This is a genomic window from Aeromonas sp. R7-1 (assembly GCF_040908115.1).
In the GTDB taxonomy this organism is placed as follows: domain Bacteria; phylum Pseudomonadota; class Gammaproteobacteria; order Enterobacterales; family Aeromonadaceae; genus Aeromonas; species Aeromonas caviae.
Genome location: NZ_JBFODD010000023.1, coordinates 1 through 112099 on the forward strand (window position 1 = coordinate 1; position 112099 = coordinate 112099).

The window sequence follows — 112099 nt, forward strand, 5'->3', positions numbered from 1 at the left end:
GAGGCAGGGAGGGGGTTGAGAGAAAGTCGGAGAGTTTTCTCGATAGATGGCAGGAGCTGGAGTGGGACGATATCGGCATGCAGATCCGCGCCAAGACCGCCCCCGATGTGGCACGCGCCCTGAGTGCCCCGCGCCGCACGCTGGCGGACTTTATGGCGCTGATTTCCCCGGCCGCCGAGGCGTATTTGCCGCAGATGGCGGCCGAGGCCGAGCGGCTGACCCGCCAGCGCTTTGGCAACATCATCGGCTTCTATGTGCCCCTCTATCTGTCGAACCTGTGCGCCAACGACTGCACCTACTGCGGCTTCTCCATGAGCAACCGCCTCAAGCGCAAGACCTTGAATAGCGAGGAGATAGAGCGCGAGTGTCTGGCCATCAAGGCGCGCGGTTTTGACAGCGTGCTGCTGGTGACCGGCGAGCACGAGCACAAGGTGGGGCTCGCCTATTTTCGGCAGGTGTTGCCCATCATCCGCCGTCACTTCAGCACGGTGGGGATGGAGGTGCAGCCCCTCCCGCAAGCCGAATACGCCGAGCTGAAAACCCTCGGCCTCGATTCGGTCATGGTCTATCAGGAGACCTACCACGCCCCCACCTACGCCCGCCATCACCTGCGCGGCAACAAGCGGGACATCGCATGGCGCCTCGCCACGCCGGACCGCCTGGGTCGCGCCGGTATCGACAAGATCGGGTTGGGGGCGCTGATCGGTCTCTCTGCGGATTGGCGTGCCGACAGCTACTTTGTCGCCGAGCACCTCGCCTGGCTTGAGCGCCACCACTGGCAGAGCCGCTACTCCCTCTCCTTCCCGCGCCTGCGCCCCTGCACCGGTGGGCTGGAGCCTGCCGTGGTCATGTCGGATCGCCAGCTGGCCCAGCTTATCTGCGCCTGGCGCCTCTTCTCGCCGACCCTGGACTTGTCCCTCTCGACCCGCGAGTCGGCCGCCTTTCGTAACGGCGCGGTGCGCCTTGGCATCACCCAGATGTCGGCCGAGTCGCGCACCCAGCCGGGTGGCTATGCCGAGGGGGATAAAGAGGAGCTGGAGCAGTTCGCCATCCACGATGACCGCCCGGTGGGGGAAGTGGCCGCCGCCGTGCGGCAGGCGGGTTTGCAGCCGGTGTTCAAGGATTGGGAGCCGTTTTTGGGTCGTTAACGACGTTTACACCTGCGGTAACAGACAGCGGCAAGCAGATCGGAGGGGCAGATCCCCGCCACTGCTTGCCGCTTTGCTTTGTTTGTTCCAACAGGATTGTCTCTCTGGTGTAACGATGGCTCTTGATATCGTTTCGCCAGTGCAAAAATCGTGGCTGCTGCTCAGCTTATCGAATTGGTCATTGCGACCATTAGCAATGGCCGATTTGGGGGAAAGGGGTTGCCGGTGGCGGCTATGTAGCCTGCGTAGGGTGCAATAAGCGGAGCGCATTACACCGCGATTGTGACAAGAGGTGCAACTCACTTCATTCATTACACTCTATGATGCAGATTTGTATTTGTTGCAGGAGGTTTAATCAAGCAAGAAAAGCAAAAAAATAAATGGCAGCACAAATATTGCCATTTATCTAATTCGTAGCTTTTTATTTTTTCCAATGTGAATGTCAGCTATTATTGTTATGTCTTTTCTCACGTAACAATACCTCAAATATCTGGATCATCTCTGAGATTTCTGCTGAGTTTGTTATATCTCTTACTTCATCTATTAGTTGAGATGGTTCATTGAACTCATCAATGGGCACGTTGAATAACGATGATGCCTTTGATAATATTTTTTTTGATGGGCATTTTTTCCCATTTTCTATAGATGATAGATACGATGTTGTTATGTCTAATGCATCAGCAGTATATGCGAGACTATACTGCATCTTAATTCTCAGCCCTTTTAATTTGAATCCCGCAAAGGCCATGTTAATTTTAGTCATCACTTACTCTCTTTTAAGGTTTAAATGTTTAATTTGTAATTCACATCCCCCTCTAGTGTTGTGGTGAACAAGAGTTGACCACATATGAGCGCTACTAATAAAGATACCTGACCGTTCTTTAAAGTATAGTTTTAGTTTGTTGAATATAGACACAAAGTTTTCTCTGGCTTCGCTCGTTATTGCCACCGTCAGCCAAGGCTTAGGCTTTAATTCAGAGTCTCTACCTGCATAGATAAATCCAAGTTCACTGGATAATAGTTCCTCCAATACTATATCTATAGATAGGATTTTTTTATGGAAAAATTCCATTTTTTCTATCCTATTGAGATTGGAAATAACCATGTTAGCAAGTCTCTAATCAAAATTGAAAACCTGTTGATTACTTATCCTAAGCAAGGAAAATAGTCAGATTCTCTTGCTTTACAAAAAAGTGATTGCTTCACTTTTTTGCAGTACGGTCAATGGTTATGCCAAGAGAAATGAACTTTTCATGTTGCATACCTATAACCAAATGGAGTCAAAAGACTTGTTTTAGACAGATTTTTATAGTGTAGCTGTCATACCTATCACTTTGATGTACTATCTCAGTGCTTCCGGCATTGAGGGCTCGTTGTTGTTTACCAAAATGCTTGGTGGCCCCAGTAATTGCAGTGACTGTACCACTGTGTTTTATTGTTACACCTCCATTAATGACAAATTTAATTATTTGTCGGCTATGGAGAGCTAAATTTGTAAGCTTGCAAGGCCTACAGTGAAGCGAGTGCTGTGTTAGGAGTCGGACAGTAAATCGAAAATGAACTTAAAAAGACCAATGGTCTTGATAATAGTGTTAGTGTTGAGTGCACTATTATCCAGATCGAGTAACAGTTGTTCTTTCACGTCACTCAACTGCTTAGTCATATCGTCTTGTTGATTCCTTGTTGTTGCTTCAATCAAGCTCTCAATCATTACCACAGCACGTTTGATTGCTTCACGATCATTATTAAATTTCATAGTGATACCTTATAGGTCAAGCGTGAAGCAATCACATTGACTGTATGGAGCTAGTAATCACGTCTAATCAACATGATGGAAGATAGCATTGAGCAAAAGTGAGATCAATTGATTTTTTAAAGTTTTTAACTTTTCCTGGGTGATGTTAATGACCCACATGATCCGCGTCTCATTGGCAGTTCGATACAGCAGTGATAACGAAGTACTTGCTGTTATGGCACTACTTTGGCAAGCCCAGTAAGGTAATCAATCAGCGAGAAAGGCTGAGCAAATTCCTTCATCCCGGCCAATCTATCCAGCTCTGCTTGGCCGACTTGCTGTAACTGGGTTTGCTGGGATGGCGTCAGGGTGGTAGCTCTCGCCTTGATCAGGGTGTCGAGAAAACTGCGGTCTCCCTCAACCGCCTGATGGAACGCCTTGAGCGCCAGCGCATCGACTTCTGCTGCGGTGCAGCGCTCCATGCTTTTCTCATGCAGATAGATCAGCACGGTCGCCTGCTGTGCTTTCTCCAGTGACCAGAAGGGGTCGCTTTTCGCGGGTAGTGTGGCGCTGTGTTGTGACTTGATCGCTGCGCACCGCTCAAATGCCGGATCCAGATCGTGTAGTGACAGGGCTAGGACGCTGGAGCTGGTTGCAAGCAGCGCAAAGAGCAAGGCAAGGCGCCTGTAGAAGGAGAAACTCCGGCTACCCGGCGCCTTGTCTATTGCAGGGCTGTTGCGGCCGCTCATCGGCTTATGACTGCTTTTTCAAAAAGTAACTGATATGCCCCGGCGGCATATTGGGCAGCTGGCCAAAGACCTCGTAACCCTGCTTCTGGTAGAAGGGGAGGGCCTGAAAACTGGTGGTTTCCAGATGGTAGTTGGTGATGCCCTTGCTTTGGGCGTACTGCTCCATGGCGCCCAGCAGGCGGCCGCCCCAGCCGTCGCGGCGGATGCGTTCGTCGATCCAGAGCCAGTCGACGTGCAGCCAGCCCCACTTGATGTCGGCGATGATGCCGCCGTGAACCTTGCCCTCTTCATCCTTGATAAAGCTGGCGATCCGCTCGCGCAGATGGGTGCCGGCGTGATCCTTGTTGTAGCCCGAGAGGCCAATGCGCAGCGCTTCGATCTCATCGTCCTGAGGCGGTTGGGGTGGGGTGAGTTGCATGGTGCTTCCTGTTTGATGATGGCTGGGGGTTCCTGCACGGCTATCTGTCCGCGGCTGTTCAGTGTCACCTGCGGGCTGACCTGTTCCACCGGGCAGACAAGAAGGCGGATATCCCAACATGACAGTCCTGGGTATGAAGGTGAATGATTGGTCAGGACTTTTCGGCGGCAATCCGCTTAAGCCCCATACCAAGACTGGCTGGCGCCGTGAGCGAGAACCCGAATTGTTGATAGAGTCGGTACGCCTCCCCATCTGCCAGCAAGCTGACATAGCCTGACTCCGGTACCTCGCGGTCGATATAGTCGGCGATCTCCGCCATGATCTTTTTGCCTACCCCTTGACCCTGATATTCAGGCAGCACAGCAATATCAACCACTTGATAAAATGTCCCGCCATCTCCGATGATGCGACCCATGCCGATGGCGGTCTGGCCGCAAAACACCTGGACGGCAAACAGCGTATTGGGCAGACCACGCTCTGCGGCTTCAAGCGTCTTTGGGCTGAGCCCGGCTGCGGTTCGAAGATAGCGATAGGTTTCGACGGGCGGTGTTGAGTGGACGACAGTGAAAGCGGGTGTGGTCATGTTGATAACTCCAGTGGGACCTGATTGTTTTAAATTCCATGTAACGCACTGATCTGGTGATGGATCCGTGCTCTCCAGGGCTGTAGGGTGAGGTTCTCCCGATGCCTTCAGGTGGGCAGCCATCACCCCGCCCTCTCCAACTCGTCCATTTCCCCGCTGCCGATCAAGTTCAAATTCCGGCTGATCCGCTCCACCGGCCAGTCCCACCAGGCGAGGGCGTTGAGACGGGCGATGGTGTCGTCGTCGAAGCGATAGCGGATCACCCTGGCGGGGTTGCCGCCGACCACGGCGTAGTCGGGCACGTCCGTGGTGACCACTGAGCGGGCGGCGATGATGGCGCCGTTGCCGACCTTGACCCCAGGCATAAGCAGGGCCTCATAGCCAATCCAGACATCGTTGCCGATGACGGTATCCCCCTTGTAGGGGAGGCTGCCCGGGGCCGGGGCGGCGCTCTCCCAGCCGTTGCCGAAGATAAAGAAGGGGTAGGTGGAGAAGCCGGAGGTCTGGTGGTTGGCGCCGTTCATGATGAACTTCACCCCGCGGGCGATGGCGCAGAACTTGCCGATGATGAGCTTGTCGCCGATGAAGGGGAAGTGGTAGAGGACGTTGCGCTCGAAGCCCGCCGCATCCTCCGGATCGTCGTAATAGGTGTAATCACCCACCTCGATATTGGGCCCCTTGATGGTGTTCTTGATAAAGCACACCTGGGGGAAGCCGTTCATGGGGTGGGGGTTGGCGGGATCGGGTCCGTGCATGGGGGCTCCTCTGGGGTCCGGGCTCTGGCTACCCTAACGGAATCGGGTGGAGCCTTGCCACCCTTTTGTGCCCTCTGCTTCGCCAGTCTCTGTCGCCCCCTGCCCATGTGCGCATCGACCCGGGGCGGGTTTGTCTCTAGCATGGAGGGGCGGCGGAGTCTGGCTCCGTCAAAATGGATGATGGACGAAGTGCGCCTTGCACACTTCTGGCGGAGAGAAAAGATGAAGCTGCGTTCCTTGTTGATGGTGGGTGCCCTGCTGCTGGGCGGATGTGCGGTCAATCCCTATGGGGGGACGCCTGCGCCGGTCGGCGAGCCGGACAAGCCGGTGACCAAACCAGAGAAACCCGTGGCCGAGCCTGACAAAGCCGAGCCGGTGCCTGCTCCCAAACCCGTGGCACCGACGGGGCTGGCGGTCGCCCTGGCCGATGACTTCCTGAAGGCCGCCGATGTGCAGGCGCTGGCGGGCAGCAGCCCGGTACTGCTGCTGATGGCGCCCCAGAACGGTACAGGTGAGCCCTTCAGCACCCAGCCCCTGGCGGTGGCCATGATCCAGCGCATTCAGGCCAATAGCGGCTTTCGTTTCGCAGACCCGGGCCAGGTGGCGGCCATCACGGGTCAGCTCGAATACCAGCAGGGGGGCATGAACCCCGCCTCCCTGGTGCGCCTGGGTCGCCAGACCGGGGCGGGTTACATGCTCTACGGGGATCTCCTCTCTGAAGGGGGCCGCTACCGGCTCGCCATGAGCCTGATGGATCTCAAGAGCGGCGAACTGCTCTGGAACGCCAGTCGATCCGCTGCCCGTTGATGCCGGCTCGCCGGATCCCTCTTGACCGGGATCCGGCCTTGCCCCCCTTGTCCGGGGGCGGGAATACCCCTGTGGTTCCCCTGGCGTCATATGCGTTGGCATGTCGCACTGCCTGAGGGCCAAAAACCTTCCTGACTGTCTGACAATTCTGGTTCTGACAGCATCCCCGATTGCTACTATTCACTTTGCCGGAGGCTTGTCCGGTGAACACGTCACCGACCGCATCCTTCCCGCCCGGCAGGCAGCTTTCTGCCCCTGTGCGATACTCCATGAGTCTTGTATAACAGGAGTACAGGGACCCACTCCCATGGATAGCAAGGAGCTCGGATGGCGCTCTCAGTGGCACAACTCTACGAAGTGATGGCCCAGTTGCCGGATCCCGTTTTCATCCTCAGCGAAGATGGCTACTACATCGAGTACATCGGCGGGATGGAGCAGCAGTCCTACCAGAACGGCAACCCGCTGATCGGCAGACAACTGCTGGACGTGCTGCCCGAGGACAAGGCGCAGTGGGTGATGGCGCAGGTGGCTCAGGCCCTCGCCAGCGGCCAGGTGCAGGTGGTGGAGTATGACCTCTCTCCCGCCGAGGTGGACGGCATCGACGCCGACGCCGGGCCCCAGGGAATGCAGCGTTTCGAGGGCAAGATAGCGCCCTTGCCCTCTTTATATGAGGGGAAGCGGGCGGTGGCCTGGATGACCCGCAGCATCACCCGCCAGCACGAGCTGCAACAGCGGCTCAAGCGGCTCGGGGAGACGGATCAGCTCACCGGCCTCTACAACCGCCACTTCTTCTTCGACCAGTATCACCATAAGGTGCAGGGGCAGCATCTCACCGGCCTCATCATGCTGGATCTCGATCACTTCAAGCAGATCAACGATCGCTTCGGCCACCAGACCGGTGACAAGGTCTTGTGCCGGGTCTGCGAGTGCGTCTCCGCCCAGTTGCGAGGGGAGGATCTCTTCGTGCGCAGCGGTGGCGAGGAGTTTCTGATCCTGCTGCCGCAGATAGACGAGGGGATATTGCTGAAGGTGGCGGAGCGGATCCGCGCCGCAGTGGCGGCCATGGCGCCGGATCCCGCCCCCGTGACCGTGAGCCTGGGCACCACCCTGATCCGGCCGGGAGAGGATCTTGGCACCGTGCTGGCCCGGGCGGACGAGTGGCTCTATCGGGCCAAGCGGGGCGGGCGCAACCGGGTGGCCCACGATGGGGCACCCTGAGGTGCGCAGTGAACAGGAAAGAGGGCGACCCGGGTCGCCCTCTTTCATTTGGCCGGGCCAGATCAGCCGAACAGGGTCGAGATATTCTGCCCCGCCATCAGCAGGCCGATGGCCAGGGCGCTGAACCAGACCAGGGTGGCGGCGACCAGGGCATAGCCGAGGGCGACGAAGAGACCGTCCCGCTGCAACATGCCGATGGCCAGCAACAGGATGGCCCAGGCGGGCATGGCGTTGGTGAAGGGAATGGCGCCCAGCGGCAGCATCAGCAGCAGGGCGGCCAGCATGATGAGCAGGCCGTTGCAGCGGTTGATGGTCACGCTGCCGGTCAGGATGAGCAGGCGCGGGCGGATGAAGCGGTCGATGCGGGCCAGCAGATCCGCCCCCTTGTGCAGGGTCGGCTTGAGGTGCTCGGCGGCGAAGCGGCGCTCCATCAGGAAGGCGGGCAGCCAGGGCACCCGGTTGAGGGTGATGCCGATGCCGATGAAGAGGATCAGCAGGCCAAAGGGGGTGCTGACGCCGGGAATGGAGACCGGCAGCAGGAAGGGAACCGTGAGCAGCACGCAAAACAGCAGCATGCCCTGCTCGCCCACCAGGGCCAGCATCTGGCGCAAGCTGATGTGGCTCTCCTCGATGGCGTGGGCGGTGGCCCTCAGGGTATCGGAGAGCGTGCTTTGGGGGTCGTTGAGTTGCGCGGCAACCATTCCTGAGATCCTCGTCTGTTGATGCCACCGCTGTGGCGCCGTCAGCTTACGGGGACGAGGTTAATCCTGGATGAATAACCCCGGGGAGCACAGATTTTTCCATCGGGAGCGGGGCAATGGGGCTGGTACAGCCCCCGTCCAGTGTGGGAGACGGGCGCTCTGATATGCTTTGCGCAGGTCTTTTCACCAAAGGATGAGCACATGAGAGGAGCGATGGGGATGGTGCCGGGGCTGCTGCTGCCCCTGGCGGGCTGGGCAGCCGAGCCCCCGGCGACGGGCTGGCAGCTGACTCCCTTTGCGGGATACAGCTCGGCAATCGACTTTCGGGCCATGGACGAGCCGGCCCCCACGCCGCACGGGAGCGACATCGACACCCTGCAAGGGGATCGCTCCGGCAGCTGGGGGCTCTTCATCAGCAGGGAGGTGGATGACCCCGGCATGGTGGAGCTGCTCTACAGCCACCAGTCGACCCGGGTGTCCCCCGAACTGCCCGACAGGCTGACGGTGGACACCCTGCAGTTTGCCGGGGCCCTGACTCTCTCGGACAACCTGATGGCCCCCTATATCGGTGCCGGGATAGGGGTCACCCGCTTCGATGCCTACGACAGCGAGACGGCCCCTTCCATGTCCCTGGCCCTCGGGGTGCAGCCGCGCCTGACCGAACATCTGGCTGTGCGGGCCGAGGTACGCGGTTATGGTGCCCTGGTCAACGACGACAGCCAGTTTCTCTGCAACCCCGAGATCTGCGCCTTTCGGGTGAGGGGGGAGCTGATCACCCAGTGGCAGGCCAATATCGGCTTGACCCTGAGGTTCTGAGCCTCATGATTGGGCTCCTTTGACCAGACAAGGCGATACGACTCCGTGCCATCCCTGCCCCGTGAACTGCCCGTACTGCTGACGCCAAGGGGGCGACTGCGCCCCTTCGATGGGCGGGATGCTGCCGATCTCTTCGCCATCTACGGGGATCCCCTGGTGATGCGCTTCGTCGGGGAGCCGCCGTTTCCCTCCCTTGCCACCGTGTCGCAGATGCTGGCTAGCGTCGAGCGGTTGCTGGCTGGCGGCGAGTCGCTGGAGTGGGGGCTGGTGTTACGCGGCAGCGGCCGCCTGGTGGGCACCTGCGGCTTGCACAGCTTTGCGGCCGGCGCCAGCCTGCGCCAGGCGGAGGTGGGCTGCATGCTGGCCCGCAGCCACTGGGGACAAGGTCTGATGGGGGAGGCGCTGAGCGCCCTGATCGCCTATGCCCGCCAGCTTGGCATCGTCACCCTGCTTGCGGATATCGAACCGGACAATCTGCCCAGCCAGCGGCTATTTGAGCGGCTGGGCTTCATCTGGCAGCAGGATACCTGCTACCGGTTGCTGCTGGGCGAGGAGATCACACCAGACCGCGCGTGACGCGGCTGAGGGGCTCGTTGACGTCGAACACCTTGTACTGCACCGCGCTGGCGCCCATGGCGAGCACCCGCTGCTCGTGCATGGTGGCGTAGGCGAGGGCGCTCCCCTCATCCTCGAACAGATAGATGCCGCCCGCCTCGCCGGTGCGCGGGTTCTCGGTCCAGATCTTGGAGATGAAGCCCGGCTCCCGGGTGATGGAGTCGGCCAGCGGCATGGCCGCAGCAGTGAGGGCCGGTCCCATCATCTCGGCGGGGAAGTTGAAATGGATCTGCAGCAGGCTGGGCATGATAAACCTCTCGTGGGCGTTGATTGACGGAATCCGCATCATAGGAAGCCGGTATCTTGGCTGCAAGAAGGCACATTTTCGTGGCATAGTTACCGCAAAGTAACCACTCACGAGCCATACCGTGCCCTCACTGCCCTGTCCCGCCTATCAGGTATTAAGCCTGCTGACCGGCAAATGGAAGCCGGCCATTCTGTTTCATCTGCGCGAACAGACCCTGCGTTTTGGCGACCTGCGCCGCTGCCTGCCCGAGGTGAGCCAGAAGGTGCTCACCGCCCAGCTCAAGGAGCTGGAGAGCGACGGTGTCATCATTCGCACCCTCTACCCCGACGTACCGCCCAGGGTGGAGTACAGCCTGAGCCCCCTTGGCGTCGCCCTGATCCCCCTGCTTCAGCAGATGCACGATTTTGCGCTGAACCACGGCGACCTGCTGGTACTGAGTGACGCGGCGACCCGCGAAGAACCCCATCCCGCCGAGCCATGTTAATTCCGCGCCGACCAGACCATTACCCACTCGGCGCAGCCGGTGTGGGGATCCACGGTGTCGGCCGTCACCTGAAACCCTTGCGAGCGATAGAAGTCGCACGCGGTCCGGTTCTGCTGATAAACCTGTAGCCGCAGGGTCGGCAACTGCCCCTTGGCGTGCTCGAGCAGGGCCTTGCCCAGCCCTTTCCCTTGCTGCGCGGGGGCCACGAAGAGGGCGGCCAGGGCGCCCTCGTGCAGGGAGTAGAAGCCAAGCAGCTGATCACCCAGGCAGAGTACCTGGCTGTCGGCGGCGGGCAGGTAGATCTCTCGCATCGGCGCCAGGTTGGTGTGCCAGTAGCTCGGATCGATGAAGTCGTGGGCCTGCAGGGAGGCTTCGAGCCAGATGGCGAGGATGGCCTCGGTGTCGGCCGGGGTGAAGGGGCGGATCTGCATAGGTGTCTCGTCTGGATTCGTCAAAAGAGGGGCATGGTAGCAGCACAGGCCCCGTCGTCACCCGCCAGCGGGCAAAAGTGGACCCTTTGTAACAAAAAAGCGACCCGCAGGTCGCCTGTTGCCGTGAGCCGGCGTAGGGGAGGGAGCTGCCTCCCTCCGATCCCTTGCCCCCTTCAGCGAGCCCGCAGCAACCAGCGGCTGAGGGCGGTGGCCGCCAGCAGTCGGTAGCCGAGCAGAGTGAACGCCAGCAGCGCGGGTACCTTGAGGAGTTCCCACCACACCTGTTTGCCCTGGGGGCCGAAGATCATCAGCCACACCACCAGCATCATGTGCAGACAGTAGAGGCCGAGCACCTTGGGGGCCTGGCGCTCCAGCCAGCTGCCTTTGCCCCATGCGGGGTTGGCCAGCAGCAGGCCGAACAGCCCCAGCGCCCAGGGGAGCGAACCCAGCAGGAAATCATGACGAGCGAGGGGGACGGCGGCAACGCGCAGCAGACCTGCGGCCTCCAGGGCATAAAGCCCCATCCCCGCCATCATCATCAGGGCGCAGCGCCTGGCGTCCGGCTGCCAGGCACGCAGGCGCAGCTCGGCGCCAAGCGCCACGAACAGCAAGGAGAAGAAGGGGCCGTTGCGGGTCAGCAGGGCCCACTCGCCCCCCGGCAGCAGCGGGCCATAGGAGCCACCGATCAGGGCCAGGCTGTAGAGCAGGGCCCCCAGCAGCAGGGCCAGCCTTGGCAGGCGGGCCTGCTGGCAGAGCCCCAGGATCAGCACCGCCAGCATCAGGGCGGGCAGGAACCAGAGGTGGATCATGCCGCCCACCCACCAGACGTTGAGCGGATCCCCCAGCTGCATCTGCCACTGGCCTGCCATGGCGTGCAGGTAGCCCTCGCTCACCGCCGCGAGCGGGTTGAACGGTATCAGCACGTAGAGCAGGCTCCACGCCAGCCAGAGCCCCAGCAGGGGTCGGCAGTAGCGCAGTGCGACCGTCAGCGGGTGGCCCGCGGCGAGGGCGGGTTGCAAGAAGTAACCGGCGCACAGGAAGAACAGCGGCACCGCGAAGCGGCAGAGCTGGTTGATGACGGCCCCGACCAGAGGGTAGGGCGTGCCGTCCCACAGGGCGGGGTCGAAGGGGTTGCTGAAGGGGGAGAGATGGATGGTCATCACGGCCAGGATGGCCACCACTCGCCCGCATTCGATGCTGGAGATGCGCATGATTCCTCGCGGCGTTCGGGAGCTGGGCGCACCCTATCAGCCGCAGGCGTTCCCTATCCAGCCGCCTGGTCGCCAACTGTGACCCCCATCGGCGGCCGGTTACCCTTTGTTACCCGAGGTGCGGGCAAGGTTACCGCCGCCGGGAGCGGGATCCCGTTTTGGTGTCGGTAAAAGGGCTAGAGCAGGGCCACCAGCACGGTGACCAGGGCGCCCAGCAGCAGCAGGGTGATGCCGCGACCGGCGGGGCCGTGCAGCTTGTTCCACATCAGCAGGCTGGTGAGGGCCAGCAGCAGCATGGCCAGGGCCGCCAGATCCCCCACCAGTTGCCAGGGCAGGCCGGTGCCCATGCCACGGTGCAGCCGGTTGAGGCTGGCAGCGAAGTTGGCCTGCTGCAGCTCGGTGCGCACCAGCAGGGTGCCTTCCACATAGCTGGCGGCCACGCTTTCGCTCAGGGTGACGCCGCGCAGCTCCCAGCGGGCCGGCAGGGTGAGAGAGCCGGATGGTGTGGGCAGGGTCTGGGGCGGGGTGATCTGGGGTCGCCCCTCCTCGAACATGTCTGCATAACGCTGTTGCAGCAGGGCTTTCAGTTCATCCGGGCTGGCCAGCGGCGTGCTCAGTACTATCTCTTCGCTCGATTTGGCGGTGTGGGGACCGGGCAGGGGCAGCACGGCCCTGTGTTGCAGCCAGAGGCCGGTGAGGCCGTAGAGCAGCATCAGGGTGAGGGTGGCAAAGCCTGCCCAGGCATGGATGCGGCGCACCCACTTGTTGTTGTGCAGGGGGAGTTTTCTGCGTGTCATCGTTCGGTGCTTCATAACAATCTGGCCAGCGAACGCTGGCCAGAGGGGTCGGTAAACAGGGAGGATCAGAAGCGGTAGGCGGCGGTCAGGTGCAGCTGACGGGGCGTGCCCGGCATGATCTGGGCCGCGCTGGTGGCGCTGACGAAGTAGTCGTGATCGGTCAGGTTCTCCACGCTCAGCTGGGCTTCCCACTGGGGCCAGCGATAGCCGGCACGGGCGTCGAAGCGGGCGTAACCGGGCAAGGTGGTGGTGTTGGCGTTGTCGGCGAAGCGATCCCCCACCGCCGTCACCCCAGTCTCGCCGAACCAGCCCTGCTTGCCGCTCTGGTAGCCGGCGAACAGCTGGCCGTTCTGGCGGGAGACGTTCATCGGCCGCTTGCCTTGCAGGTCCGCGTCTGCCTTGACCTGCTCGGCATCCTGGATGGCGACGCCGCCGCGCAGATAGATCTCGTCGGTCAGCTGGGCACGGGCGCTCAGCTCGATGCCGTCGGTGCGCTGCAGACCGGTGAGGATCACCCGGGTGGGATCCAGCGGATCCTTGCTGCGTTTGTTGTACATCTCCAGCCGGTAGAGAGAGAAGGTGGTGGCGAGGCGGCCGTTCAGCCAGTCGCTCTTCACGCCCCCTTCATAGAGCCGGGTGTGCTGGGGATCCAGGTTGTTGTTCTTGTCCCCCGGGGTGATGCCGATAAGCTCACCGCCCACCGGGGTGAAGGTCTTGCTGTAGGAGGTGTAGAAGGCATGCTCCTCGATGGGGTTCCACACCAGGCCCAGGCGCGGACTCAGGCTGGTGACCGAGAGGGTCTCTTCCTTGTCGAGGTCGTTGCGGCGGCTGGTGACGGTGAAGTCGTCGCGGCGCAGGCCTGCCAGCAGGTGCCAGTCGCCCAGGCTGAGCTGATCCTGCACATAGAGGCCGACACCGCGCACCCTGTGATGGGCGTCGCTGGAGAGTTTCATGGCGCCGTCGTAGGTGGGCAGGGAGCCCGGATCATAGAGGTTGCCTGCCGGGATCGGGTTGGCGTTCTGGTAGAGCTTGGGGGTGCGATCCTGCCAGCCCTGCTCCAGACCCACCAGCAGACGATGGGCGATGGGGCCGGTTTGCAGCTGGCCTTCCGCCTCGGTGTTGCTGGTGAGGCTGCTGGCCTTGAGATCCTGCTGCCAGCGGGCGCGGGTCACCTTGTCACCCTTGACGCTGGTGACATAGGTATTGTCGAACTGGCTGTCGAGGGTGGTGTAGCCGAGCTGCTGGCGCAGTTGCCACTGATCGTTGATGTCCCAGGTGAAGCGGGAGCGGGTGGACTGGGCCACATCGTCGATGAAGTCGCGGCGGGTGTCGCTGTAGACGCTCTCGATGGGGACATCCGCCGGGCGACCATCGACGCCGGGAATGCCGCGATCCGGGGTGCGATCGTGCTCGTTGCGCTCGTATTGCACCAGCCAGTTCAGGGTGTCGGTGATCTCCCAGTTGACGGAGGGGGCCAGCAGGGTGCGCTTGCTGGTCACGTCGTCGCGAAAGCTGTCTTTGTCTTCCTGGGCCAGGTTCAGGCGCACCTGTACCCGCTCTCCTGCCTCGCCGTTGAGGTCGGCGGCGAAGCGTCGGCTGTCGAAGCTGCCTACCTGGGCGCTGACGCTGGAGGCCTGCCCCTTCTGGGGAACCTTGCTGACCCGGTTGACGATGCCGCCCGTGCTGCCACGGCCGTAGAGCACGGCGGCGGGGCCCTTGAGCACTTCGACCCGTTCGATGTTGCCAAGGTCGCGGGTGTATTGCATGTCATCGCGCAGGCCGTCGAGGTAGAAGTCGTTGCTGGCGCTGAAACCGCGGATGGTGACGCCGTCAAAACGGGTGTCGCCGCTGGCGTTGACGCCAGGGATGCCGGTCAGGGCTTCACTCAGGGTGGGCTGGCCGAAGGCGGTCAGCTCGCTTGCCTTGACGCTCTCGATGCTCTGGGGCACCAGCTTGGCCGGGGTGGCGGTACGGGTCGCGGTGGCGACCTCTTCATGTTGGCTGCGTTTGCCGACCACGGTCAGGGTTTCGTCTTCGGCACGGGGGCTGGTGCAAACCGCCAGCAAGGCGACGCCCAGCAAGGCGCGCGGGGAGTTGGAATGGTTCATCTGGGTGTGACTCTTTGTCGACCAATCGGCCTGAACTTGTTGATTTAATTGTAATTATTGATTTCTCTCATCGCGAGAGGTTGCTAATGATATTGATTTTCATTTGCCTTGCAAGGAGAAGATGCAAGAAAAAGAGATCATTGGCGGCAGGCACTGAGGGGGCTGGAACCTCGGGGAAAAGGCCGGGGGAACCTTGGTTCGGTTCGGAGGGGACGCTACCATGGTGGCCTCGCGCCTTGGCGCACCATCCGGAACACACAGGGAGAGAAACATGGTCGAGATCATCAGGGCGGATCTGCACAACCCTCGCCACGGCGAGGCGCTGATCGCGATGCTGGACGAATACGCCAGGGACGAGATGGGGGGCGGCAGTGCGCTGGCGGACGAGGTGAAGGCGAATCTGGCCGACGCCCTGGCCGCGCGACCCGGTGCCCATGTGCTGCTGGCCTGGGTCGATGGGGAGCCCGCTGGCGTTGCCACCTGCTTCGAGGGCTTCTCGACCTTCGCCTGTCAGCCGCTGCTCAATATCCACGACATGGCGGTGCACCCTGCCCATCGCGGCCAGGGCATCGGCAAGCGGCTGTTGGCGGAGGCGGAGCGGCTCGCCCGGGAACTCGGTTGCTGCAAGCTGACCCTGGAGGTGCTGGAGGGGAACAAGGTGGCGCAGGCTGCCTATCGCGCCAGCGGCTTTGCGGGTTATGAGCTCGATCCCGAGGTGGGCCGTGCCCTGTTCTGGCAGAAGAAGCTGGGGTGAGAGGGTCGGCAAACATGATCTGCCGGGCTTGCCTCTGAGACTCCTGTCCCCTAGAGTGGCACCAGATTTTTCAATGTGTTGATGGAACCGGCCCGGCCGGGTGAGTGACATGACCCTTTATGCTTCGGATCAGCGAGTGACCCGAATGAACTCCGTACAGATGCGCACGATGAAGCATTGTCCGGAGCCGGTGGAGGCCCAGACCTCCCATCCATTCATCGTGCAGTGACGACCGGATCTCGCTACCTCGCGGGAGCCGTGACCTTGATGCACGACTGAACCAAGGCCATAGACGTTGCCTCGTCTATGGCCTTTTTTGTTGCCCCGCAGCCAGGCTGCGGGTGCGAGACAGAGCAGAGGCCCGCCCGGGTCTCTGCTTTTTTTATGGTCTGTCATGACCGACGGGTATGCTTGGCAAGGGCCGGGTCGTCGGCCAGAGAGGCTGACCATCTTCAAGAGGAAACAGTGCAATGTCACAAAATATCTATGACGAACCAGGGTTTTTTGAGGGCTATGCCCAACTGCCACGCTCCCTTCACGGGCTGGCGGGGGCGCCGGAGTGGCCGGCGCTGCACGCCATGCTGCCGGAGCTTGCCGGCAAGCGGGTGCTGGATCTGGGCTGCGGCTATGGCTGGTTCTGCCGGGCAGCCAGAGATCTCGGGGCCGCCGATGTGGTCGGTATCGATCTCTCCGCGAAGATGCTGGCCCGTGCCGCCGAGCTGACCCGGGATGAGGCCATCCGCTATCGGCAGGGGGATCTGGACGGTCTTGCGCTGTCCGATGAGCCTTTCGATCTCATCTACAGTTCCCTGGCGCTGCACTACCTGCCCGAGGTGGCGCCGCTGTTTGCGGAGATCCACCGTGCGCTGGTGGCTGGCGGCAGCCTGGTGTTCTCGGTGGAGCACCCCATCTTCACCTGCCCGCAGCCGCAGGGCTGGCTGGTGGATGCAGAGGGACGCCGCTCCTGGCCCATCAACGGCTATCAGGCGGAGGGCAAGCGGGTCAGCAACTGGCTGGCGGAGGGGGTGATCAAGTATCACCGCACCCTGGGCACCTACCTCAATGCCCTTGTCGCCGCCAGGTTCCAGATCCGCCGCGTGGAGGAGTGGGGGCCGACGGCGGCGCAGATTGCGGCCAACCCGGCCCTGGCGGAGGAGGCGGAGCGCCCCATGCTGTTGCTGGTGTCGGCGTACAAATCCCTGGCCTGACGCAATAAAAAACGGCGCGCAGAGTGCTCTGCGCGCCGTGTCGTCAGGTGGTTGCCGACTTAGAAGTCGTAGCGGGCCGCCAGCTGGAAGTCATCCTTGGTGTTGAGCTTGCCGCTGTCATGGCTGTCGAGGTTGTTGATGCGGTACTCGCCGATGACGCGCAGGTTCTTGTTGAACTTGTACTGGGCACCCAGGGTGTAGTAGTCGATGGAGTCGTAGTCAGACTTGCCAGCCTGCTCCACCTTCTGCTTGTTCCACAGGGCCATCAGGCCGAAGCCGCTCTCGAAGTTGTAACCCAGCGCCCCTTCCCAGCCGGTGTGATCCTTGCCGGTGGCCAGGAAGTCGCTGCCGTCGGCATAGCTCAGGGCGGCGTAGAGGGCCTTGTTGTCGTACTTGGCGGAGAGCAGCCACAGCTTGGCATCCTCTTCACCGCTCTTGTCGCGGATGCCCACGTTGTAGGCTGTCCCCAGGGAGAGGTTGAACGGGAAGGTGTAGGCCACGGCGGCACCGTAGGCGGCATCGCTGTCCTTGCTGGAGGTCTCTTCGGTGTCACCGCCATCGAACTTGTAGCTGGTATCTACCTGGAAACCGTTGAACAGGCCGGAGTACTTCAGCACGGAGCCGGCGCGGTTGGTGGCGAAGGTGTCGGTCTTGGCGCCCAGTGCCTCGTTGCCGTAACCATCGGAGAGGGAGACATCAGTCCAGTCCGCCAGGAAGCCAGGAGCCCCCTTCTGGCGACCGAAGGTGACGGTTCCCCAGTTGGCGCCGACACCGGCGAACGCCAGACGGGTACGCAGGTTGTCGGAGTTCTCGCTGACGGTCTTCTCGCTGTCGTTGATGTACATCTGCAGTTCGTACTGGGCCAGCGCCTTGAGACCCGGGTTGATCTCGCTCTCTACCTTGGCGCCCAGACGGACAAACTGGTTGGCCCCCTGCTTGTCGCTGTATTCGTTCTTGATGTCACCGTTGGCGTCCAGCTCTTTCTTCTCGCCGAAGAACTGGCCGGCGTAGATGCGGCCGTAGAGGTCGAGCAGGGTGCTCTCGTTTTTGTACACTTCGACGGCTTGAGCCTGGAAGGCGGCGGTAAGAGCCAATGCTACTACTGTCAGCTTTTTCATCATGATCCCTTGTGTTGCAAGCTTTTGTTTTAAAAGACGGGGCCATGCTAGAAGTGACAGATGACAGTCGGGTGACCGTGCAATGAACAAACCGTGTCGGTTCCATGTCAGCGGGATGAAAACCGGGATTTATGTGGCTGGTCGCCACTTTTACGCGCAAAGGTTTGCCCTTGTGGTAGAATGCCGCCCGTTTTCGAGCTCCTAAGGTTGGATATGCGATGAGACGTGAACTGGCAATCGAATTTTCCCGAGTGACGGAAGCGGCTGCACTGGCTGGCTACAAGTGGCTCGGACGTGGTGACAAGAATATCGCCGATGGCGCGGCCGTGGCGGCCATGCGTCACATCCTCAATCAGATCCAGATCGATGGCGAGATTGTGATCGGCGAAGGGGAGATCGACGAAGCCCCCATGCTCTACATCGGCGAGAAGGTGGGCACGGGTCAGGGCGACGCCGTGGACATCGCGGTCGACCCCATCGAGGGGACCCGCATGACTGCCATGGGTCAGGCCAATGCTCTGGCCGTGCTGGCGGTGGGTGACAAGGGATCCTTCCTCAAGGCCCCCGACATGTACATGGAAAAGCTGATCGTGGGCCCCAAGGCGAGAGGCGCCATCGATCTCGATCAGGCCCTGGAGCTGAACCTCAAGGCCGTGGCCAAGGCGCTCGGCAAGCCCCTCTCCCGTCTGACCGTCATCACCCTGGCCAAGCCGCGTCATGACAAGGCGATCAAGGAGATGCAGGGCCTGGGAGTGCGGGTGTTCGCCATTCCCGATGGCGACGTGGCCGCCTCCATCCTCACCTGTCTGCCGGACAGCGAAGTGGACATGCTCTACGGCATCGGTGGCGCGCCGGAAGGGGTGATCTCCGCCGCGGTGATCCGCGCCCTGGACGGCGACATGCAGGCTCGCCTGATCCCCCGCCACCAGGTCAAGGGTGACAGCCCCGAGGTTCGCGCCCTGGGTGAACAGGAGATCGCGCGCTGCGAGGAGCTGGGCATCGACGTGAGCAAGGTGCTCAAGCTCGAAGATCTGGCCAAGAATGACAACGTCATCTTCTCGGCCACCGGCATCACCAAGGGTGATCTGCTGGAAGGGATCACCAGCGACGGCGTCATGGCGACCACCGAGACCCTGCTGATCCGCGGTAAATCGCGCACCATCCGTCGTATCAAGTCGATCCACTTCCTGGATCGCAAAGACAGCGTGGTACGCGACATCATCCTGTGATGTGCTGACTCCCGCCGCAAAAAGCCCGGCACTGCCGGGCTTTTTGCGCTCTGCAGGGCGCCAGGGTGCCCGGGCAGGGATAAGGCTTAGGAGAAACCGGACTCCTTGCTACACTGCGGTGCCCCACAGAGGAAAAATCACATGGAATGTCGTCAGGGATGCGGTGCCTGCTGCATCGCCCCCAGCATCAGCAGTGCCATTCCCGGCATGCCGGACGGCAAGCCCGCCGGTGTGCCCTGTGTGCAGCTCGATGCGCACCTGGGGTGCAAGATCTTCGGCCAGCCGGAGCGCCCGGCGGTGTGCGGCGGCTTTCGCCCCATGGCGGACGTGTGCGGCTCCCATCGCCAGGAGGCCATCTGGCTTATCGGCGAGCTGGAGCGGCTGACCGCCTGAGCCCTTGACCCTCTCCCTCGGGGAAAGGGTGTCTGCTTGTCCTCCTCATCCCCGCCCCCTTCTCCCGCAAGGGGAGAAGAGAGCCACCATTCGGAACAATGGCAATAAACAATCCCAATAAAAAGAGGCCGCAATTGCGGCCTCTTTTTATTTCGCGACGAACGGGCGTCAGATGTCGGCCAGCTGCAATGCCTGGCGGTAGTACTCGTTGGCCTTGTTGGTCAGGCGGCGCTTGTCCATCACCTGGCCGAGGGCGTGGTAGAGGGCGGCATCCGGCGCCTTCGCCACTTCCTGCTCCAGCAGCCGCTGGGCGTCGTCCAGCTGACCGGCCAGCAGGCAGACCCGGGCCAGCGCCGCTTCGGCGCCCGGTTGATCCTGGATCTTTCTGAGCAGGGTCAGCATGGGCTGGTAGTCGTCCAGTTTGAGCTTGGGCAGACGGGCGAACAGCTCGGGGGAGGGATCCTTGCGCAGGGCCTCCAGCCAGAGATCGGCGGCTTCGGCATCGGCCCCCAATCGGCGCAGGCGATCCCCGTAACTGGCCAGCAGCACGGGATCCTGGCGCTGTTTGCGGGGCAGACCCTGCCAGACCGTGCGCAGGGTGTCGAGGGAGCCGCTGGCGGCCTCCAGACGACCGCACCACGCCTGGTGCAGCAGGGTCTCTTCCTGCTGAGCGGTCAGCTTGCCCACCTTGCGCAGGGCAGGGGCGAGATCGATGAGGGCCGCCCAGTCTTCACGGGCCAGGTACACCTGACGCAGCTGATCCAGCACCATGGGGTGGCGCGGGTTGAGGGCATAGATGGACTCGAGGCGACCGAGGGCGCTGTCGTACTGGCCCTGCTCAATCTGCAACTGGGTCTGGATCAGGGTCAGTGCCAGCTCTGCCTTGGGGTTCTCTTCCTGAGCTTTCTGCAGGTAGTGGTCCCGGCGCACGTCATCGCCCCGGGCCTGGGCCACCCGGGCGGCGCTCAGGTAGTTGAGCAGCGGGGTGTCGCTGTTGTCTGCGCCCTTGATGAGAAGCTTCTCGGCCTGGTTGTAGTGCCCCTCTGCCATGGCCAGGGTGGCATTGACGGTTTGCAGGTTGGCCTTGCGGCGGCGGCGCGAGCCGAACCAGCCCTGGGTCTTGCGGCGCAGGCCGAACAGGCGGGCCAGCACCCATTCCACGATGAGCAGGGCGCCGTAGAACAGCACCGCCAGGATCACCGCGCTGGTGACCGAGGATTCCACCGTGTAGTTGCCCAGCGAGATGAGCACATAGCCCTTGTTGCCGGAGGCTTCGGGACCGAAGATGAGGCCCGCCACCATCACGGCGACTATGACGATCAGACGAATCATGGTCTCCTCCTCAGTTGCCGGCCAGGATGCGTTGCAGGCGTTCGGTCAGCACCTGTTCCAGCATGGTCTGGGTCTTGAACTGATCCGGGTAGTCAAACTGGATCTGCTCGCCTTTGAGCTTGTCGAGCTCGGACTGCATGTACTGGGTGGCGCTGTTGTCGGCATCGAAATACTGGGTCAGCCAGCGCTGGGCCTTCTCCAGGCTGTCGACATAGAGTGACTGCTGTTCACGATAGACGGCGAGCTGGGCCTGCAGCAGCTTGGTCTTGAGGTTCTCCCGCAGGAAGATCTCCTGCTGCGGGGAGAGCAGGGCTTCCACGGCGCCATCGCGGCGACGAATGGTGATGAAGTTTTCGGTGAACTTGACCCAGTTCTTCTTCAGGTTGCTCTGCCACTCGTCCGGGTTGGTGCTGACGGTCTGGTCGGGCTCGCTCTTGGCTTCCGGCATGCTGACGGTGGAGAGGGGCAGCAGCTCGATCTGGTCCGAGAGGGCGGCCAGCTTCAGGGTCAACCCCTCGCGATCGACCCGTGGCATCCCCTTGAGCTTGGCGATGTCTTCCGCCAGCGCCTTGCGAATGGGCATCAGGCTGGGGTCGTTGAGCGCCTTGATGCGCTCGTCGGCGTTGCCGAGCAATGTGATGGCGGAGACGATGTCGTGTTCGAGCCACAGCTTGCGGCCCGCCATGCGCACCAGGTATTCGGATTCGGCCAGCATCCAGTCATTGGGGCGCTTGTCGTCCAGATCCAGCACCTTGGTCTGCAAGGCGTCCAGCGCCTCCTGCAACTGCTGCTGGCTCTTGCCGAGGGCACCGATCTGTTCGGCATCCTTGCTGCTGCCCTGATCAATCCTGGTCATGGCGTCGGCCAGTTGCTGCTTGAGGGCTACCAGTTCGGCCTGCTGGGCAACGGCGTTCTGGTGTCCGTGCACATAGAGACCACCGGCCAGCCCCAGGGCCAGCAGGATGGCGATGCCGCCAAGCACGGTGCCAGAGCTGCCCTTCTTGCTCCCTGTTGTTCCGGGAGCGGGCTTGTTGTTGTCGGCCACGGTGGCCGCGGCACTCGGCTGGACTTCTTGCTGTTCAGTCATTCCATCTTCCTCAGTTCCAGGGCGGCCACCAGAGCCTGGTTGGATGCACCTTGGGCAATCACGATACGGGTAAAACCAGCCCCTTCTGCCATCTCGGCCACCCGGGGACTGGGCACCACCAGCAGGCGGTCATAAAGCCAGGGGTGCTGCGGGCCGGGCACCAGGGCCAGCAACCGCTGCAACAATTCGCCACTGGTGATGAGCAGGCTGTCGAGCCCGGCTGCCTGCCAGTGGCGGGTCAATGCGTCCCCGTCAAGATCGGGGTAGTGGCGCTCATAGGTGGCACAATAGTGCACCAGTGCGCCCCGTGAGGCCAGCGTCCGGGCGATGAGATCCCGCCCGTCGTTGCCGCGCAGGATCAGCACCCGGCGGCCACTCACCCCTTGCAGCGCCGGCAGGGCCAGCAGCCCTTCACTGCGGGGATCGGCCGGGCACAGGGCCTGGATGCCCGCCTCGGCGAAGGCATCCGCACTCGCCTGGCCGACTGCAAAGTAATCAATATGTGGCCAGGTCTGACCAGTTTGCAACAGAAAATGATGTGCAAAATGAACGGCATGCATGCTGACGGCGATAACGAGGTCCGCCTCCCGCAGCATGTCACTCAGGTGAGGGAGGTCGCATCCCGGCCGGGTTTCCAGCAACGGACAGCAGAGCGGTGCATGACCCAACTGGTGCAGCATCTGCACCAGCTGGTTGGCCTGGGCGGCCGGGCGCACCACCAGGGGGACCATCAGGGGGCGCTCCGGGCAGATGACCGCGAACCTGGCTGTGCTGCACTCATGCCCGGTAGACCTCGGCCAGGATAACGTCGGCACCGGCGGCCAGCAGGCGCTGGGCCAGGGTGTGGCCCAGTGCCTCGCCCTCTGCCAGGGGGCCGCGGATCTCGTCGCGAATGACGCGGGCACCGTCCGGGCTGCCCACCAGGCCACGCAGCCATACCTCTTCTCCCTGTACCAGGGCATAGGCCCCGATGGGCACCTGACAGCCCCCTTGCAGGGCGCGGTTCATGGCGCGCTCGGTCAGCACCCGGATGCGGGTTTCGGCGTGCTCGAGCGGCGCCAGCAGGGCATGCAGCTCGTGATCGTCAAGGCGGCATTCGATGCCGACCGCCCCCTGGCCGTTGGCGGGCAGGCTCTGCTCGGGCTCGATGAAGGCGGCGATGCGATGGGCCATCTCCAGTCGTTTCAGGCCGGCGGCGGCCAGGATGATGGCGTCATATTCACCGGCATCCAGCTTGGCGAGGCGGGTGTTGACGTTGCCCCGAAGGTCGCGGATCACGAGATCAGGGCGGGCAGCGCGCAGCTGGCACTGACGGCGCAGGCTGGAGGTGCCGACCACGGCCCCTTGAGGCAGCTCGCCTATCTGGTTGAAATGATTGGAAACAAAGGCATCACGCGGGTCTTCGCGCTCACAGATGGTGTGCAGGCCGAGTCCGTCGGGGAACTCCACAGGTACGTCTTTCATGGAGTGGACAGCGATGTCGGCACGCCCTTCCAGCATGGCAGTCTCCAGTTCCTTGACGAACAACCCCTTGCCGCCGACCTTGGCGAGGGGGGTGTCGAGGATCTTGTCACCCTGGGTGCTCATGGGCACCAGTTCGACCTGCAGATCCGGATGGAGTGCCTCCAGCCGATCTTTCACAAAATTGGCCTGCCACAGGGCCAGTGGGCTCTTTCGAGTGGCAATTCTCAGGGTTCGGGCTGCCATATCAATCAGTTGTTTCATCTTTTGAGAGGAAAACGATCTTACCACCCTTTGCAGGGGCTTTCATGGCGCAGCCCGCAAAAGCGGGGCCAAGCTCAAAAACGGGGGCTGAAAATTATTTTCATTCAGCCAATAATTGATTTTAAGTTATTGAAAACAAGCAATTTTATTGCTTTCCGCTGATACCGTTACGAACGGGGTCAGAAATAATCCGGTGATTGTGTGCGGGCTTGTTTACCACTGCTGTTTGCATTGTTAACATGATCACACTTTTTTGACGTCTCCCCGTTTTGGTGCGTCATTTCTCTTCCCCATAGGTAGGGCATTGCTGGTTAAACTCGACACGCTGGTGGCGCGCTACGACGAACTCAATCGTCTCAAGACGCAACGAGCGCTGGATCTCATGAGTCGCTACGGGCAGCAGGTTTTCCACTTGCTGCCTGTCATGCTGCACTTCAATCACCCCCTGTTGCCCGGTTATGTGGCAGGGGATGTGCCTCATGGTATCTGGAGTTTTGTCGCCAACGAGGCCCAGCAGGCCTTCATCCAGGATCTCTGCCAGAACGCCAACTGCCAGGGCGGTCTCAGTACCCACGACAAGTCCATTCAGGGCCTCTACTCCATGGGGAGCACCTCCTCCATCGGTCAGTGCTGCCACTCGGATCTCGACATCTGGGTCTGTCATGTGGCCGGTCTGTCGAGCGAGCGCCTCGCCCTGCTGGAACAGAAGTGCCAGCACCTCTCCATGTGGGCGGAGCAGCGGGGGGTCGATCTCAACTTCTTCCTGATCCCCGAAGACAAGTTCCGTCAGCGCAACGATGCCCAGATGCAGGGGGAGAGCTGCGGCAGCGCCCAGCACCTGCTGCTGCTCGACGAGTTCTACCGCAGCGCCATGCACATCGCCGGCAAGCGGCTGCTCTGGTATCTGGTGCCCAGCGAGTATGACGACCACTACGACGACTACGTCAACGGCCTGTTTGCCCACGGCAAGTTGAGCCAGGATGACTGGCTCGATCTCGGCGGCTTTGATCGCATTCCTGCCGAGGAGTATTTCGGCTCCGCCCTGTGGCAGCTCTACAAGGGGATCGACTCCCCCTACAAGGCGGTGCTCAAGTCGGTGCTGATGGAGGCCTACTCCCACGAGTATCCCAACACCCGGCTGCTGTCGGTGACCAGTCGCGACTGGTTCCAGCACAACGAGGGGATGCACTACCGTCTCGACAACTACTGCCTGATGCTGGACAAGGTGACCAACTACCTCAAGTCCATCGGCGACATGCAGCGCCTCGATCTGGTGCGTCGCTGCTTCTATCTGAAGGTGTGCGACGGGCTGAGCCATCCCAAGGAAGATCACTCCCCGGACTGGCGCCGGGAGCAGATGGCCCAGCTGGTAGCCTACTGGGGCTGGAGTCCGGAGCGCCTTTACCACCTTGATCACCGCCAGGAGTGGAAGGTCGAGGACGTCAAGGTGGCCTACGCCGAGTTGCTGGAGGCTCTGATGCAGAGCTACCGCAACCTCATCCAGTTCGCCCGGCGCAACAACATCAGCGAGTCCATCAACCCGGAAGACATCGGCATCCTGTCGCGCAAGCTCTATGCCGCATTCGAGAGCCTGCCGGGCAAGGTGCAGCGCATCAACCTCAAGATTGCGCCGGATCTCGGCGAGCCGGATCTCAGCCTGGTACAGGTACCCCACGGCCGCCTGAATCGCGCCGGCTGGTATCTCTACAAGCATTCCCTCGAACCCGCCGACATCATTGGCCGGGCGCCGCTCGAATATAACGGCTACATCAGCAAGCTGGTGGCCTGGGCCTATTTCAACGGCCTGCTGACGCCCCAGTCCCGGGTACACCTGTTCAACCAGGGCTCGGATCTGCACATCGACAACCTGCATCAGTTCTGTCGCGATCTCTCCGGCACCTTCCCGGTCAAGTATCCCCGCGCGACCAACCTGGCCCTGAGCCGGCCGTGCGAGATCCGCCAGCTCTCCATCTTCCTGAACCTGGAGACGGACCCGTCCAGCCACTGGGTGGGGCAGGTGATCGAGTTCGATGCCAACGCCGCCGATGTCTTCTCGTTCGGTCGCAACCAGGAGTGTCTGGTGGGATCCGTGGATCTCGTCTATCGCAACTCCTGGAGTGAGATCCGCACCCTGCACTTCGAGGGGGAGGAAGCCGTGGTGGACGCCCTCACCACCATCCTCGGCAAGATGCACCAGGATGCCGCGGCCCCCGAGATGATCGAGGTGTTCTGCTACAGCCAGCACTTCCGCTCCCTGGTGCGCACCCGCTTCCAGCAGCTTGTGGCTGAATGCATCGAGCTGCGCCTGGCCCGGGACAAGCAGCAGCTGGTCAAGACGCTGGCGCTCGGCAAGGAGAAGTACGGCATCTTCTTCGAGCGGCGCGGGGTGTCGGTCAAGAAGCTGGAAAACGCCATCGACTTCTACCGCCACATCTCCCACAACAAGCTGGATCACCTGCCGCTGCGCCTCGACAAGACTCACAGCCAGCACCTGCCCGGTATCGTCGACGCCTACGCCAGCGAAGGGCTGGTGCAGTTCTTCTTCGATACCCGGGATGCAGGCACCAACATCTATATCCTGGACGAGGCGAATCGGGTGGAGATCTACCAGCACTTCGCCGGCAACAAGGACGAACTGGTACAGGGGGTGAACCGGTTCTACACCTCGGGTCACGAGCGATTCAGCAATGCGGGTCAGTTCAGCAACTTCAACCTGCCCCAGTACTACGAAATCGTGCAGGTGGGTGACAAACTCGATGTGATCCCCTACCGCAGCCAGAGCCCGCAGCGGGACACGCCAGGCGCGGCGCGGGAAGTAGGATGATGTGCTGATAACAGCACCGGCAAGATGGCAAACGGCCTGCATGATGCAGGCCGTTGTCCTATCCGTGGTACGGGAATCTGGCGTGGAGGGGGCGCAGCCAGTGACGGATGTCGGCGAGCATCGCCGTCAGGGATGAAAGCAAACGGCCTGCTGATGCAGGCCGTTGTCTTACCCGTGATCCGACAATCAGGCGCCGAGGCGGGCCAGCAACCAGCTGCGAATGTCGCCCAGCTGGGGGCGGCAGATCTCGTGGCGCATGGGGTATTCGTGCCACTCGGGGCTGAGTCCCACCGCTTCCAGCCGGTTCTTGGCGTCCCAGCCCATGGAGAGGTTCACCACGTCGTCATAGATGCCGTGCATGTAGCAGATGGGCAGGGCGCGGGCCGCCTCGCTCATTTCGCCGGGCAGGGCATCGGGTACCGCCAGATAGGTGGACATGCAGAGCAGGCCTGCCAGTGGCACCGGATGGCGCAGGGCGGTGAAGGAGGCGATGACGCCCCCCTGGGAAAAGCCGGCCAGCACGATGCGCTCGGGGGCGAAACCCTCGGCCACCAACTGTTCGATCAGCGAAGCGATACGGGCCGCTGACTCCCTGACATGGGACTCCACGGCGCGATCCGCCGGATCCTCGAAGCTCTTGATGTCGTACCAGCCGCGCATCCGGTAGCCCATGTTGATGGTGATGGGGCGCTCGGGCGCATCCGGCAGCAGATGGCGGACGGGCAGGTCGGCGGGCAGGGCCAGCGCCTCCACCAGGGGGGCGAGGCCGGCGCCGGAGTCCCCCAGCCCGTGCAGCCAGATCACCGCATGGCGGGCACCTTCGGGATGCAGATCCGTTATGAGAAGACCACGGGCTCGCCGGCCTGGGTGGTGCAGGCCCGGGTCAGCAGGGCCTTGAGCTCGTCGCCGAAGCGGTTGTCGATCCAGCTGTCACCGCGCAGCTCGAAGTGGAAGCCGTTCTCCCGGGTGGCGACCCAGATCTGGTGCAGGGGCTCCTGCTTGTTGATGATGACCTTGGTCTTGTTCTCGAAGCTCAGGGTCAGCACCCCGCCGGCGCGTTCGCAGTCGATATCCGGATACCCCTCGTCGATGGTGTCTTCCACATACTGGAAAAAGGCGTCGGTCAGGGCGTGATACTCGTGATCCTTCATCGGTTTATCCTGTTGCTTTTAACAATGTGAGTGCGATTATAGAGGGCCAAAAATTTTTTCGCAGCGAACCATTATGATTACCCAGTTCACCAAGTGCCTGTTTGCCGCGTCGCTGTCGCTCGGGTTGGCCGCCTGTGGCCTGACGGGGCCGCTCTACATGCCGCCGGCCGAACAGCCCGCACCTGCAGAGCAGACACCGCCCAAGACAGAGAGTACACCGCAAGCCGCCTCGCCTGCGACCGCTACACCGGCCTCAGAGGCCGCGCCGCAATAATCTAGGAAGGAACCGCCCCCTTGGATCACTTTAACTACGACGCAGACGGTCAGCTTCAGGCCGAACAGCTTCCCCTGCAACAGCTTGCCGACCAGTACGGCACTCCGCTCTATGTCTACTCCCGCGCCACCCTGGAACGCCACTGGCATGCCTTCGACCAGGCGGCTGGCGACATTCCCCACCTGATCTGCTACGCGGTCAAGGCCAACTCCAACCTGGCCCTGCTTAATCTGCTGGCACGCCTCGGTTCGGGCTTTGACATCGTCTCCGGCGGCGAGCTGTCCCGGGTGCTGGCGGCGGGCGGTGATCCGGCCAAGGTGGTCTTCTCCGGCGTCGCCAAGAGCGAAGCCGAGATGCGCCTTGCGCTGGAAAAAGAGATCCTCTGCTTCAACCTGGAGTCCGAAGCCGAGCTGGAGCGCCTCAACCGGGTCGCAGGCAGCATGGGCAAGAAGGCGCGGGTCTCGGTGCGGGTCAACCCGGACATCGACGCAGGCACGCACCCCTATATCTCCACCGGCCTCAAGCAGAACAAGTTCGGCATCCCCATCGAACAGGCGCCCGCCATCTATCGCAAGGCGGCGGCCATGGCCCACATCGAGATCAAGGGCGTGGATTGCCACATCGGCTCGCAACTCACTGAATTGAATCCCTTTATGGAGGCGGCGGACAAGCTGCTCAAGCTCATCGACGAGCTGGCGGCGGAAGGCATCCACATCCATCACCTGGACGTGGGCGGCGGCCTGGGGGTCAACTACGGCGCCGAGCAGCCGCCGCACCCCACCGAGTATGCCGAGGCGCTCAAGCAGAAGCTGGCGGGCCGGGATCTGACCCTCTTGTTCGAACCGGGCCGCGCCATCGTCGCCAACGCCGGTGTGCTGCTGACCCGGGTCGAGTTCCTCAAACCCGGCGAGACCCGCAACTTCGCCCTGATCGACGCCGGCATGAACGATCTGCTGCGCCCCTCCCTCTACGGCGCCTGGATGAACATCATCGAGGTGGACAGCCGGGCGACCCACGAGAAGGCACTCTATGACGTGGTGGGCCCGGTGTGCGAGACCGGCGACTTCCTCGGCAAGGAGCGTACCCTGGCGATTGCCGAGGGCTCCCTGCTGGCGGTGCGCTCCGCCGGCGCCTACGGCTTTACCATGTCCTCCAACTACAACACCCGACCCCGTGCGGCCGAGGTGCTGGTGGACGGTGACCAGGCGCACCTCATCCGTGAGCGGGAGCAGTTGGCGGATCTCTGGCGTGGCGAGCACCTGCTGCCGTGATGGATGGATTTTCAGCGTTCCTCCATGTGAGAGCGTGATTAACGGTGAGACAGGAACGCGCGATGTTGATTGAGTTTTCCAAAATGCACGGCCTCGGTAACGACTTCATGGTGGTGGATGGCGTCACCCAGAAGGTGTTCTTCAGCAACGACATCATCAAGAAGCTGGCGGATCGTCACTTCGGTATCGGCTTCGACCAGCTGTTGCTGGTGGAGCCGCCCTATGACCCCGAGCTCGACTTCCATTACCGCATCTTCAATGCCGACGGCAGCGAGGTGGAACAGTGCGGCAACGGGGCCCGTTGCTTCGCCCGTTTCGTGCGTCTCAAGGGGCTGGTCAACCGGGATCGCATCGCGGTCAGCACCGCCCGGGGCCGCATCACTCTGCAGCTGGAAGGGGAGAACCAGGTCACGGTCAACATGGGGGTGCCCCAGTTCGAGCCGGGCAAGATCCCGTTCCGTGCCCAGAAGGCGGAGAAGACGTATCTGCTGCGGGCCCAGGATCACACCGTGATGTGCGGTGCCGTCTCCATGGGCAACCCTCACTGCGTCATCGAGGTGCCCTCGGTGGCCGATGCGCCGGTGGAGACCCTGGGACCCATCATGGAGCGCCACGAGCGCTTCCCCGAGCGGGTCAACGTCGGCTTCATGGAGATGGTCAACGCCAGCGAGATCAAGCTGCGGGTCTTCGAGCGCGGGGTGGGGGAGACCCTGGCCTGCGGGACCGGGGCCTGTGCGGCCGTGGTGATAGGCATCAGCCAGGGCAAGCTCAAGGAGCGGGTCACCGTCACCCTGCCGGGTGGCAAGCTGACCATCGCCTGGAAGGGACCGGGTCAGCCCGTCTACATGACGGGGCCGGCCGAGCACGTCTTTGACGGCCAGATAGAGTTGTAGACAAGGAGCGGGTGATCCCGCTCCATCAACGGATCATATCGGGGCCCTTGGCCCCTTTTTCGGATGGATCAACCAAGTTATGAGCGAACTCAAACGGCAGGAATCACTGGTGGATGAAGCCACAGTGCTGGAGTACCTGGCCCGTTATCCCGAGTTTTTCCTGCGTCACGGGGCCATGCTGGACAAGATCCGCATTCCCCATGCGCAAAAGGGCACCATCTCCCTGGTGGAGCGCCAGCTGGACAGACAGCGGGAGCGCATCGAGCAGCTGGAGCAGGAGATCACCGAACTGATGGGGGTCGCCAGCGAGAACGAGCGGATCTTCCGGGTCTATGCGGATCTCTACGGGGAGATCTACGGCTGCCAGACCCTGTTCGAGCTGAGCGCCGTGATGGGCAAGGCCTTCGTCCAGCGGCTGCGACTCACCGGCCTGCGGCTCTGGCTCAACCCCAGGCATTTCCAGCTGAGCGGCCCCGAGCAGCGTTTCCTGGCGCAGGGCAAACAGCTCGAACAACTGCTGGGCCAGCGCCTGCCCGGCACGGACTACTATTTCGGCCGCCTCAACCAGAGCGAGAAGCAGGCGCTGTTTGGCAATGATGTGCTGGTCAATTCGGTGGCCCTGATGCGGCTCGGGGAGCTCGGCGTGCTGGCCTTCGCGAGCTCGGATCCCAGCCACTTCACCCCCCACAACGACACCCTGCTGCTGGGTCAGCTGGGGCGTCTGTTGCAGCTGCGTCTGCCCGAGCTGGCCCGTGGCTAAGGCAACGACCCGATCCCCTGCCAGGACGCCCCCTGCCGCCGACCCCCTGCCGGTCGCACTGGCGGGGGAGCTGAACGCCTTTATCGAATACCTGCGGGTCGAGCGCCAGCTCAGCCCCCACACCCGCAGCAACTATCAGGCCCACCTGGAAGCCATGACCGCCGAGCTGGTGAAGCTCGGGGTCGACGACTGGGCCCGGCTCGAGGCGAGCCAGGTGCGCAGTCTGGTGACCCGGATGCACAAGGGAGGGCTGGCGCCCCGCTCCCTTGCCACCAAGGTGTCGGCCCTGCGCAGCTTCTGCGACTGGCAGGTGCGCCAGGGGCGGCTCACCGCCAACCCGGCGCGTGGCATCGTCACCCCCAAGCAGGGGCGGCCCCTGCCCAAGAACCTGGACGTGGACGAGATGTACCAGCTGCTCAACATCACCGACGAGCAGGATCCGCTGGCGGTGCGGGATCGCGCCATCATGGAGCTGATGTACTCCTCCGGCCTGCGCCTTGCCGAGCTGGTGGGGCTCAACCTCGCGGACGTGAAGCTCGACGAGCGCCAGCTCAGGGTGATCGGCAAGGGCTCGCGGGAGCGGGTGCTGCCCATCGGGCGGATGGCGGTGGAGTGGTTGCACAAATGGCTCAAGGTACGCCCCCTGCTGGCCGGTGACGAGGGGGAGGCATTGTTCGTCTCCAAGCGCAGGCAGAGGCTCTCGGCCCGCTCGGTACAGGAGCGGCTCGAGGGCTGGGGCAACAAGCAGGCTCTCAATGCCCACGTGCATCCCCACAAGCTGCGCCACAGCTTCGCCACCCACATGCTGGAATCCTCCGGCGATCTGCGAGCGGTGCAGGAGCTGCTGGGGCATGCGGATCTCTCCACCACCCAGATCTATACCCACCTCGACTTCCAGCATCTGGCCAAGGTATATGACAGTGCCCACCCGCGGGCGAAGCGGGATCCGGAAACGCCGGAGGATGAGTGATGTGGTGTGCGATCTGCGGGGATGACAATCTCCACGTCGCCCGGGTCAGGCGGGAGCCCGCAACGCCAGAGGATGAGGAGTAAAGAGGAACAGCCATGCAGTTTTACCGTCGCTGGCAGCCGGTGGCTGCCATCTCGTTCGATCTGGACGACACCCTCTATGACAACGGCCCCGCCATCGCGCGGGCGGAACAGTGGATGCTGGACCACCTGCGCAGCGAATACCTGGCTACCGCCATGCTGGACAAGGCGCGCTGGCTCGCGCTCAAGCGCCAGTTGCTGCTGGACCACCCGGCGCTGAGCCACGACGTCAGCCTGGCGCGCCAGCGTGGCATTCGCGAGGCCCTGGTGCAGGGGGGCATGGAGCCCGGGCTGGCGGAGCAGCAGGCACGGGCGGTGTTCACCGGCTTCATGACCGAGCGCTCGAAGATAGAGGTGAGCGAGGCGACTCACGCCCTGCTGGCTCGTCTGGCGGCGCGCTACCCGCTGGCGGTGATCACCAACGGCAACCTGGATCTGGAGCAGGCGGGTCTGGCTGGCTACTTCACCCTGGTCTGCAAGGCGGGAGCGGGAGCCAGAATGAAACCGGCGCCCGACATGTTCGTGCAGGTGCAAGAGGCCCTGGGGCTGACCCCCGGCCGCATCCTCCATGTGGGGGATCACCCGGTGACCGACGTGCTGGGGGCCAGGCTGCACGGCTTTCGGGCCGCCTGGCTCAACGAGAGCGGTCAGTCCTGGCAGTCGTTGTCGCTGCTGCCGGATGTGGAGCTGGGGCAGCTGCAGGATCTGGCCACCCTGCTGCTCTGAGCTGGGGATGAGGGACAGATTCCGTGATCTATATCTGGCAATAACAACAAGGGAGCAAGGGTGTGAAGGGAATGAAGGGTGTCATCTGGCTGGCGATCCCCGTGATGCTGGCGGGATGCGATCTGGTGCAAGACCGTTACCGGATGGAGTTCAGGGACGGATCCTGGCGGGAGATCGCCATCTCCCCGTTTTCCGACGAGGCGCGCTGGCGCGAGGGGTGTGCCACCGGCGAGATCCAGGTGGACATGACCCTACCCCTGAAACGGGGCAAGGTGGTGAATGGTCGGGAGCAACTGCTCATCGGCGGCGAGCTGTTCGAGCTGGAGGATGCCCGTCTCTATCGCGGCAACGGCATGGTGCTCGGGCAGGCCCCGGACCATATCCAGCGGGGTCTCAAGGGGCTGGATGTCTGCCGAACCCTGCGCCCTGATCGCGGGGCCCTGCCCAAGCTCAAGGGCAAGGGATTTGGCGACTAGCCCGTCTGCTGTCTGAGCGGGCAGGAGGCGTCGCCGAAGGCAGTGGACAGCTTGATGGCGTGGGGGTTTTACAGGCCTGTCACGTCGGATGCCTCCGGGCAGCCCCCGATGTACGAGGCCCTGCCCAGGCTCAAGGGATCTGGCGACTAGCCGACCTGTTGCCTGAACCGGCGGCAGGCGTCGCCAAAGGCGGTGAAGAGCTTGATGGAGTGGGGGTTCTCGCTGGCCTTCCACTCCGGGTGCCACTGCACCGCCAGCAGAAAGGGGGAGAGGGCGGGTGCGTGGATCGCCTCGATCAGCCCGTCTTCGGCATGGGCCAGGGGGGCCAGCCCCTTGGCCAGCGTCTTGATCCCCTGCCCGTGGAGGGAGTTGACCGGAATCGACGGCTGCCCCATCAGCTCGGCCAGCCAGGTACCGGGCACCAGCTCGACCTGATGGCTCTCGCCATACTGCTCGTCCACCGGGTCATCCGCATCCTCCCGATGATCGTCATAACCCGGCTCGCAATAGACCTTCTGGTGAATGTCGCCCCCCAGGGCCACGTTGATCTCCTGCATGCCGCGGCAGATCCCGAGGATCGGCAGGCCACGGTCGAGGGCGGCGCGCACCAGGGGAATATCGAACAGATCCCTGTCCCTGTCCTGGGGCTTCTCCGGGGTGAGGTTCTCCTGGCCATAGAGGGCAGGATCGATGTTGGATCCGGCACCGCTCAGATAGACCCCGTCGGCGAGGTCCAGATACTGCTCCAGATCCTCGGTGCCACAGCAGGTGGGCACCAGCAGCGGCACGCAGCCGCTGATCTCCACCAGAGGCTTGATGTATTTGTGGGTCATGACCTGGTAGGCGTGGCCACTGCGGGTCTGGGCCCCCATGGTCATCAGCACGACGGGTTTGTTATGGGAACTGGGGTTGGGCATAGGTCACCTTGGCTATCCTTGGCGGTCTCATCCTGCGCCTTGGGAAGGCCCTTGCCGCCTCGGCTCGCAAGGGCATGCCTCAAGGCATGGTCGTGGGATCAGGGTCGCGCCAGCGTGCCAGAATCGTCGGTCAGCCTTGGCAACGACAGCCTGGATCCTGCCTCCAGTCTGCCAAGGCCGTTCAATATGTCAAACAAAATGATGCAATTATGTTAACCGTTGATGTCGGGATACGGCTGTGAGTCCCATTTAAAGGGGCTTGAGGGGGAATGCCTGGTGCGGCGAGAGATTTGATGGTGGATATATTAAACATCTGGCCGGACGACCGGATAGCAGAAGGGGCCCACAGGGCCCCTTGTCGACTCAGGCGTTCAGGATGAAACGTTCGATCACCTGGGCGACCCCGTCTTCATCGTTGCGCCCCGTGGTGTGCTGTGCCAGCGCTTTGATCTCGTCGGTGGCGTTGCCCATGGCGACCCCGAGTCCGGCGTAGGCGATCATGTGGTGATCGTTGCCCGCATCTCCCACCGCGATCACCTGGGAGGCATCCAGCCCCAGGTGCTCGGCCAGGGCGGCGACGCCGGTGCCCTTGTTGCTGCGCTTGTTCATGAACTCGAGGAAGTAGGGGGCGCTGCGCACCACGGTATAGCGCTCGTGGAGTTCGGCGGGCAGCTGGGCGATGGCACGGGAGAGCAGGGGCTCTGGGTCAATCATCATCACCTTCATGATCTGCTCGTCGTCGGGCAGGGTGGCGAAGTCCACCAGGTTGATGGGTTGACCGATGAGGCGGGATTCGTGCTCGGTGTAGGGGCTGATCCTGGGGCTGATGAGCCCCTGGCGGACGGAGAAGCCGTGGATGTTCACCCCCAGCTCACAGGCCAGGTGGGCGATGGCACGGGCGTCGCTGCCGGTCAGCAACTGGCTGCGGATGATGCGTTGCTCGGACACCTGCTGCACCAGGGCGCCGTTGTAGCAGATGACGTAGTCATCCTGGCCGGTGAGGCCCAGCTCGGTCAGGGCGGCGGTCATGCCTTCCAGCGGGCGGCCGGAGGCCAGCACCACGGTCACGCCCCTGGCGCGGGCTGCCGCGATGGCGGCCTGGGTGCGGGGGGAGATTCGGCCCTCTGGGGTCAGCAGGGTGCCATCCATATCCAATGCGATCAGCTTGTACATCTTCTCACTACCTGAGTCTGGCCGGCCCGCCCGATGGGGCCATGGGGAGGCCGAGTGTAGCGAAAATCGCCGCCGGGATCACGCCGCCTGCCGACGCGGGGGCACGTTGCCCCTCAGCGCTGGCCCTGGTAGGGGGTCAGTTGCAGCTGATCTTCCCGGATGGCGAAGTGGATGGGGCCGTGCTCGATGTCGACCCTGTTGTGGTGGTGGGCCATCTCCACCTCGACGCCGGGGAAGAGGCGCTGGGTGGCGATGATGTCCATGTTGGCCATGAGCGCCTGCAGCTCCCGCTGCGCCTCGGCGAGCTGCTCGTCCAGGCTCTTGCTCTCGTCGAACTGGCGGGTGCGCAGCGCCTTGATCTTCTGCAGGGTCTCGGGATTGCGCTTGTCACGAGGCAGTTGCAGCAGCCGCAGGATGAGATCCTGCAGCTTGTCTATCTGCTCGGCGCAGGTCTGTTTGCGCTGGCGCAGCGCCAGCTCCTGCTCCTTCTGGCTGAAATAGCCACCGAGGATCTGCAACCGGGTCCGGTTGGCCGCCGAGGCTCCGAGCACCGGTGCCATGATGAGCCGGTTGGCGATGTTGATGCCGCCGATGAGGTGCCCCTTGCGCATGGCGCTGTCCCCCACCTTGAGATCCTGGCCGCTGCGGCAATAGCAGTGACTGAGCTGGCTCAGGATATGGATGTCGCCATCGGCCTCCAGCCTGGCGTACTGGGCATAGCTGGCGTGGATCTCTCCCCCGGCGTTGAGGTGGCAGAGGTATTCGTCGTCCGCCAGCTTGCGCCCTATGATGCCGTTGCGCACCGTGATGGTGCCGCCGGATTCGATGTAGCCGCCCTCGACGAAGCCGCCGATCACTACGTCCCCGCTGGTCTTGACGCGCATGCCGGGCATGACGTCCCCGGTGACCAGCAGCGATCCCTCGAACTCGACGTGGCCGTGGCGGATGTCGACCTGCTTGACGTTGAGCACCTCGTCGACCCGCATCCCGGCACGCTCCTGACAGGGGAGCCCCGGGCGTGTCGCCAGCAGCAGGTCCGGATCCTCGGGGGAGAGGCAGGTGCCGTCACCCGGCGTCATGGCGCTCTCCTTGCCGTGGCGGGCGGTCAGGGTCTGGCCCGTCACGGTGAAGCCGTCGATGCCCTGGGTGGCGGGGTGCCTGCGCATCAGCAACGCCCCCGCCTTGACGGTGAGCAGGGTGCCGAGGTCGCGCATGTCCACCTTGCCGTGATCCCGCTCCTGGGGTTTGAGGATCCGCTCGGCTGCGGTCTCCACCAGCCGCTCCAGGCGGGTATCCAGGCCGTGCCTGGCGGCCTTGCCGAGGGCGATGACGGGATTGAGCTGGGCACCGGGTGCCGCCTCACCCGCTGCCTGGATGGCGGCGGCAAGCAGTCGCTCGCTCACCCCCTGCTTGACCGTGCTGGCCGCCAGGGCCTCCTGCAACCGGGCCAGGGTCAGGGGCTGGCCGCCCCAGTCCGCGGTGATCTGCGCCCTGGCGCTCATCTGGTCCTTGTCCACCTGGATGAGCAGCCTGGCATCCTGGCGCCGGGCAATGGGGACTGGCGGATGCGCGGGGGCATCCGGCTCTGCGATGAGGGCGTTGAGCAGGGTGACGGCTTCGCGGATCCCCTCGCCGAGGGGTTCGTAGCGCCGGCAGTTGGAGAGTCGCAGCAGGGCCAGGACGTCGCTTTCCTGGATGGGCTCGGTGAGGCCCGGGGTGATGCGCAGGCAGACATAGCTCATGTCGGCCGACAGCTGAAACCACGCTTTGCTTAACACCGGGCCCTCCTTCGTTGTCCCTGTCCGGTTTGCCCCATGCCGGGGCCTCTCCTTGCCGGCATCCAATGCCACCGGGGCGGATCCAACGCGCAGTATTCGGGTATTTTTCCTTCCGGGTCAACGATCTGAATGCAAATGGGTGAGCCGGGTTGGGGAAATATCGGCTGACGGGAGAGGGGCGGAGCCGGCCATGTCATGGATTCCATTGCAGTTTTTTAGCGCAATATGCTGACGTCTTATGCTTTCGCTATCCAGAGTGTCCATCATGTTGAAGGTGGCGATGCAAATCACCTTGCCAGGCAGGAAGAGAAGGATTTTAATCTGCCGCCGCCCCAGGGCGAGGACCCTGGTCGTCACCGATCAGCCCCTTTTTCTGTCCAACCGAACGAGCCCCATGACCGCCCAAGGCCACCTGCTGTTTTCCGTCACCTGCGTCCTGCTTGCCCACAAGGTTGAACTGACTCCGGCCCTGGCCGATGCCAGCCTGTGGCACATCGTCCCCATGGCCCTGGCGAGCGCCCTGCTGCCGGATCTCGATCACCCCCGTTCCCTGCTCGGGCGGCAACTGCCCTGGATCTCGGGGCCGCTCTCCCGGCTGTTCGGCCATCGCGGTTTCACCCACAGCCTGCTGGCGGTGGGGATGGGGGTCTGGGGGCTGGCCCAGGTGGAAGCCCCCTGGTTGCTGTCGGGGGCGGTGAAGGATGCCCTCATCGTGGGCTATCTCAGCCATCTGCTGGGGGACTGGCTCACCCCCATGGGCATTCCCCTGCTCTGGCCCTGGCGTCGGCGCTTTCGCCTGCCCGGCCTGCCCCTCAAGAGCGGCGGGGGTTACGAGAGGGCCTTCTGCCTGCTGACCCTGGCGCTCGCCGGGTACTGGGTCCATGGCGGCGCAGGTTTGGCTCACTTCTAGCCCCGGGCGCCCTCCTGGCATGTGGCCGTTCGGGTCAGGGTGAGGTAATCGGCGAGCACCGGCAGCCCCAGCAGGTGGCGGCGCAGCATGTCGAGGGCGGCGAAGGCGAGGATCCGGCGACCGCTCGCGGGATCCGGGTGGCTGACCCTGAGCGTCTGGCCGTGCAGTTGCCCGTCGGCGCAGAGCAGCAGCGGCACGCCGCCCGGCCCGGCACGGCCTATGGTGAGGCTCAGGGGGGCGGCGGGCACCGCCAGTTGAGTCAGATCGTCGCTCAGGGTGTGGCTGAAGCCGGCGGTCAGGGCCGGGTGCCCGTGACACATGGCCAGCAGGGCGCCCCGGCTCTCCCCTTCTTGCAGGTGCAGCGACCGCTCCCCCAGCAGGGCCAGGATCTGGCTGGCAGGCGCCTCGTTGCCACGCCCTACCAGCCAGGGGGCGATGGCCGCAAGCAGCCTCGCCTCGGCGGCGTCCATGTCGGTGGTGCTGGCACCGTGGCCGATGAGCTTGAGCTCGATGAGGGGCATGGAGGAGCGGTAGCCCAGCTCGATGCCGGCAGGCCAGGGGGCCGCATCCAGCATGTCGCTGAGGGCGGACTCCGAGACGCCGAAGGTGTAGAAACGGCGCAGCTCGGTGTCGGTCTCTTCCCCGGCCAGCACCTTGAGGCGGGGCATGATCTGTTCGCGCACCATCTGCTTGAATTCGAACGGCACGCCCGGGGTGAAGAAGAGCCGGCTCTGGCCGTGGCTGGCCGGGTGGCAGACCACAAAGCCGCAGGCGGTGCCCACCGGGTTGTCGAGGATCTCGCAGTCCCGGGGCAGCCAGGCCTGCTTGGTGTTGCTCCGTGCCATGGTGCGGCCCCGGCCGGCATAGCGTTCGGCCATGGTGGCGAGCCAGTCCGGGAACAGGGTCAGGGGCTGGTCAAACGCCTCGGCCGCGGCCTGGGCGGTGAGGTCGTCCGCCGTGGGGCCGAGCCCGCCGCACACCAGTACCACCTCGGCGCGGTTGGCGCTCTCCTGCAGCACGGCCGTCAGATCCGCGAGGTTGTCCCCCACGGTGGCGCGGCGGCGCACCTGCCAGCCCTGCTCCAGCAAGAGGGCGCTGAGCCAGGCGGCATTGGTGTCCACCACCAGGCCGGTCACTATCTCGTCGCCTGTGCTGATGATCTCGATGCGCATGGGGACTCCTTGGGTGGGGCCAGCCCTCTCAGGGCTTGCCGTGTTCGAAGTAGTAGCTGATCCGGGTGCGGGGATTGAGGTATTCGAACACCGCCGGGGGCAGGCGTTTGGGCTGGATCACCTTGGCGATGGTCAGCCCGGCCGCGTCGAGGTCGATGATGGCCGCCTCCTGGCGCGGAATGCGGGGGTCGTATACCAGCACGGCGGGGTAGAGCAGGCGGGAGGCGTTGACCGACATCACCAGCCCCACCTGGCCGTTGGAGAGCTGCACCACGCTGCCCGGGGGGTAGACCCCCATCAACCGGATCAGCATGCCGAGGTGATCGGCGTTGAACTGGGACTTGCGCTGCTTGTAGAGGCTGCCGAGAGCCGCGTAGGGCACCTTGGCCTCCAGGTGGCAGAGGTTGTCGTACTCGTTGATGAGGGAGACGATCTGGGTGAGGGGATCGAGCTGATCCCCCTTGAGCCCCTGGGGGCCGGTGCCGTCCAGGTACTCGTGGTGGTTCTGCACTATCTGCTTGGCCGCTTCCGGAAAATCGCTGACCAGCCCCAGCAGTTCCAGGCCGTAGCGGGGATGCTGGGCCATCAGGTTCTGCTCCGGCTTGGTCAGCGGCTCCGTCTTGCGCAGGATCTGGCTCGGGATCCTCAGCTTGCCGATGTCGTGGAACAGGGCCCCCATGCCGACCTGACGAATCGCCTCGGCCGGCAACTTGCACTCCCGGGCGAGCAGCATGCTGAGCACGCTGACGTTGAGGGAGTGAAACTGCAGGCTGTTGCCATCATCGCTGTCAGAGACCAGGTGCAGCACCATCTCGTCCACCGAGAGGAGCTGCTCCGTCATGGCGTTGATCAGCTCCTGGGCCTCGCTGATGGCGTTGAGGGGGCGGGACTGGATCTTGCCCATGAGGTTGCGCACCTGGGCCAGGGATTGGCGGAACTGTTTCTCGCACTGCTGCAGGTCGCGGCGATAGCGCTGCAACTGCTCGATGCGCCGCAGTTTCTCCTGCTGCATCTCCTCCTGGCGGGCGACGAGACCCTCTCCCTCAACCTCATCTGCCTGGGGCTGGGTCTGGCCGAGGGGCTTGGGCGGCGTGTCGCTCTTGTCGGGAATGATGGTCACCAGCTTGAGGCCAAGGCGACGAATGAGCTCGATCTCCTCCTCGCTCTTGAGCTTGAAGCTGGAGAACAGAAACGGGTGCTCACGCCATCCCAAAGGCAGGGAGACATAATTGCCGACTTGCAGCCGTTCTACGGAGATCTTGATTCCTGTCATGGGGTTGGGCACGAGGGACACACTGAGCCGTATGCTAGTCAAAGGGCGGGGTGAATACAAAAGGTATCTGATGACAGCGGGAGCGCTTTATTATAGGCTTCTAGATGTCCAGACATATTTACCGATGCAGTACAGGGAGTCAGCATGCCGATCAAGATCCCGGACCAGTTGCCCGCCGCCGAAGTGCTGGGGCAGGAGAACATCTTCGTGATGACGGAATCCCGGGCCGTCACCCAGAACATCCGCCCGCTGCGGGTGCTCATCCTCAATCTGATGCCCAAGAAGATAGAAACCGAGATCCAGCTGATGCGGATGCTCTCCAACTCGCCCTTGCAGGTGGACGTGGATCTGTTGCGCATCGACGATCGGGAGTCGAAAAACACGCCCCAGGCGCACCTGGAGAACTTCTATCACGACTTCGAGCAGGTGAGAGGCAACAACTACGACGGTATGATCATCACGGGGGCGCCGCTCGGGCTGGTGGAGTTCGAGGAGGTGGTCTATTGGCCCCGCATCGTCGAGATCATCGAGTGGTCCCATCAGCATGTCACCTCCACCCTCTTCCTCTGCTGGGCGGTGCAGGCGGCGCTGAAAGCCTTGTACGGCATGGAAAAGCAGACCCACGGCGAGAAGCTCTCCGGGGTCTATCGCCACCACCGCCTCGACGAGCACGAGGCGCTGCTGCGTGGCTTCGATGACGAATTCGTGGCGCCCCACTCCCGTTATGCGGCCTTCGACGGGGATCTCATCCGCGCCCACACCGATCTGCAGATCTTCGCCGAGTCGGAAGAGGCGGGTGTCTATCTGGCCGCCACCAAGGATTGTCGCCAGGTGTTCGTCACCGGCCATCCGGAATATGACGCTCTGACCCTGGATGGGGAATATAGGCGGGATCTGGCGGCCGGGCTCACCCCCGTCATTCCGGTCAACTATTACCCGAACAACGACCCGAGCCAGACCCCGCGCGCCACCTGGCGTAGCCACGGTCACCTGCTGTTTTCCAACTGGCTCAACTATTACGTCTACCAGTTGACCAGCTACAAGGTGGAAGACATCGGCAAGGTGTTTACCTACCAGCAGCCCAAGGGATAGAGCCCTCAGTCCGCCCCGGCCAGCCGCCGTCCGCGGGTATCGAGCCAGTGACGGTGGCAGGCCAGGGTGAAGGCCCGTGGCCGTCTGGCCCGGATGAGGGTCATGGCCTCCTGCTGGGGCAGCCCCTGGGTCATCAGCAGCAGGGCGGCCGCCAGCCCGGTACGCCCGCTTCCGCCGTGGCAGTGAATGGCCAGGTGCCGTCCCTCGCGCAGCAGGGCGAGCAGTCGGGGTTGCACCCCGGGCCAGGCCTGTTCGAAGGCGGCATCCGGTGCCTCGTCATCCGCAATGGGGAGATGGAACCAGCTCATGCCTCTGGCCTGCACCAGCTGCCCGAGAGAGAGGGGCCCGCACAGGGCCAGCTCCTCCACCGTCATCAGGGTCAGCACCCCGCCGGCACCGGCCAGCTGCAACTGGGCAAGGGCGTGGGCCATGGGGACTTGCTGGCTGCCGGGGCAGGGGGTGAGCAGGAGCTGGCCGTCGAGCCGTGGAACGTCCAGGCTCCAGAAGGGATGGGCACTGAGCATGGGGTTCCTCGTGGTGGTCGGGATCAACGGGATGGGCATCCCGCGGGTGCGGCACAGCATAGAGGGGCCGGAGGCGATGTCAATCTGCGTTGTGTTCGGCCCGGTTTACGGGCAGAGTCTAAAAAAATCGAGCGATGCAAGGAGTAAAGATGAGAAACCTGGATCAACTGGACTTGGACATCCTGGCCCATCTGTTTCGCGATGCGGGCATGACCAACAAGGATTTGGCAGCCCTGGTCGGGGTGGCACCGTCCACCTGTCTGGAGCGGGTGCGCAAGCTGCAGCAGGATGGCGTGCTCAAGGGGGCGCACTGCGAGGTGGATTACCAGGCCCTGGGCGGTCACATCCAGGCCATGGTCTCCCTGCAACTGGCCCGTCACAGCCGCCAGATCATCGATGCGTTTCGCGACGCCATCCTGGCCCTGCCCGAGGTGATCAGCCTGTTCCACATGGGCGGCAAGGATGATTTCCTGGTGCACCTGTGCGTCTCCGATACCGAACACCTGCGCAATTTCGTCTTCGATCACTTCACCTCCCGGGAAGAGGTGGTGCACCTCGAGACCTCCCTGGTGTTCGAGCACAGGTTCAGCCGCTCGCTTCCCTGCTTCCCCCACCCCTGACGGGGCGAGCCGCAAGAAAAAACCGCCCTCGGGCGGTTTTTTTGTGGGCGGTTCCTCAGTTGAGAGCCAGCCGGCTGTCCTGCGCCGTCCGGTAGAGCCCCTGCTGATAGGCCAGGCTGCCCCACAGGACCAGCCCCAGGGCGGCATCTTTCATGGTGTCCGGCTGCTGCGCCGGGGTGAGCGTTTCGGTCGCATCCTCGTAGATGAAGCCTTCCGGCGCCCGCTCGGGCTGCAGGATCACCACGTCCTTGCCGCGCATCAGGGCGAAGTTCTTGTCGTACTGCATGATGGCGCGTCCCGGCCAGTCGGCGGGCATGCGGGTGAGATCCTTGCCCAGCATGGGGTAGTCGGCACTGATGCCCATGAGGGAGAGCAGGGTCGGGGCCATGTCGATCTGGCTGACGATGCGGGGATCCTTTCTCGGTGCTATGCCGTCCCCCAGAATGACCCCCGGGATGTGGAAGCGGGGGATGGGCACCAGACTGGCTCCCCCGACCCGGCTGTCGTGATCGGCGATGACCAGGAACAGGGTGTCCTTCCAGTAGTCCGATGCCCTGGCCTTCTTGAAGAACTCGCCGACGGCGTAGTCCGCGTACTTGGCGGCGTTGTTGCGGGTCTGCTTGGGCTGCTCGTACAGGGCGATGCGGTTGTCGGGGAACTCGAAGGGATCGTGGTTGCTGGAGCTGAACACCAGGCTGAAGAAGGGTTTGCCCTCCTTGTGCAGCGCCGCGAAGGTCTCGTTGGCCTTGGCCATCAGATCTTCATCCGAGGCGCCCCAGGATCCCTCGAACACCGGGTTCTTGAAGTCCTTCTGCTCGACGATGGTGGTGAAGCCGTTGCCGAGGAAGAAGCTGCGCATGTTGTCGAAGTGGCTCTCGCCGCCATAGATGAAGCTGGTGTCATAGCCTCGCTGCTTGAGCAGGTCGGCGATGGTGAAGAAGTTGGTCTGGCTCTTGCCGAGCTTGACCACGGCCTGGGCCGGGGTCGGCGTGAAGCCGGTGAGCACCGCCTCGATGCCGCGTACCGAACGGGTACCGGTGGCGTAGAGCTGCTCGAACGCCCAACCCTCTTTCGACAAGGCATCGATGTTCGGGGTGAGCGGCAGGCCGCCGAGGGAGCCGACGAACTGGGCCCCCAGGCTCTCTTGCAGCAGGATCACCAGGTTTTTGGGCTTGCCCTGGTAGCTGGCCGTGTTGAAAGTCTGGCTCGGCAGATCGGCAGAGGTGAAATCGCCGAGAGGGCGACCGCTCTCCTCGCGGACTATGTCGAGTACCTGATGGTCAGCCATCTTGCCGTAAAACTGGCTGGCATCCTCCTCGGCCCCCATCTGCTTGATGGCAAAGAAGAGGGAGTAGGCGGAGTTGACGGTGAGGGCGTTGACCAGGGGATCGTCGGCAAAGGCCACCATGGCCGGGTTCAGGGCGCGATGGCCGAGACTGGAGCGGGCGCCGAGGAAGCCGACGGCGAGGATCAGCAGGGCGAAGGCGGGGCGCCAGTACCAGCGGGGGAAGCTTAGGTCACGCACCAGGCGGCCGCTCAGCCACCAGCCACCGCCGAGTACGGCGCCGCTGAAGATCACGGCCAGCAGCAGCTCGCCCTTGCGGCCAGCCCACAGCATGGAGAGCACCTCCTTCGGATAGATGAGGTACTCCACATAGAGGCGGTTGGGGCGCACCCCGTATTCGGTGACGAAGGCGGGAGTGGAGATCTCGAGAAAGAGCATCAGCCAGAGCCCCAGGGTGAGCCAGATCCGGATAAGCTGCATCCAGAGCCGCCCCGGCGCGTGGGGCCCGGCCAGCAACTGGGTCAAGACGGCGGGTACGCCCCAGACCCAGCAGAGGGTGGCGACGTCGACGCGAATGCCTTGCAGCAGCATCTCCTGCCAGCCAGAGACAGCATCCACCCGTTCCAGTTGCCAGAGCCCCAGGCCAAGGCGGCTGACGGTCAGGGAGATGAGCGCGATCAATGAAAATACGGCAATGGGCCAAACCGGTCCCAGCCATTGTCTGATGGTGGTCATATTGTTCCTGCAAACCTGTTTGCGCCCAGTCCCCGGACGCATTGTTGTTATGGTGCAGGAGTATGACAGTGGCGCCTGGCAAAGGTTGCATGGGCATGGGGTATACATGGAAAAGTTGGCACGTTTTATGATTTTTTTGTGACGGGATGCAGGGTTCGAAGAGAGCATAAAACGCTGGGAAAACTGTGATCCTGCTGGCACATCGAGACAAGGGTCGTGCCTATAATGGCGCCGAATTTCTCAATCGGAGCCGAAGGGATGCCGGTCTTCATCGATGTGGAATATATGCAGGGCTGGTCTTTGTTCGTGGTGCTCTCCGACGGCACCACAGGCGTGCTGGATCTCACCCCCTGGCGCGGCCAGCCGCTGTTTGCGGCCATGGAGACCGAGCGTCGCTTCGCCCGTGTCTTCATCGATGATCGCCATCAACTGGCGTGGCCCACGGGCTTCACCCTGGCGGCCCACGAGGTCTACCACCTGATCCTGCCCATCGACGAGCGCGCCGCCTTCCCCGATCGCAACATGCATCGATTCTGACATGTTAACTCGTTGAGTCAGGTAACGTTTTCAGTCACAGACCCGCGTCGGTCAGGTCGATATCATGACCCCAGTGCGGCGCTTTGGGCGCCCATCCACCACAGCGGGAACATAACAATGAAACAAGGAACGTTGCGTCGTGGCGGCCTCATCGGGGCCGCCCTGTTACTGACGGCTTGCGGCAGCGGGGGAGGCGGTGGCAGCAGTGACCCCCAGCCCCCGGTGGTCAATCCGCCCCCCGCGTCGGCCAGCCGCGCCTGCTACGGCAATGATCAGCCAGCCTGCAACCTGCGCACCTACCAGGTGATGGTGGAGTCCTTCGTCGACGGCGACGGCAGCGCCAACTACGGCGTCGGCTACGGCCCCTCCCGGCACAACGGCGATCTGCAGGGGATCATCGACAGTCTCGACCACATCAAGAGCCTCAACGTCAACGCTATCTGGCTCACGCCGGTGTTTGACTCCTGCGCCGGCCAGGCCGGGGACGACCGGCTGGATGCCACCGGCTACTTCGCCTGCGACTTCTTCAACGTGGATCCCAACTTCGGCAGCAACGCCCAGCTCAAGCAACTGGTGGACGGGGCGCACCAGCGCGGGCTCTATGTCTTCCTCGACGGGGTGTTCGGCCACGTCAACAAGGTGGGGGTGAGCAAGCCTTCACCAGAGGGGCGGCTGCCTGCCCTCAAGAGCGGCGGCGCAGGCTACCCGGGCCAACTGGTGGATTACGGCCAGCCCGAGAGTCTGGCCTACTTCAAGGAGGTGGCCCGTTACTGGGTCGAGCAGTACGGCATCGACGGCTGGCGCCTCGATCAGGCTTATCAGTTGGGGCTGGATGACTGGCGCGCCATTCGCAGCGAGGTGGCGCGGGCCAGCGCGGCGCGCAAGGCCGCCGGCCAGCAGTGGGGCACCCTCGGCTACATGGTGGGGGAAGTGTGGAAGGGCGCCGACGAGATCCGCACCCAGGCCTATGGCCCGAGCGACAACCCGGCGCTCTCCTCGGCGTTCGACTTCCCGCTGCGCTACGGTCTGGTGCAGGCGCTGGCGGTGGAGGAGTCCGGCAAGGGCGGACAGGGGGCCAGCGTGCTCGACGCCAGCTGGAACAAGGTGGAGAACTACCCGGACCACGCCATGCCCAACCTGATGCTGGGCAACCACGATCTGGTGCGCTTCGGCGATCTGCTGGAGCGGGGCAACTTCAATGGGGCGGACTACTGGCAGCGCCACAAGGCGGCCTTCAGCTTCCTGGCGGCCCGCTCCGGCCCCATCACCCTCTACTACGGCGAGGAGTTTGGCGACGAGGTGCCGGGTTTTGCCAAGCAAGTGGGTGGCGACTGTGCGGCCCAGGGGCTCTGCGATGATCACGTGGCCCGCAGCGATGGCAAGGTCCCCGGTGTCACCGGCTTCGTGCCGAGCAGCGAGCAGGCCGAGCTCAAGCAGTGGCTGAGCGCTCTGCTGGCCCTGCGCGCCGCCCACCCCGCCCTCTATCAGGGGGAGCGGGTCAAGCTGGTGGCCGAGGGGAGCGTCTATGGCGACATCAAGCAGACGGCGGGCGAGCAAGTAGTCTACCTGCTCAACGTCTCCACCACGCCCCAGAGCTACGCGGTGCCGGTCGGCAAGCTGCGCAGCGGCAGCGCCCTGGTGGATCTGCAGAGCGGCGAGAACCTGGCCATCGGTGGCAGCAGCGTGACGGTGGACTTGCCACCCCTCACTGGCCGCTTCCTGCTGGTGCGCTGAGGGAGGCAGGCAACAAAAAGGGCTCCATGATGGAGCCCTTTTTCATGGTGGCGGCTTACTTCTCGATGCCGCTGCCCAGATCGTCCCGGCGGGAAGAGACCGAGGGCTCGGCCCCGTGGCGCCAGTGTTCCAGCCGATTGTGCACCCCGCGGCGCAGGCTCTTGAAGCTGGCTTCCAGATAGTCCACCCCCACCAGGATGGAGAGGGTGACGACGGTGAGCAGCAGCGCCTGATGCAGCATGTCCATGCCGATGAGGGCGCCGAGGGCGGCCAGCATCCAGATGGCGGCGGCGGAGGTCACCCCCAGCACCTGACCATCCCGGGTCATCATGACCCCGGCCCCGAGAAAGCCGACCCCGGTGATAAGCTGACCCAGCACCCGCGCCTGATCGGCGCCCTGAGGACTGACGGCGGCGCCGATGGCGAGAAAACAGTAGGTGCCGAGCACGATGAGGGAAGAGGTGCGGATCCCCACCGGCTTGCCGCGAAGCTGCCGCTCCAGCCCCACCAGGGTGCCACACACCAGACAGACCAGGATGTTCTCCCAGCCAAGGGGCGCGATGTCCCACCACTGCATTGTCATCATATCCACCTCTGTTCGCGATGCTTGTTATCCTGTCGCGCTCTGCCCCCGGTTCTCCAGCCGCTGGCGGAAGGCCCGGGCGAGGCGCTCGTAGAGGTCCTTTGCCTCCCTGTCTTCAATATCGCCACGTATCCAGGGGTTGTCGATGATTTCCAGCAACACGCAGCCCTGACCCTGCTGGCGCAGATCCACCCCGAACAGGCCGTTGCCGAGCTGGTGCACGGCGCGGCGGGCGGTTTGCAGCACCCGCTCCGGCACGTCGCTGAGGGGCAGCGCCTCGATGCGGCTCATGTCGAGGGGGTGTTTGCGGCGACGGATGCGGTTGCCGGGTTCGGGTCGGTAGCGGCGGCAGGCGAACAGCGGCGAGCCGTCGAGAAAGCCGATGCGCCAGTCGAACTCGGCAGGGATCCGGCTCTGGACCAGCAGCAGGGCGGAGCGGGCCAGCCCCTCGTCCAGCAGGCGGGCGAGCTGGATGTCATCGCTGGCCATGGCGAGGTCGCGCCCCTGGGCGCCGTCGGGGATCTTCACCATCAGCGGCAGACCGAGGCGCTGCACCAGTTCGTCCACATGCTGGCGGCCGCGGCGGGTCACGACGGTGGTGGGGGGCATGGGCACGCCGCTGCGCACCATCAGCTCGTAGAGATAGAGCTTGTTGCTGCAGGCGAGGATGGCCCGGGAGCTGTCGATCACCGGCATCTTGAGCTGCTCGGCACGGCGGGCAAATTCGAAGGTGTAGTGGCCGACCGCGGTCTCGGCGCGCAGCCAGAGGGTGTCGAACTCCGGCAACCGCTCGATGGCCGAGGGAGGCAGGATCTCGGCCTGGATCCCCTGGGCAGCGGCCGCCTTGATGAAACGCTCCAGCGCCAGGGCATCGCTGCTGGCGCGGCCGTCGTTGGGGTCGACCAGGATGGCGAGCTGGTAGCGTGGCGCCGTCTGCTCCTCGTCCCCCGTGCCCACCAGCGCCTGGGCGTGCTGCACCATCAGCGCCTTCTCGCTCGGGCTCAGTGCCAGCGGTGACAGGCTCTCCTGCTGGCGCACCGACCAGCCGTGGCGACCGCGCTTGAGGGTCAGCTCCTGCAGCGGCAACTGGCTCAGGCCGTAGTAATAGCGGGCGAGTCCTGCCAGTTCGCTCTGTTCGCACTGGCCGAAGATGGCGCGCACCCGGATCCGATCCTCGCTCTGCTGGGCCAGCCAGCCCTGCAATTTGCGCCACAGCTTGGCGGGAGGCTGCTGGGGTTGCAGCCTGCTGATGGCCTGCAATCCCGGCAGGCAGTGGTGGCCGCGGGCCTGGGCCAGCAGGGAGCAGTAATAACCGGCCCCCAGGTGTTCCAGGCTGCGGCAGAGGTTGATGATGCGCGGACGCCCCCCTGTGGTGGGCAGACCGTGTTGCAGGTAGGTGCGGGCGGTCAGCAGATAGTCGGCATGGCAGGGCCAGTCGCCCGGCTCCTCGACGATGACATAGGTACTCATATTTTCAGGCTCCACAGAAAGGACTGCCAGAAACGGCAGGATCCCCAGTGGGCTTCGATGCACCGACAAGCACGACAATGGCGCGAGGGGAAACAAGAGGTTACAGTGCCTAATATTCTGCCTTGGTAACTTGTGATACAAGTCGCATTTCTGGTGCTGAGGATAAATAACCGAACAAGGACTCCCCGTGTTGACCGTGCGCGCCGCCCGAGCCGATGATTTGGGCGCCATCGTGAAGCTGGAACGCTACTGTTTTCCCCCCGAGGTCGCCTTCGGCCGCAGCCGCTGGCACTATCTGCTCAATCAGGCCAAGGGGCGCACCCTGCTGCTGCAAGACGAGAAGGCGCAGGTGATGGGCTATTTGAGCGTGCTGGAGCACAAAGGCTGGGATCGTCTCATCATCCAGACCCTCGCCATCCGCTGGACCGTCCGCCGTCAGGGGTGGGCACGCCGCCTGCTGGAGCAGGTGATCCGGGAAGGGCGCGAGGCCGGCTGGGGGGCGATTCGCCTCGAGGTCGCCGACGCCAACCCAGAAGCCAGGACCCTCTATCAGGGGCTGGGGTTTCGCCCCGGGGTACGGCTGCCCGATTATTACGGGCCCGGACAGCATGCCCACCGCCTGGTGCTGGCGCTGGGGGATGAGCGGCAGGAGCCATCATGAGTTGCGAGGATTGCCTGGCCACGGCCATCAGGGCCAAGCTCGGGCGCTGCCCGGTCTGCGCCGCCCAGACCTTTCTCATCGGGGCCGTCGGCTGGCTGGTCTGGTGGTGGTGCGGCGCCGATACCTCGGTCAACGCCCTGACCGGCCTGCTGTTTGCGCTGGGGGGCTCGGGTCTCTTCCTGCTGCATCTGGCGGTGTTCGCATGGCGAAAGCTGGGCAAACGCGACATATAACGTGCTGATTTTTCAAGAAGACAAATAACAATGGAGGTTCACATGATTGCAATGGTAACGGGCGCCTCGTCCGGCTTTGGTGAGGCCATCAGCCGCCTGCTGGTGAGCGCTGGCCACCGGGTGATCGGCACTGGGCGTCGCGCCGAACGGCTGGCCGCCCTGGCCGAGGAGCTGGGCGAGCAGTTCCTGCCTCTGGTGTTCGACGTCCAGGACAAGGCTGCCACCCGCGCCGCCATCGAGGGGCTGCCGACCGAATGGCAACAGGTGGACCTGCTGGTGAACAACGCCGGCCTGGCTCTGGGGCTGGAGCCTGCCCACAAGGCGGATCTGGAAGACTGGGAGCAGATGATCGCAACCAACATCAGCGGCCTGACCCTGATCACCCGGTTGCTGCTGCCGGGCATGGTGGCGCGCAACCGCGGCCACGTCATCAACATCGGCTCCATCGCAGGGACCTATCCCTATCCGGGCGGCAACGTCTACGGCGCGACCAAGGCGTTCGTGAAGCAGTTCAGCCTCAACCTGCGTGCGGATCTGGCGGGCACGGCGGTGCGTGTCACCAACGTGGAGCCCGGCCTGTGCGGTGGCACCGAGTTCTCCAACGTGCGCTTCCACGGCGACGACGCCAAGGCGGCCACCGTCTATCAGGGGGTGCAGGCCATCCTGCCGGAAGACATCGCCAATACCGTACTCTGGATCAGCGAGCAGCCTGCCCACGTCAACATCAACAGCATCGAGATCATGCCGGTGGCCCAGACCTTCGGTCCGCTCCACATCAGCCGTCGCTGATGTCATGACGAGCCAACTTCTGTCCACAAGAGGCGCCTTCGGGCGCCTTTTTTGATGGATCTGGTCGCACTCGTCATGGAGTGCAGAAGGAGGCGTGCTGCGACCCCGTGCTCAGCCGTCGAGAGAGGGGGTACCCAAGTTGGCCTGCATTTTGCTGTCTCCGGCTCATGGCGGGGAAACCATCCCCGGAGCCGGCGAGGCCGGCAGTGAGCGTGGAGCCTTCATGGATATCAAACCCTATGGTCATCAACTCGCCCAGAGCGCGTCCCAGAACCGTGCCCTGGCGACCCTCAGCGACAGCGACGACAAGCAGAGCGGCTGGTCTCAGCAGGTCAGCCTCTCCAGTCAGGTGCTGACCGGCAAGGCGCAGCAGGCGCTGACCTACGAGCATCTGGCCAGGAACGGCAAGAACACAGTCCTGACCGGTGGTGTCAAGGATGCGCGGGTGCAGCAGATGGTGGACAAGGCCCTGGGCTTTGATCGCAAAAAATTTGACGATCTCGAGCGTCAGCTCAAGGGGATAGCGGATGACAAGACGCTCTCTGCCGAGGAGCGCGAAACGCAGAGCAAGGACCTGGCCGCGCAGCGCGATGCCATGCTCAAGGAGGCCATGGATCGCCTCACCGGCAAATCCGCCTCCCAGGCATGATGTGATTCAAACGGCAATCCTTGTGCGTTAAAGGCAAGGGGTTGCCCCCTTGCCACGGGGCTGGCAGGCCGTGGGAGGCACGGCCTGCCGTGGTCAGGGTTCAGGGACTCTGGGGGGCGATGCCGATGGCGATGGCGGTGGTCTGCACGGCCTTGATCTGGTCCCCCTTGGCGATGAGGGCGAACTGGGCCGGATCCTGCACCTTGAGGGTCAGGGTGTGGTCGACCCCCTTGACCCGGATGGTCTGGTGCGCCTTGTCCACGTCGATGACATCGGCATAGATGGTTACCTGCATGCCGGCGCCGGCTGCGGGTTTCTCCCCGGCGGCCGCCTTGCCCCCTTCCACTTCCACCACCCGTTTTCTCACCCCGGCGGTGCCCTTGAGCAGGGTCAGGTCCAGCAGTTGCAGATATCTCAAGGCCACGACATCTCCCACCTTGAGCTGGGGAAGGTTGGTCACCTCCTCCCCGGCGATCAGATCCAGGGTCTGCCCTTCGGCATTTTTCAGGCTGACCTTGCGGGTGGCCAGGTCGATGGCGGTGACGGTTGCCCTGGCCGTCAGTTCTTCGGCGAGACTGGCTTGTCCGGGGGCCACGGCCACATGGGTGGTGACCTCGGCGGCATAGAGCAGGGGAGGGGCACAGAGGGTGAGGGCACCCGCAATCCAGGCGTGCTTCAGTTTCATGATAGAGACCCTGTGAGTGGGAAAGGGACCCCGGGAGGGGCTTGAGGGGGCGACGAACTCGTCTTCCCGCTATCACCATAGCAAAGCCGGGCAGGAGCGCCCGGCATCGGCAGGCTGGCATCGTATTTTTGACGACAGGCTCCCGTTTTTGACCTGATGGCACGGCAGGCGCACAATTCCCCGGCATGCAATCAACCGAGGGCTCTGCCGTGTACAACTTCCAATATGCCAATCCCACCCGCATCTGCTTTGGTGAAGGCCAGATAGCCACTCTGCCGGAGCTGATCCCGGCCGGCAGCCGTCTGCTGGTGCTCTACGGGGGTGGCAGCATCAAGCAGAACGGGGTCTATGACCAGTTGACCCAGGCGCTGGCGGGCCGGGAGTGGCTGGAGTTTCCCGGCATCGGCGCCAACCCCCAGTACGATCAGCTGATGGAGGCGGTGGCTCTGGTCAAGCGCGAGCGCATCGACTTCCTGCTGGCGGTGGGTGGCGGCTCCGTGGTGGATGGCACCAAGTTCGTGGCCGCCGCGGCCTGCTTCGAGGGGGACGATCCCTGGGAGATCCTGCGGGACAAGGCCCCCATCAAGGGGGCGCTGCCGCTCGGCTGTGTGCTGACCCTGCCGGCCACCGGTTCGGAGAGCAACCCCGCCGCCGTGGTGAGCCGGGGGGAGGCCAAGCTCTCCTTCTACAATCCGCTGGTGCAACCGGTGTTTGCGGTGCTGGATCCCGCCACCACCTACAGCCTTCCGCCGCGCCAGGTGGGCAACGGGGTGGTGGATGCCTTCGTCCACATCCTCGAGCAGTACCTCACCTTCCCGGTGGGGGGCGAGGTGCAGGACCGGCTGGCGGAAGGGCTGTTGCAGGTGCTGGTGGACAACGGTCCGCGGGCGCTGGCGGAGCCCACCAACTACCAGGTGCGTGCCAACCTGATGTGGGCGGCCAGCCTGGCCCTCAACGGCCTCATCGGTCGCGGCGTGCCCCAGGACTGGTCCACCCACGCCATCGGTCACCAGCTCACCGCCCTGCATGGGCTGGATCATGCCCAGAGTCTGGCGGTGGTGCTGCCCTCCCTGCTGCGGGAGCAAGCGGCCCAGAAGCAGGAGAAGCTGGCCCAGTTCGCCGAGCGGGTGTGGCACTCCAGCCGCGAGGACAAGGCACTGCGTATCGAGGAGGCGATCATCCGCACCGAGCAGTTCTTCCAGCAGATGGGGGTGGGTACCCGTCTCGCCGACTATGGCCTGGATGCGCGCTGCATCCCCGGCATCTGCTCCAACCTCAAGCGTTTCGGGCTGACCGCCCTCGGGGAGCAGCAGGATATCGATCCCGACAAGGTAGCCAGGATCCTCTCCCACGCGCTGTAAGTCATCCTGGCAACCATAGTGGCGCGGATCCTTTCCCTCGTCCTCTGATCACCGGCTGACCAACGGAAAAGAGAACGCCCCGATCATCGGGGCGTTTTGCAGGGTGTCACCGGGGCACCGCCGTTTATTTGGCGCTGCGGTCCAGCTCGCGCTCCAGGGCTGCCGCCTTCTGGCGAGCCGGATAGGTGTTGAGTCGCTGCCAGTAGGCCTCAAGGTGCGGGAACTGGGCCAGCTGGCCGCTCTGGGCCAGCAGATCCACCAGGAAGGAGTTCAGGATGTCGGCGCCGGTGAGGCGATCGGCCACCAGGTAACGGCGGTTTGCCAGCACCTCATCGAGATAGCCCAGCACCTTGGCGCACTCGGCTTTGGCGTAGTCCGGCAGGAAGCGCATCGGGCTGCCATCCTTGCGCACGAACATGTCGAGCAGCAGCGGCAGAATGCCGGAGCTCTCGGCGAAGTGGAGCCACTGCAGGTATTCGGGATACTCCGGGCTGTCGGTGGCCGGTGCCAGCCGTTCCGGAGCGTGGCGGGCGATCAGGTACTCGGTGATGGCGCCCGATTCCGCCAGCACCCGGCCGTCAAACTCGATGACCGGCGACTTGCCGAGGGGGTGGACGGCCTTGAGCTCGGGCGGCGCCAGAAAGGTGGTAGCATCGCGCTGGTAGGCCTTGATCTGGTAGGGCAGGCCCAGCTCTTCAAGCAGCCAGATGATGCGCTGGGAGCGGGATTTGTTCAGGTGGTGCAGGACTATCATGGAAACCTCGACGCAGTGACGGAAGGCGGTGATACGCAGCGCCCCGGCAGCAGGTTCACTGATGGATGAAAAAGAGCGGGCGTGGTGCCCGCTCCTTCGTCGATTGACTCAGGCCTCCAGCGCCTGATCCAGATCCGCCAGTATGTCCTCGATGGCTTCGATCCCCACCGACAGCCGGATCATCTCAGGTTTCACTCCAGCCTTGGCCTGCTCCTCTTCGCTCAACTGGCGATGGGTGGTGGAGGCGGGGTGGCAGGCCAGGGACTTGGCGTCGCCGATGTTGACCAGCCGCTTGAAGATCTTGAGGGTATCGTAGAAGCGCACGCCCGCCTCGTAGCCCCCCTTCAGGCCGAAGGAGAGGATGGCCGAGGGGCGACCGGCCATGTACTTCTCCGCCAGCGGGTAGTGGGGGTGACCCGGCAGACCGGCGTAGCTGACCCAGGCCACCTTGGGGTGATGCCTGAGGTGATGGGCGACCCGCAGGGCGTTGTCCACGTGGCGCTCCATGCGCAGGCTCAGGGTCTCCAGCCCCTGCAGCAGCAGGAAGGCGTTCATGGGAGCCAGGGCCGCGCCCGTGTTGCGCAGCGGCACGGTGCGCACCCGGCCGATGAAGGCCGCCGGGCCGAAGGCCTCGGTGTAGACCACCCCGTGATAAGAAGGCTCGGGTTGGGTCAGTTGGGGGAAGCGCTCGGCGTGATCCGCCCAGGGGAACTTGCCCGAGTCGACGATGACGCCCCCCAGGGAGTTGCCGTGGCCGCCGACATATTTGGTCAGGCTGTGCACCACGATGTCGGCGCCGTGTTCGATGGGTTTGCACAGCACCGGGGTGGCGACCGTGTTGTCGACGATGAGCGGCACGCCGCGGGCGTGGGCGGCCTTGGCCAGGGCGGCGATGTCGACGATGTTGCCCGCCGGGTTGCCGATGCTCTCGCAATAGACCGCCTTGGTCTTGTCGTCGATGAGGGCGGCGATGGCCTCGGCGCTGTCATCCTTGGCGAAGCGCACCTCGACCCCGAAGCTCGGCAGCATGTGGGCGAACAGGGTGTAGGTGCCACCATAGAGCTGGGGGGTGGAGACGATGTTGTCACCGGCGGCGGTCAGCGCCTGGATGGCGTAGGTGATGGCGGCGGAACCCGCCGAGACCACCAGGGCGGCGATCCCCCCTTCAAGGGCGGCCATCCGTTGTTCCAGCACATCGTTGGTGGGGTTCATTATGCGGGTGTAGATGTTGCCCGGTACCGCCAGATTGAACAAGTCCGCCCCGTGCTGGGCGCTCTCGAACTCGTAGGCCACCGTCTGGTAGATGGGCACGGCCACCGCCTTGGTGGCGGGATCGCTGGAAAAGCCGTGGTGCAGGGCCAGGGTCGCATCTTTCATCACACACTCCTTGTTGGATGTCACCATTATGGATGGATAGACGTCCAATTTAGCAGTCCTGGCGCCGATGTAAACCACCCATTCCGGCAAAGCAATGCCGGGGGATGGCGGTGACCGGATGGCGCCTGTGACGGCGACCTCAGAGACGGCGGCGATACTCCCTGTCGTCTATCTGGTGCATATCCCACTGCATCAGGCGGTTGAGCTGCACCATGGGATCTTCGACCAGCGTCAGGGGGCGGGGCAGGATCCTCAGGAAGTAGCGACGGAGGGTTTGCTGGATCCGGTTCGGTTTGAGGGGGGTGGCATGGCTCATGATGGTGCTCCTGTGCTGTGGTTCTCACGTTCGCCAGCAGTATTGAGCTAAAATGCGGAAGTAAAAACTGATGACTTTCAGAGACAGGATTTCCTCTTTTATGCCTACCAGCCGCCTTTATCAGCAATTTCAACGGCTCACCCAGCAGCTTGGCTGCGACGAGCGGGAAATCAGCCTCGCCGAGGTGGCGGACTTGCTCTGCTGCACCCCCCGCAATGCCCGCCTGCTGTTGCGCCGCATGGAAGGGCAGGGCTGGCTGTGCTGGACGGCGGAGGCAGGGCGGGGGCGGCGCTCCCGCCTCACCCTGCTCGACAACCAGGAGAGCCTGACCCGGCGCCGATTGCGGGATCTGCTGAGTCAGGGCCAGCTGGCGCAGGCGGTGCGGCTGGCCGAAGATCGCCTCGATCTGCTCACTCCGCTGCTGATCGAGCAGCTCGGCCAGGCCACCCGGGAGGGGCGCCAGATCCTGCGGGTGCCCTACTACCGGCCGCTGCCGCGCCTGCTGCCCACCGGCCCGCTGCGCCGCTCCGAAATCCACCTGAGCCGCCAGATCTTCAACGGCCTGACCCGGCGAAATGAGGAAAATGGGGAAATCGAGGGGGATCTCGCCCACTACTGGGAGTGTCTGGCCCCCTGTCACTGGCGCTTCTATCTGCGCCCCGTGGTGCGCTTTCACCATGGCCGCGAACTGGTGGTGGAAGATGTGATGGAGAGCCTGCAGGCCTTGCGGGATCGCCCGCTGTTCGCCCATCTGGCACGGTTGGAGAGCCACTGGCCGCGCACCCTGGACATCCATCTCGACAGCCCGGATCCTCTGCTGCCGCACCTGCTGGCCGAGCCGGTGGCGGCCATCCTGCCGCGGGAGCTCAAGGGGGAGGCGAATTTCGCCCTGCAGCCGGTGGGCACCGGCCCCTATCGGGTGAGCGCCAACGACCCGCTGCACCTGTGCCTCGAAGCATTTGACGACTATTTCGGGCTGCGGGCCCTGCTCGACGAGATCGACATCTGGATGCTGCCGGAGCTGGCGGAACGGCTGGAGAGCCACGTCAGGCTGGGCAGCGACACCCCGGAGCTTGGTTCCATGCGCGGGGAGTCCGAACTCGAGTCGGGCTGCTACTTCCTGCTGCAGGACGACAGATCGGTCCCCCTGCAGGACCCGGCCCTGCGCCAGTGGCTGACCCGGCTGCTCAACCCCATCGCCCTGATGGCCCGGGTGGCACCCGAACTGCAGCGGGGCTGGACCAGCGCTCTGGGCCTCCTGCCCCACTGGCGCGAGAGTCTGCCTCTTCCCGAGCCCGGCCCGGTCAGCCTGCCAGCGCGGCTGGTACTGGCCTGCTTCAACCAGCATCTGGAGTTCAACGAGTGCGCCAGCGCCATGAGCAGCCTGCTGGCAGAGCAGGGGATCCAGCTCGAGGTGCGTACCCTGGACTACGGCCGATGGGTGAGCGGGGAGGATGAAGATGTGGATCTCTGGTTCGGCACCCTCAACCTGGAGCATGAGCACGCCTTCGCCCCTTACGCCTGGCTTCAGGGCACCCCCTTGCTGCGCCGGGTGTGGGGCGGCCAGCAGGCCCTGTGGCAGGGATTGACGCAGTGGCGCGCCCATGGTGAAGAGCCCGGCCCCCGCGCCCTGCTGGCCGAGGTGCAGCGCCAGAGCTGGTTCGTGCCGCTGTTTCACCACTGGCTGGAGCTGGAGAGCCGGGTCGGCGTGCACGGTGTGCGCATGACGGCCCTTGGCTGGTTCGATTTTCGCAGCGCCTGGTTAAAGCCCGAGCAGGTGGCGCAGGAGCCGGAAACCGGCGGTGGCTCTCACCCCCAGGCAGGGACGCTTGAGTCGGACGGGTTGGCGCGCTAGCCTGTGCGCGGTCCTACGACAAGGAGTCGACATCCATGCTGGAAATGCAGATCCAACCCCGTTTTCAAGAGACGGACGCCCTCGGCCACATCAACAACACGGTGCCGGCGGTCTGGTTTGAATCGGCCCGTGATCCCCTGTTTCGCCTCTTCTCGCCCGAGCTGGATGTGCATGACTGGCATCTGATCATCGCGGGCTACACGGTGCAATTCAAACGGGAGCTGTTCTATGGCCAGATGGTGTCGATCAAGACCGGCGTGCGGCGTATCGGTACCAGCTCCTTCACGCTCTGGCAGGAAGCCTGGCAGGGCGGCGAGCTGGCGGTGACCGCCGAGACGACCCTGATCCATTTTGACTACCGGGCCCGGCAGTCCATCCCTTTGAGCGAGGCTCACCGGGAGGGACTGAGGGTGTGGCTGGTAGAGAGTTAATCCGGCCTTCGGGCCCACCACAGGACACTTATGCGCACAACCGCGATCGCCCTGAGCCTCGGCTTGGGACTGGGACTCTGCTCCCTGCCTTCATTTGCCGCCTCCCTGGCCGAGCAGTTCACCCTGATGGAGAAGGGGGCCGACAGCGCCCTCGATACCCGCTTGTTCAGCCACGATGGCGTCGACATCAAGGCCTGGGTCGACGGCACGCCCGTCATCATCGCCGTGCCCATCCTGAACGAGCAGGGCAAACAGGAAGGGGAGAGCCGTTACTACTTCAAGGGCGGCAAGCTGTTCGGGGTGAAGGAGCCCGCCGCCCAGTTCGCCTTCGATGACAGTGGCAAGCTGACCCAGTGGCTGGACGACAAGGGGCAGCCTGCGGAGTTTGTCAGCAAGATGAGCATGCAGCAGCGGGAAGCCTGGCTGACCAGACGGGCTGCCGAGCTGGGCGGGTTGTTTGCACCGAGCACCGCCGAGGAGAAGGCTGACAAGGGGGGTGTCAAGCTCAAGGGGGCGGAGCTGGCCCAGTGGCTCTGCAATGGCAAGCTGATGGCGCTCGCCGGAGGTGACAAGGTGACTTTCGAGCCGGCCAAACTCAAGAGGAGTGCAGAGGGCATCAAGGGAGAGGTCTCCCTGCGCCAGGAGAAGGGGTGGCAGGATCTCTGCCTCACCTGCGAGGTGCAGGGCAACCGGGTGACTCGCCTCACCTGGCAGCCACTGCCGGGTGCCAACAAGCCGCAGTAAGGGCGGCAGAAGAATGGGGGCCCACTTGCGGGCCCCTTTTTCATGCCGGTTACTGCTCGCCCAGGGTGAGCCGGGTGAGGGCCTCCACCCGTCGCCACTGACCGGGCTCGAACCAGCGTGCCAGGATCTCCGGCTGCTGGCTGGCCCGGACTTCGGCAGGCAGGGGCCTGATCTCGGCCAGATAGCCGGCCAGCTGCTGCTCGAACCCCTGCTGGCTCTCTGCCAGCTGGTGCAACCGGTCTGCCGCCTCCGGTCCCAACTGTTCGCGCAGTGCGGCGTCACGCCCTGCTGCGGGGAGTTGCTCCAGAGCCTGCAGATCGCCCAGCAGGCGGCTGTTGGCCTCCGCCTCCCGAAACCACTGGGGCTGCTCCGCCAGCCAGAGCTCCAGCTCGCTCGCCAGCAGCGGCTTGTCGGCATCGCTGGCCTCCGCCAGCGCCTTGCGGCGCAGGGTCCACTGCTCCATCAGCCTGTCCTCGGCAAACAGCTGCTCCTGCTCGGCCGGGGTGAAGCGCTGCCTGCGTAACTGCTCGCGCTCGTCGAACAGCTTCTGCAAGCTGGCCAGGCCCGGATCCGCCGGCACCGTCAGGCTGCCCTCAGCCCCGAGAAAGGCTTCATGGCGGGCCTGCAGCGAGCCCTTGTCCGACGGCGGTGCGGCCTGCCTGACCAGAGGGGAAGCGGGCCCGGCATGTTGCGGCGAAGGGGCGGTTGCGTCAGCGGAGGGCCAATATTGCCAGCCCCCCAGCAGCAGGGCCGCCGCCATCGGAGCAGCCATCAGCCATGCCCTGTTCATAGTCCCAGCCTCTGCAGGCGGTTGGCGTGCTGGCGATAGAGGTTGACCGGGTCGGTCTCGAACAGGTGGCGAATGCCGAACGACTGGTTCACCTCGTCCAGATGGTTCATGCGGTAGTGGGTGCCGATCACCTTGCCGAGGTGGCTGCTGCACACCCCGACCAGGCCGTCACTGGGCTCCTTGAAGAAGCTGCCGGTCAGCGCCAGCGCCGGATCCACCGGATCCAGGATGTTGGTCATGGTGCCGCGTCCGCTCCAGGAAAAGTAGTAGACCCCGTTGGCGGCCTGCATGGGCCCTTCGCCGCAATGCTGGCTCGGCAGCCCTTCCGGATAGCGCTGGTTGAAGCGCTGGGCGCCGGTGCTGGTGAGGGCGTCGAGGGCTGCGAGGGGATCCTGCGGCAGCTGGCTGCCCCCGGAGAGCAGCGAGATGACCCCGGACAGGGCCGAGGCGGCGGCCACCGCCAGACCTTCGGCCGCCGAGCCCGGCGTCACCTTGGCCCGCACCAGGTCGGCGATCTCCGAGCCATGGTTGACCCCGCCCACGCTGGTGGCGGAGGCGACCAGCTCGGGGGCGACCGAAGCGACGTAGCGAATGGTGGGGCCACCGTGAGAGTGGCCGATGAGGTTCACCTTATCCGCCCCCGTGATGGCGAGCACCTGCTGCACCTGCTTGAGCAGCTGTTCACCGCGCAGCTCCGAGCTCTGGGTGGCGGAGACCTGGGCCACGTAAACCTTGGCGCCATCCCGGGTCAGGGCCTGGGGGATGCCGTAGAAGTAATCGACCCCGAGCAGCTTGTCGAAACCGAACAGACCGTGCACCAGCACTATGGGGTAGCGGGTCTGGGTATAACCGGCCCCCTGACCCAGCATGGGCAGGGCGCACAACAGCATCAATAGCCATCTTTTCATCTTCACCGTCCTTGTGAAAAAACCGGCTGCATTCTGGTCGTCACCGGGGCAGCCACCGGCCTCATGCCAGTACCGGCAGCATGGTGGCTGAACTCAGATGTATCTGTGGATGGGATCACTAAACCGGGGATTGCAGAAAAACCCTACCCATATGGGCAAAAAAGGCGGCACCAACTATTCCTTGTGTCTGCCCATCAAATAAGTTAAATAATAATTATTATCATTTAAGTGATCGAGTCATGACGGGAACCTGGGTGAAGGGATGGGTCGGTACCACCGGAGCGGACAGCAGCATGGCGCACTGGAAGGCGCAGACCCTGAGTGGCAACCGCCATTTCGATGCGGGGGAGTACGCCAGGGCGCTCGACTGCTATCAGCAGGCGCTGTGGCTTGCCCGCCAGCAGTTTGCCGACTGGCACGATGCCGACGAAGCGGTGGCGGCCCTGGTGGTGGCCCATCACAACCTGGCGGATCTGCTGGTGGCCATGACCCTGCCGGATCGGGCCGCCGACCTGCTGTGTCACATCCATGATTGCCTGCTGGCCACCAGCCAGTCCCCCACCAGTTCCGCTGCCCTGCGGGAGGCGGCTGTTAGCCACGCCCGCAGCACCCGTACCGAGCTGCTCGCCTTTCTGGGCAAACACGGTCATCACGACGGCATCCAGCGCAGCCTGGGTCAATGTCTGTGTCAGACCGGCTCTGCCCATCAACTGCATTGAGCCCAACAGGAGAGACAATGAACATGAGCCATACCCTGCCAGCCCTTCCTTACGCCTATGACGCGCTGGAACCCCATATCGATGCAAAGACCATGGAGATCCATCACAGCCGTCACCATCAGACCTATGTCACCAACCTCAATGCCGCCCTGGCCGATCTGCCGGAGCTGGCTGCCCTGCCGCTGGAGGTATTGCTTGCCCGTATCGACAGCCTGCCGGCCCAGGTTCAGGGGGCGGTGCGCAATCACGGCGGTGGTCACGCCAACCACAGCCTGTTCTGGCAGGTGATGAGCCCAGCAGGGGGTGGTGAGCCGGGCGGCGAGCTGGCCGCGGCGATCCTGCGGGATCTGGGCGGGCTGGAGGCCTTCAAGCAGGCCTTTACCCAGGCGGCATTGAGCCGTTTTGGCAGCGGCTGGGCCTGGCTGGTGGTCGATGGGCGCGGCAAGTTGCAGGTGGTGAGCAGCGCGAACCAGGACAGCCCCCTGATGGAGGGGCTCACCCCGATACTCGGGCTGGATGTGTGGGAGCATGCCTACTACCTCAAGTACCAGAACAAGCGTCCCGACTACATAGCCGCGTTTTACAACGTGATCGACTGGGGCGAGGTGGCACGGCGTTACGTGGCGGCGCTGGCCTGACGCCCCATTTCACCTGATGAAAGAGACCCGCCTGTTGGCGGGTCTCTGCTATTGAGGGGTCGGCGCGCTGCTGGCAGCCGGATTATCCACGGGTGTTGCTTCGCTCGGCACGGCTGCGCTGGTGGCTGGTGCACCGCTGGTTGCAGCCGCTGCACTGGTGGCTGTTGCAGCGCTCACGGCCGTTGCCTGCTTGGCCTTCGGCTGATGAGGGGGCGGTGCAATGGGCAGGCAGGGCTGGCTTGCCCCTATGGTGCTCAACGCCTGGCAGGGGACCGGGCCGCCGATGACGATGGGCTCGCCGAGGAACTTGGGACCCTTGTCCAGCACGTAGAGGTCGAGCAGCCCCATCAGGCGGGCGAACACCTCGCGCACCCGGGTCTTGATGCCCTGATAGGCGCTGGGATCCACGGCGTTGAAGCCGACCGCCTCGATGCCGAAATGGCGGGCGATGAAGATGGCGCGCTCGTTGTGAAAGGCCTGGGAGACCACGGTGAAGTGGGCCTGACCGAACACCTCCTTGGCACGCACGATGGAGTCCAGAGTCCGAAAGCCGGCGTAATCGCTGTAGATGGCGTTGGCCGGGATGCCGGCCTGGATCAGGGCCCGCCGCATCTGGCGCGGTTCGTTGTACTGCACGGTGGCGTTGTCGCCGGAGACCAGGATGTAGTCCACCTTGCCGTTGTTGTAGAGCTCGGCGGCGGCCTTGATCCGGTATTTGAAGTAGTGGTTCGGGCTGCCGCCAATCAGGTATTTGGAGGTGCCGAGCACCAGGGCGACCCGGTTGTAGGGCACCGCGTTGACGTCGTCGTAGGTGTAGTGACGGGCGTCCGAGACGGTCCACTCGCTGTAGCCAAGCAGGGCGGCGATGGAGGCCAGCAACAGGCAGAGGCAGGCGAGCAGGATCTTGGCAAACTTCTTCATGCGCGGTGCGGTTCGGGTCTGAAGTAAGAGAAGACAGGGGGTCATTCTATTACAAGTTGTTGTGGCGCGTCAGGTTTGATGGCGGCGCAGGGGCTCACTCGGGCAGAGGTTGTCGCAGCGCGCGCCAGGATCCCGGGCTTATCAAACGGCGCCATAAACAAGGGGCGGCCATGGCCGCCCCTTGTCATAGCCGTCTCGTCCTCAGTGGGATGAGTCGTTGGCCTTGCACTCGTCGGAGTCCTTGTTGGCTTCCCACCAGGGCAGCAGCTCGCGGCCGAGCCACTGCTGGTAGGCCTCGCTGTCATTGGCAATCAGCTGGTCCAGCTCGGCTTCGAAGGCACTCATGGCCTGCTCTCGATCCGGGCCTCGCAGGGCCCGGGCCATGGCCAGCCAGCTGGCGCCGCGACCGGTCTCGTTCAGGAAGCGGTGCACGGTGTAGGACCAGGAGTAGACCATCTCGCCGCCCTTGTCGTAATCCAGGTGCAGGATGTCGGCCAGGGCCGGACGATCGCTGGCCGGGCGGCCGGCGACGTTGTCCAGACCACGGGCGAAGCACTGACCGTGGGCGATGAACTCCGCCAGCCCTTCCGACCACCAGGTGGTGCGGTTGAGCGGGTAGTGGCCGAAGCTGCCGTACTGGTTGAAGCGGCCGTCCAGGTAGTGCACGTACTCGTGGCGCAGGTTCCACACCTGGAATGCAGGGCGCTTCCACTCCGCCTCGTAGGCGAAGAAGCGGGCCTGGTTGCCGGGGCGCGCCGGATCCCCTTCGAGGTAGATGCCGCCGTTGTCGGTGGAGACGCCGCCGAACAGGGCACTGCCGTAGCGTTTCCAGTTGGCGGAGGAGTCGAAGATCACCAGTTCCAGCGCCTCGTTGTGATCATCCGCCACCGGCTGCCAGCCGGTCTCCATCTGCTGGTGGAACTGCTGCTCTTCGGCACCCAGTTCACGGCAGATCCCCTCGGCCTGGCTCATGGTCAGATCCTGGGCCCGCAGGCGCAGGGTCGGCGAGCAGGTGTGCTCGAACGGCAGCACGTCCTCCACCCGGACAGGGGTGCAGAGCCCGGCGAAGTCACCGCTGATGCAGGCTTCGCTGGTGCGGTCCGTGTAGGTCAGGTAGTAGGTGGAGAGGGTCAGTGACATGTCTTCCAGCAGGTCCTGACTCTGCTGGCCACCGGGGATCAGGTCGTGGTGGCGAACCAGTACGATGACGGAGTCATCCAGCAGCTTGCGGTAGTCGTCGAGCTCGTCCGGGCGGATATGGCGAGCGACCCGGTAGAGGCGGGTGTAGGCATCCAGCACGTTGTTGAGCAGGAACAGATCGGCGCCATCCCTTCCTTGCCACAACGCGAGCTCGCTCATGCCGAGGGCGTGCAGCTGCTTGCGCAGCTCGCCATCCTGCTGGCGGAAGTCGTTGGCGAAGGGGTCGCTGTAGTCGCTGGCGAAGTCGAGGAAGTTGAGCAGATCGAACAGGCCGGTTGCCCAGGCGTGCTGACCGTTGATCTCGCTGGCATGGCGGGTGCTGTAGGCCAGCATCTGGTTGAACTCGCCGAGCAGGGTGCCAAAGCGGCTCTGCACTGCCGGGCTCTTGAACTGACCGTGCAGGGCGATGCTCCAGGCACCCATGACGGCGCCTACTTCGTCGCTGGCCTGCTCCGGGAAGAGCAGCGGATGGGCGCCCAGCGCGGTCAATGCCTCGGCCAGCGCCTCGGCGGCGGCCGGGCCGTCTTCCTTGTGCTTGCCGTAGTTGTGGTAGTTGTGGGCGCGCACGTATTCCAGCAGCAGCTTCATGGCAGGATGAGCCGGCTGATTGGCCGCCAGCAGGCTCTGGATGCCGCGCGACACCGCCAGCAGCTTGGTGTCATCGTGACCATAGTTCTCCTGCCAGACCGGCGCGGGCTGGCCACTGGCATCCTGCACTATCCTGGCCGCTTCGGCGTCCAGCAGTTCGGTGCCCGGCAGATCCGGCTCGGAGCAGGCGCGGCCGTCGGCACGGCGACAGTCGAGCTGCTCTTCCTTGCTGGCCAGCACGATGGGGCGGTTGAGCACCCGGCTCTCCTGCCACTCGGTTGTTTCCGGCAGGGTCTGCCATTCGCTGCCCCCCACCGGGTATTGATAGCCGGTGTCCTTCAAGACCACCTGCACTTCGCTGCCCGCAGGCAGGGTCTGACGGCACACCCGGTAGCTGATGGTCTTGTCCCCTTCCTGGCGGGTCTGGGGTTCATCGCACTCCTGCTGGGCCTTGATCTCGTCCAGCAACCAGGTGTACTGGCGCCAGACGTGCAGCTCGCTCACCTGCTTGGCGGCCTGGCTGCCCGCGATGGGCAGCAGGCGAAAGAAGATCTGCTCGAGGCGGCCATCCCGTTCGTTGGGGGTCTCTTCCAGCACCTTCAATTGCTGCCAGTTTTGCGGCTGGTACTGCCATGCCTGCTCGGCGCAGCGACCTTCGGCGTTGAGCTCGCAGCGATCCAGCTCCTGCTCGCTGTGACCCAGGATGACCCGCTCAGCCAGCGGCAGACGATCCTGACGCGGCGCGGTCGGGGTGCCCGCCAGCGGCTCCCAGCGGCCCTGTTTCATGCCGTAGCCATAGTCATAGCTGCTGGCCGGGACGGCCTTGCCGGCCGGTACCACCTCTTCACAGCTGAGGTAACGGATCTGCCAGCCCTGCTCGATCTTGAGTTGTGGCTCGCCGCACTGCTGCTCTGCCAGCGCGGCCAGGTTGGCATCGCGCCAGTCGAAGCGGCGATACACCCTCAACTGCTGATAAGGGGCGTCGCTGCTGTGGGCGCTCAGTTCAAAGGTCACTTCGGTGAGACGATCCCCCAGCTGACGGCTGGATTCACCGTTGAGTTGATACTGTTGCCAGTCGGAGGGGGAGTAGTTGGCCAGCGCCGAGGTGGCGAGCAGGCTTGGGGCTGCCAGGAGCAGCAGCCGGGGAGAGAGGTGCTTCATCATGATCCCTTTGGTGGATGGAGAGGCGTGGGGACCAGAGAGGGTATTGGGCTCCAAAGGAATATCAATTGGCCAGATGGCGCAGCGGAATGATGCATTCGGGAGCAAACAACACAAAAAACAGCCCCAAAAGGGGCTGTGTTGATAGCAAGGACTCCGCCCCATATGGGGGAGGCGTCACTCCTCTTGTCGCAAGCTGCGGGCGAGCAGGGTGCGGGAGGGTTTCAGATTACCGCCGAGATCCGGCCAGGGATGCCACTGGTCCGGCACCATGAAGCCGGGTAACGACAGCCTGATCCAGGCGGCCAGCTCGGCAGATGGTGCCGGTTCGCCGTGCCAGTCGATGAAGGCGGCGGGCCTATGCCCCCACTCGTCGCTCGGCACCGGCACCACCAGGGCCTGGGCCACGGCGGGGTGATCCACCAGCCGCTGCTCTATGGTCTCGGGCTGGATGTTCTCCCCTCCCGAGATGAAGAGGTTGTCGAGCCGCCCCTCCACCACCAGATCGCCCCCCGGAGTGAGGCGGCCCTTGTCCCGGGTGTGGAACCAGCCCTCTTCATCGAGGGGGCGCACCAGCTCGCCCTCCCTGAAATAGCCGGCAAACAGGGTCTCACCGCGCACGCAGATCTCCCCCTGGCGGATGCAGACCTCCCGCCCCGGCAGCGGGCGACCCACCACGCCGGCGGCGCAGGGTTGCCCGGTGCAGACCTGGCTGCCCATCTCGGAGAGGCCATAGCTCACCTTGGGCTCCAGCCCCAGGGCGGTCAGCCGGTTGACCAGGGGCGCCGGGATGGCGGCGCCCCCGAGCAGCAGCTCTCGCACCCGGGTGCGGGATGGGTCGAACCCCTGTGCCAGCAGGCGCCAGAGCTGGGTCGGCACCAGCGAGAGGTGGGTGATGGGCTGATCCTCGAGCCGCGCCTTGAGGGGCCGGGTGCGATCGTCCAGCACCAGGGCGGCTCCCGCCAGGAAGACCCGGAACAGGATGGCGTAACCGCCGACGTGAAACAGTGGCAGGGAGAGCAGCCAGCCGCAGGCTTCGTCCAGGGGGATCAGGGTGGCGGAACCCCGGGCCGAGGCCAGGTGGTTGGCGAGGCGGTGGACCACCGCCTTGGGGGTACCGCTGGATCCCGAGGTGAGGATCATGTTGTTCGGCTGGTCGGGTACCAGCGGGGACTCCCCATCTGCGGCCAGCTCCCCCGTGAAGTCGAGGCTGAGGGCTTGCCAGTCGCCCGCCGGGATCTCGCCTGCCGACCAGAATGCCCGGGCCTCGAGCTGGCTCGCCAGTTCGCTGTGTCTGGTTGCCGGAAAGGCGGGATTGAGGGGGCAGAAGACGATGCCGCTGCGCACGCAGGCCCAGGCCAGCAACACATCCTCCAGGGCGCCGCGCACCACGGCGGCGAGATGATCTCCCCGTTCCAGCCCGGCCCGGGCGAGCTGATTGCACAGGTTGTTGAGGCGCAGGTCGAGGCGCTGGTAGCTAAGAGGCTCCCCGCTGTGGATGGCAATGCGATGAGGGACCAGTGTCGCCCAGCGTCGTACCGGGCAGGTTTCCTGCCGTGGGATCTGACGGGTCACCATGGGTCAGTCACGGTGAAACAGGGGGTCCATCCTGCCCGGATCGGGTTGCCCCTGCTTGTCCAGCAGATCCCTGGCCAGCCAGCGGCGGGTATCGAGGCCAGGGGCCTGATCCGGCGCCCACTCCCCTGCGAGGCGGGCGAGCTGGCCGAGGCCGAGACCGGACTCGAAACAGGAGGAGACGATCACCTTGAGCTTCAGTTCGCGAGCGCGGGCCACCAGGGCCTCGCTGTTGGCCAGGGCGCCGAGCAGGGTCGGCTTGAGCACCAGGGCGCGCAGTTGCGGGATGGGCTCCCAGGGCTTGCCCTGGGCCAGCAGTTCGTCCAGCGCCACCGGCATGCCGGTGCGGCTGGCGACGAAGGCGATGTCCTCGAAGTCGGCGCACAGATCTTCGAGGTATTCGATGCGATTCGGATCCAGGTGGCCGCAGAAGGCCCAGGCCTCCTCGCGGGTCCAGCCCTGGTTGGCGTCCAGGACCAGCTTGAGGTTGGGGCGCCGATCGAGCAGTAGCCGGATCAGCGCCAGCTCGTCGCGCATGGGGTAGCGGGCCACCTTCAGCTTGGCCTTGAGGGGGGTCTCGTGCAGCCACTGCTTCCAGTTCTTGAGCAGCTCCTGGGGGGAGCCCTGGATCAGCGGATAGGGCTCGGGCAGGGGGGCACCCTGCTCGGGCCAGCTACGACGGGCGCAGTCGAGCCCGAACTGCACCGAGGGCAGCTGTGGCGTCGGGGTCTGTCCCCGCGCCAGCTGCGCCAAACAGTCGAGGGCCTCGGCCTGGGCGTCGGCCAGGGTCTCTTTGGAAAATCCTGGCAGGGGGGCTATCTCCCCCCAGCCATCGTCGATGCGTACCAGCAGGCCCTCGCGCGCTACCTGCAACTGACCGTGAAAGGCCAGGGGCTGGGTAAAGGGCAGTTGGTAGCGGTAGAGGGCGAGTGTCATCAGGGATTCCGCTTGTATTTGGAGAAGTCGGGACGGCGTTTCTCGTTGAATGCGTTGCGCCCTTCCTGACCCTCTTCGGTCATGTAGAACAGCATGGTGGCATTGCCTGCCAGCTCCTGCAAACCGGCCTGGCCGTCGCAGTCGGCGTTGAGGGCCGCCTTCAGGCAGCGCAGAGCCATGGGGCTGTGTTGCAGCATCTCGCGGCACCAGCGCACGGTTTCACGCTCCAGCTCGGCCAGGGGCACGACGGTGTTGACCAGCCCCATGTCGAGGGCCTGTTTGGCGTCGTAGAGGCGGCAGAGGAACCAGATCTCCCGAGCCTTCTTCTGGCCGACGATGCGGGCCATGTAGGAGGCGCCCCAGCCGCCGTCGAAGGAGCCCACCTTGGGGCCGGTCTGGCCGAACTGGGCGTTGTCGGCGGCGATGGTCAGGTCGCACATCATGTGCAGCACGTGGCCGCCACCGACGGCGTAGCCAGCCACCATGGCCACCACGGGTTTGGGGCAGGTACGGATGTCACGCTGGAAGTCGAGCACGTTGAGGTGATGGGTGCCTTCATCGTCCTTATAGCCACCGTAGTCGCCGCGGATCTTCTGGTCGCCGCCGGCGCAGAAGGCCTTCTCGCCGAAGCCGGTGAGGATGATGGAGCCGACCTTGTCGTCGTAGCGGGCATCGGCCAGGGCTTGCAGCATCTCTTTCACGGTACGGGGGCGGAAGGCGTTGCGCACCTGGGGACGGTTGATGGTGATCTTGGCAATGCCCTCTGGGGACTTGTGATAGAGGATGTCCTCGTAACCGGCGGAGCAGTCGTGCCACTCGACAGGGGCATAGAGCTCGGCTTCCGTCATTGCTTCAATCATGGATCTTCTCTTCTGGTTGGTGAGCCCACTCCCGCAGGAGCCGGGCAAAGGTATCGGGCTGGCTTGTGTGCAGATTGTGTCCGCCATCCAGAGCCAAGTGTTTGATATTGCAGCCTTGCTTTACCAACTGGCAAGCGAGGGCATGGAATTTGTGATCCCGGTTGCCTGAGACCCACTGCACCGGCAGCCGGGTATCCCGAAGCCAGGGGGCGAGAGCCGGCTGCCGCCCCAGGGACGTGGCCCTCAGCATGGCGGCCACGGCCTTGCCGTCGTTGCCAAGGCGGCGTGCGGCCTGGCGGGTGCGGGCATCGTCGTCCAGGTCGGCGAAGACGCCCTGGCGGTACCAGTCGGCAAGCACCCGGGTCAGAGGCTCGCACTCGAAACGCCGGGCCCAGGCTTCATCGTGAGCGATGCGGGCCGGACGTTCACCGGCAGGCAGCCCGGGGTGGCAGTTCTCCAGCAGCAGGGCCTGCAACCCCGCCGGGGAGTGGCTGGCGTGATGAAGCGCGAGCCGCCCCCCCAGCGAATACCCCACCAGCCGGTAGTGGGCGATATCCCGCGCGGCCAGCTCGTCGCAGAGCCAGCGATGGGCCTCGTCAAAGCCGCTCACCCGCAGTGCCCGGTTGCGGCCGTGGCCCGGCAGATCCAGGGCATGGCACGGGACGCCGGGCAGGGCCTGGATGACAGGTCGCCAGTCGTCGGCGTCCCCCAGCAGTCCGTGCAGCAGCACCAGCGGCACGGCGGGATCAGAGACCACGGATAGCGGCTCCCAGTGCCTTGAGATCCTCGGCGACTTCACTGCTCGGTACCTTGATTTCAATCAGGGTTACCCCGTTTTTCAGGGCTGCGGCATAGTCCCGCTCAAATGCGTCGAGGGTGGTGGGGGCCCGGTAGTGCAGGCCGAACATGGCGGCGGCGTGCTCGAAGTGCAGGCCGTGGGGCAGGCAGTAGTAGGTCTCCAGCAGGGCGTCCTGGGTGGGCACAGGCAGCATGCGGAAGATGCTGCCGCCGTCGTTGTTGAGCAGGATCACCACCAGGGGGCGGCTCCCCTTGCCGAGCAGCGCCAGGCTGTTGAGATCGTGCAGGGCGCTGAGATCCCCGAGCAGCAGGGTGGTGGGCTCGCGACTGTCAGGCGGGACCGACTGTGCGAAGCCGTATGCGGTGGCGATAAGGCCATCGATGCCGGAGGCGCCGCGGTTGGTCATCACCCGGCTGGGGCCCTTGCCCACCTCGCCCAGCATGTCCATCAGCCGGGCCGGCATGCTGTTGCCGACGAACAACTGACCCTGGATGAGCTGATTCACGCGGTGGCACACCCCGAGCTCCGAGAAGCGATCACAGGCGGTGCGGATCTGCTGGCTGATGGCCTGCTGGCGCGCGGCCAACTGGTGCCAGGGCTGCTGCGAATGGGGGATTGGATGGGCGGCCGCAAAGGCGGCGGGGTCGCACACCAGGCGACGGCGCAGCCGGTAGTCGGGGTCGAGGCGTGCCGGCTGCGGGTCCACCAGCCAGTAATCCTGCCAGGGGTGTTGTTTGATGAACTGGCCGAGGCGCTTGGAGATGAGGCGGGCGCCGAATTGCAGCACTACCTCGGCGCGGGCCAGCTCGGCCACGAAGTCGCTGTGTTGCAGGGCGAGATCCGTGTGGACGAGGTTGCGATCATCGAAGCGGATCTGGCTTTGCAGATCCGCCAGCAGGGGCCAGCCGAGGCGGTCTGCCAGCTCGGCCACCGCCTTGCCTTGCACCGGATCCTGGATGCGTCCGGCGACGATGACACCGCGCTTGCCGATGAGACTGTCCCAGTCTGGCTGACGGGGGCAGTGCGGTTCGCCCGGCAGCCAGGGGCTCCAGGGCTTGGCCGAGTGCAGCCAGTCGCCGAGGGGCGCCAGGTAGTCGGCAAAGTCCAGGTAGGCATCGCCGGGATAGAGGGGCTCGGGGTACATGCAGTTGAAGTGCACCGGCCCCGGGGTGTGCGCCTGTCGTGCCAGGGCCTGATCCACCGAGCTCAGCACGAAGGCCGCCGGAATGGTGGGAGTGGGGCTCGGCAGATTTTGCTGATAGACGGGGTAGCGACCGAAGATCCCCGGCTGATCGATGGCCTGGTTGGCCCCGTTGTCGATGAGCTCGGGTGGCCTGTCGGCAGAGAGAATGATGAGCGGGACCCCGGTGAGCTGGGCTTCCGCCACCGCGGGCCAGAGGTTGGCCACCGCGGTGCCCGAGGTCATGATCACCGCCACCGGGCGGCCGCTCCCCTTGGCCAGCCCCAACGCCATGAAGCCCAGACCCCGCTCGTCGAAGTGCAGATGGCGGCGAAAGCCCGGGTGGGCTGCGGCGGCCATGGTGAGCGGCGCCGAGCGGGAGCCGGAGGCCAGGGCGATGTCGCGCACGCCGAGGCGAAAGAGCTCTTCCAGCAAGAGGGAGGACCAGACATGGTTGAAGGTGGCGTGATGGCTGGCAAAGGCGTGATGCGCGGACACGTGGCTGGCGGACATGAAGCTCTCGCAGTGAGGAGTCGGTGAGAAACGCTATCCCAGCAGGGAGAGCACGTTGGCGATCTTGTTGTCGAGTTCGGCCCATTCGGCGGCGGGCTCCGATCCCGCCACTATGCCGGCACCGGCGAACAGGCTGATGCGCGGGCCCCTGATCCGGGCGCTGCGAATGGCGACGGAGAACTCCGAGGTCTCCCGGCTCAGCATGCCGCAGGCACCGGCATACCAGCCGCGATCATGGGGCTCGCATTCACGGATGAAAGCGAGCGCAGCCTCGCGGGGGGCGCCCCCCACGGCGGGAGTGGGGTGCAGGGCAGCCAGCAGTTGCCAGTCGCAGACGCCGGGTTTGAGCTCGGCCTCGATGTCGCACTTGAGGTGTTGCAGCAGCCGCAATTTCAGAATGCGCGGCTCGGTCAGGGTGGCATCGGTCGTGAGGGGAGCCAGGCGGCTGAGAATGTCGGCGTGAACCAGCCGGTTCTCCAGCCGGTTCTTGCTGTCGGCCAGCAGCTCGGCGGCCAGGGCCGCGTCGGTCGCCTCATCCCCGGAACGGCGAATGGTGCCTGCCAGCGCCTCGGTAAAGAGGTGGCCCTTCTCCCGGCGGTAGAGGCGCTCGGGGGAGCAGGAGATGAAGCTCTGCTCGGGGGAGAACTGAAAGCCGAAGTGGAAGCACTCCTGGGCGTGGCGGGCCCACTGTGTCAGCAGGGACCAGGGGCAGAGGGGCGCATCGTGTGCCTCGCTCTGGAGCAGGCTCTCCCGCGACAGCACCACCTTGGGGGTGCGGGCCTGGAAGTCGGGGGCCGTGACCTGCTCCACCAGGGTCTGCCACTGGGCAGGTCCCGGCAGGTCCTGGCGCTGCCATGGCCGCTTTTGCAGGGCGGGCAGGGGGGCCTCGGGTTGCAGGGCATCGAGCGCCGCCTCGGCGGCGCAGAGTTCGGCTTCGAATGCGTGACCCTCTTCCCGGGCGGGCAGCCAGAGATTGAGGCAGAGGCTGGTGCACTCCCCCCGGCGTACCAGTTCGATACGGGGCAGCACGAAGCGGCAGGGGCCAAAACCCTGCCAGCCGGGCAGATCCGGGTCGAACGCCAGGCCACCGTAGTAGCGAGGGCTGTCTTCACTGGCCGTGCCGGCAAGGTCGCAGACCCGCTGGATATCCTCCGGCCGCGTCAGCTCGTGGATGGCGCCAAGCGCCACGTACTCCGGGCTCTGTTGCCCTCTGGCGTGCCAATAGATGCGGGGGTAGAGCGTCTGGGCCGCCAACCAGCCGGGAAAGACGTCGACGTGAGCGGCCACGCGCAGTCGCACGAAACCGCTGACAGTGCTGTGACGCAGGGCGTCCAGTTGTTGCTTGAGGTGGGTCTGAGCCAACATGGATGTCTAGTCTGAGCCGGATAATCGCGATCGCTCCGGGGGAGGATGGCGCAGGTTGATGCCAAAGGGCGACGATTTCCTATATATTATCTGCCCATTCGTCCATGTAAATTGCCCGGGGGAGCCGACGCCCCCGCGCAGCCAAGTATACCTAAATCCGGTTCGATAACCCTTAACACGATCAATATCTGATTGTTTGGCCATCACAATATGACAAATACCTTCTCTGTTTGGTTGCTGGCGGCGCGTTTGCGAACACTGCCCCTGGCGTGCTCCTCCATCTTGCTGGGCTCGGGGCTGGCAGCCAGCCGGGGAGCGTTCGACGGCACCATCATGGGGCTCTCCCTGCTGACCGCCATCCTGCTGCAAATTCTCTCCAATCTTGCCAACGACTATGGGGATGCGGTCTCCGGTGCCGACAACGGGGAGCGGATCGGTCCCCAGCGCGCCGTGGTTTCCGGCCTCATCACCCGGCACCAGATGTGTGTGGCCATGGGGCTGACCGCCCTGGCGGCCGTGGTGAGCGGCCTCTCCCTGCTGATCTGCGCCTTCGGGGAGGCGTGGCAGCAGATCCTGACGTTCATCCTGCTGGGGGGAGCGGCCATCGTCGCGGCCATCACCTACACGGTGGGCAAGAGCCCCTACGGCTATCGCGGCTTCGGGGACATCTCGGTATTCCTGTTCTTCGGCCTGCTGGGGGTGCTCGGTTCCTACTACCTCTTCACCCATAGCCTGGAGTGGGACCTGTTGCTGCCCGCCACCGCCTGCGGCCTGCTGGCGACTGCCGTGCTCAACATCAACAACGTGCGGGACATCGAGACCGATGCCGCCAGCGGCAAGATCACCCTGGCGGTGCGCCTTGGCCGCAACCGGGCCATCGCCTATCACTGGGTCTTGCTGGGGGCGGCGCTGCTGGCGACCATCGCCTTCCTGCTGACTCAGCCTGCGAGCCTCTGGCCCTGGATCTTCCTGCCCGCCATGAAGCCCCTCACCGATGCCGCCCGCACCCTGCGAGAGAGTTTCGATGGCGAGGTGCTGACCGGCGCCCTCAAGAAGACCGCCATCAGCGCATTTCTGTTCAGCCTGTTGCTCTCCGCCGGGCTGGCGCTCACCTGAGGCCGACGCGTTCGGCAATGAAAAGGGCTCCCGAACGGGAGCCCTTTTTGCTGATGTGTCGATGCGTTGTTGTTCATCAGACCGATGTGATGATCGCCAGGGGAGGAGCATGCCGCCAGGCGAAGGATGATGCCAGGTGATGCAGACGACGAGGGCCCCCGACAGGGAGCCCTCGAGTGCATGAGGCGTGCTTGCCCCTGGGTCAGCTTGCCTGGGCCACGGCCGTGCGGCGAGAGAAGAAGAGACTGTCCAGCAGCCAGATGGCAACCATGGAGGCCCCCACCAGCGGGAAGCAGATCCCGAGCACGACCAGCACCGCGATGGCACCGCCCATGGGAGGCAGCTTGGCGGGCAGGGGCGGGGCGGCGAGGCGACCACTGGGACGGCGGCTCCACCAGATCCAGAGCCCGCTCACCGAGCTTGCCAGAATCATCAGGCAGATGAGCAGCATGACGAGCTGGTGCGGCCAGCCGTAGAGCTTGCCCATGTGCAGCATGACGCCGGTTTCCACCGTCTTGGCGACCGGGCCGTAATCCTGCCAACGCACGTCGATCAGCACCTTGCCGCTGTATTGGTCGATGTGCAGGGTGGCGTCGTTGCGGGGATCATCGGCAAAGATGGCGATGGTATAGACGCCGGTTTCACCGACCGGGGGGGTGATGCTGTAACCCGGGCTGACCCCACGCTCGCTGGCGATGTCGACCACCTGTTGCAGTGGAATGCGATGGCTGGCCATGACCATGCCCTCGTGTCCGCCGCCATGGGTCATGGCGCTGTGATCATGGCTCTCTGCCGTGGGTTGGGAGCTCGGCATGGGCAGGGTCTCGGCCCCCCAGGAGACGGTCTGTTCGTGAGCCTGGTTGAGGCTGCGGGTGAGGGGGGCCGACTTGGGCACCTCGTTCCACATGGCCGCAGGGAAGCGGTTCCAGACATCGGCGAACTGGCCGCCCCAGAAACCGGTCCAGGTCATGCCCGTCAGCAGCAGCAGCAGCAGGAAACCTGCGCCCCAGAAGCCGACCACGGCGTGCAGATCACGCCACCAGAGACGGCCGCGCTGGTGCATTCTCGGCCAGAGGATGCCCCCCACACCCGGTCCCTTGCGGGGCCACCAGAGATAGAGTCCGCTGACGAGGAGCACGATTCCCCAGCCTGCGGCCAGCTCGATCAGGCGATCTCCCGTGGTGCCAAGCATCAGCTCCGCATGGAGAGCGCGCGCCACCGCCTGCAGGTTCCACTTGTTGTCCATGGTACCGAGCAGGGCGCCGTTCGCGGGATCCATGAAGAGGGTCAGCTCCTGCCCTTCACGCATCACGACTATCTGGGCGCTCGCGTCCGCTGCCACCGGGGGCAGGTATTTGCGCAGGCTGGCGTCCGGCATGGCGATGGTTGCCTTGGCCAGCAGCTGGTCGGCACTCAGGGTCTGGGTGGCGGGCGTCACCTTCATCAGCTGGGGGTAGAGCAGGTTGTCCAGCTGCGGTTTGAACAGATAGACGATGCCGGTGAGGGAGAGCAGGATCAGGAAGGGGGCGACGAAGAGACCGGCATAGAAATGCCAGCGCCAGATCCGTTGGTAATAACTTGCGTCTTGTTGCTTCATCGTTGATCCCTGGGTGAACGCCAAAAGGTTTCAGTAGGTGGAATGTTTTGAGTGGCGCGGATGATAGCAGCAACGTTTTGTTAACTGCAACAGAACATGTCGAAGAAATGTACATTCCGCCACCGAGGTAAAAACGGGGGGGTGAATGGCGCTTTCCGTTCACAATGTGGGGAGCTTCATGGACTTTTCGGGGATAAATTCTTACTTTGTGGCAACACAGGGCATATCAGCCGCAGCGAAGGACTCAAGGCAGGAGGTGAACGTGCAAGCACACGGCCATTTTGAGATGCAGCGACAAGGGCAACTGCTGATCTGTCGGCCGAGCGGCCCTTTCAACCTGGCAGGCGCCATGGCCTATGAGGGCAAGTTCAGCCAGCAGATAAGCCGTTTGCAGGGAGCCCCCTGGGGCATCGTCGAGGTCGCGACCGAGTTCGAGGCCGCCGGCCCCGAGGTGCTGGCCCGTTTTCGTCGCCAGTTCAACTGGTGCGCCACTCATGGCTGCGCCTTTCTGGCGGTGGTCATGATCGGGGATTTCAAACGTTATCTGGCGGATCACGTTTTCAGCGAGCTTCCCTTTCAGGAGGTGCGCTATTTCGAGGAGGAAGCGCAGGCCATCCACTGGCTGACACAGCGCCTCGAGGGGCTGCAAGGCAAGGAGATCCACGTCAGCACGGGTTGAAAACCCCGGTTACTCCAGCCTGATGAACCACTTGTCCCGCTCGTCGAGGCAGTCGGGCTCCCCCATCTCGAATTCACGGCAGATAAGCGGCCGCACCTCGTAGATGCGACACATCATGGTGTTGCGGTCGAGGGCGGCGCACCAGCCATCTTCCAGTCTGTGCATCACGGGCACTTCTCCTTCCCGTTCCTCGATATAGCGGTCCGGCACGCCGGTGTCGGTGAAGAGCATCACCTCAAGGCGGCAGCAGCAGGCTTCGCAGTTCTGGCAGCTCACATCGCTCTGGATTGCTTGGGTCATGTCACCTGTCTTGCCGCATGGCGGCGAATGATATGAAACAGGCGCCTGTCAGGCGCCTGTGGTCTGGCTGGGGCGTGTGAAATACCTTAGCCCAGTTTGCGGGCACGGTAGCTGCGCCCCTTGATCTTGCCTTCCTGCAACCGCTTGAGGGCGGCGCTCGCCACCTGGCGCTTCACCGCCACGTAGGAGTACTGCTCGGAAATCTGGATCTTGCCCACATCGGCCCCGGCAATGCCGCCTTCGCCGGTCAGGGCGCCGAGGATGTCACCGGCACGCACCTTGCTCTTGCGGCCTGCATCGATGGAGAGGGTCACCATCTGCGGCGCGATCGGCTTGATGTCGCGGCCGATCCCGGCCAGGTCGCCCTGGGGAATGGGGGCCTGCTGGTACTCCTCGATGAAGTTGACGCGCTGGGCCTCGTTCGGCTGGTAGAGGCTCAGGGCCAGGCCCTGCTGGCCAGCGCGGCCGGTACGGCCGATGCGGTGCACGTGCACCTCGGGGTCGTAGGTCAGCTCGTAGTTGATGACGGCGCCCAGCTCCTTGATGTCGAGGCCGCGGGCCGCCACGTCGGTGGCGACCAGTATGGTGGCGCTGCCGTTGGCGAAGCGCACCAGCACCTGATCCCGCTCACGCTGTTCCAGGTCACCGTTCAGCGCCAGCGCCGAGAAGCCCTTGGCGGCCAGGTGATCGGCCACGTCGTTGCAGGCGCGCTTGGTGTTGCAGAACACCACGCAGGAGCCCGGTTGGTAGTGGCTGAGCAGCCAGGTGAGGGCATCGAGGCGCTGGCCGGCCGGCACTTCATACAGCTTCTGTTCGATGGCGCTCTCTTCATGCAGGGACTCCACGCTCACCTCCACCGGATTGCGCTGCACGCCGCGGCTCATCTGGGCGATCCCTTCCGGATAGGTGGCGGAGAAGAGCAGGGTTTGCCGGTCCCGCGGGGCGTGGCTGATGACCCGGTTGATGTCTTCACCAAAGCCCATGTCCAGCATGCGATCCGCTTCGTCCAGCACCAGCGTCTTGAGGTCGTCGAGCTCAAGGGTGCCCTGCTCCAGGTGCTTGAGGATCCGGCCCGGGGTGCCGACGGCGATGTGGGCGCCAAAGCCCAGGGTGGCGGATTGCGGTGCGGTCGGGGTGCCGCCGCACAGGGTCACCAGCTTGACGTTGGGCAGGGTACGGGCAAGACGGCGGATCTCGGTGGCCACCTGATCCGCCAGCTCGCGGGTCGGACAGAGCACCAGCGCCTGCACGGCCAGCCGGTTGACGTCCAGCTTGGCCAGCAGACCCAGGCCGAAGGCCGCGGTCTTGCCGCTGCCGGTTTTCGCCTTGGCGATCAAATCTTTGCCGTCGAGCACCAGGGGCAGGCTCTGGGCCTGGATCGGGGTCATCTGCAGATAGCCCAGGCTGGCGAGGTTGTCCTGCAGGGCGGAGGAGAGGTTCAGGCTGCTAAATTCGCTGTTGTTCACAAAAGGACTCTATGTCGGAAAACCAGAAATGGGGGTGCGCGGTGCGCAAGGGGGCGCATCATACCAGAATGTGCCGCCGGATGCGGTGAATATTTGAACGGTTGGCGTCATGGGTTGCCGATGGAGGCTTCTGTCTGCGTTGGCGGGCTTGCGGTATGTAAAAAGAGCACAATGGAACAGGGTGGTCATGGCCAGATCATGATGAATGGCGAGAAAACGTTTTTAATTAAACATGTCCTGGTGATGATGAGTCATCGGAGGATGCCATATGGGATATAGCCGTTATGAAATATATATACGAATGAGGGATAAAATTAATGAAAGAGCATAACTTATTGTTTTTTGATTTATTTTTAAGCTTTCCCAATGACGATTAATAATCATGTGTCTTGGCAATTAATTTAAAAACGTTTGTATTATTTCGCATGCATATTTTTACCGCGGATTGTGATGATTCTCTGATTTTTAAATATGCAGTTCTTTATGATGGCGCCGGTCAAAAATAACAATTCAATGGGTGCTACTGGTATGGAATACGTTCATTTCGTGCTCGGACTCGTGATGGTCCTGGCATTGGCGTTGCTGGCAAACCGCCGCAACTGGAAACAGATCAAGCTGCGTTACATCGGCCAGCTGCTGGTGGTCGAGCTGGCGCTCGCCTGGTTCATGCTCAACTCCGAAGTGGGTCTGGCGGTGGTGGGTGGCTTTGCCGCCGGCTTCACCAAGCTGATGGAGTTTGCCAAGCAGGGGACCGACTTCGTGTTCGGCGGTCTGGTCAACGAAGGGGCTTTCTCCTTCTTCCTGATGGTGCTGATGCCCATCGTCTTCATCTCCGTGTTGATCGGCATTTTGCAGTACATCCGTCTGCTGCCCATCGTCATTCGTGGCATCGGCACCGTGCTGGCCAAGATCAACGGCATGGGCAAGCTGGAGTCCTTCAACGCCATCAGCTCCATGATCGTCGGTCAGTCCGAGAACTTCATCGCCCTCAAGAACATACTGCCGCACCTGAACGAGAAGCAGATGTACACCCTGGCGGCGACGGCCATGTCCACCGTCTCCATGTCCATCGTCGGTGCCTATATGCAGCTGATCGAGCCGCGCTACGTGGTGGCCGCGCTGGTGCTCAACATGTTCAGCACCTTCGTGGTGCTCTCCCTCATCAACCCCTACGAGCCCGACAATACCGTGACCGATGCCAAGGCGCTGGCCGAGGGTGACGAGCACCACACGCCGAAGAAGGAGAACTTCTTCGAGATGCTGGGGGAATACATCATGGCCGGTTTCACCGTGGCGGTGATCGTCGGTGCCATGCTGGTGGGCTTCATCGCCCTGATCGCCCTCATCAACTACCTGTTCGAGGCGGCGTTCGGCGTCAACTTCCAGCACGTCATGGGCTACATCTTCTATCCCGTTGCCTGGATCCTGGGCATCCCGGGCAGTGAAGCGCTGCAGGCCGGCTCCATCATGGCGACCAAGCTGGTGACCAACGAGTTCGTGGCCATGATGGATCTGGGCAAGATTGCCGCCGAGCTCTCCCCGCGCACCGTCGGCATCCTCTCCATCTTCATGGTGTCGTTCGCCAACTTCAGCTCCATCGGCATCATTGCCGGTGCGGTGAAGGCGCTGAACGAAGAGAAGGGCAACATGGTTTCCCGCTTCGGTTTGAAGCTGGTCTATGGCTCCACCCTGGTGAGCCTGCTCTCCGCCGTTATCGCCGGTGTGATGATCTAGGTCCTCCCCTCGCGCTGCTCATGACGACCCCCTGCCTTGGCAGGGGGTCTTTTTTTGGGCAGATGAGCGGGTGAACTGAGGAGGGGACTGGTCGGCAGCCCGGCCATCAAGCGCGGGGGTCTTCCACCTTGATGTTGGCGGGGACCCGCTTCTTGCCCAGCACCATGGCGCGGACCAGATCGCTGCGGGTGAGGCGATCGGTCAGGAGTACCACGGCCGCATGGACGCCAACGGCGACCATCAGGGTGTTGGCGATGATGCCGTGCAGCTCCTCCAGCCACTCCTCGCCCCAGAAGGCATCCCAGGTGGTGAGCCAGCCGGTGACGACGGTCCCGACCAGGGACAGCAGCAGCAACCAGATCATCAGGGAGCCGACCGGATTGTGGCCGAGGTAGTAGGGGTGGCGCCCCTGGGCGAGCTGGCGGAGATAGTAGCGGACCCGGGCAGGGGTTGGCCACCACTGGCCGAAGCGGGCGTAATAGGGGCCGACCAGTCCCCACAGCAGGCGGATGATGAGCAGGATGCCCACCGCGTAGCCAGCATATCTGTGGGGTTTGCTACCCTCTTCCAGCACGAAGAAGTTGAGCAGGCAGAGGGTGACGGTCGCCCAGTGAAACACCCGGATGAGGGGATCCCAGACTTTCACTTCAGAGGCAGGTGTCATGGCAAGGCTCCATGGTGGGGGCCGGTGGAAGACCGGCCCGGGGCGGCGTTACTCGTCGATCTCTTCTTTCACCTTTTTCAGGTCGGTCGGGTCGAAGTAGATCTCGACCTTGCGCTTCTCCTTGTCCCAGCCGTAGATCTCGTAGCAGCCGGTCTTGGTGGCCTTGAACTTCTTGATGTCGTATCCCATCGCCTTGATCTGCTGCTGGGCGTCGGCTTCGCTCATCCACTTGCTCTTGTCGGCCTGGGTGCATTGGGGGTCGGCCAGGGCTGCGCCGCTCAACAGGGGGATCAGTAACAACAGGGGGGTCAGTTTCATTGCTTGCTCCTTGCGGGTGGTTGGGTCAACAGTCGCAAGGCTAATCAAGGCGCATTAAGGAAGAATTAAGGGAAAAGGGAAATGAATGGCTCTCCCCGGCGGTGGACCGGGGAGAGGGTGATCAGCTCAGCTTGCCCCTGACCAGCCACTTGTCCAGCGCATTGGCGAAGCGCTGCTTGTCGGCGGCGTTGAAGGGCGCAGGGCCACCGGTCTGGACGCCGGCAGAGCGCAGCTCCTCCATGAAGTTGCGCATCCCGAGCCGTGCCTGGATGGTCTCCCGGGTGTAGATCTCGCCCCGGGGATTGAGCGCCTCGCCCCCGGCGTCGATGACCCAGGAGGCGAGGGGAATGTCGCCGGTGATCACCAGGTCGCCGGGCTTGACCTGCTGGGCGATGACATGATCTGCCACATCGAAGCCCTTCTCCACCTGCTGGGTCTTGATGAAGGGGGAGGGGGGGACTCTGAGCCCCTGGTTGGCCACTAGCGTGGTCACCACCTGGGCGCGGTGGGCGGCGCGGTAGAGGATCTCCTTGACCGGGATGGGGCAGGCATCGGCATCAACCCAGATGGGCATGGCATGGCTTCCTGTGTCTGGAACGGGTGGCGCATCTTAGCATGGCTGGTGCGGGGCGGCTGCCCGGGGCTGAGTCGTCCTCGCCTTTGGTGTAAGCTGGGGCCTGCACATGAAACGAGAAGGAGACGAGATGGATCGGGTGCCCGGTGACGTGATTTATGGCCTGACCCTGGACGGCAAGGGGGGCATGACCCCGCTGGCCGAAGGTAGCGAGATCCCCGGTGCTCAGCCCGGCTGGCTGCATCTGGACTATGGCAACCCGGAGTCGGCGCGCTGGCTGCTGCAGACGCCGCTGCTGGGGGAGGCGGCCCGGGAGGCCCTGCTCGGCCAGAGCAATCGTCCCAAGCTGGTGCGGATGGGGGAGACGGTGCTGCTGATCCTGCGCGGCATCAACCACAACAAGGATCACAGGCCTGAAGAGATGGTTGCCCTGCGGATCTTCATCACGCCGGATCTCATCATCAGTAGCCGACGTCGTCCGCTGCTCTCCGAGAAAGATGTGTTCGAGCAGCTGTCGTTGGGGGGCGGTGCCGACACACCCGCCGACTGGCTGGTGGAGATATGCGACGCCCTGACCGACCGGGCCGGGGAGTTCGTCGAGGAGCTGCACGACCAGATCCTGGATCTGGAGGAGATGGTGCTGATGCGCGACCTGCCCGCCAACGGTCGGCTTGCGCGCATCCGCAAGCAGCTCATCATGATCCGTCGCTACCTCTCCCCTCAGCGGGATCTGGTGGCGCGCCTGGCCAACGAGAAGATCAGCTGGCTGGACGAAGATGACAGGCGACGCCTGCTCGACATCGCCGACCGCTTGCGGCGCTGGCTCGACGATCTGGATGCCGGGGTGGCGCGCACCGCCGTGCTGGCGGACGAGATCAACAACCTGATGGCGGAGGCGACCAACCGCCGCGCCTACCAGATGTCGGTGATGGCGCTGCTGTTCCTGCCCGCCAGCTTCCTGACCGGCCTGTTCGGCATCAACCTGGGGGGGATCCCCGGGGCCGAGAGTCCGACCGCCTTCTGGGTGTTCTGTGGCTTCCTGCTGGTGCTGGCGACCGGACTGGCGGTCTGGCTCAAGCACAGGCGCTGGTGGTAAGGAGTGAACATGACGACATGGGAATCTTTTGGCGTGACCCTGCTGCTGTTGCTGGGGCACACCCTGGTGCGTGGCCTCATTCACAAGAGCCTGATGGCCCTTGGCCAGAGCCGGCAGGTGAGCGAGAACCGGGTGATCTACGTGGAGCACGTATTCCACTTCCTGCTGGGCTGCGCCACCCTGCTGATCCTGGCCGGGGTCTGGGGGCTCGACTTCTCCCGGCTGGTGGTGCTCGCCTCCTCCTTCTTCGCGGTGCTGGGGGTCGCCATGGTGGCCCAGTGGTCGATCCTCTCCAACATCACCGCCAGCATTACCATCTTCTTCGCCTTCCCCTACAAGATTGGCGATCGCATCCGCATCCTCGACAAGGATGACTCTGTCACCGGCATCATCACCGAGATCGGCCTCTTCTACGTGCGGGTGCGGGATGACAACGGCGATCTGGTCACCTATCCGGCGAACCTTATTCTGCAAAAGCCGGTGAGGCGGCTGGAGGGAAAGGAGGCTGAGTCCACGCAGCCGGAATGAGAAAAGGCTCCCTCGGGAGCCTTTTTCGATGGCTGTTCAGCGTTCGAAGAAGCGGTAGAGGTGCTCGACCTGGACGGGGCAGTCGGCCACCAGGTGGATGTGGTCCCGTGCCTCCTCGGTGGACGAGAAGCTCATGGGGCACCCCAGGGTGTCCGTCATCACGTAGAGGTGGCCGTCCTGCCCCCTGAACTCCACGATCCAGCCGGGGGAGACGATGTCGTGCATGATCTCCGCCTCCTTGAACCTGTGCTGCTGGTGAAGCGCGCGCAATTCACTGACTGTCATGACACCCTCCTATGACTCATGGCGCCACCCTCAAGTCTAGTTCTCCTTCCCGGTGGCGCCGTCATTGGATCAGGGCGCCGTCGCCCCCTCCCGGGGTGGTTGCAGGGCGATCAGCAGCTCCCCGGACAGCGGCGTGACAGGGCCGGTGACCACCCTGGGTCTGGCCTTGGCATCCAGCACGAACAGAGGAATGGCGCCGGGATTGGCCTCCTGATACTGGTCCCAGTCGAAGGTGTCGCTCAGGCGGGTCGCCTTGATCTGCCCGCCCCGGCTCAGCAGGCCGCTCAGCCTGGCGAAGTTGATGTCGGCGCCGAACAGGTTCTGGCGGGCACGGAAGGTGGCGCTCTCCCGGTTGGCCTTGCCGTGCTGTTCGCTGGAACGCAGGGAGTGGACCTTCTCCTCCCCGTAGAGGTGGGCGAAGTGCAGCACCCCGAGGGCGTTGTTGTGGCGGCTGGGAGAGAGCGCCAGCACGGTGCTGATGCTGGTGAGGGGCAGGTGCCGCTCGGCGTGCTCCGACTGGGGGTTGCCGAAGTAGCAGGGCAGGCCGCTCATGCGGGCCAGCTTGCAGTGCTCCCAGGCAGGATCGGAGAGCTGCACCGGGATCCCCTGATCCGCCAGCGCCTTGCCGATGGCCCGGGCCACCGAGTTGGCGCCGATGAGCAGCCAGACATTGGGGGCGCTCTGGCGCATGTCGAGCAATCTGGCCAATGGCGTGGCCGTCAGGCTCTGCAGCACCACGGTGAAGATGATGACCGCAAACACCAGGGGCACCAGCTTGTCGGCATCCTCGATGCCGGCCTCATGCATGCTGATGGCGAAGGAGGCGCTGACCGCCGCCGCCACTATGCCCCGGGGGGCTATCCAGGCGAGCAGGGCGCGGGCGCGCCAGGGCAGGTCCGACCCCCGGGTCGAGACCAGGATGCAGAGTGGGCGGGCCACGAACTGCACCACGCACAGCAGGGCCAGCACCATGGGGCCGAGCTGCCAGAGCTGGGCCAGATCGAGGCGGGCTGCCAGCAGGATGAAGAGGGAGGAGATGAGAATGACGGCGAGATCCTCCTTGAAGGCCAGCACCTCCTCCAGATCCAGCCCCTCCTGGTTGGCGAGCCAGATGCCGAACACCGTCACCGCCAGCAGGCCGGATTCGTGACTGAGCCAGTCAGACAGGGTGAAGGTCACCAGTACCAGCGCCAGTACCCCGAACTTGTGCAGGCTGACCGGCAGCCAGTCCTTGCGGATGAGCAGGGTGGTGAGCCAGCCGGCACCGACCCCGATGAGCGACCCCACTCCCACCGTCTTGGCCAGGGCCAGCAGGGTATGACCGACCAGATCTCCCTGGCTGCCGAGGCGCACCGCCTCGAACACCAGTACCGCGAACAGGGCGCCGATGGGGTCGATGACGATCCCCTCCCAGCGCAGGATCTTGTCCACCTCCCGGACCGGGCGGATCACGTTGAGCATGGGGGCGATCACCGTGGGGCCGGTCACCACCAGCACGGCGCCGAGCACCATGGCGACCCGCCAGTCCAGCCCAAGCAGGAAGTAGCTGGCGGCGCCGATGACGGCAAAGCTGGTCACCATGCCGGTGGAGCAGAGGTTGCGTACCACCTTGCCGATCCCCTTGAGTTCGGTCAGGTGCAGGGTCAGCGCTCCTTCAAACAGGATGATGGCGACCGAGAGGGAAACCAGGGGAAACAGCAGATCCCCCAGCAACTGATCGGGATCGAGCAGACCGGTCACCGGGCCGAGCAAGAGGCCGCTCAGCAGCAGGAACAAAATGGCGGGAACGCGCACGGACCAGGCAAGCCATTGGGCGAGCAGGGAGATGAGGGCTATTCCGGCGAGGGAGAGAGCAATCATGCCAACCTCGTACAGGTGATGGGGTTGGACCTAGTGTAGCGGGGAAGGGGGGCAAGATGACACCCGCCAGGCGTGCAGGGGAGAGCCGCTCAGATCAGATGGGGCTCTCTTTGTGGAGTTCGGTGACGCAATCGGTCACCGCCAGCACCAGGGCGGAGCGCACCATCTGATCGAGCCGGTTGAGCTGCATCTGGTAGAGGGGCCAGTCCTCCTCGTTGGCCGGGGGATCCTGCGGCATCATGCTGCCCTGCTGGATGGCATTCAGGCGCTCGAGCAGATCGCGGACCGGCTTGTCGCTGAAGCGGTAATCCTTGGGGTCGCGTACCAGAAAGTCGCGGATCTTCAGGTATGCCTCGAGATCCTGATAGCGCTCGAGGGAGATGAGGCCGAGGGCGAAGATGAGCTTGAGGCGCACCTCCAGCTGGCCGAGGGGGCCGCTCTGGTTGAGCAGGGGTTCGATGGCGTATTTGACGGCATACTCCTCCTGACGAAAGGCTCGTCGCATCAGGGAGTCGACCGCCTCTTCCAGGATGGTCACGACCTCGAGAAAGAAGCCGCGGGGGCCATCCTGCTCGTTCAGTCGCTCCAGTACTTCATCTTCCTGGTGTGTGGTCATAAGTGCTTCGGGTCCGGCTGACAGGGGGAGAGCAGGCCCTCCCCCGGTTTGTATCGTATGGGGTCCGTCACGGGCGGTGTGACGCCACCCCATCAGGTCACTTCAAGTTGTTGTAACGGGCGACGATGGTGCGTACCACATCGCTGTGCTCATCCAGGCCGGTGACGCGGGCCAGGGTCCGTGCCGGACCGAGTTCCGCCAGCATGGCCTGCAGCTCCACCGCCTGGGGATCGTCCTCATTGCGGTAATGCAGTGCGGCGGCGATGCCCTCCTGCAGGTGATCGCTCGGCAGGCCGTACTCCAGGGTGCCGAGCAGCGGCTTCACCAGCCTGTCCCCCGCCGCCAGCTTGCGCAGCGGCTGGCGACCGACCCGGTCAATCTCGTCCACCAGATAGGGGTTGGCGAAGCGGGAGAGGATCTTCTCGATGTAGGCGGCGTGCAGGCGCGGGTCGAAGCCGTAGCGTTTCACCAGCACGGCCCCGCTCTCCTCCATGGCGCGGCGCACCTTGCTGCGGATCAGCGGATCCTCGATCGCCTCGCGCACGGTGTGATAGCCCCTGAGCTTGCCGAGGTAGGCGGTGACGATGTGGCCGGTGTTGAGGGTGAACAGCTTGCGCTCGACGAAGGCCATCAGGTTGTCGGTGGGCTCCATGCCCGCCACCTGGGGCATCTCCCCCTTGAACTGGGTCCGATCGACGATCCACTCGCTGAAGCTCTCCACCGTCACCTCCAGGGGATCGTCGTTCGCCGCGGCGGGCGGAACGATGCGATCCACCGCCGAGTCGACGAAGCCGACGCACTGCTCGAGGGTGGCATGATACGCGACCGGCAGGTACTTGAGTACCTCCTCCTTGAGGTGGCTGGTGCCGCGCACCATGTTCTCGCAGGCGATGACGTTGAGGGGAGTCAGGTTGCCGGCATCGAAGCGGGCCTGCAGCCCCTTGGCCAGGGTGCTGGCAATCTTGTCCAGGATGTTGGGGCCGACCGCCGTGGTGACCAGATCGGCGGTGATGATACGGGCGATCACCTCGTGTCCGGCGGAGCTGACGGCGGCAACGTTGCGCACCACGTCCAGCTTCTGATCCGTGCCCACCACGTGCACCTTGTACTCCTGGCGGTGGTTGAGCTGGTCGATCAGGGTCTCGTTGACGTCGGCGAAGGTGACCTGATGGCTGGCGTCAGCCAGCAGTTTGCCGATGAAGCCCCGACCGATGTTGCCGGCACCAAAATGCAATGTTTTCATGATATTAACCTCTACAACCAAAGACGATGACGGATGATTACGCGGCCTGCTCGGCCCCCAGCAGATCCAGGAACTCCTGAGGATCCTGGGTGCTGGCCAGACGGTCGACGAGACCGGGCTCATCCAGTGCATTGGTCAGGCGGGTTATGACCTGTATGTGTTCATCGTTGCGGGCGGCAATGCCGATGACCAGGCGCGCCACTTCATCGGCGCCCTCGCCGAAGGCGACCCCGGCAGGGTATTGGCAGATGACGATGCCGGTACGCTTCACGTGCTCCTTGGCGGCGATGGTGCCGTGGGGCACGGCGATGGATTCGCCGAGGTAGGTGGAGACCAGCTGTTCGCGCTCCAGCATGGCGTCGACGTAGTCCGGTGCCACATAGCCTCGCTCGGCCAGCAGCTTGCCGGCGGTCACGATGGCCGCTTCCTTGCTATCGGCCTTGAGGCCCAGGTGCACGTCCTGCAGGCTAAGGGTGAAGACTTCCGGCACCTGCGGCTCGTAGCTGTCGTCGTTGGCCGCCACCAGCAGTTGCGGGTTGGCGACGTCATCGTTGGCCGCGTTGGCCAGGCTGAGGTTCTGCACCAGCTCCTGATAGAGGGCGTTGTCGAGGAAGTTGGTCAGCGAAATGTGCTGTGCATGCGGCGCATGGCGACGGGCACGGTCGGTGAGATCCTTGTGGGTGATGACCAGATCCACCTGATCGTCCAGGTTGTTGATGGCACGGTTGGTGACGCTGATGTCGAGACCGGCGGCCTGCACCCGCTTGCGCAGCATGCCGGCGCCCATGGCGCTGGAGCCCATGCCCGCATCGCAGGCGACGACGATGTTGCGCACTGCGGTCAGCTCGGTTTCCGGCTTCTTGGCGGCGGTGGTCTCGGGCTTGGCACCCTTCATGGCCTTCATCTTGCGGGTGGCTTCACCCAGGGCATCGGCCTCGTCGGCTTCCGGCTGCTGGGCACGGACGAACACGGCGGCGACCAGGAAGGAGACGGTGGCGGAGGCGACGATGGAGAGCAGCACCCCGATGAGGGAGGCTTTCGGCGTCATCAGCAGCACGGCGAAGATGGAGCCCGGGGAGGCGGGGGAGACGAGACCTGCGTTGAACAGGGTCAGGGTGAAGACCCCGGTCATGCCGCCTGCGATCACCGCCAGGATGAGGCGCGGGTTCATCAGCACGTACGGGAAGTAGATCTCGTGGATGCCGCCGAAGAAGTGGATGATGGACGCACCGGCAGCGGACTGCTTGGCGGCGCCACGGCCGAACACCATGTAGGCCAGCAGCACGCCCATGCCCGGGCCCGGGTTCGCTTCAATCAGGAAGAAGATGGAGCGGCCCTGTTCGGTGGCTTGCTGGATCCCGAGCGGCGAGAAGATGCCGTGGTTGATGGCGTTGTTCAGGAACAGGATCTTGGCCGGCTCGACGAAGATGGAGGTGAGGGGCAGCATGTGGTTGTCCACCAGGAAGCCGACACCGCTCGCCAGCACGCCGGAGAGCACCTTGACGAAGGGACCGATGACGAAGAAGGCGAGAATGGCGAGCAACATGCCGATGATGCCGGCGGAGAAGTTGTTCACCAGCATCTCGAAGCCGCTCTTGACGCGACCTTCCATCGCCTTGTCAAAACGCTTGATGGCCCAGCCACCCAGCGGGCCGACCATCATGGCACCCATGAACATGGGAATGTCGGTCCCCACGATGACGCCCATGGTGGTGATGGCACCGACCACGCCGCCGCGCTCACCACCCATCAGCTTGCCGCCGGTATAGCCGATGAGCAGCGGCAGCAGGTAGGTGATCATGGGACCGACCAGCTTGGCCAAGGTTTCATTGGGCAGCCAGCCAGTGGGGATGAAGAGGGCGGTGATGAAGCCCCAGGCGATGAAGGCGCCTATGTTGGGCATGACCATATTGGACAGGAAGCGTCCAAAATTCTGTATCTTGACTTTGGTATCCGGTGATAACATGTCGGGACCCCGTTTTAAGCCTGTGTGATTAAAAGTGGTAGTCGGGATGACGAGTTTTGCCGAACTCCCATCCCAGTCGTCTAAGCAACTTCAATCTACCAGCTTGTGATCAAATTAGGCTGGAAACGGGGTGTCTTGTGACCTGGATCTCAAATACCCCGACCTCCCCCCTCCCGACATAGTGATGACGATCACAGTCAGTCGCTGTATTTCGGCTACATTTCGATCTTCTCGCCTCTGGGTGTCAATTTTTTGTGATTGATGTCTCGTTTTGTGGTTTGCGCAAATACGGTGTCAACGTGACAGTTGTCACAAAACCAAATTTTGCACTCAAATGAGTCATGGTTTGTCGCCTCGTATTCGCAAGTAATGACGATGGATATGCCGCAGTTCATCGTTAATTACCAATGAATCATTTATTTTGTAACCCACTTTCAGTTTTTCCCCCGAGAGGATCGGTTCCGACAAGGCCTCTTGTGACGCCCGGGGGGTGGATCCTGATCCGCTCCCGTCTCGCTCCTCCCTGCCGGTCGCGACGCAGGCAGGGGCCTGCGAGCGGGTCTCCCATCCCGCCTGCCTGCGGAGCGCAGCCATAAAAAAGCCCGCAGGATGCGGGCTTTTGCAGAGCAGACAAGCAGGGGGATCACTGCGCCTTGGGGGCCTCGTCGGCAGGCGCGGCATCGGCCTCGCTGGCAGGGGCCACCGGCGCCGGGCCCGGCACCAGATCCACTGCCGGCTTGGCGATGAGGGAGCGGGTCTCTTCCACCGCCTCGGTCAGCTTCACCTCGATGATCTGGCCGAGCTCGTAGACCACCTCGGTCTTGTCCAGATAGACGCGACCGTTGTCCCAGTTGCACTCCAGCCGATCCTTGTTGTCCAGGATATGGCGGGCGGGCATGAAGACCACGGCGCCGTTCTCCTGCAGGCGCAGCTTGAGGCCGGCGCGCATCACGTCGATGATCTCGGCGTTGAACACCTTGTCGGTGCCCGCATCGGCCTTGAGGTAGCGCACATAGAGCCAGTCGCCGATGTCGCGCTCCACCATGCGGTGCAGGCGGCGGCAGGCGGTCAGGTGCTCGGTCAGCTCCAGGCTGGGGCGCTCACCCGGGGTCTTGCCGGCGATGACCGCCTTGAGCAGGCGATGGTTGACCATGTCGCCGTATTTGCGGATGGGGGAGGTCCAGGTGGCGTAGGCATCCAGACCCAGGCCGTAGTGGGCACCCGGTTCGGCGGACATCAGGGCATAGCTCTGGAAGCGGCGGATCTTGCCGTCCAGCCAGCGGGTGTCCAGGTTGTCTATCCAGCGTCGCAGGGCGCAGAAGCCGGAGAGGCTGGCGATCTCTTCCTTCTCGAACGGGGCCTCGGCGGTCTTGAGCAGCTCGATGGCGCCGTCCAGGGACTCCTCGTCAAAGCCGGTGTGGACGTTGAAGATGCCGTAGCCGACCTCTTTGCCCAGCACGCGGCCGGCGCAGATGTTGGCGGCGATCATCGACTCTTCCACCATGCGGTTGGCGATGCGGCGCGGCTCCACGTGGATGGCCAGCACTTCGCCGTCTTCACCCAGCTCGAAGTCGTAGTCGGGTCTGTCCGGGAACACCAGGGCGTGCTCGGTACGCCACTTGATGCGGGCCTCCGTCATCGCCTTCATCAGGGGCAGCTGGGCCAGGACGCCGGCGTCGATATCCAGCGCTTTGCCGTGCTCGGCCCAGTCGGAGACGTCGTCATAGCTGAGACGGGCATGGGAATTGATGCGGGCGGCGAAGAACTCGGTCTCCTCCAGCAGCAGGCCGTCCTCGGCGATGAGCAGACGGGCGCACAGGGTGTTGCGCTCCTCGCCCTCTTTCAGGGAGCAGAGCTCGTCGGAGAGGGTGCGCGGGATCATGGGTACGTTGCGTCCCGGCATGTAGACGGTGAAGGCGCGCTGGGCGGCCTCCTTGTCCAGCTCGCTCCCCTCGGCCACATAGGCGGTCGGGTCGGCGATGGCCACCAGCAGCTCCCAGCCGTTCTCCAGCTTGGTGATGGCCAGGGCATCGTCCATGTCCTTGGTCTTGGCACCGTCGATGGTGAAGAAGGGAACCTGGGTCAGATCCCGGCGGGGCAGCTCTTCCTCTTCGATCACCTTCCACTCCGGCAGGTCCGCCGGTTCAATCTGGGCCAGGTTGTGGCGCGCCAGCACCACCCACCAGGGCACGTTGTGATCTTCCTGGGTGGCGATGAGCTGGGTGATCTCGGCGGAGAAGTTGCCGTCCACCAGGGCATGGCGCTTGAGGGTGGCTACCACCCAGTCCCCTTCCTTGAAGGATTTCTCGTCCAGACCCTTCTTGGCGCGGGCCTTGATGGCGTCCTTGATGAGGGGGTGGTCGGGCACCACGTTGAGGCGGTCGCGGAACATCTTGACGCGGCCGACGAAGCGGGTGACGGCCTGCTCCAGCAGGGCATCCGGCTCGGCCACCTCTTTCTCTTTTTCAGTGCGGATCAGGGCGCTCACCCGGTCACCGTGCATCACCTTCTTCATGTAGGGAGGCGGCACGAAATAGCTGGTCTTCTCATCGACCTCCAGGAAGCCGAAGCCCCGATCGGAGGCGCGGATCACACCCTCTTTCTTGGGGATGTTTTCGCGGATTTGTTGCTTGAGCTGGGCCAGCAGCGGATTGTCTTGGAACATAAATGGGGAACCTGAGTGGAGACCTGATGGTTAATCGCCCAGCACTATACGTTTTTACCCCCCCAAAGCCAAGGTGAATGGCCCCCTCAACGGGGTTGCAGTGCCCGTCGCCCCTGCTGGATCAGGCGCTGGGATATCTGCTTGTGCAGCCCCCGCTCCAGCACCCAGCGGTGCCAGTAGAGCTGCTCGACCAGGTGGTGATCCGGGTTGAGATCGAGCAGGCGCCCCTCTTCCAGTTGCTGGCGGATCTGCAATTCCGGGATGAGGCAGCAGGCCAGCCCCTGCTCCGCCATGGCGACGAAGGCCTCGGAGGATCGCACCGTGTGGCAGGGGTAGCCACCGGGGGGGAGGGCGAAATGACGGGCCATGTAGCTGATGTGCATGTCGTCGCGCTGATCGAAGGCCACCGCCGGCGCCTTGGCCAGGGCTGCCGCCGTGAGGCCGTTCGGGAAGTGGCGGGCGACGAAGGCGGGGCTGGCGGTGAGCAGATAGCGCATCTCGCCGAGTTCGTCGACGCAGCAGCCCGCCAGCGGCTGGGGTTGCAGGCTGACGGCGCCGAACGCCTGCCCCTCGCGCACCCGGTCCAGGGTGCGGCTCTCGTCATCCACCAGCAGGTTCAGCTCGATGGGGTATTGCTCCAGCAGTGGCGCCAGGGCGGGCAGGAACCAGGTAGCCAGGCTGTCGGCATTGACGGCGATGCTGACCCGGATGGGGGCCCTGGGCTCGTCGGGGGAGAGCTCGCCGGCCAGCTCCAGCTCCAGCTGGCGCACCTGGCGATAGTGGGCCAGCAGCTTCTGGCCGAGCCCCGTGGCCTGCAGCGGCTGGCTGCGGATGATGAGCGGCTCCGCAAACTGCTGCTCCAGCTGCTTGATGCGCTGGGAGATGGCGGACTGGGTAATGTGCAGGCGCTGGGCGGCACGCTCGAAGTTTTGCTCCCGGATCACCGCGTCCAGGGCCAGCAGCAGCTTGTAGTCCAGCGTTTTCATCAGCATTCCTTATGAAAAAAGGGAGTTCAGCAAGAATGCTACTCAAGGGAGCGCCAGAGGACAACCCGACCGCCCCCATGGAGGGGCCCGTGCCCGGGGCCGCCCCTGTGAGATGTGACAGTAGCCCTGGCATGAGATTCATAAGATACTCATCCGGTCCGTTTTTGCATGGGGTGGAAACGGACCATAGCGAGCGTCTTGAATCCCGGGCCGGTCCCGGGACTTTTTTTGCTCAGATGACGGCGAGCAGTGCATCCCCCGCCGGCCGGTAATGGCCCTGGAGGGGGCGATGGACGGCGCGGTCGAAACGCTCGTCCAGGTGGAAGCGGATACCGACCCCGCGCACGGCCCCCAGATCCACCGCCTGGCGATGGCCGAGGCGCTCGATGGGCAGGCCGAGGCGACGGAAGATGCGCTCCACCGGCAGGCTGACCACGGCCACCAGCTCGCGGATCCCCTGCTCCCTGGCGAAGGCCAGCACCTCGCGGAAGATGACGCAGGTGAGTTCGCTGATGCCGTTCTCCAGGCGAGGGGCCCGGTCGGCGTCGATGGCGAGGCGGGTCAGCTCCCACACGTCGTTGCCGCGCGGGGGGGCTTCGCCAGCGAGGGCGGTGGGGAAGATGCTGGGCAGCATGTAATCCTGAGCGCAACTGAGCAGGCGGATGCAGCCGCACAACCCCTGCTTGTCTTCAATCAGCACCCAGTGGGTGTCGGGCTTGTCGAAGTTGTCCCGCTCCAGGCCACGGCGGGATTCCACGTCCCAACCGAGTCGATCGGAGAAGACACGGTTGCGAAATCGGTAGAGCTCGTTTTCGACCTCCCATCTGGGGTGTTCTTTCAATTTTCCTTTGAAAACAAGCATTCATGTCTCTCCATTTCATGGTTAGGCGCTATAATCCAAGGCCTTGGCCAGGGGAGGCTTGCCTATGACACGCGACCAACTGCTTGAGTACCTGGAACATTTCACGCTGGTGACCGATGGCAACCGGTTGTCCGAGCTCATCGGCCGCTTCACCCTGGGAATGGGTTACGACTACTACCGTTTTGCCCTCATCCTGCCCATGTCGATGCAAAGGCCCAAGGTGGTGCTGTTCAACCAGTGCCCCGACTCCTGGGTACAGGCCTACACCCTGAACAACATGCTGGCCTGCGATCCCATCATCCAGCTCGCCCGCAGGCAGACCCTGCCCATCTACTGGAACCGGCTGGACGAGAAGGCGCGCTTCCTGCAAGAGGGGAGCATGGATGTGATGGGGCTGGCGGCGGAATTCGGGTTGCGCAACGGCATCTCGTTCCCGCTGCACGGGGCGGCGGGGGAGAACGGCATACTCTCTTTCATTACCCGGGAGCGGGCATCGAGTGATCTGATGCTGGAGTCCTCGCCCATCCTCTCCTGGATGTCCAACTACATCTTCGAGGCGGCGATCCGGATCGTGCGCCAGAGCATGAGGGAGGACGATCCCCAGGAGCCCCTGACGGAGCGGGAGACCGAGTGCCTGTTCTGGGCCAGCGAAGGGAAGACATCGGGGGAGATCGCCTGCATCCTCGGCATCACGGAGCGCACCGTGAACTACCACCTCAATCAGGTCACCCGCAAGACGGGGTCGATGAACCGCTACCAGGCCATCGCCAAGGGGGTGAGCAGCGGCATCCTGCTGCCGAACCTGGAGCAGGTGGTGGTCACCAACTTCCCCTCCCTGCTGCAGTGAATACAGGCCCGGCGGCACCGGCTCGTCGCCTGGCATCCCCTCTGTCGCCATCACCGCTGTCCTGCGCCGTCCCATCCTGCCGCCGATTCTCGGGGCGGGGCTGTGACCCCACAATTGTCAGATCCTGCAATTGACAACCTTCTTTGTGTGGTTTCGGCCCGGTTTTCATCAGTTTTATGAATGCATCAGAAAATGAATGAATTTCTCTGATTACCCGCGCCCCCTTATAGTGCGTTTCTCTCTTTCACAGGAACGCATCTCCATGTTCGCTACCACCCTGCAAGGCTTTACCCTCGGCCTTGTCATGATCATCCCCATCGGGGCCCAGAATGCCTTCGTGCTGAGCCGGGGCATTCACCGCAATCACCACCTGCTGACGGCGACCCTCTGCTGCCTGTGCGACCTCGTGCTGATCGGCATCGGGGTATTCGGCGGGGCCAACCTGCTGGCGGCCAGCCCGATCGGACTGGCCCTGCTGACCTGGGGCGGCGTGCTCTTCCTCGGCTGGTTCGGTATCCGTTCCCTGCGCAGTGCCTGGCGCGGCCAGGAGGCGGCCCTGGCGGACTCGCCCCGGTTGATGGGGGTCAAGAGCGTGCTGGCCATGACCCTCGGAGTGACCCTGCTCAATCCTCACGTCTACCTGGATACCCTGATGTTGCTTGGCTCCTTCGGCAGCCAGTTTGCCGAGGAGCTCAGACCCGCCTTCGCGGCGGGGGCCATGCTGGCTTCTCTGGTCTGGTTCTACGGACTGGCGTTCGGGGCGGCGGCACTCTCCCCCTGGCTTGCCCGGGGCCGGGTGCAGCAAGCCATTGATCTTGTTGTAGGTCTCATCATGCTGGTGCTGGCGGCCAAGCTGGCATTGGGTGCCATACCGGCCTCGTGAGGCTATTTTTGTGCCGGGCTTCATAAAAATGAGTCCCGGTGCCATCTGCTGACATATTCGTCTGTTAAATTCCCGGCGCTGGTAAAGCGTTACTCATAATAAAAGGGAAAAAACAGTGAATAACACCATGAAGCTGGGGGCTATTGCCGCCATCGTGCTGCTGTCTGCCTGCAGCAACGAGAATGACAGCAAGGCGCAGCCGGGGACCGTCTCCCTGCGCCTGATCCAGACCTCCGACATCCACTCCAACGTGCTGGGGTACGACTACTACCAGAACAAGGAGGATCGCAAGTTCGGCCTCTCCCGCACCGCCCTGCTGATCCGCGCCGCCCGCGCCGAGAACCCCAACAACCTGCTGCTCGACAACGGTGACCTCATTCAGGGCACGCCGCTGGCGGACTACATCTTCGAGCTGTCCGGTGCCGGCTACCTCGAGAAACAGGCGCACCCGGTGTTCAAGGCGATGAACGAGCTGGGCTACGACGCGGGCAACCTGGGCAACCACGAGTTCAACTACGGCCTGGACTACCTCGGCAAGGTGCTGGCGGGAGCCGACTTCCCCTATGTGAATGCCAACGTGTTCGAGGCGGGGGCCTTCAAGCGCGATGCCAAGGGACAGATTGACTGGAGCGGCAACAAGTTCACCCCCTATCTGCTGCTGGAGCGCGAGGTGACCGATGACAAGGGCCAGCGCCAGCGCGTCAAGGTGGGCATCCTGGGGCTGACCCCGCCCCAGGTGCTGCAGTGGGACAAGCGTCATCTGGAGGGCAAGGTGGTGGTGGCCGACATGGTCGAGACCGCCAATCACTATGTGCCCGAGCTGCGCGCCAAGGGCGCCGACATCGTGGTGGTGGTGGCCCACACCGGCATCAATGCCAGCAGCTACGAGGCCATGATGGAGAACTCCGCCTGGCATCTGGCCAAGGTGAAGGGGGTGGACGCCCTGATGCTGGGCCACGCCCACAAGAACTTCCCCGGGGACTTCCCGGATCTGCCGGAGGTGGACAACCAGGCCGGTACCCTCAGCGGCATCCCCACCGTGATGCCCGGCTACTGGGGCAACCACCTCGGCATCATCGACCTCAAGCTGGAGCAGGTGGACGGCAAGTGGCAGGTGAAGCAGAGCCAGGCCAGCCTGCGCAAGATAGACGCCAGCGAGGGCAGTGCGGTGGATCAGCGGGTGGTGGACCTGGTGCAGGCCGACCACGACGCCACCAACCAGTGGCTGGACGAGCCGCTCGGCAAGATCACTTCCCCCATCCACAGCTTCTTCGCCCTGGTGCAGGACGACCCCTCGGTGCAGCTGGTGAGCGATGCCCAGCGTCGCCACGCGGAGCAGTTGCAACAAGACGGCCTGCTCAAGGAGTCCTATCCGATCCTCTCGGTGGCGGCCCCCTTCCGTGGCGGTCGCAACGGCATCAACGACTTCACCTACGTGGCCCAGGGTGACATCTCCCTGCGCAACGTCTCTGACCTCTACATCTATCCGAACACCCTGCAGGTGGTCGAGGTGAACGGGGCCACCGTCAAGGAGTGGCTGGAGATGAGCGCTGGCCAGTTCAACCAGATCGACACCGGCAAGACAGAGGTGCAGTGGCTGGTGAACGAGAGCTTCCCCACCTACAACTTCGATGTGATTGACGGGGTCAACTACGAGGTGGACATCACCCAGCCGGCCCGCTACAGCAAGGACGGGGTCAAGGTGAGCGACGGCCAGCGCATCAGCGGCCTCACCTTCAACGGCCAGCCCGTGGACCCGGCCCAGAAGTTCTACGTGGTGACCAACAACTACCGCGCCAGCGGCGGCGGCCACTTCCCGGGCATCGACGGCAGCAACATCGTCCATGAAGATCCCTTCGAGACGCGGGAGATCATCGCCCAGTACCTGAAGGCCCAGTCTGCGGACAACCCGGCTGGCTTCAGCCCGGCGGCCAACAACAACTGGCACATGAAGGCCCTGCCCGCCAACGTGGACGTGCGCCTCTACTCCTCGCCGACCGACGAGGCCAAGGCCCTGGCGGGGGCGGATCTGTCGTATCAGTCCACCCTGCCGATGGATGACGCCAAGCACCCCGGCTACGCCATCTACCGCCTGATCCGCCAGTAAGGCAGACGCTGGCAGCCAACAAAAAAGCCCTCGCAGTGCGAGGGCTTTTTCATGGGGCGCGGTGCCATCCTGTCCTGTCGTCTGGGCTTGCCCGGTCGACGGGGCGGGAGGGCATCAGTAGTAGCCGGGATCGTCCGGATTGGGGCGGGTCTTGAAGCGGCGGTGCAGCCACATGTACTGCTCCGGTGCCTTGCGCACGGCGGCTTCAATCTCGCGGTTGGCGCGGCTGGCATCCGCCATGTCGTCACCGCTCGGGTAGTCCGCGAGCGGGGCCCCGATATGCAGGGTGTAGCCCTCCCGGGTGCGGATGTTGTAGCAGGGCAGGGTGACGGTGTTCTTCACCCGGGCCAGGGTGGCGGTCCCCGTGATGGTGGCGGCCTGCTCCACCGCGAAGTAGGGCACGAAGACGCTGGCATGGCTGCCGTAGTCGTGATCCGGTGCATACCAGAGGGCGTCGCCGTTGCGCAGCGCCTTGATCATCCCCTTCACGTCCATCCGGTCCACCAGGTATTTGTTGGAGGCGCAGCGACCGTGGTACTGGGCGTACTCCAGCACCGGATTGGTGTTGGGGCGATAGACACCGACCCCGGGGCGCACCAGGCCGAAGCAGCGGGCATTGAGCTCCAGCGTCAGGAAGTGGCAGGAGAGCAGCAGCATCCCCTGGCCCTTCTCCATGGCGTTGATGACGTGCTCTTCCCCTTCCACCTTCATCAGGCGGCGCATCCGCCAGTCTGGCCAGAACCAGGCCATGCCCACCTCGAAGATGGCGCAACCCACGCTCTCGAAGTTCTGCACCAGGAGGGCTTCGCGCTCATCCCGGCTGAGCTCGGGCATCGCCAGCTCCAGGTTGCGGCGGGCAATCTTGACGCGGGATTTCAGCAGCTTGCGGGCCAGGGTGCCGAGCTGGCGGCCCAGCCACATCTGACTGCGCCAGGGCAGCAACACCAGCAGCCAGAGCAGGGAGAGGCCCAGCCAGCTCCCCCAGTAACGGGGATGGAACAGACGGGGTTCGAGGCGGGGAGCGTGTTCTTGGGCCATGAAGAGTCTCTTGTTCGCAAAGGCAAAGGGGGGAGTCCGACCGAACCGGGGGGCCTGTGTGGGTGGCCCGGCGCGGATGCGGTCACTCGCATGTCGAGGATTCTATCCGAAAAGCGGGGGCGGGCGCGAATCGCCGTCATCTGGTCAGAGGGGGCATCAGGGGGCAGGGCCGTGCTTTTTTCACGCCCCGGAAAAGAGTGTGATAAAATCGGCCGCTGAATTTTTCAGGTTTTGAGAGCCGATACAGATGAAAATCACCCTGCCCGAGTTTGAAAAAGCCCGCATCCTGGTCGTTGGCGATGTCATGTTGGATCGCTACTGGCATGGCCCTACCGGCCGGATCTCCCCCGAGGCGCCGGTCCCCGTGGTCAAGGTCGAACACATCGAGGAGCGTCCGGGTGGCGCCGCCAACGTGGCGCTCAACTCCGCCGCCCTCGGCGCCCAGGCCGTGCTGCTGGGCCTGACCGGTCAGGATGAAGCCGCCGATGCCCTCGCCAGCCAGATGGCCGGGGTCAAGGTGGCCTGTGATTTCGTGCGCCTGACCGACTATCCGACCATCACCAAGCTGCGGGTGCTGTCCCGCAACCAGCAACTGCTGCGCCTCGACTTCGAAGAGGCCTTCCACGACGTGGATGCCAGCCTGCTGATGGGCAAGGTGGAGCAGGCGCTGCCCCAGGCGGACGTGATGATCCTCTCCGACTACGGCAAGGGCGCCCTCAACGATGTGCCCGGCATGATCCGGCGTGCCCGCGCCGCCGGTATCCCCGTGCTGGTCGACCCCAAGGGGACCGATTTCGAGAAGTACCGTGGTGCCACCCTGCTGACCCCCAACATGTCCGAGTTCGAGGCCGTGGTGGGCAAGGTGAAGGGGGAAGAAGACCTGGTCGCCAGGGGGCTGGAGCTGGTCAAGCGCTTCGAGCTGGACGCTCTGCTGGTCACCCGTTCCGAGAACGGCATGACCCTGATCCGCGAAGGGCAGCCCGAGCTGCACCTGCCGGCCCAGGCTCACGAGGTCTATGACGTCACCGGTGCCGGTGACACCGTCATCTCCACCCTGGCGACTTCCCTTGCCGCAGGCAAGAGTCTGGATGAGGCCTGCGCCCTGGCCAACACCGCCGCCGGCATCGTGGTCGGCAAGTTGGGGACCTCCACCGTGAGCCCGGTGGAGCTGGCCAACGCCCTCTACACCGAGCAGGAGACCGGTTTTGGCGTCATGTCCGAGGCCCAGCTCAAGGTGGCCGTCCAGGCCGCCCGTCTGCGCGGCGAGAAGGTGGTGATGACCAACGGCTGCTTCGACATTCTGCACGCGGGTCATGTCTCCTATCTGGCCAATGCGGGCAAGCTGGGGGATCGCCTGATCGTGGCGGTGAACACCGACGAGTCCGTGCGTCGCCTCAAGGGGCCGGGTCGCCCGGTCAACCCGACCGAGCGCCGTATGACTGTGCTGGCGGCCCTGGGTGCCGTGGACTGGGTGGTCCCCTTCAGCGAAGACACTCCCCAGCGTCTGATCGCCGAGATCCTGCCAGACCTCCTGGTCAAGGGGGGCGACTACAAGCCCGAAGAGATCGCCGGTTACGCCGAGGTGACCGCCAATGGCGGCGAGGTGCGGGTGCTGAACTTCGAGGACGGCTGCTCCACCACCGACATCATCAAGACCATCCGCGAGCGCGGATAAGCGTAAAACCCGGCCAAGGCCGGGTTTTTTGATGGGGCTGCCGGGTCGGTGACATGGCCGCTGCCTGGCAGGCCCCGACCAACGCACTTCCAGCGGCGAACAGAGATGAAAAAGGCGACCCCGGGGCCGCCTTTTCTCATGGTGTGCGCCTGGCTCAGGACTTCTTGGTGACCTGGGCGGCGGGCATCAGACCCTGGTTCACCTCTTCCAGATCCTTCTGCTCCAGGATGCCGGCGGCCTGCTTGAGGGAGAGGATGCTGAGGATGTAGTTGTAGCGGGCCTCGGAGAGCTTCTGCTTGGCCTGATACAGCTTGCGGGTGGAGTCCAGCACGTCGACGATGGTGCGGGTACCCACCTCGTAACCGGCCTCGGTCGCCTTCAGGGCGCTGTCGGCGGAGATGACGGACTGGCTGTAGGCGCGGACCGAGCCGATGCTGGCGTTCACGTTGTTGTAGGAGGAGCGGACCGTGCTCTGCACCGAGCGGAAGCTGCGCTCGAGCTGTTCGCTGGCGGCCACGTAGTTGAACTGTGCCTGCTTGACCTGGGAGGTGGTGGCCCCGCCGGTGTAGATGGGCAGCTTGAAGTTCAGGCCGATGTTGCCCTGATTGCTGTTGCTCTCGGGGTTGCGGATCTCGTCCTTGTAATCGTTGTAACCGGCGTTCAGGCCGGCGCCCAGATCCAGGGTCGGTTCATGACCGGTCTTGGCCAGATCGATCTGCTCCTTGGCGATGTCCTTGCCGATGCGGGCGCTGTGCAGCTCCAGGTTCTTGTCCAGGGCCAGTTCCAGCCACTTGTCGGAGTTGAACGCGGTCTTCTGCGGGCTGAAGCGATCGGTGTTGAGCACGTCCAGTTGACGGTGGTCGATACCGGTCAGCTCGCGCAGGCTCTCGTAGCTGTTGTCCAGGGTGTTCTCGGCATTGATCTCGTCCGCCAGCGCCTGATCGCGCTCGGCCTCGGCCTCGTGCACGTCGGTGATGGCGGTCAGGCCCACTTCGAAGCGCTGCTGGGTCTGTTCAAGCTGACGCTCGACCGCGGTCTTGTTGGCACGCACGAATTCCAGGGTATCCATGGCTTTGAGCACGTCGAAGTAGGCCTGGGCGGTACGCAGCATCAGGTTCTGGTACTCGAGGTTGTAGGCCACGTCGGACTGGGTGGCGCTCTTCTCGGTCAGATCCAGGTTGACCCAGTTGCTGCGACGGTAGATGGATTGATCCAGGGTCACGGAGCCGGTAGCGCCCGTGTTGGTCATGGTGTCGTTCTTGTTTTGCAGGTAGTTCAGGCCGGCGCCCAGGTTGATCTGGGGCAGCAGGGCTGCACGGGATTCGTTGATCTTCTCGAAGGCCTGGTCCCGCTTGGCCTTGGATTCCAGCAGCTGGGTGTCCTTGATCTGGGCCTGTTGGTAAATATCGAGCAGGTTTTCGGCATGAGCGGCGCCGCTCACACCCAGCATCACCATGACTGACAAGAGTGTTCTTTTCATATGATAGTTTTAACCTTTTGTATCAACCCAAAGCTGTCCGCTGGATGAAGGGGGGATTGTCACCGACCAAGCTTGATTTCAGCTTAACCACTCTACTATAAGCAGATTTCATTGCGAACTGTCTCTTTTCCAGCTGCGGAAACGTCAAGGTCCGGGGCGAGTTTTCTCGGCAACGCGCCTAGCCAAATGCCCTGTGGCTGCTAAAATCCTTCCCTCATCGTCGGCGAGAGCGAGTGAATGAATGTTCATTCATGCCCCCGAATATTATGGTCAAACCAAGCCAAGTCAAGCTGGCAGGAGTCTCGAATGTCACAGCAAGCCTTGCCTCAAACCTGCCACTACTCCAGCGATGATGTGAAAATCATTGAAAAATCAGCTGGATATAATGGCTTCTTCAAGGTGAATGTCTACCGCCTGCAACACAGGCTGTTTGCCGGTGGCTGGAACGCCCCCATCGTCCGGGAACTGTTCGAACGTGGCCATGCCGCCGCCCTGCTGCCTTATGATCCGGTGCGGGACGAGATCGTGCTGGTGGAGCAGTTTCGCATCGGCGCTATGGAGACCAGCGCCACCCCCTGGCTGCTGGAGCTGGTGGCCGGCATCATCGATGAAGGGGAGACCGCCGAGGCTGTGGTGCGGCGCGAAGCGGTGGAAGAGGCTGGGATCGAGGTGGGACGCTGCGAACACGCCATCAGCTATCTGGTGAGCCCGGGTGGCAGCACCGAGCGCATCGAGGTGTTCGTGGGCGAGGTGGATGCCAGTCAGGCCAAGGGGATCCACGGTCTGGCGGAAGAGGGGGAAGACATCCGGGTCCACGTGGTGAGCCGCGAGCAGGCCTATGCCTGGCTCAAAGAGGGGCGCATCGACAATGCCGCCTCTGTCATCGCCCTGCAGTGGCTGGCCCTGAATCACGGCGAGCTGCGGGCACGCTGGCTGGCGGGGCGCTGAGGTGACGCTCGTTCAGACCCGGGTCAGGTGCCCTGTGTCCGACTGGAACACTGTGCAGTGGGTCCACCCTTCATGGACCCTGATTGAGGGAGCCGCGACATGTCATTAGTCCAGAGCCCGATGAAGCGCTATGTGCCTGATTTGATGTCCTTGCAGCGTACCTGCGAGGTCAATTACATGGCGCTGATGAAACTGTTGCCGCCCGGCGGCAGCGTAGGTGCTGAGCGCCGCTATCAGGTCGGCAACGGCCTGCAGTTCCAGCTCACGGTGACCGAGGAGAGCCGCTTCACCAGCCAGGTGATCCTGGCCCAGCACAACCCCGAATTGCCGAGCTACTTGCAAGCCCGGATAGAGATTCGTTTGTATCATGATGTGCGAATGGCGGAAGTGTGTGCGGCGCAACAGATTTCAATGTTGCAACCACGTTATGATTATCCCAATCAAAAAATGCATCACAGGGATGAAAAGGAGCAGGTAAATCTATTCTTGGCCGATTGGTTGAGATTTTGTCTCAAACACGGCACCAGCCTGATTAACATCCTCTAGTCGAACCCATAAAAAAGAAGCGTGATTTTGGAAACAGAGCTACCTCAGGCGCCGGACGGCAGTGTGCGCCTGTTACAGATTACCGATACCCATCTCTTCGCCAGTGCCGAGGGGCGGCTGCTGGCCGTACCCACGGCGCAGAGTCTGGCCGCCGTGCTGGAGCGAGTGCAGGCCAACGAGCACCCGTTCGATCTCATCCTCGCCACCGGGGATCTCTCCCAGGATCACAGCCCGGAGTCCTACCAGCGCTTCGCCTCCATGATGGCGCCCCTGGCTCGCCCCATCTACTGGTTGCCCGGCAACCACGACGACGGCCCCCTGATGACCGAATACCTCCATGCGGCCGGCATCAGCGAGGCCAAGCAACTGGTGGGGGATCACTGGCAGGTGATCCTGCTGGATACCCAGGTGCGCGGCAAACCCCACGGGGTGCTGGGGGATCACCAGCTGGCGGCCTTGGATCAGGCCCTGCGCCAGCATCCCGAGCGCCATGCCCTCATCGCCCTGCACCATCAGGCGGTGCCGGTGGGCTGCGCCTGGCTGGATCAGCACAACCTCAAGAATGCCGACGACCTGTTCGCCGTGCTGGCCCGCCACCCGCAGCAGAAGACCATCCTGTTCGGCCACGTCCATCAGGAGTTTGACGAGGTGCACCACGGAGTGCGGCTCATCGCCAGCCCCTCTACCTGCATCCAGTTCAAGCCGCTCTCTGACGGTTTCGCACTGGACGAATCCGGCCCGGGCTGGCGCTACCTCACCCTGCACCCGGATGGCCGGGTGGCGAGTCAGGTGTGGCGCCTGCCGCTGGGCCAGTTCGTGCCCGACCCCAATGCCACAGGTTACTGAGGGGTTGCCATGAAGCCCGTCCTGCTCTATCTGCACGGTTTCAATTCATCCCCCGGCTCGGCCAAGGCGCAGCAGATGGCGGCCTGGGTGGCAGAGAACAGGCCCGATATCGAGGTGGTGATCCCGGCCCAGCCCAACACCCCGGCGGCCGCCTGGGCTGCCATCGAGCAGGCCATCGCCGACCTGAAGGCCCGCCACGGCAGCGCCCTGCGACTGGGCGCCGTGGGCAGCTCCCTCGGTGGCTTTATGGCGACCCGGGTCAGCGAGCGATACGGTTGCCGCGCCGCCCTCATCAACCCGGCGGTGCGCCCCCACGAGCTGCTCTGCGACTACCTCGGCCCCCAGACCAACCCCTACAGCGGCGAACGCTATGAACTGTTGCCCGGACACATGGACGAGCTGAGAGCGCTGGCGGTGCCGGTGACTGTTCCCGAGCGGCTCTGGGTGCTGCAACAGCAGGAGGACGAGGTGCTCGACTATCGCAAGGCGCTGGACGAATACCGCTTTGCCCGTCTCTCCCTGGAGTGCGGCGGCGATCACGCCTTCACAGGCTTCGAGCGCTACCCCGCCCAGATCGTCCGTTTCCTCGGGCTCTAGCCGTGCAGCCGCCGTTGGCCGCCTTCCTCGAACAGGTGCTGGCTACGGCCCAGGCGGGGCTCACCTACTCCCGGGATCCCTTCGACATCGCCCGCTTCGAGGCGCTGCGAGCGGCCACGGTGACGCTCATCGCCAGCCAGAGCGAGCTGGCTCCCGACGCCATCGGCGACTGGATTGCCCTCGACAGCGGCTATCCCACCCCCAAGCTCGATGTGCGGGCCTTCATTCAGAACGACGCGGGCCATGTCCTGCTGGTGCAGGAGCGCAGTGACGGTTGCTGGACTCTGCCGGGGGGCTGGTGCGACATCGGCGATTCGCCGGCGGACGCCGTGGTGCGGGAAGTGAGCGAGGAGACCGGCCTCGCCTGTCGGGCGGTGCAGCTGCTGGCCCTGTTCGACAAGCTCAAGCATCCCCATCCCCTGCAGCTGCCCCACGCCCACAAGGCCTTCTTCCTGTGCGAGGTGACGGGCGGCGCTCTGCTTACCGACACCGATGAAACCAAAGGGGCGGAGTACTTCCCCATCGACGCCTTGCCCGAACTCTCCCGCCACCGGGTGGTTGCGTCCCAGTTGCGCACCCTGCATGACCATCTGTCGCAGGGGCGGGGGGATACCCTGTTCGATTAACCGGTTCGCAGCCTGACACTGCGGCAAGGAGGCAGCATGATCACACGCATCGGCAATACCCTCATCCAGAAGAAACACAAGGCGAGCTGCCACTGCGGCGCCGTGGTGCTGGAGCTGACCCTGCCGGATGGCGTGGTGGATCCGCGCCGCTGCGACTGCTCCTTCTGTCGGCGGCGTGGGGCCATCGTCGCCTCGGTGCCGCTCTCCGGCATCCGCATCCTGCAAGGGGAGGCGGCGCTTCGCTGCTACCAGTTCAACACCCGCACCGCGAAACACTACTTCTGCAGCGTCTGCGGCATCTACACCCATCACCAGCGCCGATCCAATCCGGCGGAATATGGCTACAACCTCGCCTGTCTGGAGGGGGTCAACCCGTTCGATCTGGGAGAGGTGCCGACCCGGGACGGGGTGCATCACCCGGCAGATACCGTGGCCGATTGAACGCGAGGTGACTGCCCCAACGGGTGGCGGGGAGGACGGGCGAGGCGTTGTCGTGCCACTCCCGTGACGACGCCTCAGGGGGTCATCTGCTTGTGTAGCCCCCGCCATGGCTGTGTTAACCTTGCCCTGTCCGTCTCCCGGCGGACCCCGGCCTCTCTCTTCATTCCATCTCTGCCAACAGGGGGCACACCCGTGACGACTGCTTCAGCGCTGCCGGATCTGATCCTCGGGGCCTCGCTCTACTTTCCGCCCCTGTTCAAGGCCGTACTGCTCGGCCTGCTGGGCTGGCTGCCGGTGCACCATCTGCTGCGGGACTGGCTCTACGGTGGGGATGTCTGGCATCCCCTGCTGATGGATCTCTCCCTCTTCATCCTCGCCGTCAGTGGCGCCCTATGGATATTGCTACATGGCTAAATCACCCCTTGCGACCCTCAAATACTTCTCCACCCTGCTGGTCTTTGCCCTGGCGCTGGTGTCGCTCTGGTGGCTGTGGAACGACTACATGCAGGGTCCCTGGACCCGGGATGGCAAGGTGCGGGCCGAGCTGGTCAGCATCACGCCCCAGGTGTCGGGCAAGATCGTCAGGATAGGGGTCAAGGACAACCAGCTGGTGAAGGTGGGGGACCTGCTCTTTACCCTGGATCCCGAGCCCTATCGCATCGCGCTGGACAACGCCAGCGCGGCCCTGGCCAAGGCCAGGTCGGATCTCGACAAGGCGGAGCACGAGGCGAACCGTCGCCAGAGCCTCTCCCGCACCGTCATCTCCGCCGAGGCGGTGGATGAATCCAGGCTCAATGCCCAGGCGATGAAGGCGGCTTATGAGGTGGCCCAGGCCAATCTGGAGCAGGCCAGATGGTCCCTTGCCCGGACCGAGGTCCATGCCGCGAGCGACGGCTACATCACCAATCTGCAGGCCAGGGTCGGCAACTACGCCACCGCCGGGGTGCCCCTGGTGGCCCTGATAGACACCCACTCCTTCTATGTGCAGGGCTATTTCGAAGAGACCAAGCTCAGGCACATCGCCCCCGGCAAACCGGCCGAGGTGGTGCTCTACAGCGGGGATCGGGTACTCAGGGGGGAGGTGGAAAGCATAGGGCGCGCCATTCACGATCAGAGCCTGGAAGGCAGTGAGGGGCTGCTGCTCGACGTCAAGCCGAACGTGCCCTGGGTGCGTCTGGCCCAGCGGGTGCCGGTGCGGATCAGGCTGCTGGCGATTCCCCCGGATCTGGTCTTGATCGCGGGCACGACCTGTACCATCACCATAGGGGACTAGAGTGATCCTCTCGCTCTGGCGCCAGACCCCCTGGGGCAAGGCCAACGGCGGCCAGTGGCGCTACGCCCTGCGCAATGCCCTGGCCATGTGCCTGTCGCTCTGGCTGGCGTTCGTGCTGCAACTCGACTCTCCCTACTGGGCCATGACCTCCGCCGCCGTGGTGAGCTTTCCCACCGTGGGGGGCGTCATCAGCAAGAGCCTGGGGCGGGTGGTGGGCAGCCTCATCGGCGCCATGGCGGCGGTGATGATCACCGGCCTTGGCATCGGTGATCCCTGGCTCTTCAGCCTGCTTATCGCCCTCTGGCTGGGGGGTTGCACCTACATCTCCAACCACCATCAGAACAACGTCTCCTACGGTTTCGCCCTGGCGGGCTATACCGCCGCCATCATCGCCTTCTCCTGCGTCAACCTGACCGACCCGCAACATATCTTCGACATCGCCCAGGCCAGGGTGAGCGAGGTGATCGTCGGCATCCTCTGCGGCGGACTGATGATGATGATCCTGCCGAGTTTCTCCGATGGCGAGACCCTGCTGGACTCCCTTGGCAAGAGCCAGACCCGGCTGCTGGAACATGCCCAGCTGCTCTGGCTCGGGGAGACGGGCGCCGATGTGCGCACCGCCCACGAGGGGGTGATCGGTCAGATCCTCACCCTGAACGTGCTGCGCATCCAGGCAGTCTGGAGCCACCACCGCCTGCGTCGCCACAACCAGTTGCTGAACTATCTGCTCCATCGCCAGCTGAGGATGGTCAGCCTCATCTCGGGGCTGCGCCGCATGCTGCAACACTGGCCAGAGGACGCAGTCGACCCGGCCCCCATGCTGGCCGCCGTGCTGCGGGAGCTGGGGCAGGGGGGCTGCGACAAGCTGCGCATCGCCCGCCTGATGGCGCCCTTCGTGGCCCGTTCGGGGGACGATTATCGCTGTCAGGCCTTCTGGCTGCGGCTGCGCCACTTCTGCTGGAGCTACCTGGAGTGTCAGCGCTGGCTGGAAAGGCTGGCCCGCCACGATGGTCAGGAGTGGCCGGCGCCGCCGCGCCACAGCTCTCTGACCAGCCACACCGACGGTCTGGAGGCGGCCTACAACGGGGGGCGTACCTTCCTCTGCGTGATGCTTGGCTGCACCTTCTGGATCCACACCCAGTGGGATGCGGGCGCCGCGGCCCTGACCCTGCTCGCCATCTGCTGCGTGCTCTATTCCGCCACCCCGGCCCCGGCGAAGGGGGCCCAGACCATGCTCAAGGCCATCGTGCTGCTCAGCTTTATCTGCTTCGGGGTCAAGTTCGGGCTGATGATCCGCATCGACGACTTCTGGATCTTCTGTGCCCTGCTGTTCCCCGCTCTCATCACCCTGCAACTGCTGAAATTGCAGCGCCCCCAGGGGGCGGCGCTCTGGGGCCAGCTCATCGTGCTGCTCGGCTCCTTCCTCGCCATCACCAATCCGCCGAGCTACGACTACCTCGCCTTCGTCAACAGCAGCCTAGCGCAGGCACTGGGAGTGATGAGTGCAGGGCTGGCGTTCCAGCTCCTGAGGCCCAGCTCGGATCGGCGCAAGAGCCGCCGCCTGATGCACCGTCTGCGGCGGGATTTCGTGGACCAGCTGGCCCCGGCCCCGCATCAGAGCGAGGGGGAGTTTGAATCCCGGGTCTATCACGCGGTGAGCCAGCTCAGCCAGAGTCAGGATCAGGGGGCCCGGCTCTGGGTGCTGCGCTGGGGCGTGGTGCTGCTCAATTGCAGCCATATCGTCTGGCAGCTCAGGCTCTGGCGCAGCCGGGATCCGGCCCTCTATCTGGTGCGGGACGGCTGTCTGCGCTGCCTGAAAGGCATTCTGATCGAAGGGGGCGTGCAGCACGAGACCCTGGGGCGCACCCTGGCGGAGCTGGACCGCATCAGCCAGGGGCTGGGGGAACATGCAGACCCGGCGGCCCGGGCACTGGCGGGGCTGGTGTGGCGACTTCACTGCTCCCTCTCCCAGCTTGTGCAGGCCCTGCCCGGGGAACCCGCCTGATCCCGGGCGGGGAGGCCGGAGCCCCTCTGGATCACCCTTTGCGAGCGCCCCATTTGTCCCGGGCCCTCCCAGCGAGTAAGATTCCCCCCAAACGTCAATTCGCAAGGCCCTCCATGTCCACTCAATACAATGCGGATGCCATTGAGGTCCTCAATGGCCTTGAACCGGTGCGTCGCCGCCCCGGCATGTACACCGACACCACCCGGCCCAATCACCTCGGCCAGGAGGTCATCGACAACAGCGTCGACGAGGCGCTGGCGGGTCACGCCCGCAATCTGGAGGTGATCCTGCACGAGGATCAGTCCCTCGAGGTGATCGACGACGGTCGCGGCATGCCGGTGGACATCCACCCGGAGGAAGGGGTCTCCGGCGTGGAGCTGATCCTCTGCAAGCTGCACGCGGGGGGCAAGTTCTCCAACAAGAACTACCAGTTCTCCGGCGGCTTGCACGGGGTAGGGATCTCCGTGGTGAACGCCCTCTCCGATCGGGTCGAGGTGACGGTGCGCCGCGACGGCCAGGTCTATGACATCGCCTTCGAGCGTGGCGAGAAAGTGTCTGATCTGACCATCACCGGCACCTGCGGACGCCGCAACACCGGCACCCGGGTGCGCTTCTGGCCAGAAGCGCGCTACTTCGATTCGCCGCGCTTCTCGGTCTCCAAGCTGGAGCACCTGCTCAAAGCCAAGGCCGTGCTCTGCCCGGGCCTCACCATCAAGTTCCTCGACAAGAACACCGGCATCAAGCTTGAGTGGTGCTATGAAGACGGCCTCAAGGATTACCTCATCGATGCGGTCAAGCAGTTCACCTGCCTGCCGGAGCAGCCCTTCGTCGGCTCTTTCAGCTCCGAGCAGTCGGCGGTGGACTGGGCCCTGTGCTGGTTGCCGGAAGGGGGCGAGTGCCTCGCCGAATCCTATGTGAACCTCATTCCCACCGCGCTCGGTGGCACTCATGTCAACGGCCTGCGCCAGGGGCTGCTCGACGCCATGCGCGAGTTCTGCGAGTTCCGCAACCTCTTGCCCCGCGGGGTCAAGCTGACCCCGGAAGACATCTGGGATCGCTGCGCCTACATCCTCTCCATCAAGATGCAGGACCCGCAGTTTGCCGGCCAGACCAAGGAGCGACTGTCGTCCCGCCAGAGCTCGGCCTTCGTGTCGGGCGTGGTGAAGGATGCCTTCAGCCTTTACTTGAACAGCAACACCGAGCTGGCCGAACAGTTGGCGGAGCTCTGCATCTCCAGCGCCCAGCGCCGGATGCGCGCCGCCAAGACGGTGGTGCGCAAGAAGATAACGCAAGGCCCGGCCCTGCCCGGCAAGCTCACCGATTGCGGCTGCGCCGACCCCATGCAGGGGGAGCTCTTCCTGGTGGAGGGTGACTCCGCGGGCGGCAGTGCCAAGCAGGCGCGGGATCGCGAATTCCAGGCCATCATGCCGCTTCGCGGCAAGATCCTGAACACCTGGGAGGTGGAGGCCGGTCAGGTGCTCGCCTCGCAAGAAGTACACGACATCTCGGTGGCGATCGGGCTTGACCCCGACTCCGACGATCTCAGTGGCCTGCGCTACGGCAAGGTGTGCATCCTCGCGGATGCGGACTCGGACGGTCTGCACATCGCCACCCTGCTCTGCGCCCTCTTTGTGAAGCACTTCCGCACGCTGGTGGAGAAGGGCCATGTCTATGTGGCCATGCCGCCCCTCTATCGTATCGACATCGGCAAGGAGGTCTTCTACGCCCTCGACGAGGACGAGAAGAACGGCGTGCTGCAACGGGTCGAAGCCGAGAAGAAGAAGGGCAAGGTGATGGTGACCCGATTCAAGGGGCTGGGTGAGATGAACCCCAAGCAGTTGCGGGAAACCACCATGGATCCCAACACCCGCCGCCTGGTGCAGCTCACCATGGGCGCGGAAGGGGAAGATGGGGACGAGACCCTGCAACTGATGGACATGCTGCTGGCCAAGAAGCGCGCCGGTGATCGCCGCGAATGGCTGGAAGAGAAGGGCAACCTCGCCATCATCTAAAGCGAGTCGCAAGTACCCCACCCCGGCCCTCCCCTTCGCAAGGGGAGGGGGCCAAGCCTCTCCTCCCCCTCATGGAGGGGGAGGTTGGGAGGGGGTCTTGTGATTCACCGTCGGCCCCCTGCCGACCCGCATTTCCGGCGTGCCCTCTGAGGGCGCGCCATAGCAAGAGAACAACCTTATGAGTGATGCTATCGAGCTCAGTCTGTTGGATGAAGTAGAGCGCCAACCAGCTCCCGAACCGAAAGAGATAATCACATGAGTGATGCCATCGAGCTCAGTCTGGACGGGGTAGAGCGCCAGCCAATGCGCACCTTTACCGAGCAGGCTTACTTGAACTACTCCATGTACGTCATCATGGATCGGGCCTTGCCGCATATCGGCGACGGCCTCAAGCCCGTGCAGCGGCGCATCATCTACGCCATGAGCGAGCTGGGTCTGTCGGCGCTGTCCAAGCACAAGAAGTCCGCCCGTACCGTGGGTGACGTGCTGGGTAAATATCACCCCCATGGCGACAGCGCCTGTTACGAAGCCATGGTGCTGATGGCCCAGCCCTTCTCCTACCGCTACCCGCTGGTGGACGGTCAGGGCAACTGGGGTGCGCCGGACGATCCCAAATCCTTCGCCGCCATGCGTTATACCGAGGCGCGGCTGTCGCGCTTCTCCGAACTGCTGCTCTCAGAGCTCGGGCAAGGCACGGTGGAGTGGACGCCGAACTTCGACGGCACCATGAAGGAGCCCGTGGTGCTGCCCGCCCGCCTGCCGCACATCCTGCTCAACGGGGTGACCGGCATCGCGGTAGGTATGGCGACCGATATCCCGCCCCACAACGCGCGGGAAGTGGCCCACGCCTGCGTGGAGCTGCTGGATAACCCCAATGCCGGCCTGGATGCCCTGATGGCCCATGTGCAGGGGCCGGATTACCCGACCAATGCCGAGATCATCACGCCCCGCGACGACATCCGCAAAATCTACGAGACCGGCAAGGGCTCCATCAAGCAGCGGGCGGTGTGGAGCGAGGAGGATGGCGACATCGTCATCACGGCGCTGCCCCATCAGGCCTCAGGCGCCAAGATCATGGAGCAGATCGCCGCCCAGATGGTGGCGAAAAAGCTGCCCATGGTGACCGACCTGCGCGATGAATCGGACCACGAGAACCCGACCCGTCTGGTGATCGTGCCGCGCTCCAACCGGGTGGACGTGGAGGGGCTGATGGCCCACCTGTTCGCCACCACGGACTTGGAGAAGAACTACCGGGTCAACCTCAACATCCTGGGTCTGGACAACCGGCCCCAGGTGAAAGACCTCAAGACCATCC

Annotated in this window: 112 protein-coding genes (1 of these 112 cut by a window edge); 53 read left to right on the top strand and 59 right to left on the bottom strand. The window is 63.9% G+C overall.

The features are described from left to right. Positions 1-56 precede the first annotated feature (56 nt). Positions 57-1148, top strand: a complete 1092-nt coding sequence (gene thiH, locus AB5Y51_RS04365) for a 2-iminoacetate synthase ThiH (protein ID WP_368178146.1) — start codon at positions 57-59, stop codon at positions 1146-1148. A gap of 442 nt (positions 1149-1590) precedes the next feature. Here the strand turns inward: thiH and AB5Y51_RS04370 are convergent, their stop codons facing one another. From AB5Y51_RS04370 to AB5Y51_RS04400, 7 genes are all read right to left on the bottom strand, one after another. Next, positions 1591-1911, bottom strand: coding sequence for a helix-turn-helix domain-containing protein (locus AB5Y51_RS04370; RefSeq protein WP_139735912.1), 321 nt, complete (start codon positions 1909-1911; stop codon positions 1591-1593). Positions 1912-1914: 3 nt separating this feature from the next. Next, positions 1915-2220, bottom strand: a complete 306-nt coding sequence (locus AB5Y51_RS04375; RefSeq protein WP_368178093.1) for a hypothetical protein — start codon at positions 2218-2220, stop codon at positions 1915-1917. Between the two features lie 459 nt (positions 2221-2679). Continuing rightward, positions 2680-2904, bottom strand: coding sequence for a hypothetical protein (locus AB5Y51_RS04380; RefSeq protein ID WP_160881181.1), 225 nt, complete (start codon positions 2902-2904; stop codon positions 2680-2682). A gap of 212 nt (positions 2905-3116) precedes the next feature. After that, on the bottom strand, positions 3117-3632 hold the full coding sequence (locus tag AB5Y51_RS04385; protein ID WP_286700912.1) for a hypothetical protein: 516 nt from the start codon (positions 3630-3632) through the stop codon (positions 3117-3119). Positions 3633-3636: 4 nt separating this feature from the next. Beyond that, the gene (locus AB5Y51_RS04390; protein ID WP_368178094.1) at positions 3637-4050 is read right to left on the bottom strand and encodes a GNAT family N-acetyltransferase; all 414 of its coding nucleotides are present in this window, start codon (positions 4048-4050) and stop codon (positions 3637-3639) included. 151 nt (positions 4051-4201) lie between these two features. Continuing rightward, the gene (locus tag AB5Y51_RS04395; protein WP_368178095.1) at positions 4202-4633 is read right to left on the bottom strand and encodes a GNAT family N-acetyltransferase; all 432 of its coding nucleotides are present in this window, start codon (positions 4631-4633) and stop codon (positions 4202-4204) included. A 122-nt stretch (positions 4634-4755) separates the two neighbouring features. Next, positions 4756-5388 (bottom strand): Vat family streptogramin A O-acetyltransferase, encoded by a 633-nt coding sequence (locus AB5Y51_RS04400; protein WP_368178096.1) that lies wholly within the window; start codon positions 5386-5388, stop codon positions 4756-4758. A gap of 222 nt (positions 5389-5610) precedes the next feature. Here AB5Y51_RS04400 and AB5Y51_RS04405 point away from each other — a divergent pair, with 222 nt between their 5' ends. Then, on the top strand, positions 5611-6195 hold the full coding sequence (locus AB5Y51_RS04405; protein WP_010672673.1) for a hypothetical protein: 585 nt from the start codon (positions 5611-5613) through the stop codon (positions 6193-6195). Positions 6196-6522: 327 nt separating this feature from the next. Next, on the top strand, positions 6523-7413 hold the full coding sequence (locus AB5Y51_RS04410; protein WP_041214332.1) for a sensor domain-containing diguanylate cyclase: 891 nt from the start codon (positions 6523-6525) through the stop codon (positions 7411-7413). A 62-nt stretch (positions 7414-7475) separates the two neighbouring features. Here AB5Y51_RS04410 and AB5Y51_RS04415 read toward each other — a convergent pair whose 3' ends face one another. After that, positions 7476-8114: an exopolysaccharide biosynthesis protein gene (locus tag AB5Y51_RS04415; protein ID WP_010672675.1), complete on the bottom strand. Its 639-nt coding sequence runs from the start codon at positions 8112-8114 to the stop codon at positions 7476-7478. A gap of 201 nt (positions 8115-8315) precedes the next feature. Here AB5Y51_RS04415 and AB5Y51_RS04420 point away from each other — a divergent pair, with 201 nt between their 5' ends. Together AB5Y51_RS04420 and AB5Y51_RS04425 are read left to right on the top strand one after the other, a co-directional pair. Then, entirely contained in the window at positions 8316-8930 is a 615-nt protein-coding gene (locus tag AB5Y51_RS04420) for an outer membrane beta-barrel protein (RefSeq protein WP_182935705.1), read from the top strand. Between the two features lie 45 nt (positions 8931-8975). Then, the gene (locus AB5Y51_RS04425) at positions 8976-9506 is read left to right on the top strand and encodes a GNAT family N-acetyltransferase (protein WP_041214334.1); all 531 of its coding nucleotides are present in this window, start codon (positions 8976-8978) and stop codon (positions 9504-9506) included. Here the strand turns inward: AB5Y51_RS04425 and AB5Y51_RS04430 are convergent. Next, positions 9487-9792, bottom strand: a complete 306-nt coding sequence (locus tag AB5Y51_RS04430) for a monooxygenase (RefSeq protein WP_039040460.1) — start codon at positions 9790-9792, stop codon at positions 9487-9489. The two genes, AB5Y51_RS04425 and AB5Y51_RS04430, sit on opposite strands and share 20 nt — an antisense overlap. A 121-nt stretch (positions 9793-9913) precedes the next feature. Between AB5Y51_RS04430 and AB5Y51_RS04435 the strand changes: the two genes are divergently transcribed. Beyond that, positions 9914-10276: a helix-turn-helix domain-containing protein gene (locus AB5Y51_RS04435; protein WP_324035517.1), complete on the top strand. Its 363-nt coding sequence runs from the start codon at positions 9914-9916 to the stop codon at positions 10274-10276. On the opposite strand, the gene AB5Y51_RS04440 is transcribed toward AB5Y51_RS04435, so the two are convergent. The 4 genes from AB5Y51_RS04440 to AB5Y51_RS04455 form a co-directional block, all read right to left on the bottom strand. Further along, on the bottom strand, positions 10273-10707 hold the full coding sequence (locus AB5Y51_RS04440; protein WP_323945874.1) for an N-acetyltransferase: 435 nt from the start codon (positions 10705-10707) through the stop codon (positions 10273-10275). The genes AB5Y51_RS04435 and AB5Y51_RS04440 overlap by 4 nt on opposite strands. A 173-nt stretch (positions 10708-10880) precedes the next feature. Further along, positions 10881-11918 carry an acyltransferase gene (locus tag AB5Y51_RS04445; protein ID WP_368178097.1) on the bottom strand — a complete coding sequence of 346 codons (1038 nt, stop codon included), beginning with the start codon at positions 11916-11918 and terminating at the stop codon, positions 10881-10883. A gap of 176 nt (positions 11919-12094) precedes the next feature. After that, positions 12095-12715 carry a PepSY-associated TM helix domain-containing protein gene (locus AB5Y51_RS04450; protein ID WP_164882046.1) on the bottom strand — a complete coding sequence of 207 codons (621 nt, stop codon included), beginning with the start codon at positions 12713-12715 and terminating at the stop codon, positions 12095-12097. Between the two features lie 65 nt (positions 12716-12780). Further along, positions 12781-14823, bottom strand: a complete 2043-nt coding sequence (locus tag AB5Y51_RS04455) for a TonB-dependent siderophore receptor (protein WP_103244141.1) — start codon at positions 14821-14823, stop codon at positions 12781-12783. Between the two features lie 271 nt (positions 14824-15094). On the opposite strand from AB5Y51_RS04455, the gene AB5Y51_RS04460 reads away from it, so the two are divergent. Next, positions 15095-15577, top strand: a complete 483-nt coding sequence (locus AB5Y51_RS04460; protein WP_368178098.1) for a GNAT family N-acetyltransferase — start codon at positions 15095-15097, stop codon at positions 15575-15577. A 470-nt stretch (positions 15578-16047) separates the two neighbouring features. Continuing rightward, entirely contained in the window at positions 16048-16785 is a 738-nt protein-coding gene (locus AB5Y51_RS04465) for a class I SAM-dependent methyltransferase (RefSeq protein WP_368178099.1), read from the top strand. 59 nt (positions 16786-16844) lie between these two features. Here AB5Y51_RS04465 and AB5Y51_RS04470 read toward each other — a convergent pair whose 3' ends face one another. Then, a complete protein-coding gene (locus AB5Y51_RS04470) occupies positions 16845-17903 on the bottom strand; it encodes a porin (protein WP_029313567.1) in 1059 nt (352 codons plus the stop codon). A 218-nt stretch (positions 17904-18121) separates the two neighbouring features. On the opposite strand from AB5Y51_RS04470, the gene glpX reads away from it, so the two are divergent. Next, positions 18122-19132: a class II fructose-bisphosphatase gene (gene glpX / locus AB5Y51_RS04475; RefSeq protein ID WP_039040467.1), complete on the top strand. Its 1011-nt coding sequence runs from the start codon at positions 18122-18124 to the stop codon at positions 19130-19132. Between the two features lie 141 nt (positions 19133-19273). Continuing rightward, positions 19274-19525, top strand: coding sequence for a YkgJ family cysteine cluster protein (locus AB5Y51_RS04480; RefSeq protein WP_010675884.1), 252 nt, complete (start codon positions 19274-19276; stop codon positions 19523-19525). A 168-nt stretch (positions 19526-19693) separates the two neighbouring features. On the opposite strand, the gene AB5Y51_RS04485 is transcribed toward AB5Y51_RS04480, so the two are convergent. The 4 genes from AB5Y51_RS04485 to hemC are packed head-to-tail and all read right to left on the bottom strand — an operon-like array spanning position 19694 to position 23651. Beyond that, on the bottom strand, positions 19694-20857 hold the full coding sequence (locus AB5Y51_RS04485) for a heme biosynthesis HemY N-terminal domain-containing protein (protein ID WP_045523022.1): 1164 nt from the start codon (positions 20855-20857) through the stop codon (positions 19694-19696). Positions 20858-20867: 10 nt separating this feature from the next. Next, a complete protein-coding gene (locus AB5Y51_RS04490; protein ID WP_039039811.1) occupies positions 20868-21944 on the bottom strand; it encodes a uroporphyrinogen-III C-methyltransferase in 1077 nt (358 codons plus the stop codon). Next, the gene (locus AB5Y51_RS04495; protein WP_048208940.1) at positions 21941-22675 is read right to left on the bottom strand and encodes a uroporphyrinogen-III synthase; all 735 of its coding nucleotides are present in this window, start codon (positions 22673-22675) and stop codon (positions 21941-21943) included. The genes AB5Y51_RS04490 and AB5Y51_RS04495 overlap by 4 nt, the downstream gene beginning before the upstream one ends. A gap of 46 nt (positions 22676-22721) precedes the next feature. Then, positions 22722-23651, bottom strand: a complete 930-nt coding sequence (gene hemC / locus AB5Y51_RS04500) for a hydroxymethylbilane synthase (protein WP_368178100.1) — start codon at positions 23649-23651, stop codon at positions 22722-22724. Positions 23652-23973: 322 nt separating this feature from the next. Between hemC and AB5Y51_RS04505 the strand changes: the two genes are divergently transcribed. Next, positions 23974-26493 carry a class I adenylate cyclase gene (locus tag AB5Y51_RS04505; protein WP_109112266.1) on the top strand — a complete coding sequence of 840 codons (2520 nt, stop codon included), beginning with the start codon at positions 23974-23976 and terminating at the stop codon, positions 26491-26493. Between the two features lie 186 nt (positions 26494-26679). On the opposite strand, the gene AB5Y51_RS04510 is transcribed toward AB5Y51_RS04505, so the two are convergent. Both AB5Y51_RS04510 and cyaY read right to left on the bottom strand, forming a co-directional pair. Continuing rightward, on the bottom strand, positions 26680-27333 hold the full coding sequence (locus AB5Y51_RS04510; protein WP_103243827.1) for an alpha/beta hydrolase: 654 nt from the start codon (positions 27331-27333) through the stop codon (positions 26680-26682). Further along, a complete protein-coding gene (cyaY, locus tag AB5Y51_RS04515; protein ID WP_010672698.1) occupies positions 27330-27644 on the bottom strand; it encodes an iron donor protein CyaY in 315 nt (104 codons plus the stop codon). The genes AB5Y51_RS04510 and cyaY overlap by 4 nt, the downstream gene beginning before the upstream one ends. 73 nt (positions 27645-27717) lie before the next feature. Here cyaY and AB5Y51_RS04520 point away from each other — a divergent pair, with 73 nt between their 5' ends. From AB5Y51_RS04520 to AB5Y51_RS04550, 7 genes are all read left to right on the top strand, one after another. Next, entirely contained in the window at positions 27718-27918 is a 201-nt protein-coding gene (locus AB5Y51_RS04520) for a lipoprotein (protein ID WP_082180910.1), read from the top strand. 20 nt (positions 27919-27938) lie between these two features. After that, entirely contained in the window at positions 27939-29189 is a 1251-nt protein-coding gene (lysA, locus tag AB5Y51_RS04525; RefSeq protein ID WP_039039806.1) for a diaminopimelate decarboxylase, read from the top strand. Positions 29190-29251: 62 nt separating this feature from the next. Further along, a complete protein-coding gene (dapF, locus tag AB5Y51_RS04530) occupies positions 29252-30082 on the top strand; it encodes a diaminopimelate epimerase (RefSeq protein ID WP_029313578.1) in 831 nt (276 codons plus the stop codon). Between the two features lie 79 nt (positions 30083-30161). Further along, complete coding sequence (locus tag AB5Y51_RS04535; RefSeq protein WP_010672702.1) at positions 30162-30842, top strand: DUF484 family protein; 681 nt, start codon at positions 30162-30164, stop codon at positions 30840-30842. Then, positions 30835-31812: a tyrosine recombinase XerC gene (xerC, locus tag AB5Y51_RS04540; protein WP_368178101.1), complete on the top strand. Its 978-nt coding sequence runs from the start codon at positions 30835-30837 to the stop codon at positions 31810-31812. Before AB5Y51_RS04535 ends, xerC begins: the two co-directional genes overlap by 8 nt. Before the next feature lie 95 nt (positions 31813-31907). Beyond that, complete coding sequence (locus tag AB5Y51_RS04545) at positions 31908-32618, top strand: HAD-IA family hydrolase (protein ID WP_368178102.1); 711 nt, start codon at positions 31908-31910, stop codon at positions 32616-32618. 71 nt (positions 32619-32689) lie between these two features. Next, positions 32690-33094, top strand: coding sequence for a hypothetical protein (locus AB5Y51_RS04550; protein ID WP_010672705.1), 405 nt, complete (start codon positions 32690-32692; stop codon positions 33092-33094). Between the two features lie 146 nt (positions 33095-33240). Here the strand turns inward: AB5Y51_RS04550 and AB5Y51_RS04555 are convergent, their stop codons facing one another. The 3 genes from AB5Y51_RS04555 to AB5Y51_RS04565 all read right to left on the bottom strand — a co-directional run bounded on the left by AB5Y51_RS04555 (position 33241) and on the right by AB5Y51_RS04565 (position 36962). After that, positions 33241-34011: a gamma-glutamyl-gamma-aminobutyrate hydrolase family protein gene (locus AB5Y51_RS04555; RefSeq protein WP_010672706.1), complete on the bottom strand. Its 771-nt coding sequence runs from the start codon at positions 34009-34011 to the stop codon at positions 33241-33243. Between the two features lie 363 nt (positions 34012-34374). Continuing rightward, a complete protein-coding gene (yidA, locus tag AB5Y51_RS04560; RefSeq protein WP_041214347.1) occupies positions 34375-35184 on the bottom strand; it encodes a sugar-phosphatase in 810 nt (269 codons plus the stop codon). 113 nt (positions 35185-35297) lie between these two features. Then, positions 35298-36962, bottom strand: a complete 1665-nt coding sequence (locus AB5Y51_RS04565) for a DUF342 domain-containing protein (protein WP_042864529.1) — start codon at positions 36960-36962, stop codon at positions 35298-35300. Between the two features lie 394 nt (positions 36963-37356). Here AB5Y51_RS04565 and AB5Y51_RS04570 point away from each other — a divergent pair, with 394 nt between their 5' ends. Beyond that, positions 37357-37872, top strand: a complete 516-nt coding sequence (locus AB5Y51_RS04570) for a metal-dependent hydrolase (RefSeq protein WP_010672710.1) — start codon at positions 37357-37359, stop codon at positions 37870-37872. Here the strand turns inward: AB5Y51_RS04570 and AB5Y51_RS04575 are convergent. Continuing rightward, positions 37869-39044 carry a competence/damage-inducible protein A gene (locus AB5Y51_RS04575; protein WP_368178103.1) on the bottom strand — a complete coding sequence of 392 codons (1176 nt, stop codon included), beginning with the start codon at positions 39042-39044 and terminating at the stop codon, positions 37869-37871. The genes AB5Y51_RS04570 and AB5Y51_RS04575 overlap by 4 nt on opposite strands. A 28-nt stretch (positions 39045-39072) precedes the next feature. Further along, positions 39073-40317: an HD-GYP domain-containing protein gene (locus AB5Y51_RS04580; RefSeq protein ID WP_029313584.1), complete on the bottom strand. Its 1245-nt coding sequence runs from the start codon at positions 40315-40317 to the stop codon at positions 39073-39075. A 144-nt stretch (positions 40318-40461) separates the two neighbouring features. Between AB5Y51_RS04580 and metA the strand changes: the two genes are divergently transcribed. Further along, positions 40462-41409, top strand: coding sequence for a homoserine O-succinyltransferase (metA, locus tag AB5Y51_RS04585; protein ID WP_010672713.1), 948 nt, complete (start codon positions 40462-40464; stop codon positions 41407-41409). 5 nt (positions 41410-41414) lie between these two features. Here the strand turns inward: metA and AB5Y51_RS04590 are convergent, their stop codons facing one another. Next, positions 41415-41933, bottom strand: coding sequence for a tyrosine-protein phosphatase (locus AB5Y51_RS04590; protein ID WP_042864527.1), 519 nt, complete (start codon positions 41931-41933; stop codon positions 41415-41417). A gap of 149 nt (positions 41934-42082) precedes the next feature. On the opposite strand from AB5Y51_RS04590, the gene AB5Y51_RS04595 reads away from it, so the two are divergent. Further along, the gene (locus AB5Y51_RS04595) at positions 42083-42553 is read left to right on the top strand and encodes an Lrp/AsnC family transcriptional regulator (protein ID WP_010672715.1); all 471 of its coding nucleotides are present in this window, start codon (positions 42083-42085) and stop codon (positions 42551-42553) included. Positions 42554-42608: 55 nt separating this feature from the next. On the opposite strand, the gene AB5Y51_RS04600 is transcribed toward AB5Y51_RS04595, so the two are convergent. Further along, positions 42609-44573 (bottom strand): LTA synthase family protein, encoded by a 1965-nt coding sequence (locus AB5Y51_RS04600; protein ID WP_069785414.1) that lies wholly within the window; start codon positions 44571-44573, stop codon positions 42609-42611. 258 nt (positions 44574-44831) lie between these two features. Between AB5Y51_RS04600 and AB5Y51_RS04605 the strand changes: the two genes are divergently transcribed. Then, a complete protein-coding gene (locus tag AB5Y51_RS04605) occupies positions 44832-45110 on the top strand; it encodes a DUF2442 domain-containing protein (RefSeq protein WP_041214353.1) in 279 nt (92 codons plus the stop codon). A 117-nt stretch (positions 45111-45227) separates the two neighbouring features. After that, complete coding sequence (locus AB5Y51_RS04610; protein ID WP_368178104.1) at positions 45228-46844, top strand: alpha-amylase family glycosyl hydrolase; 1617 nt, start codon at positions 45228-45230, stop codon at positions 46842-46844. A 55-nt stretch (positions 46845-46899) separates the two neighbouring features. Here AB5Y51_RS04610 and AB5Y51_RS04615 read toward each other — a convergent pair whose 3' ends face one another. Continuing rightward, positions 46900-47430 (bottom strand): MgtC/SapB family protein, encoded by a 531-nt coding sequence (locus AB5Y51_RS04615; protein WP_039039793.1) that lies wholly within the window; start codon positions 47428-47430, stop codon positions 46900-46902. 24 nt (positions 47431-47454) lie between these two features. Further along, positions 47455-48897 (bottom strand): RimK family alpha-L-glutamate ligase, encoded by a 1443-nt coding sequence (locus AB5Y51_RS04620; RefSeq protein ID WP_010672720.1) that lies wholly within the window; start codon positions 48895-48897, stop codon positions 47455-47457. A gap of 187 nt (positions 48898-49084) precedes the next feature. Between AB5Y51_RS04620 and AB5Y51_RS04625 the strand changes: the two genes are divergently transcribed. The 4 genes from AB5Y51_RS04625 to AB5Y51_RS04640 all read left to right on the top strand — a co-directional run bounded on the left by AB5Y51_RS04625 (position 49085) and on the right by AB5Y51_RS04640 (position 51229). Then, entirely contained in the window at positions 49085-49558 is a 474-nt protein-coding gene (locus tag AB5Y51_RS04625; protein WP_124244417.1) for a GNAT family N-acetyltransferase, read from the top strand. After that, positions 49555-49791: a DUF3624 domain-containing protein gene (locus AB5Y51_RS04630; protein WP_039039791.1), complete on the top strand. Its 237-nt coding sequence runs from the start codon at positions 49555-49557 to the stop codon at positions 49789-49791. Before AB5Y51_RS04625 ends, AB5Y51_RS04630 begins: the two co-directional genes overlap by 4 nt. A gap of 42 nt (positions 49792-49833) precedes the next feature. Beyond that, complete coding sequence (locus AB5Y51_RS04635; protein ID WP_042864524.1) at positions 49834-50580, top strand: SDR family oxidoreductase; 747 nt, start codon at positions 49834-49836, stop codon at positions 50578-50580. A gap of 223 nt (positions 50581-50803) precedes the next feature. Next, positions 50804-51229 carry a hypothetical protein gene (locus AB5Y51_RS04640; RefSeq protein WP_029313593.1) on the top strand — a complete coding sequence of 142 codons (426 nt, stop codon included), beginning with the start codon at positions 50804-50806 and terminating at the stop codon, positions 51227-51229. A 100-nt stretch (positions 51230-51329) separates the two neighbouring features. Here the strand turns inward: AB5Y51_RS04640 and AB5Y51_RS04645 are convergent, their stop codons facing one another. After that, positions 51330-51914 (bottom strand): hypothetical protein, encoded by a 585-nt coding sequence (locus AB5Y51_RS04645; protein WP_041212267.1) that lies wholly within the window; start codon positions 51912-51914, stop codon positions 51330-51332. A 185-nt stretch (positions 51915-52099) separates the two neighbouring features. On the opposite strand from AB5Y51_RS04645, the gene AB5Y51_RS04650 reads away from it, so the two are divergent. Beyond that, positions 52100-53275, top strand: a complete 1176-nt coding sequence (locus tag AB5Y51_RS04650) for an iron-containing alcohol dehydrogenase (protein WP_368178105.1) — start codon at positions 52100-52102, stop codon at positions 53273-53275. Between the two features lie 124 nt (positions 53276-53399). Here the strand turns inward: AB5Y51_RS04650 and AB5Y51_RS04655 are convergent, their stop codons facing one another. The 3 genes from AB5Y51_RS04655 to AB5Y51_RS04665 all read right to left on the bottom strand — a co-directional run bounded on the left by AB5Y51_RS04655 (position 53400) and on the right by AB5Y51_RS04665 (position 55722). Then, entirely contained in the window at positions 53400-54029 is a 630-nt protein-coding gene (locus AB5Y51_RS04655; RefSeq protein WP_279986984.1) for a glutathione S-transferase, read from the bottom strand. Positions 54030-54137: 108 nt separating this feature from the next. Then, positions 54138-55406 carry an aminotransferase class I/II-fold pyridoxal phosphate-dependent enzyme gene (locus tag AB5Y51_RS04660; protein WP_323891376.1) on the bottom strand — a complete coding sequence of 423 codons (1269 nt, stop codon included), beginning with the start codon at positions 55404-55406 and terminating at the stop codon, positions 54138-54140. A gap of 139 nt (positions 55407-55545) precedes the next feature. After that, the gene (locus AB5Y51_RS04665; protein WP_080767934.1) at positions 55546-55722 is read right to left on the bottom strand and encodes a hypothetical protein; all 177 of its coding nucleotides are present in this window, start codon (positions 55720-55722) and stop codon (positions 55546-55548) included. 100 nt (positions 55723-55822) lie between these two features. Here AB5Y51_RS04665 and sgrR point away from each other — a divergent pair, with 100 nt between their 5' ends. From sgrR to AB5Y51_RS04680, 3 genes are read left to right on the top strand one after another with little or no spacing between them, the layout of a single operon-like run. Continuing rightward, on the top strand, positions 55823-57577 hold the full coding sequence (gene sgrR / locus AB5Y51_RS04670; protein ID WP_368178106.1) for an HTH-type transcriptional regulator SgrR: 1755 nt from the start codon (positions 55823-55825) through the stop codon (positions 57575-57577). A 35-nt stretch (positions 57578-57612) separates the two neighbouring features. Then, complete coding sequence (locus AB5Y51_RS04675; RefSeq protein WP_167825751.1) at positions 57613-58008, top strand: thioesterase family protein; 396 nt, start codon at positions 57613-57615, stop codon at positions 58006-58008. A 30-nt stretch (positions 58009-58038) separates the two neighbouring features. Continuing rightward, the gene (locus AB5Y51_RS04680; protein WP_010672732.1) at positions 58039-58752 is read left to right on the top strand and encodes a hypothetical protein; all 714 of its coding nucleotides are present in this window, start codon (positions 58039-58041) and stop codon (positions 58750-58752) included. Between the two features lie 49 nt (positions 58753-58801). On the opposite strand, the gene AB5Y51_RS04685 is transcribed toward AB5Y51_RS04680, so the two are convergent. Continuing rightward, a complete protein-coding gene (locus AB5Y51_RS04685) occupies positions 58802-59542 on the bottom strand; it encodes a lipase secretion chaperone (RefSeq protein ID WP_368178107.1) in 741 nt (246 codons plus the stop codon). Continuing rightward, positions 59539-60450, bottom strand: coding sequence for a lipase family alpha/beta hydrolase (locus tag AB5Y51_RS04690; protein ID WP_368178108.1), 912 nt, complete (start codon positions 60448-60450; stop codon positions 59539-59541). The genes AB5Y51_RS04685 and AB5Y51_RS04690 overlap by 4 nt, the downstream gene beginning before the upstream one ends. Before the next feature lie 293 nt (positions 60451-60743). On the opposite strand from AB5Y51_RS04690, the gene AB5Y51_RS04695 reads away from it, so the two are divergent. Both AB5Y51_RS04695 and AB5Y51_RS04700 read left to right on the top strand, forming a co-directional pair. Next, positions 60744-61169 (top strand): hypothetical protein, encoded by a 426-nt coding sequence (locus AB5Y51_RS04695; RefSeq protein ID WP_039039822.1) that lies wholly within the window; start codon positions 60744-60746, stop codon positions 61167-61169. Between the two features lie 23 nt (positions 61170-61192). Beyond that, entirely contained in the window at positions 61193-61807 is a 615-nt protein-coding gene (locus AB5Y51_RS04700) for a superoxide dismutase (RefSeq protein ID WP_368178147.1), read from the top strand. A 48-nt stretch (positions 61808-61855) separates the two neighbouring features. Here the strand turns inward: AB5Y51_RS04700 and AB5Y51_RS04705 are convergent, their stop codons facing one another. From AB5Y51_RS04705 to AB5Y51_RS04740, 8 genes are all read right to left on the bottom strand, one after another. Then, positions 61856-62773, bottom strand: coding sequence for a vancomycin high temperature exclusion protein (locus tag AB5Y51_RS04705; protein WP_039039782.1), 918 nt, complete (start codon positions 62771-62773; stop codon positions 61856-61858). 156 nt (positions 62774-62929) lie between these two features. Next, positions 62930-65677 carry a collagenase gene (locus AB5Y51_RS04710; RefSeq protein WP_368178109.1) on the bottom strand — a complete coding sequence of 916 codons (2748 nt, stop codon included), beginning with the start codon at positions 65675-65677 and terminating at the stop codon, positions 62930-62932. Between the two features lie 177 nt (positions 65678-65854). Then, positions 65855-67255 (bottom strand): o-succinylbenzoate--CoA ligase, encoded by a 1401-nt coding sequence (gene menE, locus AB5Y51_RS04715; RefSeq protein WP_368178110.1) that lies wholly within the window; start codon positions 67253-67255, stop codon positions 65855-65857. Positions 67256-67258: 3 nt separating this feature from the next. Then, entirely contained in the window at positions 67259-68188 is a 930-nt protein-coding gene (gene menC, locus AB5Y51_RS04720) for an o-succinylbenzoate synthase (protein ID WP_041212276.1), read from the bottom strand. Continuing rightward, complete coding sequence (menB, locus tag AB5Y51_RS04725; RefSeq protein WP_010672740.1) at positions 68188-69036, bottom strand: 1,4-dihydroxy-2-naphthoyl-CoA synthase; 849 nt, start codon at positions 69034-69036, stop codon at positions 68188-68190. The genes menC and menB overlap by 1 nt, the downstream gene beginning before the upstream one ends. A gap of 4 nt (positions 69037-69040) precedes the next feature. Next, positions 69041-69805, bottom strand: a complete 765-nt coding sequence (gene menH / locus AB5Y51_RS04730) for a 2-succinyl-6-hydroxy-2,4-cyclohexadiene-1-carboxylate synthase (protein ID WP_042864515.1) — start codon at positions 69803-69805, stop codon at positions 69041-69043. Continuing rightward, positions 69795-71540, bottom strand: a complete 1746-nt coding sequence (menD, locus tag AB5Y51_RS04735; protein ID WP_368178111.1) for a 2-succinyl-5-enolpyruvyl-6-hydroxy-3-cyclohexene-1-carboxylic-acid synthase — start codon at positions 71538-71540, stop codon at positions 69795-69797. Before menD ends, menH begins: the two co-directional genes overlap by 11 nt. Positions 71541-71573: 33 nt before the next feature. After that, positions 71574-72905: an isochorismate synthase MenF gene (locus tag AB5Y51_RS04740; protein ID WP_043154006.1), complete on the bottom strand. Its 1332-nt coding sequence runs from the start codon at positions 72903-72905 to the stop codon at positions 71574-71576. Positions 72906-73115: 210 nt separating this feature from the next. Here AB5Y51_RS04740 and AB5Y51_RS04745 point away from each other — a divergent pair, with 210 nt between their 5' ends. Continuing rightward, the gene (locus AB5Y51_RS04745) at positions 73116-74021 is read left to right on the top strand and encodes a 1,4-dihydroxy-2-naphthoate polyprenyltransferase (RefSeq protein ID WP_180344859.1); all 906 of its coding nucleotides are present in this window, start codon (positions 73116-73118) and stop codon (positions 74019-74021) included. A 202-nt stretch (positions 74022-74223) separates the two neighbouring features. On the opposite strand, the gene AB5Y51_RS04750 is transcribed toward AB5Y51_RS04745, so the two are convergent. Beyond that, entirely contained in the window at positions 74224-75618 is a 1395-nt protein-coding gene (locus AB5Y51_RS04750; protein WP_368178112.1) for a PepSY-associated TM helix domain-containing protein, read from the bottom strand. Between the two features lie 256 nt (positions 75619-75874). On the opposite strand from AB5Y51_RS04750, the gene AB5Y51_RS04755 reads away from it, so the two are divergent. Next, the gene (locus AB5Y51_RS04755) at positions 75875-76297 is read left to right on the top strand and encodes a hypothetical protein (protein ID WP_039039773.1); all 423 of its coding nucleotides are present in this window, start codon (positions 75875-75877) and stop codon (positions 76295-76297) included. A gap of 9 nt (positions 76298-76306) precedes the next feature. On the opposite strand, the gene AB5Y51_RS04760 is transcribed toward AB5Y51_RS04755, so the two are convergent. After that, positions 76307-76597: a YkgJ family cysteine cluster protein gene (locus AB5Y51_RS04760; protein WP_039039772.1), complete on the bottom strand. Its 291-nt coding sequence runs from the start codon at positions 76595-76597 to the stop codon at positions 76307-76309. A gap of 86 nt (positions 76598-76683) precedes the next feature. Further along, the gene (gene dbpA / locus AB5Y51_RS04765) at positions 76684-78063 is read right to left on the bottom strand and encodes an ATP-dependent RNA helicase DbpA (RefSeq protein WP_039039771.1); all 1380 of its coding nucleotides are present in this window, start codon (positions 78061-78063) and stop codon (positions 76684-76686) included. Between the two features lie 528 nt (positions 78064-78591). On the opposite strand from dbpA, the gene AB5Y51_RS04770 reads away from it, so the two are divergent. Beyond that, on the top strand, positions 78592-79797 hold the full coding sequence (locus AB5Y51_RS04770; protein WP_010672751.1) for a NupC/NupG family nucleoside CNT transporter: 1206 nt from the start codon (positions 78592-78594) through the stop codon (positions 79795-79797). A gap of 106 nt (positions 79798-79903) precedes the next feature. Here the strand turns inward: AB5Y51_RS04770 and AB5Y51_RS04775 are convergent, their stop codons facing one another. From AB5Y51_RS04775 to AB5Y51_RS04785, 3 genes are all read right to left on the bottom strand, one after another. Further along, positions 79904-80461, bottom strand: a complete 558-nt coding sequence (locus AB5Y51_RS04775) for a cytochrome b/b6 domain-containing protein (RefSeq protein ID WP_368178113.1) — start codon at positions 80459-80461, stop codon at positions 79904-79906. Between the two features lie 48 nt (positions 80462-80509). Continuing rightward, positions 80510-80779 carry a PepSY domain-containing protein gene (locus AB5Y51_RS04780; RefSeq protein WP_010672753.1) on the bottom strand — a complete coding sequence of 90 codons (270 nt, stop codon included), beginning with the start codon at positions 80777-80779 and terminating at the stop codon, positions 80510-80512. 121 nt (positions 80780-80900) lie between these two features. After that, positions 80901-81353 (bottom strand): YaiI/YqxD family protein, encoded by a 453-nt coding sequence (locus AB5Y51_RS04785; RefSeq protein ID WP_039039769.1) that lies wholly within the window; start codon positions 81351-81353, stop codon positions 80901-80903. Between the two features lie 130 nt (positions 81354-81483). On the opposite strand from AB5Y51_RS04785, the gene zntB reads away from it, so the two are divergent. Next, the gene (gene zntB, locus AB5Y51_RS04790; RefSeq protein WP_171865294.1) at positions 81484-82449 is read left to right on the top strand and encodes a zinc transporter ZntB; all 966 of its coding nucleotides are present in this window, start codon (positions 81484-81486) and stop codon (positions 82447-82449) included. A gap of 9 nt (positions 82450-82458) precedes the next feature. Next, positions 82459-82977, top strand: a complete 519-nt coding sequence (locus tag AB5Y51_RS04795; RefSeq protein ID WP_010672756.1) for a mechanosensitive ion channel domain-containing protein — start codon at positions 82459-82461, stop codon at positions 82975-82977. A gap of 36 nt (positions 82978-83013) precedes the next feature. Here AB5Y51_RS04795 and AB5Y51_RS04800 read toward each other — a convergent pair whose 3' ends face one another. From AB5Y51_RS04800 to AB5Y51_RS04835, 8 genes are all read right to left on the bottom strand, one after another. Then, on the bottom strand, positions 83014-83262 hold the full coding sequence (locus AB5Y51_RS04800; RefSeq protein WP_010672757.1) for a hypothetical protein: 249 nt from the start codon (positions 83260-83262) through the stop codon (positions 83014-83016). A 69-nt stretch (positions 83263-83331) separates the two neighbouring features. Next, positions 83332-85122, bottom strand: a complete 1791-nt coding sequence (locus tag AB5Y51_RS04805; protein ID WP_139737611.1) for a sodium:proton antiporter — start codon at positions 85120-85122, stop codon at positions 83332-83334. A gap of 94 nt (positions 85123-85216) precedes the next feature. Continuing rightward, complete coding sequence (locus AB5Y51_RS04810) at positions 85217-85738, bottom strand: MltR family transcriptional regulator (RefSeq protein ID WP_010672759.1); 522 nt, start codon at positions 85736-85738, stop codon at positions 85217-85219. A gap of 97 nt (positions 85739-85835) precedes the next feature. Then, complete coding sequence (locus tag AB5Y51_RS04815; protein WP_039039765.1) at positions 85836-86981, bottom strand: mannitol-1-phosphate 5-dehydrogenase; 1146 nt, start codon at positions 86979-86981, stop codon at positions 85836-85838. 37 nt (positions 86982-87018) lie between these two features. Then, a complete protein-coding gene (locus AB5Y51_RS04820; protein WP_368178114.1) occupies positions 87019-88947 on the bottom strand; it encodes a PTS mannitol transporter subunit IICBA in 1929 nt (642 codons plus the stop codon). A 643-nt stretch (positions 88948-89590) separates the two neighbouring features. Then, positions 89591-91612, bottom strand: a complete 2022-nt coding sequence (locus AB5Y51_RS04825; protein ID WP_010672763.1) for an exoribonuclease II — start codon at positions 91610-91612, stop codon at positions 89591-89593. 86 nt (positions 91613-91698) lie between these two features. Further along, on the bottom strand, positions 91699-92598 hold the full coding sequence (locus AB5Y51_RS04830; protein WP_010672764.1) for a LysR family transcriptional regulator ArgP: 900 nt from the start codon (positions 92596-92598) through the stop codon (positions 91699-91701). A 232-nt stretch (positions 92599-92830) separates the two neighbouring features. After that, the gene (locus AB5Y51_RS04835) at positions 92831-93460 is read right to left on the bottom strand and encodes an acyl-homoserine-lactone synthase (protein ID WP_029313613.1); all 630 of its coding nucleotides are present in this window, start codon (positions 93458-93460) and stop codon (positions 92831-92833) included. A gap of 64 nt (positions 93461-93524) precedes the next feature. Here AB5Y51_RS04835 and AB5Y51_RS04840 point away from each other — a divergent pair, with 64 nt between their 5' ends. The 3 genes from AB5Y51_RS04840 to AB5Y51_RS04850 all read left to right on the top strand — a co-directional run bounded on the left by AB5Y51_RS04840 (position 93525) and on the right by AB5Y51_RS04850 (position 97297). Further along, a complete protein-coding gene (locus AB5Y51_RS04840; RefSeq protein ID WP_010672766.1) occupies positions 93525-94307 on the top strand; it encodes a LuxR family transcriptional regulator in 783 nt (260 codons plus the stop codon). A gap of 262 nt (positions 94308-94569) precedes the next feature. Beyond that, positions 94570-95190: an L-lysine exporter gene (gene lysE / locus AB5Y51_RS04845; RefSeq protein WP_368178115.1), complete on the top strand. Its 621-nt coding sequence runs from the start codon at positions 94570-94572 to the stop codon at positions 95188-95190. Between the two features lie 127 nt (positions 95191-95317). Beyond that, complete coding sequence (locus AB5Y51_RS04850; RefSeq protein ID WP_368178148.1) at positions 95318-97297, top strand: bifunctional 2',3'-cyclic-nucleotide 2'-phosphodiesterase/3'-nucleotidase; 1980 nt, start codon at positions 95318-95320, stop codon at positions 97295-97297. Between the two features lie 114 nt (positions 97298-97411). Here AB5Y51_RS04850 and lpxL read toward each other — a convergent pair whose 3' ends face one another. Then, positions 97412-98335, bottom strand: a complete 924-nt coding sequence (gene lpxL / locus AB5Y51_RS04855) for an LpxL/LpxP family Kdo(2)-lipid IV(A) lauroyl/palmitoleoyl acyltransferase (protein ID WP_010672769.1) — start codon at positions 98333-98335, stop codon at positions 97412-97414. 247 nt (positions 98336-98582) lie between these two features. Between lpxL and hldE the strand changes: the two genes are divergently transcribed. Further along, entirely contained in the window at positions 98583-100010 is a 1428-nt protein-coding gene (hldE, locus tag AB5Y51_RS04860) for a bifunctional D-glycero-beta-D-manno-heptose-7-phosphate kinase/D-glycero-beta-D-manno-heptose 1-phosphate adenylyltransferase HldE (protein ID WP_039039759.1), read from the top strand. A 154-nt stretch (positions 100011-100164) separates the two neighbouring features. Here the strand turns inward: hldE and tolC are convergent, their stop codons facing one another. Then, positions 100165-101490, bottom strand: coding sequence for an outer membrane channel protein TolC (gene tolC, locus AB5Y51_RS04865; protein WP_029313618.1), 1326 nt, complete (start codon positions 101488-101490; stop codon positions 100165-100167). A gap of 306 nt (positions 101491-101796) precedes the next feature. Here tolC and nudF point away from each other — a divergent pair, with 306 nt between their 5' ends. The 11 genes from nudF to parC all read left to right on the top strand — a co-directional run. After that, positions 101797-102438: an ADP-ribose diphosphatase gene (gene nudF, locus AB5Y51_RS04870; protein ID WP_010672772.1), complete on the top strand. Its 642-nt coding sequence runs from the start codon at positions 101797-101799 to the stop codon at positions 102436-102438. Between the two features lie 99 nt (positions 102439-102537). Then, positions 102538-102984: a DUF1249 domain-containing protein gene (locus AB5Y51_RS04875; RefSeq protein WP_039039758.1), complete on the top strand. Its 447-nt coding sequence runs from the start codon at positions 102538-102540 to the stop codon at positions 102982-102984. 27 nt (positions 102985-103011) lie between these two features. Continuing rightward, entirely contained in the window at positions 103012-103830 is an 819-nt protein-coding gene (cpdA, locus tag AB5Y51_RS04880; RefSeq protein ID WP_039039757.1) for a 3',5'-cyclic-AMP phosphodiesterase, read from the top strand. A gap of 9 nt (positions 103831-103839) precedes the next feature. Continuing rightward, positions 103840-104427 (top strand): YqiA/YcfP family alpha/beta fold hydrolase, encoded by a 588-nt coding sequence (locus AB5Y51_RS04885; protein WP_323882029.1) that lies wholly within the window; start codon positions 103840-103842, stop codon positions 104425-104427. Positions 104428-104429: 2 nt separating this feature from the next. Next, complete coding sequence (locus tag AB5Y51_RS04890) at positions 104430-105053, top strand: NUDIX hydrolase (RefSeq protein ID WP_368178116.1); 624 nt, start codon at positions 104430-104432, stop codon at positions 105051-105053. 36 nt (positions 105054-105089) lie between these two features. After that, on the top strand, positions 105090-105494 hold the full coding sequence (locus AB5Y51_RS04895; protein ID WP_213319783.1) for a GFA family protein: 405 nt from the start codon (positions 105090-105092) through the stop codon (positions 105492-105494). A 171-nt stretch (positions 105495-105665) separates the two neighbouring features. Beyond that, complete coding sequence (locus tag AB5Y51_RS04900; protein WP_202395197.1) at positions 105666-105908, top strand: DUF1656 domain-containing protein; 243 nt, start codon at positions 105666-105668, stop codon at positions 105906-105908. Further along, positions 105901-106767 carry an HlyD family secretion protein gene (locus AB5Y51_RS04905; protein ID WP_160838918.1) on the top strand — a complete coding sequence of 289 codons (867 nt, stop codon included), beginning with the start codon at positions 105901-105903 and terminating at the stop codon, positions 106765-106767. Before AB5Y51_RS04900 ends, AB5Y51_RS04905 begins: the two co-directional genes overlap by 8 nt. A 1-nt stretch (position 106768) precedes the next feature. After that, a complete protein-coding gene (locus AB5Y51_RS04910; protein WP_368178117.1) occupies positions 106769-108772 on the top strand; it encodes an FUSC family protein in 2004 nt (667 codons plus the stop codon). A gap of 113 nt (positions 108773-108885) precedes the next feature. Beyond that, entirely contained in the window at positions 108886-110784 is a 1899-nt protein-coding gene (parE, locus tag AB5Y51_RS04915) for a DNA topoisomerase IV subunit B (protein ID WP_368178118.1), read from the top strand. A 255-nt stretch (positions 110785-111039) separates the two neighbouring features. Beyond that, positions 111040-112099, top strand: partial view of a DNA topoisomerase IV subunit A gene (parC, locus tag AB5Y51_RS04920; RefSeq protein ID WP_368178119.1) — the beginning only. It continues 1235 nt past the right edge of the window; 1060 of the gene's 2295 nt are visible here — the first part of the coding sequence; the start codon lies at positions 111040-111042; the stop codon falls past the right edge of the window.

Coding starts and splice junctions, on each gene's coding strand:
- AB5Y51_RS04535 (WP_010672702.1), top strand. CDS start 30,162: ATGAGCGAACTCAAACGGCAGGAATCACTGGTGGATGAAGCCACAGTG.
- AB5Y51_RS04555 (WP_010672706.1), bottom strand. CDS start 34,011: ATGCCCAACCCCAGTTCCCATAACAAACCCGTCGTGCTGATGACCATG.
- AB5Y51_RS04690 (WP_368178108.1), bottom strand. CDS start 60,450: ATGAAAAGATGGCTATTGATGCTGTTGTGCGCCCTGCCCATGCTGGGT.
- AB5Y51_RS04740 (WP_043154006.1), bottom strand. CDS start 72,905: ATGTTGGCTCAGACCCACCTCAAGCAACAACTGGACGCCCTGCGTCAC.
- AB5Y51_RS04610 (WP_368178104.1), top strand. CDS start 45,228: ATGAAACAAGGAACGTTGCGTCGTGGCGGCCTCATCGGGGCCGCCCTG.
- AB5Y51_RS04760 (WP_039039772.1), bottom strand. CDS start 76,597: ATGACCCAAGCAATCCAGAGCGATGTGAGCTGCCAGAACTGCGAAGCC.
- menD (WP_368178111.1), bottom strand. CDS start 71,540: ATGTCCGCCAGCCACGTGTCCGCGCATCACGCCTTTGCCAGCCATCAC.
- AB5Y51_RS04495 (WP_048208940.1), bottom strand. CDS start 22,675: ATGGTCCCCCTGGTGGTGCGCCCGGCCGCCCAGGCCAACCAGCTGGTG.
- AB5Y51_RS04685 (WP_368178107.1), bottom strand. CDS start 59,542: ATGAACAGGGCATGGCTGATGGCTGCTCCGATGGCGGCGGCCCTGCTG.
- AB5Y51_RS04820 (WP_368178114.1), bottom strand. CDS start 88,947: ATGTTATCACCGGATACCAAAGTCAAGATACAGAATTTTGGACGCTTC.
- AB5Y51_RS04590 (WP_042864527.1), bottom strand. CDS start 41,933: ATGCTCAGTGCCCATCCCTTCTGGAGCCTGGACGTTCCACGGCTCGAC.
- AB5Y51_RS04645 (WP_041212267.1), bottom strand. CDS start 51,914: ATGAAACTGAAGCACGCCTGGATTGCGGGTGCCCTCACCCTCTGTGCC.
- AB5Y51_RS04465 (WP_368178099.1), top strand. CDS start 16,048: ATGTCACAAAATATCTATGACGAACCAGGGTTTTTTGAGGGCTATGCC.
- glpX (WP_039040467.1), top strand. CDS start 18,122: ATGAGACGTGAACTGGCAATCGAATTTTCCCGAGTGACGGAAGCGGCT.
- AB5Y51_RS04485 (WP_045523022.1), bottom strand. CDS start 20,857: ATGATTCGTCTGATCGTCATAGTCGCCGTGATGGTGGCGGGCCTCATC.
- AB5Y51_RS04450 (WP_164882046.1), bottom strand. CDS start 12,715: ATGACACGCAGAAAACTCCCCCTGCACAACAACAAGTGGGTGCGCCGC.
- AB5Y51_RS04395 (WP_368178095.1), bottom strand. CDS start 4,633: ATGACCACACCCGCTTTCACTGTCGTCCACTCAACACCGCCCGTCGAA.
- AB5Y51_RS04745 (WP_180344859.1), top strand. CDS start 73,116: ATGACAAATACCTTCTCTGTTTGGTTGCTGGCGGCGCGTTTGCGAACA.
- AB5Y51_RS04430 (WP_039040460.1), bottom strand. CDS start 9,792: ATGCCCAGCCTGCTGCAGATCCATTTCAACTTCCCCGCCGAGATGATG.
- AB5Y51_RS04595 (WP_010672715.1), top strand. CDS start 42,083: ATGAGAAACCTGGATCAACTGGACTTGGACATCCTGGCCCATCTGTTT.
- AB5Y51_RS04815 (WP_039039765.1), bottom strand. CDS start 86,981: ATGAAAACATTGCATTTTGGTGCCGGCAACATCGGTCGGGGCTTCATC.
- lpxL (WP_010672769.1), bottom strand. CDS start 98,335: ATGGCCCAAGAACACGCTCCCCGCCTCGAACCCCGTCTGTTCCATCCC.
- AB5Y51_RS04385 (WP_286700912.1), bottom strand. CDS start 3,632: ATGAGCGGCCGCAACAGCCCTGCAATAGACAAGGCGCCGGGTAGCCGG.
- AB5Y51_RS04375 (WP_368178093.1), bottom strand. CDS start 2,220: ATGGAATTTTTCCATAAAAAAATCCTATCTATAGATATAGTATTGGAG.
- cyaY (WP_010672698.1), bottom strand. CDS start 27,644: ATGAAGGATCACGAGTATCACGCCCTGACCGACGCCTTTTTCCAGTAT.
- dapF (WP_029313578.1), top strand. CDS start 29,252: ATGTTGATTGAGTTTTCCAAAATGCACGGCCTCGGTAACGACTTCATG.
- AB5Y51_RS04620 (WP_010672720.1), bottom strand. CDS start 48,897: ATGAGTACCTATGTCATCGTCGAGGAGCCGGGCGACTGGCCCTGCCAT.
- hldE (WP_039039759.1), top strand. CDS start 98,583: ATGAAAATCACCCTGCCCGAGTTTGAAAAAGCCCGCATCCTGGTCGTT.
- AB5Y51_RS04370 (WP_139735912.1), bottom strand. CDS start 1,911: ATGACTAAAATTAACATGGCCTTTGCGGGATTCAAATTAAAAGGGCTG.
- AB5Y51_RS04550 (WP_010672705.1), top strand. CDS start 32,690: ATGAAGGGTGTCATCTGGCTGGCGATCCCCGTGATGCTGGCGGGATGC.
- AB5Y51_RS04895 (WP_213319783.1), top strand. CDS start 105,090: ATGATCACACGCATCGGCAATACCCTCATCCAGAAGAAACACAAGGCG.
- AB5Y51_RS04830 (WP_010672764.1), bottom strand. CDS start 92,598: ATGAAAACGCTGGACTACAAGCTGCTGCTGGCCCTGGACGCGGTGATC.
- AB5Y51_RS04695 (WP_039039822.1), top strand. CDS start 60,744: ATGGCGCACTGGAAGGCGCAGACCCTGAGTGGCAACCGCCATTTCGAT.
- metA (WP_010672713.1), top strand. CDS start 40,462: ATGCCGATCAAGATCCCGGACCAGTTGCCCGCCGCCGAAGTGCTGGGG.
- AB5Y51_RS04795 (WP_010672756.1), top strand. CDS start 82,459: ATGACGACATGGGAATCTTTTGGCGTGACCCTGCTGCTGTTGCTGGGG.
- AB5Y51_RS04575 (WP_368178103.1), bottom strand. CDS start 39,044: ATGCGCATCGAGATCATCAGCACAGGCGACGAGATAGTGACCGGCCTG.
- AB5Y51_RS04710 (WP_368178109.1), bottom strand. CDS start 65,677: ATGAAGCACCTCTCTCCCCGGCTGCTGCTCCTGGCAGCCCCAAGCCTG.
- lysE (WP_368178115.1), top strand. CDS start 94,570: ATGTTCGCTACCACCCTGCAAGGCTTTACCCTCGGCCTTGTCATGATC.
- AB5Y51_RS04825 (WP_010672763.1), bottom strand. CDS start 91,612: ATGTTCCAAGACAATCCGCTGCTGGCCCAGCTCAAGCAACAAATCCGC.
- AB5Y51_RS04635 (WP_042864524.1), top strand. CDS start 49,834: ATGATTGCAATGGTAACGGGCGCCTCGTCCGGCTTTGGTGAGGCCATC.
- AB5Y51_RS04405 (WP_010672673.1), top strand. CDS start 5,611: ATGAAGCTGCGTTCCTTGTTGATGGTGGGTGCCCTGCTGCTGGGCGGA.
- AB5Y51_RS04640 (WP_029313593.1), top strand. CDS start 50,804: ATGGATATCAAACCCTATGGTCATCAACTCGCCCAGAGCGCGTCCCAG.
- AB5Y51_RS04390 (WP_368178094.1), bottom strand. CDS start 4,050: ATGCAACTCACCCCACCCCAACCGCCTCAGGACGATGAGATCGAAGCG.
- AB5Y51_RS04705 (WP_039039782.1), bottom strand. CDS start 62,773: ATGACCCCCTGTCTTCTCTTACTTCAGACCCGAACCGCACCGCGCATG.
- AB5Y51_RS04850 (WP_368178148.1), top strand. CDS start 95,318: ATGAAGCTGGGGGCTATTGCCGCCATCGTGCTGCTGTCTGCCTGCAGC.
- AB5Y51_RS04615 (WP_039039793.1), bottom strand. CDS start 47,430: ATGATGACAATGCAGTGGTGGGACATCGCGCCCCTTGGCTGGGAGAAC.
- AB5Y51_RS04810 (WP_010672759.1), bottom strand. CDS start 85,738: ATGACCACACACCAGGAAGATGAAGTACTGGAGCGACTGAACGAGCAG.
- AB5Y51_RS04885 (WP_323882029.1), top strand. CDS start 103,840: ATGAAGCCCGTCCTGCTCTATCTGCACGGTTTCAATTCATCCCCCGGC.
- menB (WP_010672740.1), bottom strand. CDS start 69,036: ATGACGGAAGCCGAGCTCTATGCCCCTGTCGAGTGGCACGACTGCTCC.
- AB5Y51_RS04665 (WP_080767934.1), bottom strand. CDS start 55,722: ATGAGCCATGCCACCCCCCTCAAACCGAACCGGATCCAGCAAACCCTC.
- AB5Y51_RS04440 (WP_323945874.1), bottom strand. CDS start 10,707: ATGCAGATCCGCCCCTTCACCCCGGCCGACACCGAGGCCATCCTCGCC.
- AB5Y51_RS04415 (WP_010672675.1), bottom strand. CDS start 8,114: ATGGTTGCCGCGCAACTCAACGACCCCCAAAGCACGCTCTCCGATACC.
- nudF (WP_010672772.1), top strand. CDS start 101,797: ATGTCACAGCAAGCCTTGCCTCAAACCTGCCACTACTCCAGCGATGAT.
- AB5Y51_RS04460 (WP_368178098.1), top strand. CDS start 15,095: ATGGTCGAGATCATCAGGGCGGATCTGCACAACCCTCGCCACGGCGAG.
- AB5Y51_RS04655 (WP_279986984.1), bottom strand. CDS start 54,029: ATGATAGTCCTGCACCACCTGAACAAATCCCGCTCCCAGCGCATCATC.
- AB5Y51_RS04410 (WP_041214332.1), top strand. CDS start 6,523: ATGGCGCTCTCAGTGGCACAACTCTACGAAGTGATGGCCCAGTTGCCG.
- AB5Y51_RS04600 (WP_069785414.1), bottom strand. CDS start 44,573: ATGACCACCATCAGACAATGGCTGGGACCGGTTTGGCCCATTGCCGTA.
- AB5Y51_RS04675 (WP_167825751.1), top strand. CDS start 57,613: ATGCTGGAAATGCAGATCCAACCCCGTTTTCAAGAGACGGACGCCCTC.
- AB5Y51_RS04770 (WP_010672751.1), top strand. CDS start 78,592: ATGGAATACGTTCATTTCGTGCTCGGACTCGTGATGGTCCTGGCATTG.
- AB5Y51_RS04580 (WP_029313584.1), bottom strand. CDS start 40,317: ATGACAGGAATCAAGATCTCCGTAGAACGGCTGCAAGTCGGCAATTAT.
- AB5Y51_RS04840 (WP_010672766.1), top strand. CDS start 93,525: ATGACACGCGACCAACTGCTTGAGTACCTGGAACATTTCACGCTGGTG.
- AB5Y51_RS04905 (WP_160838918.1), top strand. CDS start 105,901: ATGGCTAAATCACCCCTTGCGACCCTCAAATACTTCTCCACCCTGCTG.
- AB5Y51_RS04775 (WP_368178113.1), bottom strand. CDS start 80,461: ATGACACCTGCCTCTGAAGTGAAAGTCTGGGATCCCCTCATCCGGGTG.
- menE (WP_368178110.1), bottom strand. CDS start 67,255: ATGGTGACCCGTCAGATCCCACGGCAGGAAACCTGCCCGGTACGACGC.
- AB5Y51_RS04490 (WP_039039811.1), bottom strand. CDS start 21,944: ATGACTGAACAGCAAGAAGTCCAGCCGAGTGCCGCGGCCACCGTGGCC.
- AB5Y51_RS04480 (WP_010675884.1), top strand. CDS start 19,274: ATGGAATGTCGTCAGGGATGCGGTGCCTGCTGCATCGCCCCCAGCATC.
- AB5Y51_RS04875 (WP_039039758.1), top strand. CDS start 102,538: ATGTCATTAGTCCAGAGCCCGATGAAGCGCTATGTGCCTGATTTGATG.
- AB5Y51_RS04750 (WP_368178112.1), bottom strand. CDS start 75,618: ATGAAGCAACAAGACGCAAGTTATTACCAACGGATCTGGCGCTGGCAT.
- AB5Y51_RS04835 (WP_029313613.1), bottom strand. CDS start 93,460: ATGCTTGTTTTCAAAGGAAAATTGAAAGAACACCCCAGATGGGAGGTC.
- parE (WP_368178118.1), top strand. CDS start 108,886: ATGTCCACTCAATACAATGCGGATGCCATTGAGGTCCTCAATGGCCTT.
- AB5Y51_RS04400 (WP_368178096.1), bottom strand. CDS start 5,388: ATGCACGGACCCGATCCCGCCAACCCCCACCCCATGAACGGCTTCCCC.
- AB5Y51_RS04570 (WP_010672710.1), top strand. CDS start 37,357: ATGACCGCCCAAGGCCACCTGCTGTTTTCCGTCACCTGCGTCCTGCTT.
- hemC (WP_368178100.1), bottom strand. CDS start 23,651: ATGGCAGCCCGAACCCTGAGAATTGCCACTCGAAAGAGCCCACTGGCC.
- AB5Y51_RS04630 (WP_039039791.1), top strand. CDS start 49,555: ATGAGTTGCGAGGATTGCCTGGCCACGGCCATCAGGGCCAAGCTCGGG.
- tolC (WP_029313618.1), bottom strand. CDS start 101,490: ATGAAAAGAACACTCTTGTCAGTCATGGTGATGCTGGGTGTGAGCGGC.
- sgrR (WP_368178106.1), top strand. CDS start 55,823: ATGCCTACCAGCCGCCTTTATCAGCAATTTCAACGGCTCACCCAGCAG.
- AB5Y51_RS04800 (WP_010672757.1), bottom strand. CDS start 83,262: ATGACAGTCAGTGAATTGCGCGCGCTTCACCAGCAGCACAGGTTCAAG.
- AB5Y51_RS04680 (WP_010672732.1), top strand. CDS start 58,039: ATGCGCACAACCGCGATCGCCCTGAGCCTCGGCTTGGGACTGGGACTC.
- menC (WP_041212276.1), bottom strand. CDS start 68,188: ATGACACTCGCCCTCTACCGCTACCAACTGCCCTTTACCCAGCCCCTG.
- AB5Y51_RS04660 (WP_323891376.1), bottom strand. CDS start 55,406: ATGAAAGATGCGACCCTGGCCCTGCACCACGGCTTTTCCAGCGATCCC.
- AB5Y51_RS04520 (WP_082180910.1), top strand. CDS start 27,718: ATGATTACCCAGTTCACCAAGTGCCTGTTTGCCGCGTCGCTGTCGCTC.
- yidA (WP_041214347.1), bottom strand. CDS start 35,184: ATGTACAAGCTGATCGCATTGGATATGGATGGCACCCTGCTGACCCCA.
- AB5Y51_RS04455 (WP_103244141.1), bottom strand. CDS start 14,823: ATGAACCATTCCAACTCCCCGCGCGCCTTGCTGGGCGTCGCCTTGCTG.
- AB5Y51_RS04420 (WP_182935705.1), top strand. CDS start 8,316: ATGAGAGGAGCGATGGGGATGGTGCCGGGGCTGCTGCTGCCCCTGGCG.
- AB5Y51_RS04650 (WP_368178105.1), top strand. CDS start 52,100: ATGCAATCAACCGAGGGCTCTGCCGTGTACAACTTCCAATATGCCAAT.
- AB5Y51_RS04445 (WP_368178097.1), bottom strand. CDS start 11,918: ATGCGCATCTCCAGCATCGAATGCGGGCGAGTGGTGGCCATCCTGGCC.
- AB5Y51_RS04700 (WP_368178147.1), top strand. CDS start 61,193: ATGAGCCATACCCTGCCAGCCCTTCCTTACGCCTATGACGCGCTGGAA.
- AB5Y51_RS04785 (WP_039039769.1), bottom strand. CDS start 81,353: ATGCCCATCTGGGTTGATGCCGATGCCTGCCCCATCCCGGTCAAGGAG.
- zntB (WP_171865294.1), top strand. CDS start 81,484: ATGGATCGGGTGCCCGGTGACGTGATTTATGGCCTGACCCTGGACGGC.
- AB5Y51_RS04545 (WP_368178102.1), top strand. CDS start 31,908: ATGCAGTTTTACCGTCGCTGGCAGCCGGTGGCTGCCATCTCGTTCGAT.
- AB5Y51_RS04470 (WP_029313567.1), bottom strand. CDS start 17,903: ATGAAAAAGCTGACAGTAGTAGCATTGGCTCTTACCGCCGCCTTCCAG.
- AB5Y51_RS04605 (WP_041214353.1), top strand. CDS start 44,832: ATGCCGGTCTTCATCGATGTGGAATATATGCAGGGCTGGTCTTTGTTC.
- AB5Y51_RS04780 (WP_010672753.1), bottom strand. CDS start 80,779: ATGAAACTGACCCCCCTGTTGTTACTGATCCCCCTGTTGAGCGGCGCA.
- AB5Y51_RS04380 (WP_160881181.1), bottom strand. CDS start 2,904: ATGAAATTTAATAATGATCGTGAAGCAATCAAACGTGCTGTGGTAATG.
- AB5Y51_RS04805 (WP_139737611.1), bottom strand. CDS start 85,122: ATGATTGCTCTCTCCCTCGCCGGAATAGCCCTCATCTCCCTGCTCGCC.